At 42.0% G+C, this 115,343-nt stretch carries 107 protein-coding genes and 1 riboswitch (1 of these 108 only partly in view); of the genes, 79 read left to right on the top strand and 28 right to left on the bottom strand.

Features of this window, described 5'->3' with window-relative positions; genetic code table 11:
- Positions 1-135 precede the first annotated feature (135 nt).
- The 6 genes from sucA to L2730_RS11520 all read left to right on the top strand — a co-directional run bounded on the left by sucA (position 136) and on the right by L2730_RS11520 (position 8,108).
- The gene (gene sucA, locus L2730_RS11545) at positions 136-2,958 is read left to right on the top strand and encodes a 2-oxoglutarate dehydrogenase E1 component (RefSeq protein WP_248974736.1); all 2,823 of its coding nucleotides are present in this window, start codon (positions 136-138) and stop codon (positions 2,956-2,958) included.
- Positions 2,959-2,990: 32 nt separating this feature from the next.
- A complete protein-coding gene (gene odhB / locus L2730_RS11540) occupies positions 2,991-4,181 on the top strand; it encodes a 2-oxoglutarate dehydrogenase complex dihydrolipoyllysine-residue succinyltransferase (RefSeq protein WP_248974735.1) in 1,191 nt (396 codons plus the stop codon).
- A gap of 81 nt (positions 4,182-4,262) precedes the next feature.
- Complete coding sequence (sucC, locus tag L2730_RS11535) at positions 4,263-5,429, top strand: ADP-forming succinate--CoA ligase subunit beta (RefSeq protein WP_248974734.1); 1,167 nt, start codon at positions 4,263-4,265, stop codon at positions 5,427-5,429.
- A complete protein-coding gene (gene sucD / locus L2730_RS11530; protein WP_248974733.1) occupies positions 5,429-6,301 on the top strand; it encodes a succinate--CoA ligase subunit alpha in 873 nt (290 codons plus the stop codon). The genes sucC and sucD overlap by 1 nt, the downstream gene beginning before the upstream one ends.
- Before the next feature lie 339 nt (positions 6,302-6,640).
- A complete protein-coding gene (locus L2730_RS11525) occupies positions 6,641-6,949 on the top strand; it encodes a hypothetical protein (protein ID WP_248974732.1) in 309 nt (102 codons plus the stop codon).
- Between the two features lie 235 nt (positions 6,950-7,184).
- Positions 7,185-8,108 (top strand): AEC family transporter, encoded by a 924-nt coding sequence (locus tag L2730_RS11520; RefSeq protein ID WP_248974731.1) that lies wholly within the window; start codon positions 7,185-7,187, stop codon positions 8,106-8,108.
- 21 nt (positions 8,109-8,129) lie between these two features.
- Here L2730_RS11520 and L2730_RS11515 read toward each other — a convergent pair whose 3' ends face one another.
- Positions 8,130-9,800 carry an FMN-binding glutamate synthase family protein gene (locus tag L2730_RS11515; protein WP_248974730.1) on the bottom strand — a complete coding sequence of 557 codons (1,671 nt, stop codon included), beginning with the start codon at positions 9,798-9,800 and terminating at the stop codon, positions 8,130-8,132.
- Positions 9,801-10,017: 217 nt separating this feature from the next.
- Between L2730_RS11515 and L2730_RS11510 the strand changes: the two genes are divergently transcribed.
- The gene (locus L2730_RS11510; RefSeq protein WP_248974729.1) at positions 10,018-10,518 is read left to right on the top strand and encodes a GNAT family N-acetyltransferase; all 501 of its coding nucleotides are present in this window, start codon (positions 10,018-10,020) and stop codon (positions 10,516-10,518) included.
- 73 nt (positions 10,519-10,591) lie between these two features.
- Here L2730_RS11510 and fur read toward each other — a convergent pair whose 3' ends face one another.
- Positions 10,592-11,023, bottom strand: coding sequence for a ferric iron uptake transcriptional regulator (fur, locus tag L2730_RS11505; RefSeq protein ID WP_020913018.1), 432 nt, complete (start codon positions 11,021-11,023; stop codon positions 10,592-10,594).
- A 268-nt stretch (positions 11,024-11,291) separates the two neighbouring features.
- Between fur and cobB the strand changes: the two genes are divergently transcribed.
- Positions 11,292-12,026, top strand: a complete 735-nt coding sequence (cobB, locus tag L2730_RS11500) for a Sir2 family NAD+-dependent deacetylase (protein ID WP_248974728.1) — start codon at positions 11,292-11,294, stop codon at positions 12,024-12,026.
- 5 nt (positions 12,027-12,031) lie between these two features.
- A complete protein-coding gene (locus L2730_RS11495) occupies positions 12,032-12,502 on the top strand; it encodes an AAA family ATPase (protein WP_248974727.1) in 471 nt (156 codons plus the stop codon).
- A gap of 13 nt (positions 12,503-12,515) precedes the next feature.
- Here L2730_RS11495 and L2730_RS11490 read toward each other — a convergent pair whose 3' ends face one another.
- Both L2730_RS11490 and fusA read right to left on the bottom strand, forming a co-directional pair.
- Complete coding sequence (locus L2730_RS11490; RefSeq protein ID WP_248974726.1) at positions 12,516-13,460, bottom strand: hypothetical protein; 945 nt, start codon at positions 13,458-13,460, stop codon at positions 12,516-12,518.
- A 233-nt stretch (positions 13,461-13,693) separates the two neighbouring features.
- Positions 13,694-15,784, bottom strand: a complete 2,091-nt coding sequence (gene fusA / locus L2730_RS11485; RefSeq protein WP_248974725.1) for an elongation factor G — start codon at positions 15,782-15,784, stop codon at positions 13,694-13,696.
- 394 nt (positions 15,785-16,178) lie between these two features.
- Here fusA and L2730_RS11480 point away from each other — a divergent pair, with 394 nt between their 5' ends.
- A complete protein-coding gene (locus L2730_RS11480; RefSeq protein WP_248974724.1) occupies positions 16,179-18,134 on the top strand; it encodes a methyl-accepting chemotaxis protein in 1,956 nt (651 codons plus the stop codon).
- Positions 18,135-18,390: 256 nt separating this feature from the next.
- Complete coding sequence (locus L2730_RS11475) at positions 18,391-19,251, top strand: M61 family metallopeptidase (protein ID WP_248974723.1); 861 nt, start codon at positions 18,391-18,393, stop codon at positions 19,249-19,251.
- A gap of 65 nt (positions 19,252-19,316) precedes the next feature.
- Here L2730_RS11475 and bioA read toward each other — a convergent pair whose 3' ends face one another.
- Entirely contained in the window at positions 19,317-20,657 is a 1,341-nt protein-coding gene (bioA, locus tag L2730_RS11470; protein ID WP_248974722.1) for an adenosylmethionine--8-amino-7-oxononanoate transaminase, read from the bottom strand.
- 229 nt (positions 20,658-20,886) lie between these two features.
- Here bioA and bioB point away from each other — a divergent pair, with 229 nt between their 5' ends.
- The 43 genes from bioB (at position 20,887) to L2730_RS11255 (ending at position 65,728) form a co-directional block, all read left to right on the top strand.
- Complete coding sequence (gene bioB, locus L2730_RS11465) at positions 20,887-21,939, top strand: biotin synthase BioB (protein ID WP_248974721.1); 1,053 nt, start codon at positions 20,887-20,889, stop codon at positions 21,937-21,939.
- A gap of 103 nt (positions 21,940-22,042) precedes the next feature.
- Positions 22,043-23,230 carry an aminotransferase class I/II-fold pyridoxal phosphate-dependent enzyme gene (locus tag L2730_RS11460; RefSeq protein WP_248974720.1) on the top strand — a complete coding sequence of 396 codons (1,188 nt, stop codon included), beginning with the start codon at positions 22,043-22,045 and terminating at the stop codon, positions 23,228-23,230.
- Positions 23,231-23,285: 55 nt separating this feature from the next.
- Positions 23,286-24,056: a methyltransferase domain-containing protein gene (locus L2730_RS11455; RefSeq protein ID WP_248974719.1), complete on the top strand. Its 771-nt coding sequence runs from the start codon at positions 23,286-23,288 to the stop codon at positions 24,054-24,056.
- Between the two features lie 26 nt (positions 24,057-24,082).
- Positions 24,083-24,748 carry a dethiobiotin synthase gene (gene bioD / locus L2730_RS11450; RefSeq protein ID WP_248974718.1) on the top strand — a complete coding sequence of 222 codons (666 nt, stop codon included), beginning with the start codon at positions 24,083-24,085 and terminating at the stop codon, positions 24,746-24,748.
- A 293-nt stretch (positions 24,749-25,041) separates the two neighbouring features.
- The gene (gene htpX / locus L2730_RS11445) at positions 25,042-25,905 is read left to right on the top strand and encodes a protease HtpX (protein ID WP_248974717.1); all 864 of its coding nucleotides are present in this window, start codon (positions 25,042-25,044) and stop codon (positions 25,903-25,905) included.
- Between the two features lie 302 nt (positions 25,906-26,207).
- Entirely contained in the window at positions 26,208-26,555 is a 348-nt protein-coding gene (cctA, locus tag L2730_RS11440) for a tetraheme c-type cytochrome CctA (protein ID WP_020913003.1), read from the top strand.
- A gap of 303 nt (positions 26,556-26,858) precedes the next feature.
- Complete coding sequence (locus L2730_RS11435; RefSeq protein WP_248974716.1) at positions 26,859-29,627, top strand: nitrate reductase; 2,769 nt, start codon at positions 26,859-26,861, stop codon at positions 29,625-29,627.
- 2 nt (positions 29,628-29,629) lie between these two features.
- On the top strand, positions 29,630-30,541 hold the full coding sequence (gene cobA / locus L2730_RS11430) for a uroporphyrinogen-III C-methyltransferase (RefSeq protein WP_248974715.1): 912 nt from the start codon (positions 29,630-29,632) through the stop codon (positions 30,539-30,541).
- A complete protein-coding gene (locus tag L2730_RS11425; RefSeq protein ID WP_248974714.1) occupies positions 30,534-31,715 on the top strand; it encodes a glycosyl transferase in 1,182 nt (393 codons plus the stop codon). Before cobA ends, L2730_RS11425 begins: the two co-directional genes overlap by 8 nt.
- The gene (locus L2730_RS11420) at positions 31,706-32,263 is read left to right on the top strand and encodes an ANTAR domain-containing response regulator (RefSeq protein WP_248974713.1); all 558 of its coding nucleotides are present in this window, start codon (positions 31,706-31,708) and stop codon (positions 32,261-32,263) included. The genes L2730_RS11425 and L2730_RS11420 overlap by 10 nt, the downstream gene beginning before the upstream one ends.
- A 305-nt stretch (positions 32,264-32,568) precedes the next feature.
- Positions 32,569-35,196, top strand: coding sequence for a nitrite reductase large subunit NirB (gene nirB / locus L2730_RS11415; RefSeq protein WP_248974712.1), 2,628 nt, complete (start codon positions 32,569-32,571; stop codon positions 35,194-35,196).
- Complete coding sequence (gene nirD, locus L2730_RS11410; RefSeq protein ID WP_248974711.1) at positions 35,193-35,519, top strand: nitrite reductase small subunit NirD; 327 nt, start codon at positions 35,193-35,195, stop codon at positions 35,517-35,519. Before nirB ends, nirD begins: the two co-directional genes overlap by 4 nt.
- A 16-nt stretch (positions 35,520-35,535) precedes the next feature.
- The gene (locus L2730_RS11405; RefSeq protein ID WP_248974710.1) at positions 35,536-37,017 is read left to right on the top strand and encodes a NarK family nitrate/nitrite MFS transporter; all 1,482 of its coding nucleotides are present in this window, start codon (positions 35,536-35,538) and stop codon (positions 37,015-37,017) included.
- A gap of 73 nt (positions 37,018-37,090) precedes the next feature.
- Entirely contained in the window at positions 37,091-38,872 is a 1,782-nt protein-coding gene (locus tag L2730_RS11400; RefSeq protein WP_428848454.1) for a bifunctional protein-serine/threonine kinase/phosphatase, read from the top strand.
- 80 nt (positions 38,873-38,952) lie between these two features.
- Positions 38,953-40,095 (top strand): tetratricopeptide repeat protein, encoded by a 1,143-nt coding sequence (locus L2730_RS11395; RefSeq protein ID WP_248974709.1) that lies wholly within the window; start codon positions 38,953-38,955, stop codon positions 40,093-40,095.
- 684 nt (positions 40,096-40,779) lie between these two features.
- Positions 40,780-41,415 carry a LuxR C-terminal-related transcriptional regulator gene (locus L2730_RS11390; RefSeq protein ID WP_248974708.1) on the top strand — a complete coding sequence of 212 codons (636 nt, stop codon included), beginning with the start codon at positions 40,780-40,782 and terminating at the stop codon, positions 41,413-41,415.
- A 258-nt stretch (positions 41,416-41,673) separates the two neighbouring features.
- Positions 41,674-42,030 (top strand): purine nucleoside phosphoramidase, encoded by a 357-nt coding sequence (hinT, locus tag L2730_RS11385; RefSeq protein WP_220737495.1) that lies wholly within the window; start codon positions 41,674-41,676, stop codon positions 42,028-42,030.
- Positions 42,027-42,530, top strand: coding sequence for a PaaI family thioesterase (locus L2730_RS11380; RefSeq protein ID WP_220737494.1), 504 nt, complete (start codon positions 42,027-42,029; stop codon positions 42,528-42,530). The genes hinT and L2730_RS11380 overlap by 4 nt, the downstream gene beginning before the upstream one ends.
- Entirely contained in the window at positions 42,523-42,993 is a 471-nt protein-coding gene (locus tag L2730_RS11375) for a PaaI family thioesterase (RefSeq protein WP_248974707.1), read from the top strand. The genes L2730_RS11380 and L2730_RS11375 overlap by 8 nt, the downstream gene beginning before the upstream one ends.
- A 51-nt stretch (positions 42,994-43,044) precedes the next feature.
- Positions 43,045-43,434 carry a YcfL family putative periplasmic lipoprotein gene (locus tag L2730_RS11370; protein WP_248974706.1) on the top strand — a complete coding sequence of 130 codons (390 nt, stop codon included), beginning with the start codon at positions 43,045-43,047 and terminating at the stop codon, positions 43,432-43,434.
- A 120-nt stretch (positions 43,435-43,554) separates the two neighbouring features.
- Positions 43,555-43,686, top strand: a riboswitch (TPP riboswitch).
- 51 nt (positions 43,687-43,737) lie between these two features.
- Entirely contained in the window at positions 43,738-45,924 is a 2,187-nt protein-coding gene (locus L2730_RS11365) for a TonB-dependent receptor (protein ID WP_248974705.1), read from the top strand.
- Positions 45,925-45,980: 56 nt separating this feature from the next.
- Positions 45,981-46,241, top strand: a complete 261-nt coding sequence (locus L2730_RS11360; protein ID WP_220737490.1) for a hypothetical protein — start codon at positions 45,981-45,983, stop codon at positions 46,239-46,241.
- A 98-nt stretch (positions 46,242-46,339) separates the two neighbouring features.
- A complete protein-coding gene (gene pnuC / locus L2730_RS11355) occupies positions 46,340-46,996 on the top strand; it encodes a nicotinamide riboside transporter PnuC (protein WP_248974704.1) in 657 nt (218 codons plus the stop codon).
- Positions 46,997-48,025 (top strand): phosphotransferase, encoded by a 1,029-nt coding sequence (locus tag L2730_RS11350; RefSeq protein WP_248974703.1) that lies wholly within the window; start codon positions 46,997-46,999, stop codon positions 48,023-48,025.
- Between the two features lie 139 nt (positions 48,026-48,164).
- On the top strand, positions 48,165-49,007 hold the full coding sequence (locus tag L2730_RS11345; protein WP_248974702.1) for a DUF6279 family lipoprotein: 843 nt from the start codon (positions 48,165-48,167) through the stop codon (positions 49,005-49,007).
- Positions 49,008-49,107: 100 nt separating this feature from the next.
- On the top strand, positions 49,108-49,701 hold the full coding sequence (locus L2730_RS11340) for an HvfX family Cu-binding RiPP maturation protein (protein ID WP_248974701.1): 594 nt from the start codon (positions 49,108-49,110) through the stop codon (positions 49,699-49,701).
- Positions 49,702-49,811: 110 nt separating this feature from the next.
- Complete coding sequence (locus tag L2730_RS11335; RefSeq protein ID WP_248974700.1) at positions 49,812-50,360, top strand: NAD(P)H nitroreductase; 549 nt, start codon at positions 49,812-49,814, stop codon at positions 50,358-50,360.
- 125 nt (positions 50,361-50,485) lie between these two features.
- Entirely contained in the window at positions 50,486-51,091 is a 606-nt protein-coding gene (locus tag L2730_RS11330) for a GNAT family N-acetyltransferase (RefSeq protein WP_248974699.1), read from the top strand.
- A 135-nt stretch (positions 51,092-51,226) separates the two neighbouring features.
- A complete protein-coding gene (locus L2730_RS11325; RefSeq protein ID WP_248974698.1) occupies positions 51,227-51,631 on the top strand; it encodes a hypothetical protein in 405 nt (134 codons plus the stop codon).
- Between the two features lie 139 nt (positions 51,632-51,770).
- A complete protein-coding gene (locus L2730_RS11320; RefSeq protein ID WP_248974697.1) occupies positions 51,771-52,160 on the top strand; it encodes a hypothetical protein in 390 nt (129 codons plus the stop codon).
- A 389-nt stretch (positions 52,161-52,549) separates the two neighbouring features.
- Entirely contained in the window at positions 52,550-53,236 is a 687-nt protein-coding gene (locus L2730_RS11315) for an ABC transporter ATP-binding protein (protein WP_248974696.1), read from the top strand.
- Positions 53,226-54,266: an HlyD family secretion protein gene (locus L2730_RS11310; RefSeq protein WP_248974695.1), complete on the top strand. Its 1,041-nt coding sequence runs from the start codon at positions 53,226-53,228 to the stop codon at positions 54,264-54,266. Before L2730_RS11315 ends, L2730_RS11310 begins: the two co-directional genes overlap by 11 nt.
- The gene (locus tag L2730_RS11305; protein ID WP_248974694.1) at positions 54,263-55,429 is read left to right on the top strand and encodes an efflux RND transporter periplasmic adaptor subunit; all 1,167 of its coding nucleotides are present in this window, start codon (positions 54,263-54,265) and stop codon (positions 55,427-55,429) included. The genes L2730_RS11310 and L2730_RS11305 overlap by 4 nt, the downstream gene beginning before the upstream one ends.
- Before the next feature lie 65 nt (positions 55,430-55,494).
- Positions 55,495-56,655: an efflux RND transporter periplasmic adaptor subunit gene (locus L2730_RS11300; RefSeq protein ID WP_428848453.1), complete on the top strand. Its 1,161-nt coding sequence runs from the start codon at positions 55,495-55,497 to the stop codon at positions 56,653-56,655.
- Complete coding sequence (locus L2730_RS11295) at positions 56,652-57,926, top strand: ABC transporter permease (protein WP_248974692.1); 1,275 nt, start codon at positions 56,652-56,654, stop codon at positions 57,924-57,926. The genes L2730_RS11300 and L2730_RS11295 overlap by 4 nt, the downstream gene beginning before the upstream one ends.
- A 697-nt stretch (positions 57,927-58,623) precedes the next feature.
- Positions 58,624-59,985: a Na(+)-translocating NADH-quinone reductase subunit A gene (locus L2730_RS11290; protein WP_248974740.1), complete on the top strand. Its 1,362-nt coding sequence runs from the start codon at positions 58,624-58,626 to the stop codon at positions 59,983-59,985.
- On the top strand, positions 59,985-61,199 hold the full coding sequence (locus L2730_RS11285; protein ID WP_248974691.1) for an NADH:ubiquinone reductase (Na(+)-transporting) subunit B: 1,215 nt from the start codon (positions 59,985-59,987) through the stop codon (positions 61,197-61,199). The genes L2730_RS11290 and L2730_RS11285 overlap by 1 nt, the downstream gene beginning before the upstream one ends.
- Positions 61,189-61,338, top strand: coding sequence for a hypothetical protein (locus tag L2730_RS11280; RefSeq protein ID WP_248974690.1), 150 nt, complete (start codon positions 61,189-61,191; stop codon positions 61,336-61,338). The genes L2730_RS11285 and L2730_RS11280 overlap by 11 nt, the downstream gene beginning before the upstream one ends.
- On the top strand, positions 61,338-62,120 hold the full coding sequence (locus L2730_RS11275) for a Na(+)-translocating NADH-quinone reductase subunit C (protein ID WP_248974689.1): 783 nt from the start codon (positions 61,338-61,340) through the stop codon (positions 62,118-62,120). The genes L2730_RS11280 and L2730_RS11275 overlap by 1 nt, the downstream gene beginning before the upstream one ends.
- Positions 62,120-62,743 carry an NADH:ubiquinone reductase (Na(+)-transporting) subunit D gene (locus L2730_RS11270; RefSeq protein WP_248974688.1) on the top strand — a complete coding sequence of 208 codons (624 nt, stop codon included), beginning with the start codon at positions 62,120-62,122 and terminating at the stop codon, positions 62,741-62,743. Before L2730_RS11275 ends, L2730_RS11270 begins: the two co-directional genes overlap by 1 nt.
- A gap of 8 nt (positions 62,744-62,751) precedes the next feature.
- Positions 62,752-63,360 (top strand): NADH:ubiquinone reductase (Na(+)-transporting) subunit E, encoded by a 609-nt coding sequence (gene nqrE, locus L2730_RS11265; protein WP_020912964.1) that lies wholly within the window; start codon positions 62,752-62,754, stop codon positions 63,358-63,360.
- A gap of 53 nt (positions 63,361-63,413) precedes the next feature.
- Positions 63,414-64,631 carry an NADH:ubiquinone reductase (Na(+)-transporting) subunit F gene (gene nqrF / locus L2730_RS11260; protein ID WP_044555908.1) on the top strand — a complete coding sequence of 406 codons (1,218 nt, stop codon included), beginning with the start codon at positions 63,414-63,416 and terminating at the stop codon, positions 64,629-64,631.
- A gap of 341 nt (positions 64,632-64,972) precedes the next feature.
- A complete protein-coding gene (locus L2730_RS11255; RefSeq protein ID WP_248974687.1) occupies positions 64,973-65,728 on the top strand; it encodes a putative porin in 756 nt (251 codons plus the stop codon).
- A gap of 750 nt (positions 65,729-66,478) precedes the next feature.
- On the opposite strand, the gene L2730_RS11250 is transcribed toward L2730_RS11255, so the two are convergent.
- The 6 genes from L2730_RS11250 to L2730_RS11225 all read right to left on the bottom strand — a co-directional run bounded on the left by L2730_RS11250 (position 66,479) and on the right by L2730_RS11225 (position 72,681).
- On the bottom strand, positions 66,479-67,747 hold the full coding sequence (locus L2730_RS11250) for a BatD family protein (protein ID WP_248974686.1): 1,269 nt from the start codon (positions 67,745-67,747) through the stop codon (positions 66,479-66,481).
- On the bottom strand, positions 67,744-69,288 hold the full coding sequence (locus L2730_RS11245; protein WP_248974685.1) for a VWA domain-containing protein: 1,545 nt from the start codon (positions 69,286-69,288) through the stop codon (positions 67,744-67,746). Before L2730_RS11245 ends, L2730_RS11250 begins: the two co-directional genes overlap by 4 nt.
- Positions 69,281-70,276 carry a VWA domain-containing protein gene (locus L2730_RS11240; protein ID WP_248974684.1) on the bottom strand — a complete coding sequence of 332 codons (996 nt, stop codon included), beginning with the start codon at positions 70,274-70,276 and terminating at the stop codon, positions 69,281-69,283. Before L2730_RS11240 ends, L2730_RS11245 begins: the two co-directional genes overlap by 8 nt.
- Positions 70,273-70,788 (bottom strand): DUF4381 domain-containing protein, encoded by a 516-nt coding sequence (locus L2730_RS11235; protein ID WP_248974683.1) that lies wholly within the window; start codon positions 70,786-70,788, stop codon positions 70,273-70,275. The genes L2730_RS11240 and L2730_RS11235 overlap by 4 nt, the downstream gene beginning before the upstream one ends.
- Complete coding sequence (locus tag L2730_RS11230; protein WP_248974682.1) at positions 70,785-71,639, bottom strand: DUF58 domain-containing protein; 855 nt, start codon at positions 71,637-71,639, stop codon at positions 70,785-70,787. Before L2730_RS11230 ends, L2730_RS11235 begins: the two co-directional genes overlap by 4 nt.
- Positions 71,640-71,718: 79 nt before the next feature.
- Positions 71,719-72,681, bottom strand: coding sequence for an AAA family ATPase (locus L2730_RS11225; protein WP_248974681.1), 963 nt, complete (start codon positions 72,679-72,681; stop codon positions 71,719-71,721).
- 584 nt (positions 72,682-73,265) lie between these two features.
- Between L2730_RS11225 and L2730_RS11220 the strand changes: the two genes are divergently transcribed.
- The 5 genes from L2730_RS11220 to L2730_RS11200 all read left to right on the top strand — a co-directional run bounded on the left by L2730_RS11220 (position 73,266) and on the right by L2730_RS11200 (position 78,465).
- The gene (locus L2730_RS11220; protein WP_248974680.1) at positions 73,266-74,909 is read left to right on the top strand and encodes an arylsulfatase; all 1,644 of its coding nucleotides are present in this window, start codon (positions 73,266-73,268) and stop codon (positions 74,907-74,909) included.
- 67 nt (positions 74,910-74,976) lie between these two features.
- Positions 74,977-75,462 carry a hypothetical protein gene (locus L2730_RS11215; RefSeq protein ID WP_248974679.1) on the top strand — a complete coding sequence of 162 codons (486 nt, stop codon included), beginning with the start codon at positions 74,977-74,979 and terminating at the stop codon, positions 75,460-75,462.
- 214 nt (positions 75,463-75,676) lie between these two features.
- Positions 75,677-76,999 (top strand): anaerobic sulfatase maturase, encoded by a 1,323-nt coding sequence (locus L2730_RS11210; protein WP_248974678.1) that lies wholly within the window; start codon positions 75,677-75,679, stop codon positions 76,997-76,999.
- A 31-nt stretch (positions 77,000-77,030) separates the two neighbouring features.
- Positions 77,031-77,999 (top strand): tetratricopeptide repeat protein, encoded by a 969-nt coding sequence (locus L2730_RS11205; protein ID WP_248974677.1) that lies wholly within the window; start codon positions 77,031-77,033, stop codon positions 77,997-77,999.
- A gap of 52 nt (positions 78,000-78,051) precedes the next feature.
- Positions 78,052-78,465, top strand: coding sequence for a hypothetical protein (locus L2730_RS11200; protein ID WP_248974676.1), 414 nt, complete (start codon positions 78,052-78,054; stop codon positions 78,463-78,465).
- Positions 78,466-78,500: 35 nt separating this feature from the next.
- Here L2730_RS11200 and L2730_RS11195 read toward each other — a convergent pair whose 3' ends face one another.
- A complete protein-coding gene (locus tag L2730_RS11195; protein WP_248974675.1) occupies positions 78,501-79,400 on the bottom strand; it encodes a LysR family transcriptional regulator in 900 nt (299 codons plus the stop codon).
- 426 nt (positions 79,401-79,826) lie between these two features.
- Between L2730_RS11195 and rpoH the strand changes: the two genes are divergently transcribed.
- The 3 genes from rpoH to L2730_RS11180 all read left to right on the top strand — a co-directional run bounded on the left by rpoH (position 79,827) and on the right by L2730_RS11180 (position 84,712).
- Positions 79,827-80,666, top strand: coding sequence for an RNA polymerase sigma factor RpoH (gene rpoH / locus L2730_RS11190; protein ID WP_248974674.1), 840 nt, complete (start codon positions 79,827-79,829; stop codon positions 80,664-80,666).
- Positions 80,667-80,927: 261 nt separating this feature from the next.
- The gene (locus L2730_RS11185) at positions 80,928-84,104 is read left to right on the top strand and encodes an NAD(P)-binding protein (protein WP_248974673.1); all 3,177 of its coding nucleotides are present in this window, start codon (positions 80,928-80,930) and stop codon (positions 84,102-84,104) included.
- Positions 84,105-84,238: 134 nt separating this feature from the next.
- Positions 84,239-84,712 (top strand): DUF1801 domain-containing protein, encoded by a 474-nt coding sequence (locus L2730_RS11180; RefSeq protein WP_248974672.1) that lies wholly within the window; start codon positions 84,239-84,241, stop codon positions 84,710-84,712.
- Between the two features lie 103 nt (positions 84,713-84,815).
- Here L2730_RS11180 and ggt read toward each other — a convergent pair whose 3' ends face one another.
- On the bottom strand, positions 84,816-86,567 hold the full coding sequence (gene ggt, locus L2730_RS11175; RefSeq protein ID WP_248974671.1) for a gamma-glutamyltransferase: 1,752 nt from the start codon (positions 86,565-86,567) through the stop codon (positions 84,816-84,818).
- Positions 86,568-86,747: 180 nt separating this feature from the next.
- Between ggt and L2730_RS11170 the strand changes: the two genes are divergently transcribed.
- A complete protein-coding gene (locus L2730_RS11170) occupies positions 86,748-87,959 on the top strand; it encodes a GNAT family N-acetyltransferase (RefSeq protein WP_248974670.1) in 1,212 nt (403 codons plus the stop codon).
- A 45-nt stretch (positions 87,960-88,004) separates the two neighbouring features.
- On the opposite strand, the gene L2730_RS11165 is transcribed toward L2730_RS11170, so the two are convergent.
- From L2730_RS11165 to L2730_RS11155, 3 genes are all read right to left on the bottom strand, one after another.
- On the bottom strand, positions 88,005-88,625 hold the full coding sequence (locus tag L2730_RS11165; protein ID WP_248974669.1) for a LysE family translocator: 621 nt from the start codon (positions 88,623-88,625) through the stop codon (positions 88,005-88,007).
- A gap of 184 nt (positions 88,626-88,809) precedes the next feature.
- The gene (hppD, locus tag L2730_RS11160) at positions 88,810-89,850 is read right to left on the bottom strand and encodes a 4-hydroxyphenylpyruvate dioxygenase (RefSeq protein ID WP_248974668.1); all 1,041 of its coding nucleotides are present in this window, start codon (positions 89,848-89,850) and stop codon (positions 88,810-88,812) included.
- Positions 89,851-89,912: 62 nt separating this feature from the next.
- Entirely contained in the window at positions 89,913-91,073 is a 1,161-nt protein-coding gene (locus L2730_RS11155) for a homogentisate 1,2-dioxygenase (RefSeq protein ID WP_248974667.1), read from the bottom strand.
- A 154-nt stretch (positions 91,074-91,227) separates the two neighbouring features.
- On the opposite strand from L2730_RS11155, the gene L2730_RS11150 reads away from it, so the two are divergent.
- Positions 91,228-92,136 carry a LysR family transcriptional regulator gene (locus L2730_RS11150; RefSeq protein ID WP_248974666.1) on the top strand — a complete coding sequence of 303 codons (909 nt, stop codon included), beginning with the start codon at positions 91,228-91,230 and terminating at the stop codon, positions 92,134-92,136.
- A 272-nt stretch (positions 92,137-92,408) separates the two neighbouring features.
- Here L2730_RS11150 and L2730_RS11145 read toward each other — a convergent pair whose 3' ends face one another.
- Positions 92,409-92,762, bottom strand: a complete 354-nt coding sequence (locus L2730_RS11145) for a hypothetical protein (protein ID WP_248974665.1) — start codon at positions 92,760-92,762, stop codon at positions 92,409-92,411.
- 369 nt (positions 92,763-93,131) lie between these two features.
- On the opposite strand from L2730_RS11145, the gene L2730_RS11140 reads away from it, so the two are divergent.
- Positions 93,132-93,491: a DUF6508 domain-containing protein gene (locus tag L2730_RS11140; protein WP_248974664.1), complete on the top strand. Its 360-nt coding sequence runs from the start codon at positions 93,132-93,134 to the stop codon at positions 93,489-93,491.
- 76 nt (positions 93,492-93,567) lie between these two features.
- On the opposite strand, the gene L2730_RS11135 is transcribed toward L2730_RS11140, so the two are convergent.
- A complete protein-coding gene (locus tag L2730_RS11135; RefSeq protein WP_248974663.1) occupies positions 93,568-94,560 on the bottom strand; it encodes a cytochrome-c peroxidase in 993 nt (330 codons plus the stop codon).
- A 241-nt stretch (positions 94,561-94,801) separates the two neighbouring features.
- Positions 94,802-95,029: a PGPGW domain-containing protein gene (locus tag L2730_RS11130; RefSeq protein ID WP_248974662.1), complete on the bottom strand. Its 228-nt coding sequence runs from the start codon at positions 95,027-95,029 to the stop codon at positions 94,802-94,804.
- 399 nt (positions 95,030-95,428) lie between these two features.
- Between L2730_RS11130 and L2730_RS11125 the strand changes: the two genes are divergently transcribed.
- From L2730_RS11125 to L2730_RS11115, 3 genes are all read left to right on the top strand, one after another.
- Positions 95,429-96,142 (top strand): substrate-binding periplasmic protein, encoded by a 714-nt coding sequence (locus L2730_RS11125; RefSeq protein ID WP_248974661.1) that lies wholly within the window; start codon positions 95,429-95,431, stop codon positions 96,140-96,142.
- Between the two features lie 81 nt (positions 96,143-96,223).
- On the top strand, positions 96,224-97,222 hold the full coding sequence (locus L2730_RS11120; protein WP_248974660.1) for a M14 family zinc carboxypeptidase: 999 nt from the start codon (positions 96,224-96,226) through the stop codon (positions 97,220-97,222).
- A complete protein-coding gene (locus L2730_RS11115; RefSeq protein WP_248974659.1) occupies positions 97,222-97,983 on the top strand; it encodes an alpha/beta fold hydrolase in 762 nt (253 codons plus the stop codon). Before L2730_RS11120 ends, L2730_RS11115 begins: the two co-directional genes overlap by 1 nt.
- Positions 97,984-97,988: 5 nt before the next feature.
- Here L2730_RS11115 and L2730_RS11110 read toward each other — a convergent pair whose 3' ends face one another.
- On the bottom strand, positions 97,989-98,396 hold the full coding sequence (locus L2730_RS11110; RefSeq protein ID WP_248974658.1) for a YccF domain-containing protein: 408 nt from the start codon (positions 98,394-98,396) through the stop codon (positions 97,989-97,991).
- A gap of 220 nt (positions 98,397-98,616) precedes the next feature.
- Between L2730_RS11110 and L2730_RS11105 the strand changes: the two genes are divergently transcribed.
- A complete protein-coding gene (locus L2730_RS11105; RefSeq protein ID WP_248974657.1) occupies positions 98,617-99,540 on the top strand; it encodes a 1-aminocyclopropane-1-carboxylate deaminase/D-cysteine desulfhydrase in 924 nt (307 codons plus the stop codon).
- A gap of 226 nt (positions 99,541-99,766) precedes the next feature.
- Here the strand turns inward: L2730_RS11105 and L2730_RS11100 are convergent, their stop codons facing one another.
- Positions 99,767-99,940: a hypothetical protein gene (locus L2730_RS11100; protein WP_020912937.1), complete on the bottom strand. Its 174-nt coding sequence runs from the start codon at positions 99,938-99,940 to the stop codon at positions 99,767-99,769.
- 506 nt (positions 99,941-100,446) lie between these two features.
- Between L2730_RS11100 and L2730_RS11095 the strand changes: the two genes are divergently transcribed.
- Positions 100,447-102,057 (top strand): mechanosensitive ion channel family protein, encoded by a 1,611-nt coding sequence (locus L2730_RS11095; RefSeq protein WP_248974656.1) that lies wholly within the window; start codon positions 100,447-100,449, stop codon positions 102,055-102,057.
- 55 nt (positions 102,058-102,112) lie between these two features.
- Here the strand turns inward: L2730_RS11095 and L2730_RS11090 are convergent, their stop codons facing one another.
- Both L2730_RS11090 and L2730_RS11085 read right to left on the bottom strand, forming a co-directional pair.
- Entirely contained in the window at positions 102,113-102,781 is a 669-nt protein-coding gene (locus tag L2730_RS11090; RefSeq protein ID WP_248974655.1) for a ChrR family anti-sigma-E factor, read from the bottom strand.
- Positions 102,774-103,418 (bottom strand): sigma-70 family RNA polymerase sigma factor, encoded by a 645-nt coding sequence (locus L2730_RS11085; RefSeq protein WP_248974654.1) that lies wholly within the window; start codon positions 103,416-103,418, stop codon positions 102,774-102,776. The genes L2730_RS11090 and L2730_RS11085 overlap by 8 nt, the downstream gene beginning before the upstream one ends.
- Before the next feature lie 546 nt (positions 103,419-103,964).
- Between L2730_RS11085 and L2730_RS11080 the strand changes: the two genes are divergently transcribed.
- On the top strand, positions 103,965-104,930 hold the full coding sequence (locus tag L2730_RS11080) for a chemotaxis protein CheV (protein WP_248974653.1): 966 nt from the start codon (positions 103,965-103,967) through the stop codon (positions 104,928-104,930).
- Here the strand turns inward: L2730_RS11080 and L2730_RS11075 are convergent.
- Together L2730_RS11075 and L2730_RS11070 are read right to left on the bottom strand one after the other, a co-directional pair.
- Positions 104,927-105,574 (bottom strand): hypothetical protein, encoded by a 648-nt coding sequence (locus tag L2730_RS11075; RefSeq protein ID WP_248974652.1) that lies wholly within the window; start codon positions 105,572-105,574, stop codon positions 104,927-104,929. The genes L2730_RS11080 and L2730_RS11075 overlap by 4 nt on opposite strands.
- A 91-nt stretch (positions 105,575-105,665) precedes the next feature.
- The gene (locus tag L2730_RS11070; protein ID WP_020912933.1) at positions 105,666-106,025 is read right to left on the bottom strand and encodes a DUF2750 domain-containing protein; all 360 of its coding nucleotides are present in this window, start codon (positions 106,023-106,025) and stop codon (positions 105,666-105,668) included.
- Between the two features lie 382 nt (positions 106,026-106,407).
- On the opposite strand from L2730_RS11070, the gene L2730_RS11065 reads away from it, so the two are divergent.
- The 4 genes from L2730_RS11065 to L2730_RS11050 all read left to right on the top strand — a co-directional run bounded on the left by L2730_RS11065 (position 106,408) and on the right by L2730_RS11050 (position 109,432).
- Positions 106,408-107,598, top strand: a complete 1,191-nt coding sequence (locus tag L2730_RS11065) for a lytic murein transglycosylase (protein WP_248974651.1) — start codon at positions 106,408-106,410, stop codon at positions 107,596-107,598.
- 121 nt (positions 107,599-107,719) lie between these two features.
- Entirely contained in the window at positions 107,720-108,583 is an 864-nt protein-coding gene (locus L2730_RS11060; protein ID WP_248974650.1) for a WYL domain-containing protein, read from the top strand.
- Positions 108,584-108,655: 72 nt separating this feature from the next.
- Positions 108,656-109,138 (top strand): FKBP-type peptidyl-prolyl cis-trans isomerase, encoded by a 483-nt coding sequence (locus tag L2730_RS11055; RefSeq protein ID WP_248974649.1) that lies wholly within the window; start codon positions 108,656-108,658, stop codon positions 109,136-109,138.
- 75 nt (positions 109,139-109,213) lie between these two features.
- Positions 109,214-109,432: a DUF3389 family protein gene (locus tag L2730_RS11050; protein WP_248974648.1), complete on the top strand. Its 219-nt coding sequence runs from the start codon at positions 109,214-109,216 to the stop codon at positions 109,430-109,432.
- Position 109,433: 1 nt separating this feature from the next.
- On the opposite strand, the gene L2730_RS11045 is transcribed toward L2730_RS11050, so the two are convergent.
- The gene (locus L2730_RS11045) at positions 109,434-110,447 is read right to left on the bottom strand and encodes a glutathione S-transferase family protein (RefSeq protein ID WP_248974647.1); all 1,014 of its coding nucleotides are present in this window, start codon (positions 110,445-110,447) and stop codon (positions 109,434-109,436) included.
- Between the two features lie 143 nt (positions 110,448-110,590).
- Between L2730_RS11045 and L2730_RS11040 the strand changes: the two genes are divergently transcribed.
- The 4 genes from L2730_RS11040 (at position 110,591) to L2730_RS11025 (ending at position 114,403) form a co-directional block, all read left to right on the top strand.
- On the top strand, positions 110,591-110,812 hold the full coding sequence (locus tag L2730_RS11040) for a hypothetical protein (protein ID WP_248974646.1): 222 nt from the start codon (positions 110,591-110,593) through the stop codon (positions 110,810-110,812).
- 82 nt (positions 110,813-110,894) lie between these two features.
- Entirely contained in the window at positions 110,895-111,566 is a 672-nt protein-coding gene (locus tag L2730_RS11035; protein ID WP_248974645.1) for an alpha/beta hydrolase, read from the top strand.
- Between the two features lie 382 nt (positions 111,567-111,948).
- Positions 111,949-113,661: a bifunctional UDP-sugar hydrolase/5'-nucleotidase UshA gene (ushA, locus tag L2730_RS11030; RefSeq protein WP_248974644.1), complete on the top strand. Its 1,713-nt coding sequence runs from the start codon at positions 111,949-111,951 to the stop codon at positions 113,659-113,661.
- Positions 113,662-113,962: 301 nt separating this feature from the next.
- Positions 113,963-114,403 (top strand): Hsp20 family protein, encoded by a 441-nt coding sequence (locus L2730_RS11025; RefSeq protein WP_020912924.1) that lies wholly within the window; start codon positions 113,963-113,965, stop codon positions 114,401-114,403.
- Positions 114,404-114,486: 83 nt separating this feature from the next.
- On the opposite strand, the gene ilvN is transcribed toward L2730_RS11025, so the two are convergent.
- The gene (ilvN, locus tag L2730_RS11020; protein ID WP_248974643.1) at positions 114,487-114,981 is read right to left on the bottom strand and encodes an acetolactate synthase small subunit; all 495 of its coding nucleotides are present in this window, start codon (positions 114,979-114,981) and stop codon (positions 114,487-114,489) included.
- Positions 114,981-115,343, bottom strand: partial view of an acetolactate synthase 3 large subunit gene (locus tag L2730_RS11015; RefSeq protein ID WP_248974642.1) — the end only. The gene runs 1,359 nt beyond the window's last position; only the last 363 of its 1,722 coding nucleotides appear in the window; the start codon falls outside the window, past its right edge; it ends in the stop codon at positions 114,981-114,983. The genes ilvN and L2730_RS11015 overlap by 1 nt, the downstream gene beginning before the upstream one ends.

The raw sequence follows: 115,343 nt of genomic DNA, 5'->3' as shown, positions 1-115,343 counted from the left end.
TTGTGTCACGGAAGACAATATAAAGATAATCTGGAACTCTAGGGGCTACAGAGATTACAGAAAATTTGGGTTTGCTCGAACGTTCTGTATTTATGACTTTGGCTAAGCACGTGTATAAGTTTGAAAGGAATAGAAATGCACCAAGGCATCATGAAAGCCTGGCTCGAATCGTCTCATCTTAATGGCGCGAATTCGACCTATGTAGAAGAGATGTATGAAGCCTATCAAGATGACCCACAGTCAGTAACAGAAGACTGGCGAGTCGTGTTTGATAACCTCCCTCTAGTGAATGGTACCTCTAGTGAAGTGCCTGAAGCTGCCCACTCTAAAGTACGCGACTATTTTCGTAGTCTTGCATTAGACGGACGTCAGAAAGGCTCACCAAAAGTGACCGATCATGAAGTCGATGCAAAACAAGTTAAAGTCCTACAGCTAATTAACGCGCACCGTTTTCGTGGTCACCAGAACGCGAGCTTGGATCCGCTAGATATTTGGAAACGCGATACCGTTTCTGAATTAGACCCTGCTTTCCATGGTCTAGATAGTGACGATATGCAGCGTGAATTTAATACCGGTTCATTTGCACATGGTGGCGACACCATGAAGTTAATTGATCTGGTCAAAGCGCTGAAAGCAACATACTGTGGCTCGATTGGCGCTGAGTATATGCATATTACCGATACAGATGAAAAGCGTTGGATCCAGCAACGTCTTGAGCCGTCTCTAGGTGCTGCCAACTACTCAAAAACTGATAAAACTCGAATTCTAGAAGGGCTTAATGCCGCGGAAGGTATGGAAAAATACCTTGGCGCTAAGTTCCCAGGTGCAAAACGTTTCTCACTTGAAGGTGGTGATGCGCTAGTGCCTATGATGCGTGAAATTATCTATCGCGCGGGTGATGCAGGTACCAAAGAAGTGGTTATCGGCATGGCTCACCGTGGTCGTTTGAACGTATTAGTAAACATTCTTGGTAAAAAGCCGTCTGAGCTATTTGATGAGTTTGCCGGTAAGCACAGCGATGAGCTTAACGGCTCTGGTGATGTTAAGTATCATCAAGGTTTTTCATCTGATTTTGAAACACCGGGCGGAAATGTTCACCTTGCACTAGCCTTTAACCCATCTCACTTAGAGATCGTTAATCCAGTGGTTATTGGTTCAGTACGTGCGCGTTTAGATAGGCGCAAATGTGATACTGGCCTGCAAGTGATGCCAATTACCATTCATGGTGACTCAGCGATTACGGGTCAAGGCATTGTTCAAGAAACCTTTAACATGTCGCAAACTCGCGGCTTCAAGGTTGGCGGTTCAATCCGCATCGTAGTGAATAACCAAGTCGGTTTCACCACTAACTTGACAGAAGATGTGCGTTCTACTGAATACTGTACCGATATTGCTAAGATGGTACAGGCGCCAATCTTCCACGTTAACGCAGACGATCCAGAAGCGGTTGCTTTTGTATCACAGCTTGCTGTTGATTACCGTAATGAGTTTAAGCGTGATGTGGTGATTGATCTGGTTTGTTACCGTCGTCATGGCCATAACGAAGCGGACGAGCCGAGCGCAACTCAGCCACTGATGTACGCGAAAATCAAGAAGCACCCAACACCAAGAAAGATCTACGCCGACAAGCTGATTGCTGAAAATGCAATGGGCGCTGATGACGTAACCTCGATGGTGAACGCTTATCGTGACGCGTTAGATGACGGTGATTGTGTGGTTAAAGAATGGCGTCCAATGACGTTACATTCTGTCGACTGGAGTCCATACATTGGCGCTGAGTGGAATGATAACTACGACGCGCATATGTCGATGGACAGAATCAAGAATCTAGCAGAAAAAATCAGCTATGTTCCTGAAAGCCATAAGTTGCAGTCTCGCGTTGCCAAAATCTATAAAGATCGTTTATTGATGGCGTCAGGCGAAAAATTGTTAGATTGGGGCTTTGCTGAGACATTAGCATACGCGTCGATTCTTGAAGATAAGAAACGTATCCGCATTACTGGCCAAGATTCAGGCCGTGGTACTTTCTTCCATCGTCATGCTGTGCTGCATAATCAAAATGACGCAACGGCTTACATGCCACTGCGTAATATTGCTGATGACCAAGGTCCAATTGACCTAACTGACTCTGTTTTATCAGAAGCATCGGTACTAGCATTTGAATATGGTTATGCCACTGCAGAACCAGGCGGATTAACGCTTTGGGAAGCCCAGTTTGGTGATTTTGCTAACTGTGCACAGGTAGTGATTGACCAGTTCTTGTCATCAGGTGAGCAAAAGTGGGGCCGTTTATGTGGTCTGACTATGCTATTACCTCATGGTTATGAAGGACAAGGTCCAGAGCATTCAAGTGCACGTCTAGAGCGTTTCTTACAGCTTTGTGCTAACCACAATATGCAGGTTTGTGTGCCTTCTACACCGGCGCAGGTTTACCACATGTTGCGTCGTCAAGTTGTGCGTCCAATGCGCCGCCCACTTGTGGTTATGTCACCTAAGTCACTGCTTCGTCACCCATTAGCTGTTTCGAGCATGGAAGAGCTTGCTGAAGGGACATTCCAGAATGTTATCGGCGAAATTGATGAACTAGATGCGAGCAAGGTCGACAGAGTCGTATTCTGTAGCGGTAAAGTTTACTTTGAGCTACTAGAGCGTCGTCGTAAAGAAGGTCAAGACAACGTAGCACTAATTCGTGTGGAGCAGCTATATCCGTTCCCACATGAAGAAGCAGCCGCTGCACTTGCTGACTATAGCCATGTTAAAGATTTCGTGTGGTGCCAAGAAGAGCCTCAAAACCAAGGGGCTTGGTATTGTAGCCAACATCATTTCTGGAGCGTCATACCTGCAGGAGCTCAGTTGAGCTATGCCGGCCGTGAAGCTTCAGCTGCGCCAGCATGTGGTTATCCTGCATTGCACGCTCAGCAACAAGAATCGTTAATTAGCAGCGCATTAAAGCTGTAGTAATAGACATTATATAAAAAGGATCGTTATCCATGAGTATCGAAATTAAGGTACCCGTACTGCCAGAATCTGTTGCTGATGCAACTATTGCTACTTGGCATGTTCAAGCTGGCGAGCAAGTTTCTCGTGATCAAATCCTTGTTGATATTGAAACTGATAAAGTAGTACTTGAAGTTGTTGCACCTGAAGATGGTCAGATTGCTGAATTCCTTGCGGAAGAAGGCGACACCGTTTTAGGCGAAGCGATTATTGCGAACTTTGTTGCTGGCGCAGTTGCTGGCCAAGAAGTGACTAAAGCTGAAGCTGAAGCGGCTGCTCCTGCAGAAGCTGAAGAGACCAGTGATGCATTAAGCCCATCAGTACGCCGTTTAATTGCAGAGCACAATGTTGATGCTGCCGCGGTTAAAGGTACTGGTGTTGGCGGACGTATTACTAAGGAAGACGTTGAAGCCTTCGTTAAGAATGCTAAAGCAGCGCCAGCGCCGACAAGCGCTCCAGCTGCTGTTGCTGCGCCGCTTGCTGAACGTAGTGAGAAACGTGTACCAATGACACGTCTACGTAAGACGATTGCTAATCGCTTACTAGAAGCTAAAAACTCGACAGCCATGCTAACGACGTTTAACGAAGTTAACATGAAGCCAATCATGGACATCCGTAAGCAGTATCAAGAGATTTTTGAGAAGCGTCATGGTATCCGTTTAGGCTTTATGTCTTTCTACGTAAAAGCTGTGACTGAAGCACTTAAGCGTTTCCCTGAAGTTAACGCTTCAATTGATGGCGATGAAATTGTTTACCACAACTACTTTGATGTGAGCATTGCGGTTTCAACGCCGCGTGGCTTGGTAACACCAGTGCTACGTGATACCGATAAGATGAGCCTTGCTGATATCGAACGTAATGTTCGTGAATTAGCACTTAAAGGCCGTGACGGTAAATTAACCGTTGCTGACATGACTGGCGGTAACTTTACGGTTACTAACGGTGGTGTATTTGGTTCATTGATGTCTACCCCAATTTTGAATCTGCCACAAAGCGCGATTTTAGGCATGCATGCCATTAAAGATCGCCCTATGGCAGTCAATGGTCAGGTTGAAATCCTGCCTATGATGTACCTCGCACTTTCTTACGACCACCGTATCGTAGATGGTCGTGAGTCGGTTGGTTATTTGGTTGCCATTAAAGACTTCCTAGAAGACCCAACTCGTCTGTTACTTGACCTTTAAGGTTAAGACAGACAATACCCTCGTTGCAGGCTCATTTGAGCCTGTTGAAAAATTGACAAGAAGTATAATGGATAGATCATCATGAATTTGCATGAGTATCAGGCAAAATCTTTATTTGCCGAATATGGTTTACCAGTGTCAGAAGGTTTTGCATGTGATACAGCTCAAGAAGCTGTTGAAGCTGCAGGCCATATTGGCGGTGATATGTGGGTTGTTAAGTGTCAAGTACACGCAGGCGGCCGTGGTAAAGCAGGTGGCGTTAAAGTCACTGGCGATAAAGAAGAGATAAGAGCGTTTGCTGAACATTGGTTAGGTAAGAACTTAGTGACTTACCAAACTGATGAGAAGGGTCAGCCAGTAGCTAAAATCTTAGTCGAAAGCTGTACTGACATTGCAAATGAATTGTACCTAGGTGCTGTTGTTGACCGTGCAACACAACGTGTTGTGTTCATGGCATCAACGGAAGGTGGCGTTGAAATTGAAACTGTGGCTGAAGAAACGCCAGAGCTCATTCACAAAGCTATCATTGATCCGCTAACAGGTCCTCAGCCATACCAGGCACGTGACCTTGGCTTTAAGTTGGGTTTGACTCCAGCCCAAATGAAACAGTTCACTAAAGTCTTTATGGGCTTAGCGACAATGTTTGAAGATCATGATTTCGCACTGCTTGAAATCAACCCACTTGTTATCACTGAAGAAGGCAATATCCACTGTCTTGATGGCAAGATTGGTATCGACGGTAACGCTTTATTCCGTCAGCCTAAAATCCGTGAAATGCATGACCCATCACAAGATGATGCTCGTGAAGCTCACGCGGCTAAGTTTGAGCTTAACTACGTAGCACTAGACGGAAACGTTGGCTGCATGGTTAACGGTGCAGGCCTTGCAATGGGTACGATGGATATCGTAAACCTGCACGGCGGCAAGCCAGCTAACTTCCTAGACGTTGGTGGCGGAGCAACGAAAGAACGTGTTGCTGAAGCATTCAAGATCATCTTGTCTGACTCAAACGTTAAAGCTGTTCTTGTGAACATCTTTGGCGGAATCGTTCGTTGTGACATGATTGCTGAAGGCATCATTGGCGCTGTTAAAGAAGTTGGCGTTGAAGTACCTGTTGTTGTTCGTCTTGAAGGTACTAACGCTGATCTTGGTCGTGAAGTTCTTGCTAACTCTGATCTAGACATCATTGCTGCTACAAGTCTTACTGATGCAGCTGAGCAAGTCGTTAAAGCTGCGGAGAGCAAATAATGTCTGTATTAATTAATAAAGATACTAAAGTAATCTGTCAGGGTTTCACTGGTGGTCAAGGTACTTTCCACTCTGAGCAAGCTATCGCTTACGGTACTCAGATGGTTGGTGGTGTATCTCCAGGAAAAGGCGGTCAAATTCACTTAGGTCTACCGGTATTTAATACTGTTAAAGACGCTGTTGAAGTGACTGGCGCTACTGCTACTGTTATCTACGTACCTGCACCTTTCTGTAAAGATGCAATTCTTGAAGCAATCGACGGTGGCATTGAGCTAATCGTTTGTATTACTGAAGGGATCCCAACGTTAGATATGCTTCAAGTTAAAGTTAAACTTGAAGAGACTGGCGTGCGTATGATTGGTCCTAACTGTCCAGGTGTTATCACTCCTGGTGAGTGTAAGATTGGTATCATGCCTGGTCACATCCATAAGCCTGGTAAAGTGGGTATTGTTTCACGTTCTGGTACGTTAACGTACGAAGCGGTTAAGCAAACTACTGATGAAGGTTTTGGCCAATCTACTTGTGTAGGTATTGGTGGTGACCCAATTCCAGGTACTAACTTCATCGACGTATTGGAAATGTTCCAAAACGATCCGCAAACTGAAGCAATCGTAATGATTGGTGAAATTGGTGGTACTGCTGAAGAAGAAGCGGCTGAATACATCAAAGCTAACGTTACTAAGCCTGTTGTTTCATACATTGCTGGTGTAACTGCACCTGAAGGCAAGCGTATGGGTCATGCTGGCGCTATTATCGCTGGCGGTAAAGGTACTGCTGAAGATAAGTTTGCGGCTCTAGAAGCTGCGGGCGTAACGACTGTTCGCTCTCTAGCTGACATCGGTAAAGCTTTACGTACTAAGACTGGTTGGTAATAACCGAGTTTGATTGAAAGCCGCTCTCAGGAGCGGCTTTTTTATGGGTAAATGTTTAATGGAAATTTAAAGAACTCAGTAATTGGATAAGCCTATGTAATAATAAACGGACAATTTATTCAACGAACTGGAGTTTACATTATAAAGCTTGTGAAATAGCGGCAGTACTTTAGCTCGTTTTTCCTAAATCGGATGACTTTTTTTAGAGTAAAATATTGCGTATAAGTAGTTGGCTAGAATATCTGGTGATATAAACTAAGGTTTTAGCTGAAATTATGGCGATATAACCCTGATCTGTTATACCTAATTTATCTATAGAGGAACTTGTAGGTAGATTTTATGTCTATGGTCAGCGCAAAAGAGTTTTCAGATTGGTTAAGGTTAAGGTTCGAAGGTCTCAATGAAGGGGTATCTTTAACACGTAAAGATATCAATCAGCTAACAGGGCGGCAGAATTTTTCAGCCGATTTTGTCAATGACATTCACTTTGAGCTCATGCGTCATGATATGGCGTTTGTTACAGATACATCTCGAGAGAATTTTTTTCTAGTGCCAATCAATAAACAATCATGGCGAGAGAAGCTCGAACAGCAGTTTGAGAAAGAGATTTTTTGTAATATTATCCCTTTGAATATTTCTAGTAATTAGCGGTCCAGCAAGTGTGCTTATTCACTTTTAAAATTTAGGCTTTTTGTAGCAGCGGATGCTTGTTTACTAGCCGTGTCTGTTATCTCAACGCCGATGAAGTTCCATATCGTTTCTGCAAAAAGAATCTTTTAACTTGTCTGATTCTCCCCCTTTAATTTGATATGATAATTAATCTTACACTGGGACGCGAGCAAGGTAATTCCTGTTACCTTTTCTAGGACAAACTAAACCCCTAATGGCCATTATTTCAATTGTTTTTCCCCTTATTTTTATGGCCGTACTAGGTTATATACTCACCATAAGATCCGTTTTTTCAAAAGAGCAGATCGGTGGGATAAGTTTATTTACTTTTTACCTCTGCATTCCTGCTTTTTTATTCATCAATATGTATCAAGCTGATCTAAATAAGAGCTTTGATATTAGAGCTTTAATTAGTTTCTATCTGCCAGTGTTAGTGACTTACGGCATAGGTTTTTTACTTTTCTACTTCGTACGAAGAGGGCAATATCAACGCATCAGTAATAGTGCTGCTTATGCTCTAGGTTGTAGTTATTCAAACACTATTTTGGTGGGGTTACCGATTATCGTTGGCGCGTTAGGGCAGGAGATGATGGGCAATGTGTTTATTATTATAACCTTTCATAGTGCATTGCTTTTTTCATTAACCTTTATTTTGGCTTTAAGCAGAAGCAAAGCAGAATTCAAAGCTGGTCCATTTATAAAAGGCATCGTCTTTAATCCCATTGTGATGAGTATCTCACTAGGTTTAGCATTCAATCTATTGAAAATCCCTTTAGCCAATAACTTAGCGAGTGGTATTGATTTACTGAGCCAACCCGCATTGGCATGTGCACTGTTTGTATTAGGGGCAAATCTGAGTTTTTATAAAATAGCTAAAGATTGGAAGTTGGCTTTAATGGCCTCATTGGTCAAATTGATCTTTTTGCCGGCTCTTGTTTATGCTCTAGGTTTGCTGTTTAAGTTAGACCCTAATTTGCTAGCTGTACTGGTATTGCTCAGTGCTTCACCGCTTGGTATTAATGCTTACCTTATTGCCATTCAAGTTCAAGCTCAACAAGCTGTTATCGCCAGTACTGTGGTTCTTTCCACAGTACTGTGTGTGTTTACGATGAGCTTTTGGTTATCCGTTTTATTATGATTAAAGCAACATTAATCTAGCCTATGTAGGTTTTAGTTTACTACTGGTATGTTTGGCGCGTGAAAACTCTGCCGGCGATAGGATGTAGGTATCTTCGCTATAGAAATCATCACTTCTTGCCATATGCCACCAGTCGCTCCAAGGTCCCTCAATATGCTTTTCTTGCAGTAATTCGTTTTCTTTTAATGGCTCTATGAGGCTGCCTACTGACATTAATAGCCCATATGGAGTGCGCTTTTTTAACATATGAGGCAGTAACTTGGCTGGATTGTCTAAGCCCATACTGCCAACCAGTTCAAAAAAACTTTCGATGGTATTGTGGTGGTAGTTTTTTACCCGTTCACTTTTTTCAATAACGTTTACGGCCTTGCTTCGAGCAGGGTCTTGAGTGGCGATACCTGTAGGGCACATATTGGTATTGCAGTGGCGAGATTGAATACAGCCAAGTGACATCATCATGGTACGGGCTGCATTAACTGAATCGGCCCCCATCGCTATTTTGGCCAAAAGGTCGAAACTTGATGCCGTCTTGCCAGAAGCGATAATATTTATTTTATCTCGTAACCCTGCGCCTATAAGCGCGTTATGAGTAAAATAAACCCCCTCTAAGCACATCATGCCTAAGCGGTTGGAAAACTCGACTGGTGCAGCGCCTGTGCCTCCCTCTGCACCATCTACCGTAATAAAGTCGGGTGTTATACCGGTTTCTAACATTGCTTTACACAAGCCTAAAAATTCTACTGGATTACCGATACAGAGTTTAAATCCAATGGGCTTTCCTTCACTTAATGTTCTCAGTTTGACAACAAAATTAAGCAGATCTTTTGGTGTGGTGCATTCAGGATTTACCGCGGGTGATACACAATCCTTATCTTTCGAAATGTGCCTAATTTCAGCAATTTCATCAGTAATCTTTGCAGCAGGTAATACGCCACCATGACCTGGCTTTGCCCCTTGAGAAAGCTTAATTTCAATCATCTTTATTTGTGGGCGGGTCGCCATCGCAGCGAATGTGTTGGGGTTAAAGTTGCCTTCGTCATCACGACAGCCAAATAATCCAGAGCCAATTTGCCAAACAATGTCTCCATGGTGCTTCAAGTGATAGGGGCTAGCACCACCTTCTCCCGTGTTGTGATAGCAGCCGGCCTTTAATGCCCCTAAATTTAGCGCTTCAATAGCGTTTGGGCTTAATGAACCAAAGCTCATCGCGGATATGTTCAGATAGGAAGCATCATAGGGCTGTAAACAATCAGGACCACCAAAGCGTACTCGCTTAGCATCAGCTACCACTTCTCTAGGATGGAGAGATTGCCACAGGCTTAAATAATTATCCTCAAGCAGATCACGCTGTGTACCAAAAGCGATGGTGTCTCTGACATTTTTAGCTCGCTGATAAACTAACGAGCGTTGTTCACGGTTGAATGGCTTTTCCTCGGTATCGTTAGCAATAAAATACTGCTGGATCTCAACTCTATAGGATTCTAGAAAATAGCGGATATGTGCGACAACAGGGTAGAGACGGTTGAGTGTATGCTTACTATGGTACATATCGAAGTAGCCAATAGCGCTGTAAGTGATCGTCAATAAGAGTAATAAAATAGTACCAATACTGGTTTGGCTAACGGCGAGGTTTATCGCGACCAAGTTTCCGAAAGAAGCGATAATCCAAAAGAATTTTTGCATGATGGTCATAAATGTTCCTTACTATTATGCACCTGATAGCGGTTTGTCTTATTGAAAGGTATTTTTGCCGATTAGGCAATCTTGTTTTAATACTTTCTAATTTAAGTAGAATTTAGTTATATTAGTATCGATAATAGTCAAAAAGTCGTGAATACAGATAAGCATACTATGTTTGAAGAATTGTATGTTGTAGTAATATGGATAGCGCAATACCAAGGAGTTTAAAGTGATAATTGCTGAAACCGAGAGACTGATAATACGGCGATTTGAGTCAAAAGATACGAAAGCGATTTTTTTACTCAACAGTATCCCGGAAATTCTCACCTATATACCTGGTGCGCCAATGACTAATATTTCGCAGGCGGAAGAGATTTTGGAAAACATGATCTTAAGTAACTATGAGCAATTTGGTTATGGACGTTGGGCGGTAGAACATAAAGCAGATGCTAAAGTTATAGGCTTTTGTGGTCCAAAGTATATTGAGGAGTTTGATGAAGTGGAGCTCGGTTACCGTTACCTTCCCAGCTATTGGGGGAAAGGGATTGGCTTTGAAGCAGGTTCTGCCGCGTTAGCTAAATTCATTGATTACGATATACATGAGGCAATTGCTTTAATCCTCATTGGGAATAAAGGCTCAGAAGGTGTGGCAAAAAAGTTGGGTATGCAAGAGCGTGGTAGGGATAAGTTTATGGGGCATAAGGTAAACGTTTTTCACAAATATCTTTAGCAAAGCGCAATTTTTGTCAATCGAGCCCCATAAAAAAACCAGCACTCAGCTGGTTTTTTCAACTAAGTAAACCTTAAGGCTCACCATGCTCACAGTTGTCATTGGTGCAAACACCGTAAAGGTAAAGACTGTGGTTTGTCAGCTTAATGTTGTGCTTCATGGCAATTTCATCTTGGCGTTGCTCAATCATATCATCTGAGAATTCGAAGACCTTACCGCATGATAAACATACAAGATGATCATGGTGGTGTTGGGTTGCAAGTTCGAATACAGCTTTGCCGCTTTCGAAATGATGACGTGTGACTATACCTGCGTCATCAAACTGGTTAAGTACTCGATAAACCGTCGCTAAGCCGATCTCTTCACCCAAATCCAGTAGCTTTTTATAGAGGTCTTCAGCACTGATATGCTGATTCTCTGGTCCTTGCATCAATTCTAAAATTTTGACTCGTGGTAAGGTTACTTTCAAACCCGCTTTCTTTAGCGCTTGATTTCCATCTGTCATTATTGTTCTCTTGATTGCAGAACGGCCTGTCAACTCGAGCCAGTTCATATGTGGGTATTCAATCCATTATATGTGCACAATTAGAAAACTTAAACCTTTGATATAGTAATAAGCCATCTATTGTAAATAAAAGCGATAAAGCTGATATAAAACAAGCAATTTAAGCATACTTTTTGTATTGTTATTAGCGTTTATACTAATGCCTAATGTGAAAAACATCATTTCCTTGGCAAAATGGAAACAACAATACTAAGAAATAGGACTGTAGATGTACCAGCAGATAGTAATACTAACTGGCGCCGGGATCTCGGCAGAATCTGGATTACGCACCTTTCGAGATCAAGATGGTTTGTGGGAGGAGCATAAGATAGAAGAGGTCGCAACTCCTGAAGGTTATGAGAAAAACCCAAAATTAGTGGAACAATTCTATAATGAGCGCTGGCAGCAGTTCCATAATGGTTGTATCGAACCTAATGCTGGCCATGATGCTCTGGCTAAGTTGGAACGTGAATTTGAAGGTAAGTTACTCGTTGTTACGCAGAATATTGATGATCTTCATGAAAGGGCGGGTTCAAAGCGTTTGTTACATATGCATGGCGAGCTCTCGAAAGGACGTTGCCCTCGCTCTAGACAAACCTTTTTATTGAGAGAGCCTTTTGGTCCTGACCATACATGCACTTGCTGTATTCCAGCGCAAAGGCTTCGACCTCATGTCGTTTGGTTTGGTGAAATGCCATTAGGCTTAGACCGAATCCAGCATGCCTTAGACAGCTGTGATCTTTTTATAGCTATCGGTACATCTGGCACCGTATATCCTGCTGCAGGCTTTGTTGACACCGCCAATCATCATGGAGCGCAAACTGTCGACATTAATCTCATGCCAGCAGATCGGCATAGCCAGTTCCAATACCACTTACAGGGAAAGGCGAGCGAAGTGCTGCCTAAATTAGTCGAGCAAATCCTGCAAGGAAAAGTCATTAATGATCAATTACTGGTTGGATAATCAATATGCTTGATGCATCTGCTGAGCAGAAGCTTGCGATTATTATGCGCGGGCTTCCCGGTAGTGGCAAAAGCCACTGGGCAAAAGAGTTTGTCACTACTTATCAACAAAGTAGCAGTTCGATTCAGGCTGAAAAGCAATATGGCATATTCTCAACCGACAGCTTTTTTTATAACATGGGTGTGTATCAGTTTAACCCAAAGTTGCTACCAAAATTTCATCAGTTAAACTTAGCTGCATTTATCGAAGCCATGGCTGGCGGATTGCCCTTGGTTATTTGTGATAATACCAACATAGCTTATTGGGAGTTTAAAGCTTATAGCGCAGCAGCAATGGCTTTAGGTTACGAAGTACGGATCCAGCAAATAGGCGACCCTGCTTCGGTAAAACATCAACAACTTTGTGCTAAGCGAAACTGTCATGGTGTGCCTTTTCAAAGTATCAAACGTATGGCGTCGATGTTTGAAGTTATCTGAAATTAATTTAGGGCTAAAAACGACGACCCATGCCAATAATTAGATGGTTCCAATTAAGGAAACCGTATTCCGCATAAAGGTTCCATTCATTTCTAGGCCCAAAATCATAGTTTAAACTGAATGAGATGTTTTTAGTTTCTTGCTTAGCAAGATCGATATCGAATTTTACGTTTTCCATCAAGGGGGCGAGCTCAGTCCCTTTAAAAGAATAATCCCCTGTCACATTCTGTTTTACGCTTTGGTGGCTAAATGCTAGAAACCAAGCAAGCTTGTCACCAGCAACATCAAAGCGTTGTCCTATGCGCACTGAAGCAAGTTTGGTTTTAATTAAGCTATCAGTGGTATCTGTCTTCGCCTTAATAACGGCGCCAATCGCCATAATAGTAAAAGGCGTATCACCCACAATAGGATCTATTTGACCAGCAAGGACCGTCCCTAAGCCAAAGTTCTTGGCGGTATAATTTATTGGGATTGGCAACACTACGCCATTGCAATTTTCGCCGCAGGGCAGTCCCTCTACATTATCTAGTTTTGCTTTTATATCCTTATTACCCTCGGTATATCCAAGGATCCCATAGACATTCCAAAAAGGTAAAATCCATGCATCCAGTTTTAATTGGACACTTTTGTCGCGGCCAGTAATGCTGACATCCTCTGCTGGCACCAGATAATCATTAGGTCCTCTTAGGCCGAGTAAGCCTCCGTCTACCTGCACCTTAAAGTCATCGGTGGCGACGTAATCTGCTTCAATATTGTTGTAAAACAGCGTGACACCAACCGGAATGGGTAATTGGTAGCCGCGCTCAGACGCTTTGTCTGCGAGTAGCGGTAGGCCACTCCAATGTTTAGGCTTTAGCTGTTGATTTACAGTGCTATTGAGCTCTTGATTGGCAAGAGTATGGCAAGAGCTGAAGAGCGCGAAAATAAATGTGAAAAGCTTGGATAATTGAGTCGTCATAATGCTGAGCTTGGAAACCGAGCGGGTACTCTATCGGCTTTGGCGGCTAAAGCAACTTGGCATTCTAAATATGGGAGTGATGCAACAAAATTAGATTAATTTCATGGAGTATGACTATGCGCTAGAGCTGAGCTTGCTGCTATTGTTTGACGGCAATAAAAAAGCCTATAGATTTGCATCTATAGGCTTTTGTTAAAGCTTAAAACTCGTTAAGAGTAATAACTAGTTAATAGTTACTTCTTAGCAGCAGCTTCGCGTGCTTTAACTTCAGCGATAACTTTTTCAGCAACACTGTTTGGACATGGTGCGTAGTGAGCGAATTCCATAGAGAATTGGCCACGACCAGATGTCATAGTACGTAGTGAACCGATGTAACCGAACATTTCTGATAACGGTACGTCAGCTTTAATACGAACACCAGTAACACCAGCCATTTGGTCTTTGATCATACCACGACGACGGTTAAGGTCACCAATTACGTCACCTACGTTGTCTTCTGGGCTGAATACGTCAACGTTCATGATTGGCTCAAGAAGTTGTGCACCGGCTTTAGGCATAGACTGACGGAATGCGCCTTTAGCAGCGATTTCGAACGCGATAGCTGACGAGTCAACTGCGTGGAAAGCACCATCAGTAAGTTCTAGTTCAACGTCTAGTACAGGGAAACCAGCAACAGTACCGGTATCCATCATAGATGCGAAACCTTTCTCAACTGCAGGCCAGAATTCTTTAGGTACGTTACCACCAACAACTGAAGAGCTGAAAGTGAAACCAGTGTTTTGCTCACCTGGACGGATAACGTAGTCGATCTTACCGAACTGACCAGAACCACCAGACTGTTTCTTATGCGTGTAGCTATCTTCAGTAACCTGAGTAATAGTTTCACGGTAAGCAACTTGAGGCTCACCTACAATTAGGTCAACGCCGTATGTACGCTTAAGGATATCTACCTTAATGTCTAGGTGAAGCTCACCCATACCTTTAAGAATAGTTTCACCTGAATCTTCGTCAGTTTCTACGCGGAAAGATGGATCTTCTGCAATCATTTTACCGATAGCGATACCCATTTTCTCTGATCCGCCTTTATCTTTTGGCGCAACAGCGATAGAGATAACAGGCTCAGGGAATACCATAGCTTCAAGAGTACAAGGGTGCTTAACATCACACAAAGTGTGACCAGTTTGCACGTTCTTCATACCTACGATAGCGATGATGTCACCAGCTTGTGCGTAATCAAGTTCGTTACGTTCATCAGCTTGCATTTCAACCATACGACCAACACGCTCAGTTTTACCTGTGAACGAGTTAAGGATGGTGTCACCTTTGTTGATCTTACCTGAGTAGATACGTACGAAGGTTAGAGCACCGAAACGGTCATCCATGATTTTGAATGCAAGTGCTTTTAATGGCTCGTCAACAGATACTGTTGCAACTTCGCCTGTTTCGTTACCTTCTTCATCAGTAAGAGGTTGTGGATCAACTTCAACTGGGTTTGGTAGGTAATCAACAACAGCGTCAAGAAGAAGCTGCATACCTTTGTTCTTAAATGCAGAACCACAGTATGTTGGGAAGAAGTCCATTGTACGAGTACCCTTGCGGATACAACGCTTGATGTCTTCCATAGATGGCTCTTCGCCGTCCATGTAAGCTTCCATTAGGTCATCGTCTTGCTCAACAGCAGTTTCGATAAGCATTTCACGGTATTCTTCAACTTGGTCAACCATGTCAGCTGGAACATCTTCAATCTTGTAGTTTTCAGCTTGTCCAGTTTCATCCCATATCCAAGCCTTACGAGTTAGCAGGTCAACAACACCTGAGAACTCATCTTCGATACCGATTGGTAGAACCATAACAAGTGGGTTAGCTGCAAGAACGTCTTGAGTTTGCTTAACAACACGTAAGAAGTCAGCACCCATACGGTCTAACTTGTTTACGAAGATGATACGCGCAACTTCTGATTCGTTAGCATAACGCCAGTTAGTTTCTGATTGTGGTTCAACACCACCAGAACCACAGAATACACCAACACCGCCATCAAGAACTTTAAGAGAACGATAAACTTCTACTGTGAAGTCAACGTGGCCAGGGGTGTCAATAACGTTGAAACGGTGTTCGTTCCAAAAACAACTAACAGCAGCAGACTGAATGGTAATACCACGCTCAGCTTCCTGTTCCATGAAGTCAGTTGTTGACTCGCCGTCATGAACTTCACCTATCTTATGGATTTTACCGGTAAGCTTAAGGATACGCTCTGTTGTGGTGGTCTTACCCGCGTCAACGTGAGCAAAGATACCAATGTTTCTGTACTTTGATAAATCAGTCATTTTTCTACTCTATTGGAGTTACGTTCTAAAATTCCGCGCAAGTATAGCAATACTTTTCCATTTTTTTTATCGATTTTTATCATTCAGCGCTAATTTAAGCGAAATATCATGAAAAAATCACATTTTGAGCCATAAATTATCATTTTCTAATCATCCTCAACCTCATACTGGACGCTAATTTATCCATAATGTCGGTGATATTTTTCTTTTTTAGGGTAATTAGAATAAATATTGCACTGGTAGATGTTGTAACGATCTTTGAATCACGATGTTCCAAAATTTCTGAGTATTAAGTTTAGAACTATTTCTCAGAGTTACAGAAACAAGATGAAATTAAATCCATTGACTAAGGGTCATGTGTTATCAACTAGTAACAGAACGGACTCGAGATTAAATGAACCCCTTTATTTCTGCTGGAATGCAAATAGCCAACCGATTGAGCTTTAAGAAGAAGTTCACCCTTCTTGCGATTGTTACTCTTTTACCTCTCGTATTCGGTGCTAGCCTAATCGTTATGCAGCAAAAAGATGAACTAAACCTACTCAATAATGAAATTACAGGGTTGTCTGTTTTAACTGAATTGAGTGAGATGGAACATGCATATCGTCAAAGCCGGGCTAATGGTTGGCAAAATTACAGTCAGTTAAAAGAACTTGTGTTATCGAGCCTTAAGCAAATAGAAACAACACAAAGTCTGCAACCTAATTCTGTTAATGTGTTACGACAATTATCACTTGAATTCGACAGGAATACTAAAGATACCGCAAACACATTGGCAGTCAGCATTGCGAGTGCAAAAGAAGATGTTTCGGCACAGTCTGGAGTGGCTCTTGACGGCGAACCCAGTGGTTTCTATCTGGCCGAATTATACATTAATCGTATTGCTAAATTGACGGAGTATTACTCGTTGGTTGCATCCCTTTCGTCGAATATATTGCAACAAGGTAGCTTTACCCCTCAGTCTTACACCCAAATCGTAGCCCTTAATAAAAGGCTGGCGGAGCAACAAATCTTATTAAAGAAAGGGACTAGTCGGTTGTCCGCAACCGTTGCAGATACCAAGATGTTGCCATTAAAAAGCGCACTCGCTGAATCCGCAGAGCTAGTTAGGCAATTTGTTGATACGGTTGATGAAAAGATTATTTCCCCTGATGAATTTAGCATCGAATTAAATGCGTTTTATACACAGTCAAGTCAGCTATCTGAAGCGCTAGTCCTGTTAGGAAATACCACAGCAGAAGTGCTTGAACTACAAATCCAAAACCGACTTAAAAACGAGCGGTCACATATGTTTTGGCTCATTATTACAGCGTTAATGGTCGTTATTACTGGTGTGACTATTCTACTGATTATCTACAAAGCAATTGTCGAAAAAGTGAAAGCTATTGAGGCATTAACTTCTCGGGTCGCCAAAGGCGATTTTACGGCGAATTTAGATGTCACTGGAAATGATGAATTATCAAAAATTGCAGAAGCTTTTAACCATATGTTGGTGAGCGTAAGGTTGCTCATCACTGAGGTAAAGCAAGTCAGCGTCGATGTGGTTAATGCCAGCGATAAAATGCAATTAGTAACAGCTGACGTAGAGAACACGTTAACAAAGCAGCAAGCGCAAACCCACAATGTTGCTGAAGCTATCACTGATATGGTTCACTCCGCAGATAGTGTCGAACGTTGTACTCATGATGCTAACCAAGTCACATCCGATGCACAAAATTCGGTGCAGAACGGCAAAGTTGTGATTGCAGGCACCGTAAACGGGATTAACAAAATAGCGCAAGAGGTTGCCACGAGCGCTAAAGTGATTAATCAACTAGCACTGCATAGTGGTGATATCGGTAAAGTCGTTAATGTGATCCGTTCTATTGCTGAGCAGACCAACTTACTGGCGCTAAATGCGGCAATAGAAGCAGCAAGAGCAGGGGAGCAAGGAAGAGGGTTTGCGGTGGTCGCCGATGAAGTGAGAACGCTAGCTAGCCGCACCCAGTCTTCGACCCAAGAGATAGAAGCTATGATAGAGCTAGTGCAAAAGGGCGCAAAACAAGCTGTAAAGGCAATGGAGTCAGGTTCAATGCAGGCCAACGAAGGAGTCGAACAGGCGAGCTTGGTTAGTGAAAGTATTGCGACTTTGGCAAGCAATGTTGAGGATATAGCACTTATTAGTGGACAAATAACTCAAACTGTAGATGCTCAACGAGAGGTATCAGCTTCAATGGATGCCCGTACGAATGCTATTAAAGAAGGCGCTGATTTGGCACTCATTGCAGCAAAAGAAGCTTCATCAATCGGTCAGGCGTTAGCACAAAACTCTCAACGTTTAGCTCGACATATTTCAGGATTCAGTTTGTAACGGTTAGGTCGACGAAAACTGTTTTTTTAGCTTGGTATTAGTAAAGGTAATTAGCGCATGAATTGATGACTCAGTCACTGATGGTTACAGTTTAAGTCGCTATTTTTGAACGAACAACGTTAGCATCTACAAAGCCGAATGAGGTGATCTTTAGACTGGCGCTTAGCGTAGTGAAGTGAGAGCGGTAGCAGCAATGTTTTTAAGGGCTTTAACTATCAAGGCTTTATCTGTCCTATAGATAGCCTAGGGTGAAGATATGAAAAAAATGTTCAGACAGCGCAATTCCTCTTTATTCGCATTGATATTTAGTGCGTTGCTGGTCAGTGGTTTCGCTGTGGCCTATGGTGCTGAGGTTGACATTGACACGGGAGATACACCAGCCTATGAACAGCAGAAAATGCATCAGTGGATTTCGGGTGGCATTAAAGCAGTAGAGCTATCGCTAGGCAAGTTACCGGGACAAAATATTGAAGTTGAGCTTGTAACAAAGCCTTATGCCAAGGAGCCAGTGCCATTCGCCCAAGTGATAAGGGGGAAGACGAATAAAGTTAAGCTACAAGTCAGTAGCGCTTGGCCTTTACAAGATTTTATCGATGACTGGACGCTTTATCACGAATTGTCCCATCTCTATATCCCCTATTTAGATTATCCTTCGTTTTGGTTAAATGAAGGGTTTGCCACTTATATGCAAAATGTTGTCATGCTCAAAAGTAAGGTGATTGATGAAGCGGCTTTTATCCAGAAGTTACAGGCCGGACTAGAGAGGGGAAGGCTTAACACCATTTCTCGACCTGGTAAGCTAAGTACAGTATCAAATGACATGTGGCGCAAACGTGCATATATGCGAGTGTATTGGTCCGGCGCAGCATTTTTTATGGAGATGGATACTGCGTTACTCCAACAAGGTAACAGCTTAGCGGCAGTTATCCGTCAATATGGCACATGTTGCTTAGCAGCAGAGAGTTCAGGTCAAGCATTTATGAAGGAGCTCGATACAATTGCAAAGACCACATTATTTAGTACAACCTACGTACGTTACAGCGGTAGGCTAGACTTTCCCAAATTAAAAGCAGAGCAGTTAGCGGCAATAGCGCAGCACTATTCAGAGGATCCATAGCCGGTAGCAAACGGCTATGGTGAGGTATGTAAAAATAAAAAGGAGTGCCCAAACTGAATTATTGATTAACCGTGGCTGATAAAGTTAGTGTCATTGCTTGGCAGTGATATTTGCTTAGCAACTGCCTTCATCGCACTTGTTAGTTGTGTTAACTGGCTACTTGAGATGGTGTACGGCGGCATAATATAGATTAGGTTTGAGAAGGGTCTTATCCATACACCAAGATCAACAAACTGTTGTTGAAGCGCAGCGGTGTTCAAGGTTGAACTCATCTCTAATACACCCACTGCACCAAGCACACGAACATCGACAACATTGGTGTAGTCTACTGCTTCAGCGAGTTCTGTTTTCATTTGAGATTCAATGCTGCTGACTTGTTTTTGCCAGTGTTGCTCGTTAATTAGCTCAAGGCTTGCAATGGCTGCAGTGCAAGCTAACGGGTTGCCCATAAATGTCGGTCCATGCATGAAAACGCCTGCTGGGGAATCACTCACACCTTGAGCCACTTCATCGCTGCACATCGTTGCCGCGAGTGATATGTAGCCACCAGTGAGGGCTTTACCTAAACACAATATATCAGCTTGAATATTGGCATGTTCATAGGCAAAGAGCTTACCGGTACGGCCAAAGCCTGTGGCAATCTCATCTAGAATCAAAAGTACATCATATTTATCACACAATTTTCGCAGCGCGCTCAAATACTCCGGATGGTAAAAGCGCATACCGCCAGCCCCTTGCATAATGGGCTCAATTAGCACTGCGGCGATCTGTTGATGGTTATCTTCAAACATATTGCTAATTGATTGCAGTTCTTCCGCATCGAAGCATTCAGTAAAACGTGCTTTAGGTTCTGGGGCAAACATCTGCTCAGTGACGAGCTCACCAAACATTGTGTGCATGCCTCCCTCAGGATCGCACACGCTCATGGCTGCAAATGTATCGCCGTGATAGCCGCTCTTCACTGTTAAAATTTTCTGTTTACTGGGTTTATTTCGTCCTTGCCAATACTGAAGAGCCATTTTCATAGCGACTTCAACAGCGATGGAGCCAGAGTCTGCTAGAAACACCTTGGTTAGACGCTCGCTTGTCATGTCGACAAGCATTTTTGCCAGCTCAACAGCAGGACGGTGGGTGATGCCGCCGAACATCACATGGCTTAGTTGTGCTGTTTGGCGTTGCATTGCGGCGACAATTTTAGGATGGCTGTAACCGTGAACACAAGCCCACCAAGAGCTGGTTCCGTCAATCAGCTTAGCGCCATTGTCTAAGGTTAGCTCAACGCCTTCTGCACTTACAACACCGTAGGTAGGTAAGGCATTGTTCATCGAGGTATAAGGGTGCCAAAGGTGTTTGGCATCAAACTCCAAATCAATAAATTGATTGGTACTCTGTTTATCTATGCTCATAATTTAACCGTCAGTAAACCTTTTAAGCTGATTGGCATTGACAGGTTAAGGCTTGTCGGTATCCTAGGCAAGATAAATATTAAATAAATAGCGTTGACGTGTTTAGCTAACATATTGTTTGTGTTGGTAATATGTGAGGTTTTGTTCGTCTGCCTCTTAGTGTTTTGTAAACGTCAACCAGATAAAGCACCGCTTAAAACTTAGAGTGTGAGCCGCAAAAGGATAAAACATGTCAGAAGTACAAGTGAGAAATAACTGGAAACGCGAAGAGATTGAAGCCATGTTTGCGTTACCGATGAATGACCTGTTGTTTCAGGCCCACAGCGTACACCGTCAGGAGTTTGATCCTAACGAAGTTCAAATAAGCCGCTTACTTTCGATTAAAACTGGTGCCTGTCCTGAAGATTGCAAATACTGTCCACAGAGTGCTCGTTATGATACCGGCCTTGAAAAAGAGCGTTTGCTGGCCATGGAGACAGTGTTAACCGAAGCTCGCAGCGCAAAAGCGGCTGGGGCTTCTCGTTTTTGTATGGGAGCTGCATGGCGTAACCCTAAAGAGCGTGACATGCCATACCTAAAAACCATGGTCGAAGAGGTCAAATCTTTGGGCATGGAAACATGTATGACATTGGGCATGCTCTCAGCGGATCAAGCGAGTGAACTGGCAGATGCTGGGCTCGATTATTACAACCACAATTTAGATACGTCGCCAGAATATTATGGCGATGTGATCACCACACGTACATACCAAAATCGATTAGATACCTTGTCAAATGTTCGTGCTTCAGGCATGAAAGTTTGTTCCGGCGGCATCGTGGGCATGGGAGAAAAAGCCACTGATAGAGCGGGATTACTACAGCAGTTAGCCAATCTTGATAAACATCCAGATTCAGTGCCGATTAACATGTTAGTTAAAGTGGAAGGCACACCGTTTGAGAAGATAGATGATCTGGATCCGCTTGAGTTTGTAAGAACGATTGCCGTTGCGCGGATTATCATGCCTAAATCGCGAGTACGGTTGTCGGCAGGTCGTGAGAATATGACTGATGAGTTACAAGCTATGTGTTTCTTTGCAGGCGCTAATTCAATATTTTATGGTTGCAAACTGTTGACCACACCAAACCCAGAAGAAAACGATGACATGAGTTTGTTTAGACGTCTTGGGTTACACCCAGAGCAGGGCATTGCAGCGACCAAAGAGCAAGATGAAGCGATGCTTGCTAAAGCGGCCGCGCAGCAAGATAAGAAAGCGTCCGCTTTTTATGATGCTGGTGCACTGTAAATACCTAAGCCAGTTAATTTAGAAGCTTCTTTAACAGAAACATACCGTTAACAGCGATGACTGCTAACGGTAATTAAGTCTCGCTCTCACATTGAGTAATGTTATGTCTGATGTCGCCACCAAAAAATTACAGCCGCTTCACGATAGAGTGGTAGAGGCTAATCGGTCTTTGGCAGACAAAGGGCTGTTAAGAAAACGGGTTAAAGTTATGCTTGACCCTGAACACGCCAGCTGCTTTGAAGTGGATGACTTGCCCTATATTAATTTTAGCAGCAACGATTATCTAGGACTTTCTAGAGATGCAAATGTAATTGAAGCCCTGTATAGCGGTGCAAAAGATTTTGGTGCTGGTGGTGCTTCTTCGCCTTTAGTCATTGGATATAATCAAGCACACCAGCAGCTTGAACAGGCATTGTGTAACGCAACTGGGCATGAAGCCGCACTGCTTTTCTGTTCCGGTTTTACTGCGAATCATGCATTGATGAAAACTTTGTTTAATGACTCCGATAGGGTGCTTACTGACAAGTTGGTGCACGCATCCGTTATTGATGGCCTGCAAGATAGTGGTGCGACACTAAAACGATTTATACATAATGATGTTGTATCTGCCGCCCAAAATATTGAACGCCACGGGCCTTGCGCTGTGATCACTGAAAGTGTTTTTAGTATGGACGGTGATATAGCACCGCTGGCAGAGCTATCGGCATTGTGTCAACAGCAGGGAGCGTGGTTCATTGTCGATGATGCCCACGGCTTTGGCGTTATCGGGGATAATGGCATGGGCGCCTCTGCAGTTGATGGCGACATCCATATCGATGCGCAGGTGGTTACATTTGGAAAAGCGTTAGGCGGACAGGGTGCTGCGATACTTGGAAGCCGGGATTTGATTGACTACCTAGTGGCAAATGCGCGGCAGTATATCTACTCGACAGCACTTTCGCCGGCAAACGCAGCGGCGGTGACGGCATCTATCAATACCATTATTGCTAAGCCGCAACTTAATGAAAAGTTACAGGCTAACGTAGTCACTTTTATTGCTAGCTGTGAGGCTGAAAATATTGCATTAACCGATTCAACTACTGCAATACAACCTATTATTATCGGTGATAGTGCTAGGACTCTGGCAATCGCTAAAAGGTTAAAAGAACATGGTTTTTGGGTCGGTGCAATTAGACCACCAACAGTGGCTCAGGGAAGTGCTAGGTTAAGAGTGACGTTAACTGCCGAGCATTGCGAAGAGGATATCCACGCGTTTGTTGCCGTACTAGCAGGTATTTTACAAGACCAATAAGGGTCTTGTTTAACTGCATGATTATAAACTCCCATAGCGTATAGGATGTAATGACGTGAATTCCGGGGAAGAGCAATTAACTACTAATGTCGCCAATAGATTCTCTGCGGCGGCATCTTCTTATCACTCACACGATGTCTTGCAGCGAATAGCGGCGAAGCATCTGTTCAAGCTGATGTCACCCTCTGCACGGTTACTGGATCTTGGCTGTGGTCCAGGTACAGACTTTAGTGGGTTTAATGCAATAGAGGACGTGATTGGTGTTGATATCGCACAAGGGATGCTCAATACCCTTAAAGCTGACTTTCCTGCTTACTATGGACTTCGTGGTGATGCGCAAAACTTACCGTTGCTTTGTGACTCAATAGATACCGTTTATTCTAATATTGCATTGCAATGGTGTAGCAATCTCGCCATAGCGATTAATGAAGCTAATCGGGTACTTAAAGCTGGTGGCGAGTTTAATGCCAGTATTGTTGCAGAGAACAGCCTATATCAATTGGCTGATTTAGGTTTAAACGTCAACAGTTTTAACAGTGAACCAGAGATTAAACACTGTTTTGATAAAAATTTATGGGATGGGGTGGACATTGAGACTCGTGCCATCACTGTCTACTTTAGCGATTTTAAGTCTCTTTTACAGTCAATTAAAGGTGTTGGTGCATCAACCGTTGATCCTAAATTTCAGCTTAATCAACGCCACGTCACATTGAGAGGGCGAGGTGATTGGCAAGAATTAGTTAATAAGGCAGAGTTAAGCCGCGGCCCTGAAGGGCTGCCTTTGACTTATCATATCAGTTTTATCAAAGCGACAAAGACGCGTTAAGAAAGGCTGAAAACCTTGGAGTATGCATGACTTATTTTGTAGCAGGGACCGACACTGACTGCGGTAAAACATTAGTGTCGTCAGCATTGTTAACAGTAGTGAAAGGTGAGACGGTTGGCTTCAAGCCTGTGGCTTCTGGGTGTGAGCAAACTGAACAAGGTTTAAGAAATAGCGATGCACTTGCATTGATGGCAGCATCGAGTATTAAGCTACCTTATGATGATATTAATCCATTCGCATTTGCGCCTGCTATCGCTCCGCATATCGCAGCTGCCGCACAAAATGTCACGCTGACTCCTGCACGCATTCAAGCTCAACTTAATATGGCCGAGCATCTCGGTGCTGACTTTGTTGTTATTGAAGGGGCTGGAGGCTGGCGTTTACCTTTAGGTGACGGGCATTATATGTCTGAAGTCGTGCAAGCAATGAAATTACCAGTCATCTTAGTTGTGGGCATGAAGTTAGGTTGTCTTAACCATGCTTTATTGACTGTTGAAGCGATTGAGCGTGATGGTCTAGTAATTGCGGGTTGGGTCGCTAATCAAGTCGACTCAAAGATGGATAATCAATTTGAAAACTTAGCATCCTTGCAACAGATGATCTCAGCCCCATTTATTGGTCATATTCCTCATCTTGAAAATCCGACTGCAGAAGAAGCGGCTGAATACCTTGATGTATCAATTTTGGCTTAAAGCGTAACGCCTTTCCTTTTAATAGCCCTAAAATGACGTAAATTTGTCCATTCTTGTTAGGGCTATCTCTCTGTTAAAAAAGATTAATCCACATCGGCGTCAATTTTGAGCCTAATTAAGATTAGATTAATAAAAACTGCATAAAATCAGCCAACCTGATAAAGAAGGCGACTGAGCTAGAATTAAATTGGTCGTATTGTTTTTTACTCACTTCCCCTTGAAAAAAACAAATTGGGACATATTATGTCTTTAAGAGTGTTTATCAGGATTATTTCGATCCTACAGGAGCTTAAATGAAGCGTATATTTTTACTGATTGCTACTAATATGGCGATCTTATTAGTGGCATCAATCGTGATGTCTATCTTAGGTGTGAACACATCAACCATGAGTGGCTTGTTAGTCTTCGCTGCAATATTCGGTTTTGGTGGTGCATTTATCAGTTTGGCTATCTCTAAGTGGATGGCTAAAAAGACAATGGGCTGTGAAGTTATCACTACCCCTCGTGACAACACAGAGCGTTGGTTAGTTGAAACTGTCGCTCGTCAAGCAGAGCAAGCTGGTATTAAAATGCCAGAAGTTGCTATCTACCAATCGCAGGAATTCAATGCGTTTGCTACAGGCCCAAGTAAAAATAACTCTTTAGTTGCTGTTAGCAGTGGTCTGCTTTATGGCATGAACCATGACGAAATAGAAGCGGTACTCGCCCATGAAGTTAGCCACGTCGCTAACGGTGATATGGTGACATTGACTCTTATTCAAGGTGTTGTGAACACTTTCGTTATTTTTGCTGCTCGTGTCGTTGCAGGCATAATCAACAACTTCGTTGCAAGTAATGATGAAGAGGGCGAAGGCCTTGGCATGTTTGCTTATATGGCTGTAGTGTTCGTGCTTGATATGCTATTCGGTATTCTCGCTTCAATCATCGTTGCTTACTTCTCACGTATTCGTGAGTTTAAAGCTGATGAAGGCGGCGCACGTTTAGCGGGTAAAGAGAAGATGATTGCTGCGCTTGATAGACTAAAGCAAGGCCCTGAAACAGGTGCTATGCCAGCATCGATGTCAGCTCTTGGTATTAACGGTAAAAAATCAATGGCCGAATTGATGATGAGCCATCCGCCACTTGAGAAGCGTATCGCAGCACTTCGCGCGAGTTAATTCAGCGCTAACTAATGAAACACAGTGCGGGTCTAGCTGATACGGATTGTGTTTTTATTAGTCTAAATCAAGGTGATAAATGCTGCCATATTACATTCTATGCCTCGACTGAGTGGTATAGTTTGATGGAGCGCACGTTTTGCTAATAATCACAATGTTATGATCTTCAAACTAAATTAGTTGCGAATTAGCTAATGCTTAGCTAAATTAAGCTTAGTCGTGCTAATAATATTGATCGCAAGATGGAAACGAAACTTACTTATAAAGTTTCCACTATGCGAACATCAAATGAGGATACAATTGTGAGCAAAAAACTACTAAGTGCAATCTTTGGTGCGGCAATCGCAGCATTAGCGTTATCTCCTTCTGTGTTTGCTGAAGGCCAAGAATTGGCTGAAATGCATGCTGAAATGGATGGTTGTGAAGCGTGTCACGCTGACGGCTCTCCATCTGCAGATGGTGAATACGAATTTGAGCAGTGTCAATCTTGTCACGGTACACTAGATGAGATGGATGCAGTCCATCAGCCACACGATGGCATGTTAATGTGTGCTGATTGTCACGCACCACATGAAATGAACGTGGGTGATAAGCCAACTTGTGACAGCTGTCATGACGATGGTCGTACTGCAGAGTCAACACTTAAGTAATATTAAATGTTACTTATAAAAACCAGCGAATAGCTGGTTTTTTTGTGCCTAAATTTTACCTTTCCTCCTTCTTAAACGTGACCATTCTGCTAATCAAACAAACGGAATACCTCTTTGTGAGTACTTAGTTTTTATATTTATCAAAGACTTGCGTGATTTCGGTGCGTAGCTTTGCCCTGTTGTAGTACATTATCGCCTTGAATATTTGCCCAATGTTACCTATCCCCTTTTTAAACAACTACTTATAGAATGGCATGAGATTTGCGATATCAGTGATAGAAGCAAACGAGGGGAAAGCAAATCATGCCAAGCTGTAAAACAACCTGTGCATATTGTGGTGTTGGTTGCGGGGTCAGAGTAGAGAAGGTCTTTAAAGATCACGCTGAAGATACTTCAATAGAGCAATCCTTTGTGGTGAGTGGAGATGCTGAGCATCCTGCAAATGCGGGTGATTTGTGTGGCAAGGGTTTAGCGTTAATCAATAGCCTAAGCTTACCAAACAAGCTGTTATATCCACGCATGAAAAAAGATGCTGTCAATATCGAGAATATAAGCTGGGATACAGCGATATCAGAGATCGCGATAAAACTCAAAAGTACTTTAATTAAATATGGCCCAGAATCAATTGCATTTTACCTGTCAGGACAGCTGCTTACCGAAGATTATTATGTTGCCAATAAACTAGCAAAAGGCTTTCTCGGTACCGCTAATGTGGATACTAATTCGAGATTATGCATGTCATCTGCGGTAAGCGCTCACATACGCGCTTTCGGTGAGGACGTCGTGCCAGGTTGTTATGAGGATCTGCAACTTGCAGATATAGTGGTATTAGTCGGTGCTAATACAGCTTGGACACACCCAGTTTTATTTAAAAAAATAATGGCAGCTAGGGCTGAACATGGTACTCAACTGGTGGTTGTTGACCCTCGTGTGACAGCCACTGCATCTCAAGCGGATCTGCATCTACAGCTTACGCCAGGTTCTGATCTGCATTTGTTCAACGGTCTACTTAGCGCTATTGCAAGTCATCAGAACTGTAACGATAAATATATAGAGCAAAATACAGAAGGGTTCGCTCAAGCACTAAAAATGGCGCAAGAAAGTGCTGGTACTGTTACCGATATTGCTCTTCATACAGGGCTTAATCCTGAAAAAATCACTGAGTTTTACAGCTTGTACCTGCAAAATAAAAGAGTTGTTACCGCCAGTAGCCAAGGCGTTAATCAGTCTATTTTAGGCACCAATACTAGTAATGCGATTATTAATTGCCATTTGGCGTTAGGTGATATTGGTCAAGCTGGCTGTGGACCGTTATCACTTACAGGTCAACCAAACGCTATGGGCGGGCGTGAAGTTGGTGGACTGGCAACTCAACTTGCTTGTCATCTTGGATTTTCTGAGGAGGAGCGTCAACTCGTCGCTCAGTATTGGCATACTGATAAATTACCAAAGTCAAAAGGCCAGACAGCAACAGAAATGTTTGCTGCGATGGCGAGCGGCAAGATAAAAGCGGTGTGGATCTTAGGGACGAATCCGGTGGTTTCTTTGCCTGATACGCAGTTAGTCAAAAAAGCTCTGACTGAATGTGACTTTGTCGTGGTATCTGATATCACCGCTGACACCGATACTGCACGGTACGCGGATATTTTGTTACCGGCACAAGGTTGGTCAGAAAAATCAGGTACAGTCACTAATAGCGAACGAACCATTAGCCGACAACGGCGTTTTGTGCAGCCCCAGGGGGATTCAAAGGCCGATTGGTGGGCGCTATGTGAAGTTGCCAAAGCGCTTGGGTTTGACTCGGAATTTGACTTTAAAAACAGTGCCGAAGTTTTCAAGGAATATGCTCAACTAAGTGCGAGCGTAAAGCAGCACTTTCCACAGAAACAGTTCTCAATCGCAGGACTTGCAAACCTGACACCGGATCAATACCAGCATCTTATGCCGACTCAATGGCCGATTGATGATATTGACGCGATGGGGCAAAAAAACAAACGGCTCTTTAATTATGGAGTATTTGCAACCACAACGGGTAAGGCGCAATTTGTCGAAACACCATTTTCAGCAGAAATTGCACCAAAGCATTTTGATGATGGCTCTTTAAACGTTAAACAAGTGCGTTTGAACAGTGGTCGTACTCGGGATCAGTGGCACACGATGACGAAGACAGGGCATATTGCCAAGTTGGCTACTGCCGATTATCAGCCTGAACTAAGGCTAAATGTGTCAACATCGATTAAGAATGGACTGGTTGAGGGGAAATTTGCCGCGCTAGACAGTGACAACCTAACCGACCCCTTGATTGCCAGAATTGTTATCGATAAATCAATACTGAATGATAGTGCTTTTTTGTCTATGCATTGGTCATCGCAATTCAGCAAGAGTGGTGGCGTTAATAGTGTTGTTTCAGTAGCTGTAGATCCCCATTCAAAGCAACCTGGATTTAAGAATCAATGGGTTGAAGTCAAGCCCTTATCCGTTGTCGAGCAAGGAATAGAGTGGGGAGAAGCCGTTGTTTCTCATGAGTTACTTTGCTGGGATGTAAAACAACAACTTGATGGTGGAGTTTGCCGACATATAGCTGCAGATAAGGCATTTTCTCAGTCACTGACTGAGTTTAAACAAGCACAAGCTTCGGCTTTAGTTACCAGCGCTCGTGGGCATCTCATGCAGTGGCGCCAGCAGGGTAAACTCATCACTTGCATGGTGTACCAGGGCCGCCTTAACACGTTAGTCATCACAGGTTCTGAGCAATTAGATGTTGATACTAATGCGATTCAATCACTGATAAATCATTCGTTTAATCCGGATTCGATTAAAAAACTACATCAAATATTGCGTGCAGGTAGCAGTCAAATAGTATGTGCCTGCACAGGGGCGACTCAATATGATATTGAATCGCAGATGAATATAGATATCTCGAATGGCGTCGACAATGCCCCATCATTGATTGAAAAAGTACAGCAGACACTAAAGTGTAGTGCGGTCTGTGGTAGTTGTTTAAATCAAGTTAAAGAGATTGCTGACTGTGTCATTGCACAGAAGCAGAGACCAAACAGGGAGGTTGCTTAGTGATGCTGAATTCCACAAAAAAACCAGTGCAATTGGACAATAATCTACCCCAACAATGTTTGAGCAAAGAACAGTTGTCTACGTTAAATGAAACAATTGCCATGCAAAATGCGGTTGGTTTTGATGAAAATCGGATTGCAATTGTCGGAGCGGGCTGTGGTGATATTGATCTACTGACTATTAAGGCTGCACGAGCAATTATTGGTGCACAGGCAATCGTCTATGACAATTTAGTGAGTAGAGATATTTTACAGTTAGCGACTGACGATTGCGAATTACATTATATGGGTAAACGCTATGAGGAGCCGAGTGCGACCCAAGAGCAGATAAACCTAAAACTACTTCAGTTGAATCAACAAGGTAAGGTGGTTATTCGCCTTAAAGGCGGCGATCCGAATGTATTTGGTCGTGGTGCTGAAGAGGCTCTGTTCCTCGCTCAACATGGTATCAAAAGTGAGTTTATCGCAGGTGTTACAGCTGCTTTAGGTTGCGCGGCAAGTGCTGGGATCCCGTTAACACACAGGAAAGTGTCTCGCTCGGTGACTTTTGTGACCGGACATAATTGTGATGACTCTGCTGTTGAATGGGGCGGTTTACTGGCTTCAAAAAGTACACTTGTGTTTTATATGGGAAAAGAAAGAGCTGCAGATATCGCCCATGGTTTATTAAAAGCTGGTGCCAAGTTGTCGCTACCAGTTGCTTTTATCTCTAATGGCGGCCGCAATAATCAGCAGGTAACCACGACAACGATTAAAGATATGGTTGATGCAGCAAAAGCGATAACGGTTGATGGTCCAACACTGTTGATGGTTGGCGAGGTGGTCGCTATAGGTCAGGAGCTTGCTGACTGTATGAGTTCGCTTGATTTTGGTCAAATGGTTAACAACTTACCACTTGAGCATGCATATGGATAATCATGCCACAGAAGGTCGATTAGTGAACATTACTGAACCTTATGAGTATAAACAGCTAGTCAGAACCCTTGCTAGGGGAAAGAAGGGGTCTCGTTCGTTAAATTTTCTTGAAAGCTATCAACTCATTCGCGGTTTTTACGATAATTTTGGCAACGTGACTCAGCTAAGTGTGGCACTAATGTTGATGCGAGTTAAGGGGGAGAGCGCTGAAGAGGTTGCTGGCGCCGCTATTGCGTTAAAAACAACGATAGAGAGTAACTGGCAGCAGCTTGATGTCGATATTGATTGGCCCTGTTATGGCGCCAAACGCGATCAATTACCCTACCTATTACTCAGTGCCAAACTACTGGCATTGCAAGGGTATCGGATTTTATTGCATGGGGATGACAAGGCGTTACCTCATCGGCAACATATTGCAAAATTCGTCGATGTATTAGGAATTAGTACAGTTTCAACTGCGGCGGAAGCTAATGTTGCGTTAAAATCTGCTGGGATCTGCTATGTAAATGCCGACAAGTTGTCGAGACTGGTTCACTCATTTAGCGAAATTCATCAAGAGCTTGGTCTAAGAAGCCTGTTTCAAAGTGCTATTCGCTGTATCAATCCGTCAAATGCAACACTTAGTCTTAGAAGCTATTTTCACGCGGGGTTAGATGATATCCACTTTAATGTGGCTCGCTTAATGGCCGAATATGAGCCTGACCTGCGTCAATCTAATGTTGCCGTATTTAAGGGGTATCAAGGCGAGTGTGAGTTGAGCCCTAGAATCTCCACTGCAATTAACATTTTTAGCCCTAGTGGCCAGCGCCAAATAGCCTTGCCTACTCAGCTTGACGGCTTGATTGGTCGTAAAGCAAATGCGTTACAGTTGGCTCCTCAATGGCTATATTTACTTTGGCATGAACTTTCGATGTCTGTTAACAACCATAGCGATAAAGCTCTTGATTCAGCAGAAGCTCACAGAGCACAAGCTGCCGTGATGACGAATGTAATGGCTGTTCTGATGCTACTGGACTCCAGTATTCAAATTGATGTGGCTAAGAGACTGGCTAAGACATTTTGGCAACAGAGACACCAGAGTGATTCAAAAAATGGTGTTACTGAGCTAGAAAAACAAGGTTGTAGTAACCCTGGGGCAGATTCTATTGGCGTAGGGAGCAAAGCATGCGCTTAGTGAGTTTGGTTGAGGAATTAGAAAGTCATGGTCTGATTGAAGCTGGAAAGACGCATGATTTTGATTTAGTTAGCTTGAAATCAATATCTGAATTTGAACGGTTCGAACTTAAAACCAGCAGGGATGTCGTACTTTTAGTCGTTGAAACTATGACTGCTTTACATTTGCAGTTTATTGAACGCTTGATGACATTTGCACCCGTGCCGCTGATCATTACCGCAAGAAATGCTGAGGAGCCGCTGTTGTCGACATTGTTGCAATGCGGTCGAATAACCTTTGTTCCTCAACATCTTGATTTTTCGCGCCTTATGAAAATTGTAGAACTGGCGCAAGTGCGTTTTGAAACAGTCAATCGCTTACACCAAAAGGTCGCTGAGCTTGAACATCATCTAGAAGGAATAAAACGTATTCAATTGGCTAAACATGACTTGCAACAGTCGGGGTTGTCAGAGCAAGAGGCCCATAGAGTTGTTCAGAAAGTTGCTATGGACAGACGAATAAGCTTGCCTGATAGTGCGGCAAAATTTTGTAAGAATCAGCTGCGTTAGTTTGCACATAAATAATCAATATCTATCCATATTGGTGCAAATGAGAACGCTATGACCTGCAAATATATGAACTATGAAGAAGTAGGTTAAAATAAACGCTTTAATTACAGTCTCTTATATGTATTTCGCAGCAAGATGAATACTGGCACAGTCTTCGCTACTTTTATGAGTAACTCAGCAGCGGTTTTTATCCGCCATTAATAGCAATAAACAATTTGAATTTTTGGCAAAGGCGCCATCTCCTATAGGGAGATTGGCGCCTTTTTGTTTGAAATAAATAGTATAGGACACAAAAGGGGCGAAGCATGAAAGTAGATAAACCCAAGTTAGTCATAGTGGGAAATGGCATGGTTGGCCACCATTTTGTGGAGCAATTATGCGAACAACAGCTTAATCGACATTATGACGTTACGGTTTTTGGTTCAGAGAGTTTGCCTGCATACGATCGGGTTCAACTGTCAAAGTATTTCGAATCAAGTAGTGCCGATAGTCTGATGTTAGCTACTGAGACTGACTATGCCGCCCAAGGTGTTGGTTTACAGCTAGGGCAACAAGTCAGCAATATTGACCAACATAATAAACAACTGACAGTGAATGGTGAGACAGTCTTTTATGACACGCTTGTTTTGGCTACAGGGTCTTTTCCTTTTGTACCGCCGATAAAGGGCAATGACCGTCGTGATTGTTTAGTTTATCGCACTATTGATGATCTGGAAGCTATTGAACAAGCTGCAACGACGGCCAAGTCAGGTGTCGTTATTGGTGGTGGATTACTGGGGCTAGAGGCTGCCAATGCGCTGAGTGCTTTAGGGCTCGATACCCACGTGGTTGAGTTTGCACCGCAACTGATGTCAGTGCAATTGAATGACAGAGGTGGTGAACTATTAAAGCAGAAAATTGAAGCGTTAGGGCTTGGTGTGCATTTAAGCAAAGCAACACAAGAGATTATTGATGGTGAGCGGGCGCAACATCGACTTAATTTCAGCGATGGCAGTTTTTTAGAAACGGATATGATTGTATTTTCCGCAGGGATCCGTCCTCAAGATGCATTAGCTAGAGAGTGTGGTATCAGTATTGGTGAACGCGGCGGTATTGTTATCGATGACTGCTGCCTTACATCCGCCAAGGACGTATACGCCATCGGAGAGTGTGCCCTTTGGCAACAACAGATCTTTGGTTTAGTCGCTCCTGGCTATCAAATGGCAAAAGTTGCCGTGTCGCAGATAGCCAAGCAGCTACTTGATAATTCATTAGTCTCGCCGGCTACTGAGGCGTTAAGGTTCACCGGTGCAGACATGAGCACAAAGCTAAAACTGCTTGGGGTTGATGTAGCCTCCATTGGTGAGAGTCGTGGTTTTGAACATGCACAATATGTTGAGCTCAGTGACGTTCAAGCTGGCGTTTATAAAAAACTCTGGCTTGATGAAACTGGTGAGTATCTGCGAGGGGCTGTACTAGTTGGCAATGTTGATGACTACAGCCATCTGCTTAGTCAATACTTATCGGGAGAAGCGTTAGAGGATCCCGCTGTCACATTGCTAATGGTTGATGATTCTGCGCCACTAGTGCTAAAGGACAACGCCATTGTTTGTTCATGTCATCAAGTAACAAAAGCGGATATTGTTGAGCAAGTTATTGCCGGAAAGCATCAGCTCGCGGAGATAAAAAGTTGTACCAAAGCAGCGTCTGGTTGTGGAGGCTGTGCAGCCGTGGTGCAGCAGATCATCGACGAAACCATGCAGGCACAAGGACTAGAAACAGAGTCAGGGATCTGCTGCCACTTTGATTATGATCGCCAAGCATTATTTCATTTGTGCCAAGTGGAAAATATAAGTGATTTCGAGCAACTTTATCAGCTCCATGCCAAAGACGCCTCTAAGTTAGCGCTAGGTTGTGATATTTGTAAACCGGTTGCTGCTTCTATATTTGCCACCTTAGAAAACGAATATGTGCTCAATGAGAAGCACGTCGCTCTGCAAGATAGTAACGACGCTTATTTAGGTAACCTACAAAAAGATGGCAGTTATTCTGTAGTGCCGAGAGTTGCTGGGGGCGAGATCACCCCAGATAAACTCATAGCAATGGGGCAGATAGCCAAACGATATGACCTTTATACCAAAATCACTGGCGGCCAACGTATCGACATGTTTGGTGCGGCACTTTCAGATCTGCCAGCTATTTGGTCGGAACTGATTGCTGAAGGTTTTGAGACCGGACATGCCTATGGTAAATCACTGCGAACTGTTAAATCTTGTGTAGGTAATACTTGGTGCCGTTACGGTGTACAAGACTCTTTAGGGTTGGCGATTGCATTAGAGAACCGATACAAAGGCCTTAGGTCACCTCACAAGATAAAGTTTGCCGTTTCAGGCTGTACACGTGAATGTGCTGAAGCGCAGAGTAAAGATATTGGTGTTATTGCTACAGAGAAGGGCTGGAACTTATTTGTTTGCGGTAATGGCGGGATGAGGCCTAGACATGGCGATTTGTTTGCAACCGATCTCTCAACTGAACAACTTGTTAGTTATATTGACAGAATTCTTATGTTCTACACAAAAACAGCGGCGCGATTGCAGCGTACGTCGGTGTGGCTTGAGTCTTTAGTAGGCGGCCTTGAATATTTGCAATCAGTGATTGTTGATGACTCTTTGGGCTTAGGAGCGGAATTAGAAAGCCAGATGAGTAAAATCGTCGCTAGTTATCAATGTGAATGGAAAACCAGCTTACAAGATGACGTTTTTCTGCAGCGTTTTAATGAGTTTATCAATCCTAACGATGCTCCTTTAAGGGATGAAACACAGTATCAATATCAACGAGCACAAAAATTTCCGATGAGTTCTGAGGTACAAACCTTCGGTGCCGTTACACATGGATTATCGAAAACGGGCGATATCGCAATTACGCAGTTAGATGAAGAGGAGGTGTTGGTATGAATTGGATAACTATTTGTGATGAACAAGCTTTGCCGGCCAAAAGAGGTATTGCTGCATGGGTTGCGGGTAAAGCGGTGGCGGTTTTCCATCTTGGAGATGCTGGCATTTATGCTATAGATAATATCGATCCAGCAACGGGGGTGAGCGTGTTATCACGTGGCCTGCTGTGTGAATTTGATAATGAACTCTATGTTGCTTCGCCGCTGCATAAACAACACTACAGCCTAACAACTGGTCGTTGCTTAGAAAATGAAGCACTCAGCATTGATATATATGAAATAAAACGTCAATCAGGCAAGATTTTAGCACGATTACCCGCTTAAGGATGAGGAGAGAAGTATGAATAGCAAGATTACTGCTGAGACTGGATTTAACCTTTTTTCTTTTTCAGGAAAGATGAAAGTGATGCACTTGAGCTGGATGGCATTTTTTATCACCTTTATGGTTTGGTTTAATGCCGCTCCTCTGCTTAGCGTAATTGCTGACAGTATAGGATTAACTAAATCACAGATTAAAACACTGCTAATTCTTAATGTCGCTTTAACTATCCCTGCTAGAGTGTTGATAGGCATGGTCACCGATAAGTATGGACCTAGGCTTGTCTACTCTTTGTTATTGGGTATTTGCTCGATTCCCTGCTTTATGTTCGCGCTAGGGACAACGTTTGAGCAGTTGGCACTAGCGCGATTCTTACTTGGGTTTATCGGTGCTGGTTTTGTGGTTGGCATTCGTATTGTGAGTGAATGGTTTCCAGCAAAAGAATTAGGCACTGCTGAGGGGATATATGGTGGCTGGGGGAACTTTGGCTCTGCCGCCGCAGCTTTTACTCTGCCTGCTGTTGCACTTGCTTTTGGTGGCGCTGATGGTTGGCGCTACGCTATTGCTTTAACTGGATTGTTGAGTTTAGCTTTCGCATTTATTTACTATTTCAATGTAACAGATACCCCTAAAGGTTCTACTTATTTCAAACCCAAAAAAGCAGGTGCACTTGAAGTAACCAGTAAAGGCGATTTTGTACTTTTACTGGTGATGAAATTACCCATGTACGCGACACTTGCGCTGCTTGGTTGGAAGCTGTCTCCTGAGGGAGTGAGCATGTTTAGCCATCAAGTTGTTTATGGCATCTATGCTTTACTTTGCTTAGTTTTAATAGTCGATATTTATCAAACCTATCAAGTTAATAAGCAAGTGTTTACAGGTACGGTTCCTGAATTTGAACGTTACGAATTTAAGCAGGTAGCGGTTCTTAATGTTCTGTACTTCTCAACATTTGGTTCAGAGTTGGCTGTGGTGTCCATGTTACCTCTCTTTTTCGCTGAAACGTTCGGTCTTGGATTAGCTCAAGCTGGTTTAGTCGCATCCTCTTATGCTTTTATGAACCTAATGTCCCGACCTGGAGGGGGGTGGCTCAGTGACCGTTATGGTCGTAAGTCAACATTGATGATATTGACTGCTGGGCTAGCGATTGGATATTTTGGCGTCGCGCAAATTGATGCAACTTGGGCGTTACCCTTTGCCATCATTATGGTGATGGCATGTTCTTTCTTTGTACAAGGAGGCGAGGGCGCAGTATTTGCGGCAGTACCGCTTATTAAACGTCGTTTAACGGGACAGATCGCAGGCATGACTGGCGCTTACGGTAATGTTGGTGCTGTATTTTTCTTAACTGTCTACTCTATGGTTTCTACGCAAACTTTTTTCTATGTCATTGCTGCGAGTGCTTTAGTTGGCTTTTTAACCGTGTTCTTAATGACAGAGCCTAAAGGCCATATCGCCGAAGTGAATGAAAAGGGGGAAGTAACCCTAATAAGTGTTAATTAGTAGGGGCTTAGTGAGTATGATGGCAAAGGTTATGGTTGCTAATGATTCAAAAGACACAATGTCCCCATTGACAATGAGTGATGATATTGAATGCCACAAGCCAAAGCACAGTTTAGTCATTAAGGCTGGTCAGTATTCTGATAAAGGCGTTAAAGCGGCCAATGAAGATGCCATTGGGATCCGTATTCCCAGTGGCCTAATGTTAACGACGAAGGGAGCTGTTGCAGCTATCAGTGACGGTGTGAGCACTGCAGAAGGCGGCGCAGCAGCATCCGCTATCAGCGTCAGTAATTTTCTTGCTGACTATTACTCGACACCTGATCCCTGGTCAGTACAAAAATCAAGTACTCAAGTATTAACAGCGCTGAATCGTTGGCTTTATGGGTTAGGACAAGATTACCGAGATGCCCGCAGAGGCTACGTCTGCACCTTAAGTGCATTGGTTTTCAAGTCACGTCATTTGCATCTTTTTCATCTGGGTGATTCAAGAGTTTACCGCTACCGTAATGGTACATTGGATAAGCTAAGCCACGATCACACCAGTATAGTGGGCAATAATCAGCGTTATCTTGCCCGAGCTTTGGGGCTAGATGTTAATGTTGAGGTGGACTATCGCATGTTAGCGCTAGAGGAGGGAGATCTATACCTGTTAACGACTGACGGTGTGCATGATGTTATAACTGATTTTGAATTAGAGCGGAAGTTAGCGCGATTTAATCAAACTCCACAAACTAGCAGTTTGAACGCGCATTTCACTGACGAAAGGAGTGATAGATTTTGCCATGAACTAGTCAATTCAGCTCTCAATTCTGGCTCCCAAGACAATGTTAGTTGTCAGTTACTATGTATCGAGGCCTTACCAGAGCAAACCATTGATGAAGTTTATCAGCATCTGTCTAGCTTGCCTTTTCCACCACCACTAAGTGTTGGAATGAAGCTCGACGGGTATACAGTGGTAGATGTTTTACATCAAAGCCAAAGAAGCCAAGTCTATCTAGTCAGAAATCAGCAAGATGACTTATTGTGTATGAAAACGCCTTCAGTTAATTATCTAGATGATGCAGCTTATATCGAACGGTTTTTATTAGAAAGTTGGATAGGAAAACGAATTAATAGTCCTTATGTGGTTTCTATCGTTGAGCGTGATAAACGGAAATCTGCGCTTTACTACCTAACGGAATACCTCGATGGGCAATCATTAAGCCAATGGATAAAACATAACCCGACGCCAGATATACAAGAGGTGTTGGCTCTGTTAAAACAATTAGAAATAGGAGTGAGAGCGTTTCACCGTAAAGAAACTCTGCATCAAGATCTAAAACCTGACAACTTGATATTGACCAAAGATGGACAGCTCAAAATCATTGATTTTGGCTCTTGCTTTATTAAAGGAATTGCTGAGATCTCCAGCCCTCTTGAGCGAGACCAAATACTAGGTACAGCCGATTACTCTGCGCCGGAGAGCATCCTTGGTTATCAAGTGACTCAAAGCACTGACCTCTACTCTATTGCCGTCATCGCGTTTGAAATGCTTACGGGTCAGTTACCTTTTAATGGTAAGCAGCAGGCCTGCAAATCTAAATTAGATTTTATAAGACTTGAGTATATTCCAAGTTATGAGATTAACCCTTTGATCCCCATTTGGATGGATGATGCTCTTAAAAAGGCGCTTAGCGTGGCACCTGAAAAGCGTCAAGCAGACTGCAGCGAATGGCTCTTTGAAATGACTGAGCCGATAAAGACATGGCAACGTTCGGTGGTTAAACCTGCATTAATAGAACGTAATCCGCTTCTATTTTGGCGCTCATTGAGCGTATTTCTTGGGTTAGCTTTACTGCTACTTGCTCTATTCTGAGGTGGTTTATCGAACTGTTGTAGTTAGTATCTGCTTGGTATACCTTTGAATATATGGACATAACAATGTAAATGGAAATTATGAAGTACTTATTGTTAGTATGTTTTATTATTAGCGGTTGCCAGATTGTGCCTCCTCCGACTAAACAGCCTGCTCAGATGCCGATATTAGCGTATGAAGCAGATGTCAGCGATTATGAAATACCTGAACCAGAAAGCTTATTGTCTTTAACTGCTGAGCAAGTTGCAGAGTTTAGGCGCTTTCAATTACAGAGTGATGTCAACACATTACTTCCGTTTCAACAGGTCAAACATTTTCTTGAAAAACGCTTGGTCAACTTTAATTATGAAGGCAAAAACTACAGTGCTGCAGAGGCGCTAGAACTCAACCAAGGTAACTGTATGTCATTGGCTCTTTTAACCTATGCAATTGCCAGTGAGTTCCAAGTCGATATATCATTTCAACTCTTGCATACTATGCCTGTTTTACTTGATGTAACAGACCGATACTCTGTCACGTCAGATCATGTTAGAACATTTCTTTATGAGACCAATAATGATGGAAGCAACACTTTATTTTCTGGCAATAAAAGCGTTGTAATAGACTACTTTCCTAGTCGTTATGACAGAGGTGGAAAAAAGGTAGATACTGATGAGTTCTTCGCTATGCTGTATCGAAATTTAGCTGCGGATGCATTGTTCAGTGATGACTTACCACTAGCCTATTTATTGCTTAAGAAAAGTTTATCTTTTAGCGAGGTATATGCTCCATCTATTAATATGTTGGCGGTTGTTTTACGACGATTAGGGGATGTAAAAACCGCTGAGAGCTTGTATCGATATGGATTAGAGGTTTCAGAAGATAAAGTGACGTTGTTGAGTAATTATCACTATTTACTGGTTCGCCAAGGTCGCATAGTTGAAGCCTTAGCTGTGAAAAAACAATTACTTGAATTAGATGATAGCAGCCCTTATAAATGGTATTTAGTGGCGCAAGATTCGATAGCCGCTGCAGACTACCTAAGTGCAAAAGTGTACCTGAACAAATTTATTGATAACACATATTACTTTCATAGAGCGTATTTTGATTTAGCAAAGGTACATTTTAAACTTGATGAACCAGAACAGGCCAAGAAAGCCCTGCGCAAAGCACTCGATTATACGGACTTACCGAGGAACCAGCAGCGTTATCAAGCTAAGCTAGCATGGCTAAAATCACGTTAGCTTATACTCGTACGAACACCAAACTCTAATCTGAAGTATAGTTTTTAAATTAAATACTCTACTTTCGGTGCTTATGAATTTTTTGAGCCATAGTACATTAAGTTGTTGTCGCTGAAAAAGTGATAGCAAACTTTCTGTAATTAGATTGTAATTAATAACTATTTGTTCTAATAGCATGAAGCACTGAAGTTATGAGCCGAAAAATAAAAAACATGAATTAAATTTTTGTTATTAAGTATTATAATGCAGTTAACAGGAATGCTTTTTACAGAGGGCATATTAAAAGGGATATAAATTCATGATTTTAAATAGCTATCTTCACCTTTATTTGTTTTTTCATGTGTAAAGAGTTTTAATTCAGATACTTAGTGGTTTTACTGGCTGTGGGGTTTGTCTTTTACACTATCACTTTAAGTTTAACCGATAGGTGATTTTAAGTGTTCTATGTCTATTGGCTGTAAATATATAACTTCACTTAAATATTATTCATTTTGGCAAGTCAGTCATTAGTGCTATCTATATAGTTGTATTAGCTACATATGTAGGTATTGAAGGCTGATGTAGTGTTAGCACCTTGAACATTAGAATATTTCAATATTTAATTCTTTTTGTTCGTTTATTATCTTTAATGTGTATTACACTTATACACACAAGGATAGTTTTACGATAAACATGGAGAGTCGGATGTTTAAGGTTATGCACTGGGTTATGGTTACCCGCTCACAAATATTAGTTGATCTGCTTAATACTCGTTGGCCCCAACAGTTTTTAGTCAAAATTCATAATGTTGCGCCAGATAATATTATAGATAATTTTACTGAGAATCGTGTTGGCCTAGTGTTAATCGATCTTTCAAGTGTAGATATTCAAAAGGCATATCAAATCCAGAAGAAATTGGATAAAGAGCGCAGTGGTGTGCGGGTTGTGTTTATACATTACCCTCAGCAAGTCGATGCTCGGTTTTTAGTTCAGCAAAATATCACTGCTGGTGTTTTCTACTCTGATGCAACCTTAGACAGCATCGGTATTGGAATGTCTAAAATTGTACATGGACAAACGGCAATTCCTGATGAATTTAATCGAGCGCACCTAAAAGATGTGGAAGAAGATGAAGAGTCTGATACTTTGACCATGCGAGAGCGAGAGGTATTGCAGGTATTACGATCTGGTAGTACTAATATTGATATTGCAAATCAATTGTTTGTAAGTGAAAGTACCATTAAAACTCATCTGTATAGAGCCTTTAGAAAAATAGGTGTATCGAGCCGCGGACAAGCAATCGCATGGGCTCAAACAAACATGCATGAAGTTGTCTTGTAATTAGCATCAACCTTTTGCATTAGGTGAATCTAACAGCGCTAGGCCTCGGCGCTGCTTGGATTGAATTCATTAGTGCTGCAGATAGTTGTTGTCGCTTTTATGTATGGCGACTTTAAGCCTATTTATTTTAACCTTTATCGCTACAAATTGACTCTTATCCAAAGTTTACTTTGCTGATTGCACGCCAAAAATCGTCAATCGCTTGATGCACTTTTTCGAGTATACTAGAAGATAACTTATGTTAACGAGGACAGCAAAGTGGCCGAAGAAACCATATTCAGTAAAATTATTCGACGTGAGATCCCCGCAGATATTCTATTTCAAGATGAGCTGGTAACCGCATTTAGAGACATTAGTGCTCAAGCTCCTACTCACATTCTGATCATTCCTAACCACCTCATCCCTACAGCAAATGATATAAAAGCCTCGGATGAAAAGGCGCTCGGAAGAATGATGTCTGTAGCGGCTAAGCTAGCGCAAGAAGAGGGAATTGCTGAAGATGGTTATCGATTGATCATGAACTGCAATGAACACGCTGGACAAGAAGTGTTTCATATTCATATGCACCTAGTTGGAGGTCACTCATTAGGACCTATGTTGAGTAAAAATCGATGAAAGAAACTGCCGATGTTTTCCCGTTAACGGAGATGGCAAGTCGATTTGTAGCGCAGCTCACTCAATGCCAAAAGTTAAAACTGAAAGTGCTTGAAGGCAGTAGCAAACATGTCCTTATGGAGCTTCCCTATGACACTCAACTTATCGGTTATCCAGATACTGGCGTCATTCATGGCGGTGTTATCACAACCTTAATGGATACTGCTAGTGGTTGTGCTGTTGTTTGCTCTATTTTTGATAAGTTTCGCTCGTTAGAGATTTCACCAACGCTCGATCTTAGAGTTGATTACATGAAACCTGCAGAGCCTTTTAAACCAGTATACGGCTTCGCCCAGTGCTATAAATTGTCATCTAGCGTTGCTTTTACTCGAGCGATTGCTTATCAAGACTCTATAGATGATCCGATTGCCCATGCGGTGGGTTCATTTATGCGTATTAGCCCCGAAATGGTCGGTGAAGAGTTTAGACAGGCATTAATGGGGGAACCACGTAATGATTAACCCAAGCGCTGATGAGTGTGAACAAGCAAAGCTCGATGTAAAAAGTATTATTCGTAAAGCCACAGAGCTCAATGATTTTGGGCATCTACTGGAACATGTCCCCTACGCAAAATTCATTGGCATGGAAGTCGACCGGTTTGGTGATGAGTTAATCTTTAAACTACCCGCAAAGGATGACAATATTGGTAATCCAGTATTACCTGCACTTCATGGGGGCGTTATAGCGGGTTTCATGGAGATGTCCGCAATCGTTCAATTAATGGTGTTTATGCAAACCAGTAAAGTCCCTAAAGTTGTGGATTTTTCCATTGATTATTTAAGGGCTGGTTACCATAAAGATAGCTTTGCAGAGTGTAAGATCACTCGACAAGGCCGGCGGGTGGCAAATGTGAGTATTAATTGCTGGCAGACTAACCGTAAGCATTTAATCGCTACCGCAAGAGCACATTTCTTAATCGACTAAACTAGCTTATTCTTGTATTAACAATCAAAGAGTATATTTCAGGGAACTAACATGAAAAAACTGATCTTAGCCTTGTTCACAGTCTTATTTGTTACAGCATGTGCGCCACATACAGCAGGCCTGATGGCAGGCTCTAAAGGTGAAGTGCGAATAGATAATAGTACCTTTGGTAAAGAGGTCGAAGTTCAAAGTGTAATGGCTCGTCCTGAGGGAGGATTCCTGCAAGGAAGTGGTACTATTGTCAGCAAAGTTTCTACAGATTTACGCTTACAGTACAAATTTACTTGGTTCGATACTAGCGGTATGACAATTGATGATGAAGGTGTCAGTTGGAAGTCGGTTAAGCTTCATGGTAAGCAACAGCTACAAGTATCTGCCGTTGCACCAAATGCTAATGCTAGCCGATTTGAACTGTACGTAAGAAAAGCATTTTCAAATTAAGCTTTAACAGCTCAAGTTCACATATGTTAATAAAACGTCAGCAGGTTTGGCGTTTTTTTATGCGAAACGTTCAGGTAACGCAAGAAGGGTGTCATGCTTTTGTAAAATTCATGTATAATCGGCCAGGCCAAGGGGTGTTAAAGTCTATAGAGCGAAAGTTGTAATTTTATAGGCTTAACTGAGATGTTGAAAAACAAACCCTTTGAACCTGATCCGGCTAATACCGGCGTAGGAATGGGCCACAATTCATTTCCCGATCGCTTCTTTATGTTGCCGGATCTCAAAATTAAAATTTGAGGTCCTATGTTATATCCAAAAGTTTATTCTCCTGTTGCGCTAGCAGTTATGTCAGCGCTAATTTCACAGCCTGCGCTGTCTGAAACCACCACAGATACACCTACAGACGATATGGAAGTGATGGTTGTTACTTCCGATTTTCGTGGTACTAGCTTAGATAAAATGCCCTCGAGCGTAACGGTTATTGATCAGCAACAGATTGAGGATGAAGGTGCACAGCACTTCGAAGACGTCTTAAATTCTATTGCTAACTTTAACTGGTCTGGTGGTAGTTCACGTCCAAAGTATTTCCAAATTCGTGGCGTAGGTGAACAAGAAGAGTATCAAGGTGCACCTAACTCATCAGTCGGTTTTATTGTTGATGATATTGACTTATCAGGTTTGGGCATGGTTTCGAGCATGTATGACTTGCAGCAAGTTGAAGTGCTGCGAGGCCCACAAGGTACGCAGTATGGAGCTAACGCGTTAGCCGGTCTTATCTACCTTAAGAGTAACGATCCTACTGATGTATTTGAAAACGGCGCAGAGGTTTCACTTGGTGACGATAACTTGCAAACTTTTAGCGGGTTTAGCTCTGGCCCACTGACAGATTCTGGTAATTTACTTTATCGAGTGTCACTACAACAACATCAGCAAGATGGCTATAGAGATAATCTTTATCTTGGCGTGAGTGATACTAATAAACGCGATGAGTTTACCGGGCGAGCAAAATTGCGCTGGTATGCCACGAACAGTTTGCAGGTCGATTTAACGCTAATGTATGCTGATTATGATAATGGCTATGATGCATGGACATTAGATAACAACGGCTTTGATACTCAAACAGATCAACCTGGAAAAGATACACAGCAAACAACAGGAACAGGCTTTAAGATCACCTATTCAGGTGCTGAAATGTTTGAGTTAACCTCGCTCACTTCCTACGCAAAAACAGATCATGAACACGCATATGATGGTGATTGGTCAAATCCAGATTACTGGGGCAGTAAACTGTGTACTGATGACTATGACTCCAACGGAGATGGTAGTACAGAGGATTTGATCCCTTGTGAATATAATTACCTTTGGGACAAAAAAGGAGATAGAACTACCATTACGCAGGAATTTCGTTTTAGCTCAACTGAAGCTGGTCGAATTTTTGGTGATTCTACAGACTGGTTAGTCGGTCTTTATGGTATGGACTTGGAAGAAGATAATGATCTTTACTCAGAATATAACGGCTATCCTGATGAAGTCTTACAATCAGAATATAGTGCTATAAACTACGCTATATTTGCTCAGACTGATTCAGATTTAGGCTCTGGTTATGCTTTATCTGTCGGCTTAAGACTTGAACGCCGTGAGAGTAATTATAGCGACAGTAATAAAGATGAATTTGACCCAAGTGAGAATATGTGGGGCGGCCATCTCGCCATCAGCAAGGCGTTGAGTGATACTCAAGAAACCTACTTTAGAGTAGCTAAAGGCTATAAAGCTGGTGGTTTTAATATGTCTCTTCCGCCAGAATTATCTGATAAAAAAGAGTACGATACTGAAACATTGTATAATTACGAACTTGGCTTAAAGTCATCTTGGTTAGAGGGGAACGCAACTACAAACCTTGCACTGTTCTATATGGATAGGAAGAACCAACAGGTTTCTGCTTCACAGCAAGATCCAAATAACCCACAGCGATTTATTCTTTACACTGAGAATGCTGGTACGTCATCTAACTATGGTGCCGAATTGGATGCAAATTGGTACGCAACGGATAATTTGCACCTTTACACAAGTTTGGGTTGGTTAGAAACCGAGTATGGCGATTATCAGTATGAAGATAAGTATGGTGGCATTGTCGATCTATCTGGTAGAGAGTTAGCCCATTCGCCAAACTTTACCTTCAGTGTTGGCGGAACTTATCGTACTGACTCTGGCTGGTTTGCTAACGTAAATGCTAGTGGAAAAAGCGATTTCTACTATTCAGACAGTAATGAATCAAAATCAGATGCCTATCAAATTTTTAATGCCAAAATAGGCTATGAAGCAGATATGTGGTCAGCGTACCTTTGGGGGCGTAATCTATTTGATGAAAAATATGGTGTTCGTGGGTTCTATTTCGGCAATGAGCCTGATTTAGGCTGGGCAGATAAGCAATATATACGCTATGGTGATCCGCGTCAGCTAGGACTGACAGTAAACGTTAAGTTTATGTAATTACTGAGTATTAAGTTTAAATCTTGTTACACGTTATCAATATTAAGGTCATCAATATGAAGTTAACAGCAGAGATAAGTTGCTATCCATTACAAGACAACTATTTGGACCCTATAAAGTGGTTTATTGGTCGAGTCGATAGCTACGACAATATCCATCGCGTGACTAACGCAATGGCGACTCAAGTGTGTGGTGAATATGCTGAAGTCATGGCAATGTTGGCAACCGAGATGGAAGCCGCTCACGAGAAGTGGGGCAAAGCCGTATTTGTGTGTAAGTTCATTGGTGGTGAGCTAGATTTGAGCCATAGTGAATAAGCACGTGTGATAAAAAGAATGAGTCACAGGGTATTCATTATGCTTTGTGGCTTTTTATTTTTTGCTTTAAAAGATATTGAATAGAGAGAAATGGTTTCATGGCAGATTTTTGGCTACTGACTAATGAGGGATTTGCTGCTGTATTTAGTGATGCCCAAGCACTTACTGGCTGGGAAGCTGTCGCGGTATTACTAGCATTGGCTTACCTCATATTCGCAATGAGAGGCAGCGTTTGGTGTTGGCCAGCAGCATTAACCAGTACGGCAATTTATACCGTGCTATTTTGGAAAGTCTCCTTGCTGATGGAGTCTGTGCTAAACGTTTATTACATGGCAATGGCGGTCTATGGTTATTGGATGTGGACTAAAGGTGGAAAAGCCCATGAAGGGGTTAATATTGTCTCCTGGAGCTTGTCGACTCATCTGAAGCTTATTGCTGGAACCAGCTTAATGTCAGTTGTTATTGGCTACTTTATGGCAACTCAGACTCAAGCCTCTTTCCCTTATTTAGACGCTGCAACCACATGTTTTGCTGTCATGAGTACATTCTTAGTGGCAAAAAAGGTACTTGAGAACTGGATTTACTGGTTTGTGATTGATGCCGTTTCTATCTACCTATATGTCAGTAAAGGCTTGATGTTAACAGCTGCACTTTTTGTTTTTTATGTGATTATGGTGGTGTTTGGTTACTTAATGTGGCGGAAAAAAATGCATGCTCAGCAAGGCAGTATGCCATTGTCGTCTGGTATTGCTTAAGTGAGTGAGTCGCTCAAGCAAGAGTTGGCGCACTATCTCACCGCTGCAGGGCTAAGTCAGGTAAGCGTGATAGCTTCGCTAACTCAAGGGCTGAGTAATCGTAACTACTATGTTCGAGGGGTACACGCGAGCAAAGGCAGTGAATCTGAATGGGTATTAAGGCTTAATAGTTGGGCAAGTACGCAGATCTGTGACCGACGCAGTGAGGTTGCTGCGTGGCGTGATGCCAGTGAAGCAGGTTTTGCGCCTAATATTGTTTATATAAGCCCTGAGAAAGACTTCTATTTGAGTCAGTTTCTTGCACAAAATGATAATCGTAGCTGGAATGAACTGAACAGTGCTAATAGCTCGCACCCTATATCGAATACCGAGCAAAGTTGGCCCAAAGCTGAACAGCTATTACTGCAACTACTGAATGGTTTGAAAGAGCTACCAATACCTAAAAATGTTATCACAGTAGAACAGCAGTGGCAGATCTATTATTCACGCTTAAGCCAAATGCAACAGCAATTGCTTTTTCAGCGAAGTAGTTCCTCTTCGTCATCGGCAGCTTGGTTACACCAATTTGAGCTGTTACTCGCACAAGATAATGCCATTTCTGAGATGCTTTCTTTGCATGAACGTTGCCTAATTAAAAACCAATTTAGCCACCGGGATTTAAATCCATTTAATATTCTGCTTGTGCAGGATAGGCTCAATTGTATCGATTTTGAATATGCTTGTAGCTCTCATCCCTTATGCGATCTAGCTTCTGTTATTTCAAGCCATTCACTGTCATCAAAGCAGCGACAATGGCTAATTGAAAGCTATTTAAGTAACCAAGCAAATCTTAACCATCATGCTCAAGATGCGATACCAGCAGCGGTTGATCTCTATTGGGTATTTGCCGTTTGTTGGGCACTGCAAATGGCTTTTGATAGCATGACACTCGATGGAAAACTCAATGCAGATACAGACAAAATCAAGCAGGCTGAAAGTTATTTAGTTTGTGCTAGCCAATATCAAACATTAATCGGTAGCTGCTCTTAGCCATTTTGTACGGCGCCGGTTATGTCTAATAGTTACTTAGATATGACTGACAAAGCCTACAAGAGTTATACATTTTGTTACTAGACCATAAACCAAACCATGTTCTATGCTAAATGAAAGCATCTTAATGGGGTCATTGGTGAAAAAACTCGGTTTATGGTTGTTGATTCTTATTATGTTTGCTGGTTGTTCCACTAAGGTCGGCTACTATTTTCTCGACTGGGCTATCGAGTGGAAACTAGAAGAGTATGTCACGTTAAATGATGAGCAACAGCGCCAGTTTGAAGTCGCACTGGATGAATTTTTAGTTTGGCATCGCACTCAAGAACTCCCCCGTTACCAAGCTCAACTGTCGCAGTTGTTAGCTGAGTTTAATAACCAAAGTTTTACCCTACAATCTTGGAATGATCACGTTGTTTCTGCAAAATCACACTGGACTAGAGTGTTTGATTTTGTTGAACCATCGTTAGTGCCAATTATCAGTTCATTTTCAGACCAACAAGTAGAACAGATCATTGCACAGTTAAGGGTTGACGAAAAAGAGCTCAATAAGAAGTATCTAGGTAAGAGCCAATCTGAACTCATTGATATGGCCGATAAGCGTATTGAGAAACGCCTTAAGCGGTGGATGGGAAAGCTAACTACGGCTCAAAAGTTGGCTGTACATGAATATAATGTAGCCCGTGGTGATACCTTAGATATGTGGTTAGAGTATCGCCATGAATGGATCCGCCTGTTTTCCCAAGCATTAAAAAATCGCCATAACCAAATGGCGCTTTCACATAGTTTATCGTTATTGATGACCCAACCAGACACCGTAAAGTCGAAAGCTTATAAAACCGTGCTTGAGAATAACTCTAAAGAATTTGGAATGCTGTTAATCGATATAGAGAAGCTCGCAAGCAGTAAACAAAAACAGCGATTTAATAAAAAATTGAATACACTCATCAAAGAGCTAACTGAAATTAGCCAAGAGGATTAGCGCCCATATTATCGATCTGCTATAGCTTAATCGATGACTGATGAAAGATTGTTATTGTTATTAGGGTCTATTGAGATAATAGAATATACGAGGGAATGACATGCAACTTGCACAACTGTACCAAAAATTTTTAAACACAATACGTTACGCTGAAGGCATAGCTCCACTTGCATTGCGGCTGTACCTGGCGCCAGTACTCATGCAGGCCGGTTACAATAAATTATCTCATTTTAGTGATACGGCTGCTTGGTTTGGTAATCCAGACTGGGGATTAGGATTACCGTTTCCTGAGTTAATGGTAGTTTTAGCAGCAGGTACAGAATTTGTCGGCGGGGGATTACTGATACTAGGCTTGGCAACTCGACTGATTGCTATTCCGTTGTCGTTTACCATGTTGGTTGCGGCATTTGCTGTGCATTGGGAAAATGGATGGTTGGCAATTGCAGATGCTAGTTCTTGGCTCGCCAATGAAAGTGTATTGGCGTCAGCTGATAAGCTAGACAAAGTAAAGGAGATTTTGCAACAAAATGGCAATTATGAATGGTTAACCAGTTCAGGAAATTTTGTTATATTAAACAACGGTATTGAGTTTGCGATTACGTACCTGTTTATGTTGATGGCGCTGATCTTTATGGGGGGAGGGCGCTATACTAGTCTTGATTATTATATCGCAAAGAGAAACCAGATTGTTTAATAGCTGAAACTGAACCTTTTATTAAATCCCACCAAATAGGTGGGATTTTTTTTATGGGCTTGCTACTCTCAACATAGTTACCTATTTTTTACAGTTTTAAGGACAATCTGTTGGACGCATTAACGCTTTTATTGACTAGACAATCTACCCCTCGCCTTATCGCTCCAGCTCCTACGGATGAGCAACTTAAGACTATTTTGGACGCAGCAGCACGGGTTCCCGATCATGCAGGCTTAACACCTTGGGAATTTATTATTGCCACTGGTGACGGTCTTGAGAGGCTTGGAACTATTTTTGCGAAGGCCTCTGAGCTTAATGGTGCAGAGGAAGAGTTTATTGCTAAGACCAAAAATATGCCATTAAGAGCGCCTATGGTCATCACTGTGGTTGCTAAAGTAAAACAACACCCCAAGGTACCTGAATTTGAACAACATCTTGCTGCTGGTTGTGCTGCAATGGCAATGCAGCAGGCTGCATTTGCCCAAGGACTTGGCGCTATTTGGCGCACAGGCGCGTTAGCCTTCGATAGAAATGTACATCAATCCTTGAGCCTTGATGAAACTGATCAGATTGTTGGATTTCTGTATCTAGGTACTGCAGCACTAAAAGCAAACATAAAGCCGACAAAAACTGGATTAAACTTTACGCGATATATTTAGCAACACACTAAGCATAGAAATAGTGGTTAATTCGTTAAAGAAACGGAAAATGTAGACCTGTAGATTGTATTTATCTTGTTTGATTAATCATGCTAAGTTGATGAAAAAAGACAAAGGAGGTTGAGTTGAACGCACAAGAAGTGAGAAACAACACGCTAGTGGGTGAACATGTTGTTTTAGAGCCTTTAACGTTAGCACATTCCCCTGCATTGAGCATTGCGGTATGTGATGGTGACTTGTGGCAACTTTGGTATACCAAGGTGCCGAGTCCAGAAGATATGAATGACTACATCAAGCAAGCTCTATCTGACGAACAAAAAGGAGAGTCGCTCGCCTTTGCTGTTAGAGATCGCCATTCCGGAGAGATTGTAGGTTGTACCAGGATCTGCCACTGGCAACAAAGTCATCGCCGTCTAGAAATAGGCCATACATGGTATGCTAAAAGTGTTCAACGTACAGCGGTTAATACGGAGTGCAAACTGTTGTTATTGTGCTACGCGTTTGAAACATTGGATGTTATAGCGGTTGAATTTCGTACACATGTACATAATGAAGTGTCACGTCAGGCTATTTGTCGCTTAGGTGCTAACCAAGATGGTATTTTGCGCAATCATCAGATATTAGCTAATGGCACCATAAGGGATACAGTGGTTTATTCAATTATTGATTCAGAATGGAGTGACGTGAAAAAAGGGTTACGAGCCAAACTCCAGGTGAGTGCTAAGTCGTAGTTGGTTGATAATTTAGAATTTTATATCATTTCAGCCAATAATTTAGTGGCATGTTTTTTACAGTTCCTCTTGATATTAAATGAAAGCTAAAGTAGAAATGGTTGAATAGCACGATTATAAAAAAGGAATATTTTAATGTCAGGAACAATTTTACCAAAAACGCTGGCACTGTCTATTGGGCTCCTCGCTTTTAACGCCGTGGCAGGAGATGCCGAAGATGCGCTAACTAAAGAGTTAACTGAGTGCGCAGCATATTATCAAATAGCTTCAAACGCGATAGCTGCAATGAACGCTCCACAGATGCAAGCAGTGGGTGATAGATTAAAAGCTTCTGGTGAACAAGCGGTTGAAATTGCGAACAAGTACCAAACTGAAGAGTACGTTAATGAGGCCGTTCTTGCCGCAACGAAGCAGCATAAAGCATCAATGCCTAACTCAAAAAGCTTAGGGCCATTGATGGGAAAATATAAAGAGAAATGCAAAGTGGTGATTAGTCAGCCTGAGCAGCGGCTCGATTATTGGACGATGGCAACGATGTAATAAAAAGGAGAGCGAAAGCTCTCTTTTTTTGTAAGATTAGCGCGATAATCTCTGTCTTATACACTAAGACTTGTGCCAAATAGTAAACTATCTTTACTAGCAGAGTCTTTTACATACTAAATTAGGGTTGGGACGTGGGATGAATTTCTACTTTTTGTTTGCAGGGGGACTCGCGGCATTGACCAGTGTCGGGCACTTAACATATGGCAAACGCCAGTTTTTAGCACCGATGCTGCAAGCTGATTTTGATCCCGTAGCTAAAACCACCATGTATTGTGTGTTTCACTATATTTCAATCTTCCTGCTGTTATCGACTTTGATACTTTTAGCTTGTGCTTTTGAGGCTGTGTCGGAAATGCATAGCTTTGGCATGTTGGTTTTTATAGCACTTAACTTTGGCTTATTTGCTATTTGGCAGATATATATTGGGTTTATGAGTGATCTTGAAAGACCATTTAAATATTTGTTTCAATGGATATTCTTTCTGAGTATATCAATATCGACCATACTCGGTGCGATTTTGACATAGTGGAAAATTTCCCGGAAAACAGGACAAAGGTGCCTAATATGCTCTTATGCTAGAAAACATGAATTATTTGCATTGTTTTAATCCACAGATACCTTGTTTTTCAGATTCAAGAACAGTAGGTTATTAGCATAATAAAAATTGTTTCAAATGGAATGAAACGACAAAATCAGGATGACTCATGCCAATAATGATTAAAACAAGCTTATTTTTTTTACTGAAGTATCAGCTGCTCTCACCTTCAATACCCAAGTATTAACCTACCGTTTGATAGTTTGAAAATATCACGTTAACTTACATATTTTTGTCAAATTCTTGGCTATTTTATTGTGCCTTTAGTTGTATTATAGGTCGTTAGTCAGGCAGGTTTTTTGCTATAAAAGAGCGCTATTATGATAGAAGTTCATGAATTAAAAAAAGAATACCCCATGGGTGATACATGTGTAAAAGCACTCAACGGAGTAAGCTTTAGTATCGCTAAAAATGAATTCGTTGCGATTATGGGGCCTTCAGGCTCAGGTAAGTCGACCTTAATGAACATTATCGGTTGTCTCGATAAGCCGACATCAGGCGGTTATAGCCTAAATAGTCAGGAAGTTGAAGATCTCGATGATGACGCCCTGTCAGCTGTCCGAAATAAAGAGATTGGATTTGTATTTCAGAGTTTTCATTTATTGCCACGCTTATCAGCCTTACAAAATGTATTACTGCCGTTGAGGTTCTCCGCAAACCCAGAGCAAGACTCAAGTTACGCCCATGAATTGTTATCGAGAGTAGGCCTTGGAACTCGACATGATCATAGACCTAATCAGCTCTCTGGTGGACAAAGACAGCGAGTTGCAATTGCCCGTTCTTTAGTTAACAAGCCAGCAATACTGTTGGCAGACGAGCCCACTGGTGCACTTGATAGTAAAACGTCAGTCGAGATAATGGCGCTTTTTACTGAATTACATAAGGCTGGACAAACCATTATTTTGGTTACTCATGAAGAGGAGGTTGCCGCATATGCTCAACGAGTTATCCGTATGAGGGATGGAGATATCGTTGAGATTGAGGAGAGGGCAATCAATGCAGCTTAAAACGATAATCAATCTGTCAGCTTTTTATTTACTCTTAAGCTATACGCCAAATTTAGCTAAAGCCAATGAGCTACGCTCGACATCATCGTCATTAGAAAATGGCACTCAATTTAAACAGCCTTTGCAATTATCACCTTTACTATTAACGGGTAAAGTTTCCTCTGTTGTTTCGCAGCCGATAATGGTGCCAAAAGCAGGGGATGCTTGGCGCTATCAGATCCAATGGATGCTACCGGAAGGCAGTATCGCTAAAGCAGGCGAAGTGGTAGTTATTTTTGATAAGAGCGCCATCGCTAATAAAATTGAGCAGTTAGAGGCGAGTTTACTAAGGGTGACAGCGCAAGAGCAAAGTCAATCGATAGAGCTTGATGCACAGATTTTACAAGCTGAATTTGATTTAAAGCAAGCGAGATTAGAACTTGAGAAGGCAGAGCTAGACGCTGGTATCCCGGCTGATTTTATTGCAGCTAAAGATTATGCTGATAATCAGTTTAATAAGCTTAAAGCCAGTTCTGAACTGTCAAAAAAAGCACAGTCTTTAAAAGAGATAACAGATAGAAGGTCTGCATCAATTGCACAACTGCATATAGATAAAAAGCGAGCTCAAAGAGAGTTGGAGCAGTCGCTTAAAGGATTAGATCAATTAGAGATCACCTCTACTATCAATGGTCCTATTTTGTATGGACGAGATCCTTGGTCGGATAAAAAATTTGCTGTGGGAGATTCGGTGCAAATAGGCCGACAGGTGGCCACTATACCAGCGATGAAAGAACTTGAAGTGATTGCTTGGGTGAATGAAGTTGATGTTGATAGGTTGAAAATTGGTGATGCTGTCAGTCTGAGACTGGACTCGCAGCCTAGCACCTCTCTTAGTGGCGCTGTTCAAGGCATTAGCCGTCAAGCAACAAAGCAAACTGCTTGGGGAAACAGCAATTGGTTTAGAGTTGAAATAACCTTTTCTAGCGATGACAGAGTAAAGATCATTCCTGGGATGAGCGTGTTAGTCGAGCCTATTGGGAGTACATCATGAAGAGCACTTTAATTGCTGTATCCTTGATAAGTGCTTTGTTAGTCGGCTGTTCGGACTCGGCTGTGACCCAAGTTGAATCCGGTGTATTGAGCCAACAGATAGAGGTGACGGGAGAGTTGGTATCGTCTAATACTGTCAATTTAAAACCCCCAGCTATTAGGCGGGTGTGGCAATATCAAATAAAAATGTTAGCACCAGAAGGCAGTGACGTAAGTGAAGGCGACCGTGTTGCTCAGCTTGATACTTCGGAACTTGCGCAGCGACTTTCAGTTAAAAGTGCGAATTTAGAAACGACACTCCAAGATCTTGAAACTTCAAAGTTGCGTAATGCGAAAAAATTGGAAGAGTTAAAGCTTGAGCTTGCCGAAGCAAAAATGAATCAAGAGAAAAGCCAGCTTAAAGTAGAGATCTCTGATGAAACGGTTTCTGTAATTGATAAAAAGAAATACCAACGCGATGCCATTATTGCTACCGATAGAGTGGGCTTAATCCATAAGAAAATAGAGCTGGAGAGTTTGAGTGCAGAGCAGAGGGTGAAAATGCTTGAAGGAGATAAGCAGAAGTTTGAACTTGAAGTCGCTGCACTTCAAAAAGGTATTCAGTCTCTCACTCTTATCGCACCGCGAAGCGGCATGGTGGTGTACGGCAATGACCAACAAGGGAATAAAGTCGCCGAGGGGCAGAATGTGTTTAATGGCGATACCTTATTGAGTATTCCAGATCTTAAGCATATGCAAGTCAACATGACAATTCCTGAAGTTGAAGCCGGTAGAGTTAAAGTTGGTCAAAAACTGAAAATTCGTCTAGATGCCAACCCAGAAAGAAGTTTCAACGGAGAAATAAAAGAGCTTGGCGCCGTATTTAGAGTCAAAAATCAAGATGTACCTTTAGTGATATTTGATGCAGTTGCCAGTATTCATGAGGCAGATACTGAGTTGATGAGACCGGGTATGACGGCAAAAATCAGTATTGATATCGCCAATAATACCGAGCAATTACTGGTATCGCTCGATGCAGTGCATTATGAGCGAGGCAATGCATACGTCTACACGCCTGGGTTATTTAGCCACAGTAAACAGTCTGTGTCCCTCGGTGCTATGGGTAAAGAGCAGGTGGTAATAGCATCAGGTTTAAATGAAGGCGATGAGGTGTTGCTACCATGATTAATTCACTGGTAAACAAACGCACTGTGATAGGTGCCGTGGTTAGCGTCTTGTTATTGATAATCATGACGGGTTGCAATCAACAAAAGAGTGATGGTGTGCTGACGCTTGAAATTGTAGCCGCTGATTTTAAAGTTGATATACCAGCATCTGGAGAACTAGAGGCAGCTAATTCGACGACCGTGACTGTACCATCAGGGCTTAGGGGACCGCAATCTTTAGCGTGGATTATGGATAATTTTAGCAATGTAAAAGCTGGTGATGTCGTTGCTACTATGGACTCAACAAGAGAAAGCTACCGGTTGGAAATGGAAAAGCTCGATTTTGACCGCTTAAGCTTAGACAGTCAGATCCAAACAGAGAAAGATAAAACCATAGATAAGACACTAACAACTGACACTCAGCTGACGGGAGAGGAGCGTGAGCTCGCAGATCGCTTCTTTAGTGAGGATGAACGAGTTTATACGAAAATAGACATTATTGATCAGATGCGTAACCAAGATTACTTAGAAGCGAAAATGACCTTCTATAACTGGGGGCTTGGCCAACATGGCTCTCAGGCGGATGCAGAGCAAGAGCTTATTAAGCTTAAGCAAAAGGGTCATCAAGCTAAAATGTCGCGTTACTCCAATAACCTCAATCAAATGAAGATCATAGCACCTCATGATGGAGTCTTTGTGGCGCAGGAAGGCTGGAATGGCGTGCCGCCAGTTGCTGGCGACATGATGTGGTCTGGAATGACAATTGGTACACTCCCTGACACATCGAAAATGCAAGCGAAGCTGTACGTGCTGGAATCTGAAGCATTGGGTTTAGCAATAGGTAAGCCAGTGACTCTGTATCTTGATGCTTATCCAAATATGCCGATTATTGGAGAAGTCTCTCAGTTAGATGCATTGTCTAAAGCGAAAGAGAAAGACAGTCCTGTTAATTATTTTGAATTAACAGTCAGCATAGATAAAACAATTGTAGAAGTTATGCAACCGGGAAGGCAAGTTAACGCCAGTGTGCATGCTCTTGATCTTCAAAATGTTATTACTGTACCTAATCAAGCATTATTCCAAAAATCCGGTGAGTACTGGGTCTATCTAAAGACATCTGCAGGATTTATTAAGCAAAAGGTACAGCTTGGTAATCGCAGTTTAAATCGTACGGTTATTAAAGATGGGCTCACAAAAGGTGACACAATTGCCTTAACAACACCGCCGAAAAGGAATCGAGTATGACGGGTAATAGACCAACGGCACCATCAGTAAGCCTATCGATATATTTAGACGGTATAAAGCAAGCATTCGATGAGATGCGTCATCATAAATTGCGCACACTGCTTACTCTTCTTGGAATGATTTTTGGTGTTGGCGCGGTGATTGCTATGCTTAGTGTCGGCGAAGGCGCTGAGCGTGAAGCGCTGAAAATGATCGAATCAATGGGAGTGAATAACCTTGTTGTTAATGCAAGAGCGACAGAAGGGGAAGCACTCAAGTCCGTGCGTGAGCATAGTGTTGGATTAAGTCTGAGGGATATTGATAGCGCAACTGATACATTGCCTTTTGTAGAAAACTGGAGTGCAGAAAAGAACGTTAAAGTATTTAGTCTGTTTAGTCTAAAAGGGCGTAGCGACGCTAAGGTTTTAGGTGTAACGCCAAGCTACTTTGATTTAAGTGCTTTAGATTTAGGTGAAGGGCGCAGACTAAACCAATTAGACGAATCACATTTTCAACAGGTGACTGTACTTGGGCCCGAAGCAGCACAAAGTTTATTTCCACAAGGTAATGCTATTGGTAGCTTAGTTAAAGTTAATCACCAATGGTTTACGGTTGTTGGAGTGCTATCTGAAAAAGAGGGCACCAAGTCAACGATTCAAGGCGTTAAATTAGGTGGCGAGCGTAATCAGGTTTTTATCCCACTGAGCACAGCGCTGAAAAAGATGCAGTTTAAGCATTTAGAAGATGAACTGGACTCTTTTAAATTAGCGCTAGTTGAGGGCGTCGATCCGACGTTAGCATCTAAAAGCTTGCAGCACCTTTTAAATCGTCGCCATGGCGGTGAGAAAGATTTTGATGTTGTTGTACCTGCCGATTTACTGGCTCAACATCAGAAGACTCAACAGATATTTAATATCGTTATGGCCTGTGTTGCTGGGATCTCCTTGCTGGTGGGTGGCATTGGCATTATGAATATTATGTTGGCAACCATCCTAGAAAGAACAGGTGAGATTGGTCTCTTAAGAGCGTTAGGCGCTAAACGAAAGGATATTGCGCGACAATTCTTAATTGAGAGTATCGCAATCTCTGCAACCGGGGGCATTATCGGTATTGGCGTTGGGCTATTGTTGGCGCTGGTTATCTCTTCTGCAGCAGGTTGGCCTGTAGCTTGGTCACCATTTGCGATTATCCTCGCGTTGGGCGTTTGTATGACCATCGGTGTCGGTTTTGGATTATATCCTGCTAAAAAAGCAGCCAAACTTGACCCTATTGTTGCTTTGCAAAGGGATTAAGCTGCGCTGTTACAAACTGCTTTAAGCATAAGGGGAGCGAAATGGAATGGCTCCCCTTTGTTTAGTTTTATTCATTCTAATCGAATGCATCGCCTTAGAATTGCATTTACGATCTAATGTTACGCTCGCTACGACAATCGCTGTGATATTTATGGTTAGTGGATTTTGGCTGCCAGTTATAACGTAATAGTAGTATCTATATTGCTACGTAACTCGAGTAAAATTCTAATTATTTGTTTTAGCGTGACCCGCGACTTTATTGTCATAAAGTTGTTAAGTGCTATTAATAGCTAAACGGTCAAATCGATGTAGCTTTGTTAGATGTTGCTAAATGAACTTTATTCAGCCTTATAGTGATATACACTGGTTATACTTATTACAGCGGCAGTTAGTACTGCGTTAGGCTTGTGAAAGTGAGTTAGCGTGAGAGGTCATGCTGCACTTCAAGTTTTTTACCATTTTTGCTAGTCAGAGCCTGTATTTGTTCTTTGAAAATCACCCTCTTTTTTGTTGTAAAATTACATTAATAGCCGCTTGAGTTAACTATATACAAAACAAATGCCCTATACCTGCTTGGCTAAGCGCTTTTTTGTATGTAAGTTACAAGATCAGCAGGGAAGTGTGATGTCAAACGTGGAATATTAGTTAACAAACAACTACTATTAGTCATCCAATTATTTAACGGTTGATGTTTGTGATGACAGGTTATTCAAACCCAGTTATAACAGTGAAAAAAGGCCTCGACGTGCCAATCGCTGGCGAGCCTAAGCAGGTTGTTGACGCTAGCAAACCTTGCTCCCATGTTGCACTTTTGGGAGAGGAATATGTTGGTTTAAAACCAACGATGTTAGTAGAGATCGGCGATCAGGTGCAAAAGGGTCAAGTTCTTTTTGAAGATAAAAAGAATATTGGCGTTAAGTTTACTGCACCGGCTAGCGGCAAAATCATTGCTATCAACCGTGGCGAGCGTAGGCTTTTTCAGTCAATCGTCATTGAATGCAACCAAGGTGACTCAATTCATTTTGGTATTGATGAAGATATCCAAGCGTTAAATCGTAGCCAAGTGCAAGCTAAGCTAGTTGATAGCGGGTTGTGGACGGCATTACGTACGCGTCCTTTTTCTCGTGTTCCACATTTAGACACCACTCCAGCAGGCATTTTTGTCAGCGCGATGGACAGTAACCCATTGGCTGCTAACCCGCTGATTGTTATTGCAGAACAAGCGGATGCATTTTCAGCAGGGCTTGCTGTTTTAGGTCAACTCACTGACGGTAAAGTTCATTTGAGTCAAGCGCCAGGCGAGAAGTTACCTGGCAGCGAATTGCCTCATGTAAGCAATCATTATTTTGAAGGCGTACATCCTGCGGGCTTAGTTGGCACTCATATTCATTTTGTAAAGCCCGCAAGTCTTGAACGTCCAGTTTGGCATTTGGGTTATCAAGATGTGATTGCATACGGCAAACTCTTTTTAACTGGTGAGATCTACACTGACCGCGTTGTTGCTCTTGCTGGTCCTGATGTTACTAAGCCGCGATTAGTTCGTGTTCAAACTGGCGCTTGTTTATCAGAAGTGGTTGCTGGTGAACTACAAGAAGGGAACTCTCGTGTGGTTTCTGGTTCTGTTTTGTCGGGCCATACTGCTTCTGGCGTCCATGATTTCCTCGGACGTTTTCATAATCAAATCAGTGTGCTTCAAGAAGATTCACAACATCACCTATTGCCATGGGTGAGAGGTGGTTCTGAAAAATTCTCCATTACCCGTGCGGTTACTTCACGTCTTAAAGGCGCTAAAAAGCTATTTAACTTAACCACCCATACAGGCGGCTCGGCTCGCGCAATGATGGCTTTTGGTCAACTAGACCGAGTGATGCCGCTTGATATTTTGCCAACGCTGTTAGTGCGGGATCTCGTTGTTAGAGATACTGATGAAGCGCAAGCTTTAGGTGCATTGGAACTTGATGAAGAAGATTTAGCATTATGTACCTTTGTGTGTCCCGGCAAGTACGATTTTGGTAAAGAACTGCGTGCTTGTTTAGAAATTATTGAGAGGGAAGGTTGATGAGTCAACAAGATAAAAAGCCCGATATCCAAGAGGATTATTATGCTCCGGGCAACTCAGTAAAGGGTTATTTGCACTCTTTACTGGTGGCTCATGGTCGAAGTACTAAAGGTAAAGTACATGTTCGAGATGCCATTGATGTAAAAAGAACCATGACCATCGTGGGTTTATGCTTATTGCCAGCCATTTTGTTTGGTATCTACAACATCGGCCTACAAGCACAGATTGCTGTAGCATCAGGCTTAGAAGCTTCTAGCGTGTGGCAGCTTATTCCTTTTAATGCCATTTTTGGTGGCATGACTGAGCAAACAGGCTTTATTGGTTTAGTTATTTACGGCATAAGCTTGTATGCACCTATCTATATAACAGCGCTATTAGTGAGTCTGTTTTGGGAAATGGTATTTGCTAAGGTACGCGGTCAAGAACTACACGAAGGCTTCTTTGTTACTGCTTTGCTATTTACCTTGATCTTGCCTGTTTCAACACCGCTATGGCTAGTGGCGATGGGAATAACCTTTGGCGTCATTATGGCAAAAGAGGTGTTCGGTGGTATGGGTTATAACTTTCTTAACCCTGCTCTTGCCGGTTTGGCGTTTATCTACTTTGCCTATCCATCACAGGTTACCGCTGTTACTCAACTCGTTGCGGTAGATGGCTTCTCTGGTGCGACAACGTTAATGCAAACAGCAGCAGGCAAGATGAGCTTTGCTGATTATGCATGGTATGAAGCGTTTACTGATCCTAACTGGTGGAATGCATTCTTTGGTTTTACAGTGGGTGCGATTGGTGAAACTAGCACTCTGGCATTACTCATCGGTGGCGGATTCCTAATCCTTACTCGCCTTGCTGACTGGCGCATTGTTGCTGGTGTACTTGCTGGCATGATAGCAACAGCGACGCTCTTTAACATTATAGGCTCATCTAAAAATGAGCTGTTTGCTATGCCGTGGACTTGGCATTTAGTGACGGGCGGTTTTGCTATCGCAATGATGTTCATGGCGACAGATCCAGTGACCACATCTTATACCCGTAAAGGTAAGGTGGCCTATGGACTGTTAATTGGTTTTATGACCGTGCTTATTCGAGTCGTTAATCCAAAGATGCCGGAAGGCATCATGCTAGCGATTTTGTTCGCTAACCTATGGGCGCCAATTTTTGATTACCTAGTTGCTAAAGCCAATATTAAACGGAGACTGAAACGTAATGGTCTTTAAAGCTGAACAAAAAACTAATGCTATTGCTGTGGCGATGCCAGCGATGTTATTAGCCAAACTCTGGGAGGCGATATTTGAGTACCTACTCTATCGCATGCCTAAAAGTGCAAAGCAGGTCAATACGGGGAATAAAGCGTAATGGCATTTAAGAAAGATTCATTTTTGGGCACGATGATTTTCACCGTGACCCTCTGCTTATTGTGTTCATTTATGATCACTGGGACCGCAGAGCTGCTAAAAGAGCGCAAGTTGGTCAAAAAACGTGACGAACTTAAGCGCAACGTATTAATAGCTGCAGATGTCGACATTGCTGATAAAGACTTTAGAGCGATATTCGACAAGGGCGTTAAGCCTTTATTAGTAACGCTCGAGACTGGTGATATTGCTACTGGCTCGGAAGTTAATGTCTTAGATTTTGATGACAAAATGGCGGCAATTAACCCAGAAACGTCAGTTAAGCTTGAGAAGAAGCAAGATAAAGCCAAAATCAAAACTCGTGCTAATCAAGTGCGCGTATTTAAGGTCTTTGGCGATAATAACCAGCTAGAGGCTGTCGTGATGCCGATTTACGGTAAAGGCTTGTGGTCGATGGTTTATGGTTATGTTGCATTGCAACCAGACTTTAACACCATTGAAAATGTCGTTTTCTATGAACATGGTGAAACACCAGGTATTGGTGATTTTCTTAATGACTCAGAGTGGACCGACAAATGGCATGGTAAGCAGCTATTCAATGAAAAAGGTAAAGTCTCTTTTAAAGTCGTTAAAGGCGGTGCTAAGGCTGGAGATGTTCATGGTGTTGATGCTGTCAGTGGCGCAACCATGACAGGCCGCGGTGTTCAACGAGCAGTGCAGTTTTGGTTTGGCGCTGACGGTTTTGAAACGTTCCTAAGTAAGCTAAAAGCGTCGGAGGCTAAGTGATGAGTACTCAAACAGCATCAACTCGTGACATTTTAACCAGTCCTATTTTTAGCAATAACCCAGTGGCTATGCAAGTACTTGGGGTCTGTTCGGCACTAGCTGTCAGTAACTCAATGCAAACCGCATTAGTGATGACATTAGCGGTGACATTTGTACTGGTATTTTCAAACTTAATTATCTCGACAATTCGCTCGCTTATTCCAAATAGCGTTCGCATTATTGCGCAAATGACTGTCATAGCGTCATTAGTAATTATCGTTGACATGGTATTGCAAGATGTAGCATATGAGTTATCGCGTCAGCTGTCAGTATTCGTTGGTTTGATTATCACCAACTGTATCATCATGGGGCGTGCTGAAGCATTTGCTATGAAGAATCCTCCACACCTTGCTGTGGTTGATGCTGTTGGTAATGCAATGGGATATGGCGTGATCTTATTGGGGGTGGCGTTTGTTCGTGAACTACTAGGTAGCGGTACCTTGTTTGGCCATGAAATTTTGAAAACCGTTGAAAACGGCGGTTGGTATTTGGCGAATGAGATGTTCAAGCTACCACCAAGTGCGTTCTTCTTAATTGGTTTGATGATCTGGTCAATTAACGTCATTCAGCGTAAGCGAGGGTAGTAGGCGATATGGAACATTATATAAACCTGTTTATTCAGGCTGCGTTTATCGACAACATGGCACTGTCATTCTTCATGGGAATGTGTACTTTTTTAGCCGTGTCTAAGAAAGTGTCGACCTCTTTCGGATTGGGGATTGCAGTTATCGTAGTGATGACGTTAGCTGTGCCACTTAACCAAATAATTTACGCCAATGTCTTAGCGCCTGGAGCGTTAGCTTGGGCTGGTTACCCTGCATTAGATTTAAGCTATTTACAGTTAATCACCTTTATTGGTGTTATTGCTGCCTTGGTACAGATCTTAGAGATGTTTTTAGATAAGTACATTCCAGCATTGTATGACTCTCTTGGTATTTTCTTGCCTTTGCTAACGGTAAACTGTGCGATTTTTGCCGGTGTTATCTTTATGGCAAACCGTGACTACTCTCTGGGTGAGTCAGTGGTATTCGCCGCCGGTTCAGGCTTTGGCTGGGCAATGGCGATTGTAATGCTCGCTGGATTACGTGAGCGGATGAAATTCCATGCAATACCTGAAGGCCTGCAGGGCATAGGTATTGTGTTTATTACCACCGGTTTGATGGCACTAGGCTTTATGGCTTTCTCTGGTATTTCTATTTAAGCCTGTTTAGTTAAACAGCTTAATGAAAACGAATTAAACAAAAGGTAAATTCGATGGAAATGGCAATTGGTATCGGGATGTTCACCGTAGTGGTAAGCATGTTGGTCATGGTGATTTTATTCGCCAAAAGTAAATTGGTCTCTACGGGTGATGTGAATATCCGTATAAATGATGACGCTGAAAAAAGCATTTCAACAGCAGCGGGCGACAAACTGCTTGGCGCATTGGCGGGAAAAAATATCTTTATCCCATCAGCTTGTGGCGGTGGTGGTACATGTGGTCAATGCCGAGTAACGGTAAAATCGGGTGGCGGTGATATTTTGCCGACAGAACGTGACCATATCAGTAAGAAAGAGGCAAAAGAGGGATGTCGTTTAGCCTGTCAGGTCTCAGTTAAAACAGATATGGAGCTTGAGGTAGAAGAGGAGATCTTTGGCGTTAAGAAGTGGCAATGTGAAGTGATCTCTAACAATAACACTGCGACTTTCATTAAAGAGTTATTGTTAAAACTACCTGAAGGCGAAGACGTTCTTTTCAAAGCGGGTGGTTATATTCAAATTGAAGCACCTGCACATACTGTCAATTACGCAGACTTCGATATTCCCGCTGAGTATCGTGATGATTGGGAAAAGTATGACCTATTTAAGCTCGTCTCAAAAGTTGACGAGGACGTATTACGTGCATACTCGATGGCGAACTACCCTGATGAAAAAGGGCGTATCATGCTTAACGTGCGTATTGCGACGCCACCTAATGATAAAGTGGCGCCTGGAAAAATGTCATCGTACATCTTTAACCTTAAGGCCGGTGATAAAGTCACTATCTCTGGTCCATTTGGCGAATTCTTCGTTAAAGAGACCGATGCCGAGATGATCTTTGTTGGTGGTGGCGCGGGTATGGCACCGATGCGTTCACATATCTTCGATCAGCTAAAGAGCAAAAAGACGCAACGTAAGATGAGTTTTTGGTACGGTGCACGCTCAACACGTGAAGTGTTCTATCAAGAAGATTTCGACATGTTAGCTGCTGAGAACGAAAACTTTGTCTGGCATGTTGCGCTATCGGATCCGTTACCTGAAGATAACTGGACCGGTTACACTGGCTTTATTCACAATGTATTGTTTGAAAATTATTTGCGTGACCATAAAGCGCCAGAAGATTGTGAGTTCTACATGTGTGGCCCTCCGATCATGAATTCATCAGTGATTAACTTGCTAGAAAGCTTAGGTGTTGAGCCTGAAAACATTCTACTTGATGATTTCGGTGATTAAGAGAAGCTCAATCGTTTAAATAAGAAAACGCAGCTATTTTAGCTGCGTTTTTGTTTTTAGAGTATTCATAATACAGAAAGGCTTTTAAGTGTGGTTGTACAGGACAGTCTAAATCTATGTTTTATCGGGTTTTACGGCATAAGTGACTGCAAATAAAAGTAATTTATTTACATTTAACTGTTAGTTATATTATATTGCAAATTCGCTAGGAGAGCGAAGGCGTTAACTTGAAGTATACGCTAGTAAAACAAAGGACATATTTCATATCATAAAGCCCTTCAACAGGTTGGTAATCTGATCTTGCTCTCTTAGTGTTAATTAGTCATTTAAGGGAATAAATAATGAAAAAAACACCAATTGCATTAGCTTTGCTGCTTAGTGCTGCTGCACCTTCTACTTTTGCGGCAGATAATGAGTTTCAAAATGAAGCGAGTGTCAGGTACAGCACTAATTCTGAAGAAGTCAGCGATGGAGTTTGGAATGTCGCGTATAGATACTATTTTGAAGCAGTCGATCAAAATAATGGTCCATTTGCACTTAATGGTTTTCTTGCTCAAAAATCAAACCTTGGCGCTAATTACTTACATTATGATATAGCTAATTTTGATGTTAACGCATTAGATATCGATGGTACATTTGTATTTGACTCAAATTGGTTTGTCTCAGCCGGATACGGTAGAGCAAGTGTTGATAATCGTGATAGCAATAGTTATAGAGCAGAAGTCGGTTATTATTTCAATTCCTCTTCTGCTGTGTCTGCATTTTATTCAGATGGCGATGATAATGCAGTAGAGCAATATGGATTAGCAGTTCGTAGTTTTATCGCCTTAGAGTCGACTGCAGGAGTTGATCTTTCTGCCCGCTGGTCTCATACAGATTTTGACGATACATATAATGTCGGCGCTAATTGGTATGTTACTAATTCTTGGTATGTCGGGGCAAACTATCGAGATGACGGCCTAAGCCAGTACACTATTAATACCGGTTATTGGTGGCAGTTCTCCGATACTTTCTCCGCTACATTCGATGCGGGTAAAACAATCGATTCTGATGTAGACGGTGTTAACTTATCAGCGAGTATCGTAGGGCGCTTCTAATTATCTCATGATTGTTAGGAGTCATTAACTAAGATAACGAGCTTCTTCTCTACATGAGCCTGTTAGATTTATACATTGATGACACCTTTGGTATAGGTAAAAAGCAGTACTGGTGTTTACTAGTATTGCTTTTACATTTAATGCAAACTGTTAGTCGTCAACAATGTATTAGCTCGTTAATTTCCTCTCTATTTTATCGGTTTACTTTCACTTTTATCCTCCTTTCTAAAAAGTATCGCTGCGTAATCAAACATGTGTGGCCCTACAATAATGATGAACTCTTCAGTGATGAACTTGCTAGAAAGCTTAGGTGTTGTGCCTGAAAACATTCTGCTTGATGATTTCGGTGACTAGTTTCGAAGCTTTAATGATAAAACCGCAGCTATAGTAGCTGCGTTTTTTGTATCTAAAGCTTGAGCACAAAGTGTGGGTCTATAGTCAGGCTCTAAAAAAAGAAGCGCTGTGTAATCAAGCATGTCTGCCCCTACAATAATGATGAACTCTTCAGTGATTAACTTGCTAGAAAGCTTAGGTGTTGAGCCTGAAAACATTCTAGTTGATGATTTCGGTGACTAGTTTCGAAACTTGAATGATAAAAACGCAGCTATATTAGCTGCGTTTTTTGTAATTAGTACTTGAGTCTAAGGCTTAAATTAGAAATGAGTGTTTATAGCTACATTTTAAATGTGTAATAAATAGTCACTCGAGTAAAACGTTTATGTTTCAGTTTACAAATTATCGGGAATGTTTCTACTTTCTTTTACTACATTGCCAATAGAGTCTAATTCGGCGACTTATATTAGGCCAAGGCTTTACGCATCCGTATACGGCTTTTAACATCTCATTGGCTGTTTCTAATGGCTTACCATTGAGATCACGTAACTGAGCCTGTGGCTGTTTGGAGTTGCTATCTAGCTGTTGATAATACAGCGAGATCTGTTTGGCTCTGCTGCCGTTGATCAGTGTTAGTAGATGTCGTTTATAACTGTAGAGTGTAGGCTGCCAATATTTATACAAGAAAAAGATGATTGCCACTAACATAACCACAGCTAAGACTAGCAAAATGCGTTGCCAAGGGATCCCTCCCGCATCGATCTGCTTGCCAACAAGTATTTGTTGTTGTTTGATTTTTTTTACTGGATCCCACCAGTTTATCATTTCACCGCCTAGATTATATTGTCCCGGTTCGTCAATAGAGTAGCTAATATGCTGTGAAATAGTCGCGTAACTATTGCCTCTATTATAATGAGACTCTAGCTCAGGCTCTGAAAGCATAAGGCTAACTCCTGCAGGCACAATGAACTGGGTGGAGGGGATGGTTAACCGTGAGGTCTTACTGGCTTTTATCTGTAGTGTTCTTTCAATAATATCACCTGCGCTTAGCTGTATTTTATTATTGGTTGAATCATAATCATTAAACTTTTTGTCACTATTTGAAATAGACCAGTCATCACTAATTTTCAAATCGTTTGAAACCAAGTAATGCTTGCTATTTCCCATCGCCGAAGGTTGCATCGCTACTAATACAAACCCCTGAATTTTCTTTGTAACAGCAACAGGCTTACCTTCATCATCGGCTACAAATGCTGTAACTCGCATCGGTGGAATTGAATAAACCCCAGGCTGATTGGGATAGATTTGAAAACTCCACCGCTGGCTGCTATATCTTTTCCCGTCGATCATCGTACTACCACTTGCGCGATAGGTTGATTCATTAACCACTAAGGCGTTATCAACCACAGGTAAGTTAAATTCAGCGCTATCGACAAAGTAACTTGGTGTGGCAATTAGTAAATTAACATTCACTTGTTGTCCTGGTGCAACTTTGCTGTTATCAACGCTAAGTTTTACGACTAATGCTTTCGCTTTATCTATTGGAGTCTCAGCAGCTAAAGCGACGTTAGATACGAAAATTAGTATCAAGATCACTGCTAAGCAGTAAGGTAATCTTACCCAGTAATGTCCCTGTTTGTTCGAAATAACTTTTATAACGTATTGAGATAATGATGAAATATTCATTGCATGTCCTCGTTATCTCGATTGAATTCCGATAAAAATTTGAGCCGAATAAACTGACGCGGATCTCGGCTTATATCCCGAAGCCATTGCTCTGTCGCGGCGCTACTTTTTAGAATGTCAGCGGCTTTTAAGGTGGATTTAGGCAACTCTCCTATGACTTTTTTCTTGCTACCATCGGCGATCTCATTGGCATCCTTAGGAGGTGGCTTGCCATTTTTAGAGGGCGGATTAGTGCTCTGATATGATTCGCTTAAACCGTTTATTTTGCTAATTATCTCCTCAACAATCGCTAAGTTATGCTGCGCTCCAGGGTATTTAGGTTGTAAGGTGAGAAGCCCTTTATAGAGCTCTCGAGCTGTTTTGTAGCGGCCGTCTTGGGATGCTGCGTCAGCCATGTTAAAAATGGAGTCAACATCGCCAATTTTAGAAAACTCATTTTGCGCACATTTAAAATCCTCAGTGTAATAGCATGACATTGCTTTCCAATGAGTATCGTCAAAAAGGGCCTTAGCTTGTTGATAATTGCCATTATAGACATAGATCATAGCTTGCTGATCTTTGGTTAATAGCCAATCTATTGGAGAGGCTTTGGCATGTTGAACGGGAGTCAATAGGCAGAAAAGTAACATAAAACTCCAATTAAGGGTCCAACCTTTTCTAAACCACAACAGTATTAATGAGGCCGTGGCTAACAGAAGATAGAAAGACTCATCCTGCCAATTGTTATCATCACTATTGGCTTGTAGGGGCATGTTAGCTACGGTATTGATTAAAGCCATGCTATTACTTGGCAGTCGATCTGCTTGAATGACAGGGATGCCTAGTTCGTCTGCAGTTTGTTTACCCATTTCGGTAAATGCCAAAGCTACGCTGCTAATGTGATTGTCGGCCAATAGTTTCTTTAGAGAACTCACTCCTGTTTGTAACCCGTCTGTCACTAATACCAACCCAGTGCCTTGCTTGTTCAAAGAAGGAGTTGATTTTATTCGTTTTGCCAGTTGTGCGGCATCTCCACCTTCAGTAGGCATCAATTCAGGGCTTAAATATGATAGATACAGTGAGGCCAACTCTACATCGTTAGTTGGGGGTAATAAAATATGTGTGCTACCGCTAACCGCTACAATGCTAATAGGGCGATTAACCCCATGAGTGAACAGTCGGTTAATCAAAAACTGAGCTCGTAAGTTACGATTCGGTGAAACATCTTTTTGCTTCATCGATAGCGATTGATCCATCACGATAATAAGCGGTGAAGTATGATCAGTTTCGGCGTTTTTATGCTGCCAAACAGGTTGTGCTAACGCAATGACGATAAGAACTAATATCATTGTGACCGCTAATAATGGCCCAGTGTTTTTAGTACTATTACTTTTTGTAATCAGTAACGCCATTAAATGAGGAGCGATCGCAGTGCGACTGAAAGCTTTGTTCTTAAGGCGATCTCTTGCGACGCGATAGATAACTAGTGCGGCTATAGGCATTAATAGCCAAAGAAACTGTGGCGAAAGAAAGTGAAAGTCAGTAGCAATTGAATCAAACATGCCTGTGCCTCCTCTGTTTAACTTCTAGCACCGACAACACTGTCCACATACAAAAGTAGAATGATACTAACCCTATTAGTAAGTGCGGATAGAGTAATGTTGTTGGTTGGTAGGTTTGACTACTAAATTGGCTTGGAGCAATTTGATTAACTTCATCTAATACTTGCTCTAACGCGCCTTTACTCGCAGCTATAAATGAATGACCGCCGGTTAAGCTAGAGACCAATTGGAGCGTTTTTATATCGACTCTTTCATCTTTGGCTTGCGTTTTAGGGTCGCCTATTGCGATGGTATAAATCTGTACCCCTTTAGCTTTGGCAACTTTAGCGGCTTCTATCGGCGGTAAGCTACTGGCGGTATCTGCGCCATCAGTGACCAGTAATAGTACTTTTTGTTTCGATGTTGATTTGTCGAATGTACGTAAGCTAAGCCCAATAGCATCTCCAATTGCCGTTGCTGGGCCAGCAATGTCAGTAGTTAATCCAGTTAACATCAATTGCCATGTCGCAATATCTGCGGTGAACGGCACCTGGACGTAAGCACCAGAACCGAAAGCGATTAGCCCTAGTCGATCGCCTTTTCGCTGAGCCGAAAATCTAGTTAGCAGACTTTCCAGAGCATCCCAGCGTTTAATTTTTGAAGCATTTTCACTTGGGAAATCTGCGGTGTTCATTGATTTAGATAAGTCGACAGCGACCATCAGATCACGCGCTGTTTTCTGTATCTCGAAAGATTTCCCTATTATGGCTGGTTGAGCTAAACATAGCACCAAGATTGCCCATGTAACCACTAGCGCAATTTTTTGCATACGTATTGGCTGCATAACTCTGCTAGCTTGGTGGGCTTTCTTTCCTGTAACCCTTAACAGACGGGCAAAGAAGGGAACTCGTATGGCGCGCTCACTTACTTTAAACGCAGGAGCCATAAAGTAAACAGCTAAAGGCAAAGGTAATATGAATAACCAGTAGGGGTTTAATAAAGTGATCATTTTTTTGCCTGCTGATGATGTTTAATCCAGTAGAGCGCAGTGTTGAGTAAGGCTTGATTGCTTACCTTATCGTGCTTCCAAGCTCCTTCTGATTGGAAACTCACTTTAATGAGTTGGCTGGCTAAGTGTGTATCAAACTGATTTTTGCAAACTTGCTGATTTAAAAATGTTGCCCAATCGTCCCCCATTAAGCTAGCGATCGCTTGATCTGGGTATGCATGCATTGCAGTGTGCTTTAACACTAAAGGTATTGAGGCAATCATCAGTTCGTTACTGGTTTTTCCGTAGCGTTTTAGGTCTTTGAGGGCATCACGTCGATAGGCATTTAATTTCCAATTACGGTAGCAACGGTAGACAACATATAGGCTCAATAGAATAAATAGCATTACAATCATTTTTGCTACGGGCGTTTGAGGTAATAATGACACAGGGTGTGGCATTATCATGGGCTGAAAGTCAGTAAGCATATAATTACCGAAGTTTTCAGGCTTTGGGATTGAAAACCAGCTCATTTTCTACCGCCCATCAATAAAGTCGTCAACTGTTTTTGGGATGGTTCAATGGTGTTTAATGTGCCGAAAGGTAGCTGCGTTGCCCGCAGTGCTTGGCGTAAGTTGCATATGCGCTTTGCACTATCTTGTTGAAACTTATCAGCGTCTACAGCATTGTTAGTCAGTTCATACTGTAGATTACCATCTGAAATAGCCAAGCCTTCAGCACGGCGGTAATCTAGCTCAAGCTCATCATTGACGAGCAGCATTATAATATTGTGTTTAACGGCAAGCTGCTTTATAAAAGCAACGTCCGTCGTAGTAAGTCCCTCTCCGTCTGTGATTACCACTAATGTTCCGCTGCGTCCCAAAAGCACACTAGCGTCTGTTAACTGTTTAGTGATTGATGGAGTAGGCTTTAGCGGTGCAGTAAAGTTCTTTAGCTGTTTGTTAGCCGTGGCTAGTTGATTTAAGTAGCTTAATATACCGATAGAGCTTCGATTGGGCATTTGCACTCTGACTTGTTGATCTTCAATGATTAAACCACCAACACGATCACCTCGCTCCAATAGTAGCCATGCCATAAGTGCTGCTATTTCGGCTGCAATAACAGATTTAGTATAAACCTGACTGCCAAATAGCATCGTTGAGCGCTGGTCACATAAAATTATCGCGGGTCTGTCTGTTTCTTCAGTAAAAACCCGCACCAATTTTTTGTCACTGCGAGAGGAGGCCTTCCAGTCAATATCTTTCAAGCTATCGCCAGCGCGATATGAGCGCAGTTCTTCAAAATCGAGTCCTTGACCACGCAATTTAGAACGATTGCGCCCGGCTAATATGCCTGAGGGCTTGAAGGTTGTGCACAACGACATTTTTTTTACTATCTTGCGTAACAGAATCAAATGCTTTTGATCTACAAAAAGTCGATTATCCATGGAACTATCTCAACGTTTAGGCGACGGGAACACGCTTGATGATCTCAGTAACGACATCCTTTGCTGATATACCATCTGCAATAGCGTCATAACTTAAGATAAGTCGGTGCCCCAAGACACTATTGACGACAGCCCTTACATCGTCAGGATCGACATAATCTTTGCCTTTAATAAATGCATGTGTGCGAGCGCATTTTTCCAATGCGATTGTTGCTCTTGGGCTTGCGCCAACTTGAATCCAATTTTTTAGCTCACTGTCTTTAAATTGTTGTGGGAAACGAGTCGTCATCACAATATCGACTATGTACTGTTCAAGACTGTCAGAGGTAGAAACGTTTAAAATCGCTTCACGGGCTTGTAGCAGCAAAGATTGTTCAATTGAAAAGTTCGGTTTTTGTTGGAGGGCTTCACTCTTTACTAAGCGTAAAATATCTAGTTCAGCTTCTCTAATTGGGTAATCGACGGTAATCTTCATTAAGAACCGATCTAACTGGGCTTCAGGCAAAGGGTAAGTCCCTTCTTGTTCTATAGGGTTTTGTGTGGCGAGCACCATAAATAATTCGGGAAGTGGATGTGTTTTTCCGCCGACTGTAACTTGACGCTCTTCCATGGCTTCGAGTAAAGAGGATTGTACTTTTGGCGGGGCACGATTAATCTCGTCAGCAAGTAAAATATTAGTGAAAACAGGGCCTTCTTTAAATACCATTGTTTCAGAACTATCAAGTGTTTCATAGCCTATTACATCACTTGGCATTAAATCGGGTGTGAATTGTACGCGTCCGAGTGAAGCATCCAAACAATTTGACAATGCTCTTACAGAACGGGTTTTTGCGGTTCCTGGCAGCCCCTCAAGTAATACATGCCCTTCGGCAACTAAAGCTATAATAAGTGCATCGACGACATGTTGCTGCCCAACTACTTGTCTGCTTAATGCTAAAGACAATTGCTGTAGCGAATCGGATAATGATAATTTCGACATGTAAATATCTCTATCTTGTGTTTATATAATTAAAAATGCCTATCAAACAGTGAGGGTATGTTTTAATCTATATTTCTAAGGTGTAAATCACTCAGTAATAAAATTAACTTATCTAATGATTTAAGCACTTACGTGAGCACTAAGGTGGTTCATGTTGTTCAACTAAATTTAGTTAATCACTTACTGAATATTTTTTCTTTGCATTTATTAAATAACCTTATAACAATTTCTAGAAGGTTGTTTGCAGGGTATAAGCCTAATGCCAGTTTGTTGGTTAATCAATTGAACCATATTTAAATGTGAATTAAATGTGAGTTAATTAACTATTTTATTCTCTATTGTTTATTGAACATTTGTTTAGCTGAATGAAACTAAATTCACTATTAACCGAGAGTGTTTTTTTCTTCTAAATATTTACATTAATATCCACCTCGAATTGAATTTGGAGTGATTTGTTTTTTAGTTGACTCCACAATAAATAGAACATCGAGATGCCGACAGTAAGTTTATATACAAACATTACTGCCAATTTGCGTAAGAGTAAGGCATCGAGTGTTCACTTAAGTTAATAGAGAGAGATGCACATGAATATTCCGAGTAGAAAAACACTACTTTCAACCGCGATGCTTGCCTTATCAGCATTTTCGTCAATGCATGCTGTTGCAGCTGAAGCTCCAGCGCCGAAATCGAATCAAAAACCTAATATCCTAGTCATGTGGGGCGATGATATAGGTACCTGGAACATCAGCTATTGGAATCGTGGCTTGATGGGGTATGAGACATCAAACATCGACCGTATTGCCAATGAAGGTGTTGCATTCACTGATTACTATGGCGAGCAATCTTGTACTGCTGGTCGAAGTGCGTTTATTACTGGCCAAGATGGATTAAGAACAGGCATGACAAAAGTTGGCCTTCCAGGAGCGCCTCAAGGTATTGCTGATGATGATTTAACCATCGCTGAAGCACTTAAAAACCAAGGCTATATGACGGGGCAATTTGGTAAAAACCATCTTGGTGACCGCGACCGTGACTTACCTACAAACCACGGCTTTGATGAGTTTTATGGTTTCTTATACCACTTAAATGCTATGGAAGAGCCAGAGCATGATTTCTATCCGAAAGATCCAAAGTACCTTGAAAAATATGGTCCACGAGGCGTCATTTCGGCCAAGGCTGATGGTGAGGTAAAGGATACAGGACCGCTAACGGTAGAGCGCATGCGCACTATTGATGACGATGTGACCGCTCATGCCATTAAATTTATGGACAAAGCACAAGCTGCACATAAACCATTCTTTGTGTGGTGGAACTCTTCTAAGATGCACTTCAAGACTCACATAAATCCTAAAGATAGAGGTATTTCAGGACAAGGTTTCTATAATGACGCCATGATGGCTCATGATAGAAATGTAGGAGAACTACTTGATTATCTTGATGATAATAAGTTGAAGGACAATACTATCGTTATGTACGGTACCGATAATGGTCCTCACTTTAATGCGTGGCCAGATGGGGCTATTACGCCTTTCCGAGGCGAGAAAGAGACAAACTGGGAAGGCGCTTATCGCGTTCCTGCATTTGTACGTTGGCCTGCCGGTGATTGGAGCGGTGGTCGAGTGCTAAATGGCATGGTTTCAGGGCTTGATTTCCTTCCGACCCTTACTGCAGCGGCTGGTGATAGCAATATTAAGCAAGACTTGTTGAAAGGCGGTTATAAAGCCAATGGTAAAGAGTTCAAGATCCATCTTGATGGCTTTAACATGAATGATTATTTTGCAGGTCGTACGAAAGAAGATCCTCGTAAGCAGGTCATTGAATATAACGCTGACGCACAAATCGTAGCTATTCGTTATAACCAAGCAGATTATGTTGGCGGTGGTAAAGATCACTCTACTGACTGGAAGGTTGTTTACGGTGAGCAAAGAGCGAAAACGATGGCTCTTTGGGCTGAACCGTTTACCTGGTTGCGTTTACCTAAAATCTTTAACCTAAGACAAGATCCATTTGAGCGTGCCGATCACAACTCGAATAACTATTGGTCTTGGGAGCTTGATAATGTCTTTGTATTTTATAAAGCCAATGAGCTAGTAAAAGAGCACTTAGCGACTTATAAAGACTTTCCACCATCACAGCGCCCGGGTTCATTTACAATGGATGGTGCAAGTGAATCAGTATACAAAAACTTTGGCATAGGAGCTGGTGGTTCAAAAACGGATACTAAATAACCTGTAATAGCAGGAAACTAGAGGATTCTCTAGTTTCTTGCTCATCATCCTTAAATAGGTACTCCTTATGTTTAAACACCTTATATTGGCGACTTTGTGCATTGCTCCTTTTGTCCAAGCGGGCAGTGCCCCTCAAACATTATCTATGCATGGAGCTGACGTTTCGGCTGTCCGAACCGAGAACGTCGCAGTTTCAGTCCAGCACTCTTCCGACGTGCAAAGTGCGGTGTTGGAAAATATTAATCGCTTTAATGGCTATGAGCAAACAGCTGGACAAGTTTCTCGCAGTCTATCAAGTCAGAATATGCAGCAGGCAAGTGAGCAAGATAAGTCCAACGTTTATAGTAATAGCATGCCTGTACACAACTTACCTAAAGTTAGCGTCGAGTCGGACAAGCAGCTTAACGATATTGTACCTGCAAAGACTGCAGCAATGTCCGCTAGCTCTAGTGGCGTTAGCCGCAATCAGTTCGATGCGATATCGGTGTTATTAACTAGCACTGGTTTCAGTAGTGAGCAAAAAATTAAGTTGATACAGGTTCTAAGCCGATAAACTCTATCAGTAAGGTGTAGCCTCTGACTAATCGATAGAACCAAGAAGAAATTCAGCTGACGATACTTGGCAATATCTCGGTATCTAGTTGAATCACTCTTAGTTGGTGCCAATTAAATACCATTCAATCCATATTTTACTTGAGTTGATTGTTCAAAAATTAACTAGCAATTATCATCTCTCCCATCAAATTAACAGACAGATGAAGATCCTTATGAGTAGCAACAATACAGTTCTAAAAGCAGGTCCACAGTTTAATGGTAAAGCCTCAAAACGCATGCATGTAATGGCAAAGCCTATCGGCGCTTCATGTAACCTTGACTGTGATTACTGCTACTACTTAAGCAAAGAAGATCTGTTGGAATATAAGAAGGGATGCTCACCGCAATTAAGTGACCATGATCTTGAAGTATTTATTCGCAGCTATATCGAAGGACAAAATACACCGGAGATTATATTTTCATGGCAAGGCGGCGAAGCGACAATGCTAGGGATCCCTTATTTTGAAAAAATTGTAGAATTACAGAAAAAATATAAACCTGAAGGCGTTATTATTTCAAATGATCTACAAACTAATGGCATACTTATAAGTGATAAGTGGTGCGAGTTTTTAAAGAATAACAACTTCCTTGTTGGGTTAAGTATTGATGGTCCAGAGTTAATCCATAATAGTTATCGTACTACTAAATCTGGAAAAGGTTCATTTAGACAAGTCATGCGAGCAGTTGAATTACTGCATAAACATCAGGTTAAATTTGCGACGTTGACCTGTGTCAATAACATAACCAGTCATAATGCTTTAACGGTATATCGTTTTTTACGTGATGAAGTTAAGTCGCCACAGATGCAATTTATTCCTATTGTTGAACCTAAGACGTTTCGCTCTACGGCTCCTCATACATGGGCGAGCGATGAACGATTAATACAAGGCGATGCTAGGTTAAATCCGGCCCATAAAGAGTCGATAGTTGAGTCATTTTGTGTCGCAGATGACGCATGGGGCAACTTCCTGATTACAGTATTTGATGAATGGATTCAAAATGATGTAGGGACTGTCTTCGTTCAATACTTCGAAGCCTTTTTAGAGACTTGGGCTGGCAGAAGAAATCCATTATGTACACTGGGGGAAATGTGTGGCAAAGGCTTAGCAATGGAGCCTAATGGCGACGTTTTTAGCTGTGATCATTATGTTTATCCCGAATACAAGATTGGCAATATAAACGATAAAACACTTGAATCAATGGCTTACTCTAGTCAGCAGCAGCAGTTTGGGGTATCAAAAACCAAGTCATTGCCAAGCCAATGCCAGCGCTGTGAATATCAATTTGCTTGTTTTGGTGAGTGTCCTAAAAACCGCTTCATTCGTACCAAAGATGGTGAAGATGGGCTTAATTATTTATGCGCAGGTTGGAAGAAGTTTTATACCCATGCAGATGCGGGGCTGGCGTATATTCTACGTACACTTAACTACCCGGTAGCTCGCGGTAAATACAGTGACCGAGAATTAATTAACAAGCAATTGCAAGCCAGAGCATAACGGGTGATTGATGATGAAAAAGCAGATCATAATGGCTGTTTCAATGCTGCTAGTGTCATTTGGCACTCAAGCTAATGCAGAAGAACCGCCGACAAATTATCGGCCTAATGTCGAAGAGCCTGCCTACATTGCTCAGGATAAAGCACGGACAGTCGATGAAAGGGTAATTGCACTTGAGTCTTTACGAACGCGACCTTCAAAAAATGGTTTGGTGGCTGTAGCTAGAGCTTTGAAGGAAGACAACCCTCAAATAAAGCAAGCTGCTATTATCGGTAGCACTGGTTTTTCTATTGCATTGCGCTGGAAAATGCTTACTCCTTTATTGGCTGATTCAAATACGGCGACTAGCAACGAAGCACTATTTAATTTGTTATCGGGTGGGCAAGAGTTTACCGCTGAACAAAAAGAGATTATCAGGCCTTACTTAGCTGGACTTGAACAATATTTGTTAGAGGACAACACATCATATGCACGATTTAGGCTGGCAAGGTTTTATCAGTTAACCGCAGATAACAAAAAAGCAATTTCGTTGTTTAAGCAATTAACGTTGGAGGTACCCACCAATCAAGCTGTATGGGTCAGTTATGCAGAGGTGTATCATAAACAAGGTAAAGATAAAGCTAGCTTGGATATTTTGAATGCAGGACTAAAGAGTAATCCTAACTCGTCACAGTTGCATTATGCCAAAGGACTGGCTTTGGTGAGAGACAAAGAGAAACGGCTGGCACTGGAACAGATAAAAGTCGCGGCCATACTCGCTGAGTCAAATAGTTACTATTGGTATTTGTACGGAGTAATGCAAAAAGAGTTCGATATTGCCGCATCAGTGCCTTTGTTTGAGCAGGCGTATCAGTTGTCTGGTGCTCCAGAACAAATGTATGCACTGTGCGAAGTGTATTTAGAAACTGACAATATAAATGCAAATGCTTGTTTGGCTGAACTCAAAAAGGTGGCGCCTAAAAATGCTATTGAACAATTATTACAGAAGTTAAAGTCGTGAGTTTGTTTGATATACAAATTTACCGCAGTGCTATTTAAAGAATGGGAATAACATGAACATTAGACTCAAACGTGCATCGATGAAACTGCTGCTATGCATTGTTAGTATACTACTGGCAAATAGTGCCTTCGCTGACGTTGGAATGATCACAGCCACTAAGGCCGAGCTATCCGCTGTTAGTTCTGTAAACTCTGCTTACTATGATGCTTTTAAGAACAAAGCGGATGAAAACTGGGTTTACCAGCTCATGGATGAAAATTTACTAGCGCCGAAGTGCTATACCTCTAAAACAGAGTCTTTTGCTGTCGGTGATAGGTATGAGCATAAAAATATACAGATGCAATGTATTCAGATTGGAAAATCGACTCGAATATTTTGGCCTGTACGCTGGGTACAGCATTGCGAACAAGTCAATCCTAATTTTGGAATGTGTGCGATGGATAATATTCAAAACGAACGCAAATAGTTTGCTAGCTTATCTGAGTTCAACCTATATCTAAGTTAGCGAAGTGCTGCTGTAGTTTCAATGAGCGCTTCTCTAAGCCATTTATTCCCGCCGTCATGTCGCTGCGAGTGATGCCACGTCATATAAATGGGGACTTTTTTAGATGCAAAGGGCAGAGGGAATATATTCAGATCTAACGCATCACACATTTTGTTTGCATGCCAGCTACTCGTTACGCAAATCCAGTCAGTTTGCGATGCCATCACTAATGCAGTACTAAGTGAGCCTGTGGCATAAGCGACTTTTCGATGGGGTATATCTTCATCAGCTAATGAGCTAAGAACGTAATTATCGAGCGTTTTTGTAGACCAGAGGAGATGATATTCATTAAAAAAGTCTGTGAGGGTTAACTTGTCTTGGATTCGCGGGTGGTGCTTACTGACAGCGACAACCAATTGCTGTTCGAATAAGAACTGATTATGGTAACCATGATCTTCTAATAGTGCAGTTGCAAGAATAAGGTCTACCTTACGGTGGCGTAAGTCATCTTGTCTTTCATGATAATATTGATGCTCCACATCGGCCTTAATCATGATGTTTGGTGCATGTTTTCGTTTATAATCCACAATTGGAGGAACAACGATAAGATCTATATCTTTGTGACTGGAAATACGGAAAGTTCGTTGACTGGTTAATGGGTCGAAATCTTGCCGGGATATGGCACCATTAAGCAGCAATGATAATGGTTCTTGGATCTCTACATGTAACTCTATGGCAAAATTTGTCGGCGCTATTCCGCGGCCTTGTCGGATAAAAAGCGGATCTTGATATTGGTCTCTAAGGCGGTTTAACGCATGACTCACTGCGGGAGCCGTGATCCCCAAAATATCAGCTGCATCATTAACACTTTCACTCTTCATTACTGCATCAAACGTCTTTAATAAATTTAAATCCATACTCTTCTCTTTTCCTATCTGCTCTTGAACAGATTATAGTTTGTTGTTGAATAAAGCTATCTGTCTTTGCTCCAGTGTCAAAACCAAAATCTTTTATGTTATCAGAGTTAGATAATACCAATGATTAAGGTCTATGTTTACGCTTTATCACTACAGTTTATCTTATTGGTACTTGTTTCTTTCCTATGTTTTAATGCTTTATTATCAATAGTTTGATTTATTGTTGTTACAGTTTTAGCAATTGATTATGTTTAGTTTATGTATCGATTTATAACAAGACTAGAATTCCTCACCATGTTCAATACGGCAAGGCTTAATCACTACTTACTTGTCAATACTTTTACTCTCTATTCATGTTTCTCGTGTCAGTCATATTGTTAAACCGAGCATGAAATGGTTAAAAATTTATTTATGGAAGGTTTTAATATGTCAGCATCTAATTCATCAAGCGTAGAAAGTTATATCCAATTTGCTCGCAGTATTCCGCGTTTAGACGCTGAAGCGGAACGGGAGCTTGCAAAGCGTTATAGTGAAACGGGCGGAAAGTATTATTTAGATAAATTGAGCACTTCTCTACTCGGCTTCGTGCTTCACATTGCAAAAGGGTTTAAGGGTTACGGCCTACCCTTTGAAGATCTTATTCAGGAGGGAAATATTGGTTTGCTTAAAGCAGTCAAAAAATTTGATTACCACGCAGGTGTGCGTTTATCGACCTTTTCAGTTCATTGGATAAAAGCCGAGATCTGTGAGTATGTATTAAAGAACTGGCGATTGGTTAAAGTTGCTACCACCAAAGATCAACGCAAACTGTTTTTTAATCTTCGTAGTCACAAAACCCATCAGGGTTGGTTTAGTAAGCAAGAGGCAATCGCACTTGCTGAAAAGCTAGATATACCAGTCGACACCGTTGAAGAGATGGAGGCTAGAATGGCTGCACGTGATGACAATTTTGATGCAACACTTAATGAAGATGGAGAAGAGGGCGCTCAAAAATCTTTTGTCGTCGATGAATCGTCAGAACTTGCTGAGAATATTGAACAAGCGCAATGGCAGCAGCATAATAAATCCAAGCTGATGCGCACGCTTACAACGTTGAATGAACGCAGTCGTAATATTGTTCATTCTCGCTGGCTTGCCAATAAAAAAAGCACTCTTACAGAGTTGTCTGAGACTTATGCCGTGTCAGCTGAAAGAATACGTCAGCTAGAAAAGGAAGCATTTGCAGCCATTAAGCAAGCAGATGAAAAACTAATGCAGTATCACTAGCCTTAAGTAGCCAAACTGTTTTAACTATATAGATGAGGCGGCAATTGTGATTAATGATTGCTGCCTCGCTAATATCGCGCTTAAAAGTGCGACCCTAGTGTTTTTTTACTCATGTTCAATGCGTTAAGGAGATACTTACAAGCATTCAACGTTGTTATTTATTGGTAAATAAATTAGCTTACTGGGAAGTTTGTTTTCTAAAAAGCCCGAGCAGAAAAGTACGGGCGAAATCACTACTCTTTACCAGCAAGGATCTAGGCAATGGACGCTCAACGCCCTAATTTCATCTATCCCCCCGGCTCAATGTTAATGCACTCGCCACTCATTTTAAGTAAAGCTGATATGTACGGCTTTTTTATGAAAGGAAAAATGGCCAACCTACAGTGCTCTATTGATAAGTGCCTTAATCAAGTGGCAGGCAGTGCGATGTACTTTAAAGTGCTCTCGCCTTATGTGTTAACCAGTTTTACTCGAGTGGATAAAGCTTATTCTGAATTCCCTGAAGATAGAGAAAAGGGCTGGATCCAAGAAACAGACATTGTTACTTGGGTGATGGTAGGCCGCCAAAATAGTAGTGACAGTGATGATATCAGCCACGTCTATTTTCATCCGCTGCATATTTTTGTTAATGACGCCATGGCACTCATCAATGGACGCGAGTTGTTCGGTTACCCTAAGTACATGTGTGAATACGAGATGCCTGAAGTTGGAGAGCCGCTAACTAAGCTCAGCCTTTCTGCTAAGAGTTTTAAGCATTTCTCACAAGATAGTGAATTGGCAATGCATCCGTTATTAAGTGTTGACTGCGAAGCCGCTGAAGAACATCAGCTCTCAACTATAGAGGCAATAGGACAGACTTGGGATCTATTTAAAGCGCAGACTGACTTTATTCCAGAACTCGATAAATTGGGCGAGCAACAGTTATTTAGTTTGTTATTTAAACCTGCCATAGACCAGGTATTTTTAAAGCAACTGCCTGACAGTGCTGGCGATAAAGCCGTTTACCAAGCAATTACAGCAGCGCCGGCTAAAGTCAATAAAGTACACTCTATTTCTTTACTAGAAAATGATTTGCTGGCGACTGTGTTTGATAATGCCTCCTTTTCATTTAAAGAGTCGTTAGGCGTTGAACTGGGTGAACAAAATGTATTGCTGCCTTACCACGTTAACTTTGACTTTGAAGTTCCACAAGGTGAAGTATTAGTTGATAACTCAACCATAAAGAAAGAAAAAATCGCTATTTTAGGTGGCGGTGTGGCGGCAATGACAGCTGCGGCGTGCTTAACCGAGCAGCCTGGTTGGCAGAACCGCTATGAAATTGATGTCTATCAGATGGGCTGGCGAATTGGCGGTAAAGGTGCCAGTGGACGTAATGCTGAAAAAGGTCAACGTATTGAAGAGCATGGCCTGCATATCTGGTTTGGTTTTTACCAAAATGCTTTTAATTTGATGCGTAAGGCTTATGAAGAACTTGATAGGCCCGCTGGTACGCCGTTAGCCACTTTCTTAGATGCCTTTAAACCACATAATTTTATTGTATTGCAAGAGGATGTTGGCGGCGACTCAGACAGTTGGCCAATTCAGTTTCCAGAGCGCAGTGGGATCCCAGGAGATAGCACTGAAGTATTAACGCTTTGGAAAGTCGTCAAGGCAGCCTTTAGCTGGATCCGTCATTGGCTAACTGAGATGGATGACTTGCTTGATGCCCTGGAAGATGAAGACACCGCTAAGACGCAAGAGTCAGCCAGACCGGTTCACTGGTTTAGCCGTGAATGGTTTGAAGAACTAAATGACAAAATAGAAGACTCGATAGATGATGCTAAAGAGAGCTTGTCGTCACTGGCCGATAAACTTGAATGTCATTTTAATCAAATGATTGGCCGAGATTGTAAAGCGCATCATCATGATACTGAAGATGAGGGCGGCTTTGTTGAATCTGCAGTGGATGCATTTAGGTCACGCTTAGAAGAGCGTTTTGTTGATAAATTAGAGAATAATGATGAACTGCGTAGATTATATATTGCAGCAGATCTGGGTTTAACCATCTTAAAAGGCATGTTCGTTGATGATGTATTTAAGCATGGCTTTGATGTTATTAACGATTATGACTACCGCGAGTGGTTAACTAAGCATGGTGCGAATCAAACCTTTACTGTCGATTCTGCGCCAGTTCGTGGTTTTTACGATCTGGTGTTTGCCTATGAAAAAGGCAATTTCGATAATCCTAACTTGGAAGCTGGTACCATTATCCGTTCAATGATGCGGATTGCACTGTGCTACCAAGGCGGGGTGATGTGGGAGATGCAGGCTGGCATGGGCGATACCGTCTTTACGCCTTATTATGAAGTGCTTAAACGTCGTGGGGTTAATTTTCACTTCTTTAATCAGGTCGATAACCTAGAGTGTGTTAACCACAGTATTCAGGCGATAGAAATCACTGAGCAAGTGGCATTAAAACAGGGTGTTGAATCATACTCGCCACTTGTTGATGTTAAGGGGCTTGATTGTTGGCCAAGCCAACCTAAACTCGAAGAACTCGATGAAACGCAAGCGCAATTGATTAAGCAACATGATGTTAATTTGGAGCATTTCTGGAGTAATTGGCAGGAGGTTTATCAGGCCCATTATGGACAGCCATTGCCTAAAAAGCGGCTAGTAAAGGGTAAAGATTTTGACAAGGTGATATTTGGTTTGTCTATTGGTTCAGTACCTCATGTGGCTAAAGAGGTCATGGAGCAAAGTGAAGTCTTAAGCAAAAGTGTTGAGAAAGTAAAAACGGTTGCCACGCAAGCTTATCAATTGTGGCTGGATCAAGATTTAGCGGGCATGGGCTGGCCTTTAAGACCTGATAATGGCGAAGAGCCTGTACTGTCTGGTTTTACTGAACCGTTTGATACTTGGGCGTCGTTAACGCATTTGATTAAGATGGAAGACTGGCAGGGCGCTCAACCAAAAAATGCCAGCTATTTTTGCTCTGCACTACCTGTTGAGCATTACCCGCCAGCGTCTGAAACTGGTTTCCAAGCTCATAAAACATCAATAACAAAAGCGGGTGCCATAGGGCAGTTAGATAACCAAATCTATAAGCTTTGGGATAATGTACCTGCTCCAGGCAGCCAATCAGCAGTGACAACTGGCGGATTCCCTTGGCAGTGGCTTCATGATGAAAACGATGCGACTGGAGTCGCTAGATTTGATAGCCAATACTGGCGCGCTAATGTTGATCCTTCTGAGCGTTATGTAATGTCAGTAAAGGGCAGTACTCAATACCGAGTCGATACCGATGGTACCGGTATTGATAACCTGTTTGTGACTGGTGATTGGATTAAAACCGGTATTAATGCCAGCTGCGTTGAAGCGGCAACTATGGCGGGAATGCAAACATCTCGAGCGATATGTGGCTACCCTGAAGTCATTAAAGGTGAAAAAGACTTTTAGTCTGTTATTACTAGTAAAACTCCATATAAAGGGCAGGGCGTATGCTTTGCCCTTTTTATTACACTGTTAATGTTTGCAGCTACACTATTTAAAAAGATTGCCATTGCTATGGTTATTAACAGAGAGGGGGAAAGATGGCCGCAAGCGTTGATACTGCCAAGAAAAAGGTTCAATCTGTAACAAGGTCAGTGAGTCAAACATTGAAGACACAACCTACCAGTGCGGACGCCTCTTTATTTTTAAAACAGAAACTTTCAGGGAATAAGCTTGAAGATTGCCAAGCACTGCAGCAATTGTTTTCTACTGTAACCAAACAACCTGCTGTCATGTGGGGTAGCATCATAGGTTTTGGCCAATATCACTACCGCTATGCTTCTGGTCGTGAAGGAGATTGGCCGATAACGGGTTTTGCAGCAAGAAAAAATGATATCACCATATACCTTATGAATGGTTTTGGTGATTACCAAGAGATTCTACCTAAGCTTGGTAAACATAAAACCGGTAAGTCATGTTTATATATAAAGCGGTTAAGTGATGTAGATTTAGCGGTATTGACTGAATTGATCAGCGACTCAATTGCCAAAATGAAAAAACGTTACCCAGAATGAGCTTAGTTGGTAAGGTTTTCTTCCATTCAAAAAATGCGCTTCCATTAATGATGAAAGCGCACTGTTGCTAAAGCTTATCTGTTAATCGGTGCTAGTCGTTAATCTAGTAACCTATGGTCGCACTGCCTGCTCGACGTGGATCTGATGAGCCAAATATACCTTGTTCAGTCACCATGATTGATTGTGTCGATCCCATAGAGTTATTGACCTTTATCTTATGGCCTTTCTCCTCCAACAGCTGACGAGTATCGATGTTTAGCGTATGTTCCACCCGTAAGACATCAGGCAACCATTGATGGTGAACTCGAGCAGCATTGGTCGCTTCAGCGATGTTAAAGTCATGGTCAATCACGTTCATAATAACTTGCAAGGTCGTGGTGATAATGCGAGAACCACCAGGACTACCAGTAACGATATACGGTTTACCGTCTTTCATTACGATAGTCGGGCTCATGGAACTCAACGGTCGTTTTCTGCCCTCAACAGCATTAGCCTCACCACCGATTAAGCCAAAGCCGTTGGGCACTCCAGGTTTTGCGGAAAAGTCATCCATTTCATTGTTAAGTAATATGCCAGTGCCTTTGGCAACTAGGCCTGAACCATAGCTAAAATTAAGGGTATAAGTATTGGATACCGCATTGCCCCATTTATCCACCACAGAATAATGGGTAGTTTGGTTACTTTCATAGGGCGCGAGTTTGCCGGGTTTAATTTCGCTGCTAGGTGTAGCCCTATTCATGACAATTTTTTTCGAGAGTGTTTTGGCGTACTCTTTATTGGTCAAAGCATCAACCGGCACATTAACAAAGTCAGGATCGCCCAAATACTCACTGCGATCTGCATAGGCCCGCTTCATTGATTCTGTCATTAGGTGCAAAGTGGCAGCGCTGTTGTGGCCAAGTTTTCCTATCGGATATTGCTCTAATATATTGAGCATCTCGATAATATGGATACCACCTGATGATGGTGGCGGCATAGAAACGACTTGATAGCCGCGATAATTACCCGATACAGGCTCTCTTTCAATAGCTTGATATTGTTTTAAATCATCAAGCGTCATTATGCCTCCGGCGGCTTTAACAGCTGCGACGATTTTTTCGGCCGTTTCACCTTGATAAAATCCTTTGCTACCCTGTTTTGCGATTAGCGACAAGGAATTCGCTAATTCTGGTTGTTTTAAGATTTCACCGCTTTGGTAGTCAGTGTTATTTTTTTTGTAGAAAATCTCTCTAGAGCTTGGCCATTGGGCAATTCGTCTCTTTAACCCTGATAGTGAAGAAGCTAAATCAGGGGTAACGACTATGCCATTTTTAGCCAAATCGATTGCAGTTTTAGTGACCTGAGCCATGGTCATCGTGCCGTACTGCTTTAGTGCGAGCTCCATCCCCATCACTGTCCCTGGCACCCCGACTGCCAGACCGTGTTCACGGCTAAGTTTTTTTACTGCATTTCCTTTTTCATCTAGAAAAATGTCTTTGTGCGCCTTAGCTGGAGCCATTTCTCGGTAATCGATTGCAACAGTCTTATTTTGCTCAGCCAGATGCACTAACATAAAACCGCCGCCACCAATGTTACCAGCTCTTGGCAAGGTGACCGCTAGACTAAAACCTACTGCGACTGCAGCATCAACAGCATTACCGCCTTGCTTAAGTATTGCTACCCCCGCCTGGGTTGCTAATGCTTCTTGGCTGGCAACCATACCGTGTTCTGCCCAAACTGGGTGCGCGGTGGCCATATGGCTGTAGATAGAAGTCTCGGCGGCACTCACCGATAGCGGTGCGCTGGCGGTTAGTGTTAGAGTCGTGAGGGGAATTGCCATTGTAATGGCAAATGCTAAGGCCTTAAACGAGCGCATTTTCAATCCTTTGTTTATTGTCTGTAGAGGTTGATTTTCTTGGGGGAAACCCCATTCAACTCTTAAATTAGACTAGCAATGTGCCGCTTATCGGGTATAAATGCAATAGCGATAGATTAATCATCTATATTGGTGGTTAGTATTGAAAGAGCCTAAACATAACGGGAGTGATAAAAGAGTTTGGATAAGCAACAAGCCAAAGAAAGCACAGACCTAAATAATGATTTTCAGCTCAGGGCTGAATTTGTTGAGAGTATTGATGCGGTCAGTCCTAAAACTTGGGACCGATTAATGGATGATAACAATCCATTTAATAATCATGCTTATTTGGCTGCATTGGAGCGCAGTGGGTGTGTTTGCCAGCGTACAGGCTGGAAACCATTGCATCTTGTTGTGTACCACCTAACCGACATTGTCGCTGTGATGCCCTTGTATATAAAAAGTCATTCCTATGGTGAATATATCTTTGACTGGGCCTGGGCTGAAGCGTACGAAAGACATCAAATCCCCTATTATCCAAAGCTTGTCTCAGCCATTCCATTTACCCCTGTTACGGGCAAGCGGATTGGCATCGCGGCTGATATGCCTCAGCAAATTGTTTACGATGCTATTACCCAGGTGCTTGGTGATATTTCGATAGAAAACGGTTTCTCTAGCTGGCACTGTTTATTCCTCCCTAAAGCACAGTTCAGCAGTATGTCTCAAGCACATACCGCTGAGAATGCATGTTTAACAAGGCTGAGTACTCAGTTTCACTGGCACAATAGAGACTATAAGGATTTTGATGGTTTTTTAATGTCATTGACCTCGCGTAAACGTAAAGACATCAATAAAGAGCGTGGCAAACTAGCGCCACATAAGTTGAGCTTTGAGTTCGTTGCAGCCAGTGATACGACAGCAGAAATGTGGCAAAGTTTCTACGCCTGTTATAGGCAAACTTATGCGAAACGATCTGGACATGCTGGTTACTTAAATTTTGACTTTTTTGAATCTTTGTCTCAAACCATGCCTGACAATGTATTGTTGTTATTAGTGCGTGACAAGGACAATGAAATCATCGCAACAGCACTTTATTTTAGGTCTAAAACTCATCTTTATGGTCGCTACTGGGGGAGCTTGGTCGATATCGACGGCTTGCACTTTGAAGCTTGTTACTATCAAGGCATTGATTATTGCATCACTGAGAAACTACAAGTGTTTGACGCTGGCGCGCAAGGTGAGCATAAGGTGGCGCGAGGATTTGAACCTATCGCCACTTACTCAACTCATGAGATCACGCATCCAGAATTTCGCAGTGCTATTGAAAGCTTTACTCTGCAAGAGGCTGACAACATTAAGAGCTATATGCAACAACTCACTAGCAAGTTGCCTTATCGACAAGCCGCTGATTAAGCCATTAGCAAAGGTTTGTCGTTTGCAATACAGCGCGTTGATTGTTCAACCCAGTGCCAACCAAAAACCGACGCCTATCATTAATGAGCCGGCAATGCGGTTCATCCATTTGATATTATCGCCGCGACTCAAGAATACCCGTAGGCTTTTACCACCAGTGGCATAAGCCATCATACTGGTAAATTCAGTAAACATAATGATGGATAAAAGTGCCAATAACTGCGGCGCAACTTCCCGTTCAACGTTTATAAATGGTGGTAATAGAGACACCATAAACGCCCAGCCTTTAGGGTTGGCAATGGCGGTCATAAAGCCTTGAGTCATTAACTCTAAATTGCCGACACTTGGCGCTGTTTGGCCCTCAACTAAAGCCATCTTACCTTTTGAGCGCCACATATTGATGCCGATATAGGTCAGATAAGCGCCACCAACCCATTTAAGTACTGCAAAAGCCTCTGGGTAGTTCAGCATTATACTGGCAACGCCCATAACGGCCGCTACAGCCACCAGAGCAACACCGACAAGTTCCCCGGCCATCATCCACATAGTACGGCGCACGCCAATACTCATTCCCAGTGTCATTGCTAGCGTCATGCACATACCTGGGGTAATAGAGACAAAAAAGAAGGTCGGTAGAAATACGGCGAGTAGTGCAATATCGGGCATGAGGCGGCAACTCTCTTAAGTTAAAGTACTGAGGGCAGTCTTGAGACTGAGCGCCATTGTAGAGAAGATAACAGCAGTTGCAAATCGAAATTTAGTGAACGTTAGCTATAAAAAAACCAGCTTAGTCATTTGATAGACTTAAGCTGGTTTACTCTGCGAGAAAAGCAGTTTACAAAGCTACTGTTTAGAGCACACCACGGCGCTGCTGATCACGTTCAATAGACTCAAACAAAGCTTTGAAGTTACCTTCGCCAAAACCAAGATTGTTCTTACGTTGGATGATCTCAATAAAGATTGGGCCAAATAGATTCTTAGTAAAGATCTGTAGCAGATAACCCTCTTCGTCACCATCAACTAGAATTTGGTGGTGCTTAATGCGTTCACGATCTTCAGTCACCTGCGGTAACTTATCGAAAATAGTGTCGTAGTACTCAGGAATAATATCGAGGGTTTGGATTGATGATCCTTCCATAGCATCCAAAGAACCGACAATGTCGCGGCTTCTGAACGCTAAATGTTGTACACCTGGACCGTCATATTCACGTAAGTACTCATCAATTTGGTTTTTGTCATTACCTTTACCTTCATTGATTGGAATACAGAAGCTTCCATCTGGTGAGCGCAGAGCATATGACACAAGTGCTGTTTGAGAACCTTTAATGTCAAAATAACGAACTTCAGTGAAACCAAAGATATCTTTATAAAAGTTAGACCAATGTTCCATCGTGCCTTTGTAAACATTGTTTGTCAGGTGATCAACTTCAATAAAGCCTTTTTCTTGGGTGATAACTTGTTCGTCTAAATCTTCAAAGTCTGTGGCATAAATATTGTCATTCTCACCGAAGGTGTCGATGAAATAGATAAGGCTGTCACCGATACCGTATATGGCTGGGTATGGCATATCCTTTGCGTCTTCATCTGCAGGCTTTGCACCGCGAGCAACCGCGCCTTCAAAAGCAAACTGTGCATCTTCTACGCGCCAACCCATTGAACAAATTGCTGGGCCGTGGCTTTTGGCAAACTCTGCAGAAAAGCCTTTACGTTCGGTATTAAGCAGGAAATTAATATCATTCTGTTTGTAGTAGAGGATCTCTTTAGATTTGGATTTTTTCAGTAAAGAAAAACCAAAATCAATAAAAACCTGATGCATATAATCTTGCTCAGGAGTCGCGAACTCAGTAAATTCGATACCGAGTAAGCCAAGTGGGTTTTGTTCGCTTGCCATTGTTATATCCTTTATCAATTCTTAGTCGCCATTACGTTGATGGCTGTTGCTCTTGGTTAAGTTTAACTTTCAATCCAAGAACGGTTGTAGTCGATGCTCATGCAGTTCTTTACATGTTCAGTCAATTTGAGTGGGGCGAATGTATCAACCATCACTGCGTATTCGTAGGTTTCTGTTTTGCCTATTGAGGCTTCAGTTTTGCCAGGTTGTGGTCCGTGTGGTACACCTTTTTGATGCAGAGTCATATAACCCGCTTCGATACCTGTGCGGCTCATAAAGTCACCGTCGACGTAGTAAAGCACCTCATCGCTATCGATATTGGAGTGGTAATAAGGCGCTGGGATCGATTGTGGGTGGAAATCATAAGGGCGCGGTACAAAGTTACAGATCACGAAGTTATGTGCTGTAAACACTAAGTGGTCAGAAGGTGGAAGGTGGATCTTACCGACCTTAGGGGCATATTCTTGAATATTGAACGCCCATGGATAGACACAACCATCCCAACCGACTAAATCAAACGGGTGCCACTCTAAAGCGGTTAGCTGATACTTATCACCAAATTTACACACTAATGAGAAGTTACCTTTCTCAACAACAGCATCTTGCAAAACCGGCGTGCGTATATCTCGCTCGCAGTAAGGCGCTGACTCAAGCATCTGCCCATATTCATTTCGAAAGTGTTTCGGAACCTCAACCATGGTCGAAGACTCGATGACAAACAGGCGAGCTGCCTTATAGTCATCAAATTTAAGTTGGTAGGTAGTCCCTCTTGGAATGATGAGATAATCCCATTTCTTAACTGCTAGGGCACCGTACTCACTGAGTAACGTCCCTTCGCCTTCGTGAACAAAAAGTACTTCATCCGCATAAGCGTTACGATAAAACTCGTCGGTATCTTCAGTCACTTTAGCGGTGTACATCGCCACGTCGTTATTGAAGAAAATCTTATTGCGGGCACTAAAGAAGTTACCTTGGCAATCAGCTTGTTTAGTATCTAGCTTATAATTTTGTACTAAAGAGTCTTGCCAGTCTGCACCATGGCTTAAGCTATAAGGCGCAACTTCTAATGCCTTTGTTGGCATGTTGTGGTGATACTTATTCGAATAGATATTGGAAAAGCCATGGGTCGAGAACAGCTCTTCACGATAAAGCTCCCCATTGTCTTTTTTGAATGTGATATGACGCTTGGTAGGGATCTCTCCCTGCTTCACATAAAATGGCATACTGGCTTTCCTTTCTGTGTGCGTTCGCACTTATTCTAATAATGTGATCTTGTTATCAATTTAGTTGCTAACAACAGCAAAAAAAAGAATAATAATTAACCTAACTCCATCTGTTTTTTAGATGGTATGTTTATGTTTACGTTAGGAGAGCAATATGCGCATTGATGTTGATGCATTTAAGGTGCTGCAAGTGCTAGTAGAAGAGGGCAGTTTTGCTAAGGCTGCAGAGCGATTACATAAAGCGCAGTCAGCGGTAAGCTATCAGGTTAAAAAACTTGAACAGCACTTAGGTGTAAAGCTTTTCTGTCGGGATCAATACCGCGCTGAATTAACACCTGAAGGTAAAGTTATCTTGGCTGAAGGGCAAAGATTGCTGCAGTACCTAACAAATATTGAACATTTAGCGAGCAGGTTTAGTGAAGGCTGGGAGCCTAAACTTGAGTTGGTGGTTGACGGTGCATTACCTATGAAGCCGATTATGCGCGCCCTGAAAAGAATGGCTGAACAACAGATCCCAACAAAAGTGCAACTCAATATGGAGTTCTTAGGAGGAGTTCAGGAGCGTTTTGAGCGTGACAGTGCTGATCTAATGTTGGTGAAAGATTATCGAACGGGTCCAAATTATCGACCACAGCCTTTGCCTAAAATCACCAGTATATTGGTTACCGGCGCTAATCATCCATTAGCCAGTGAGAAAAGTATTAGTCTTTTTGAATTGCAACGTCATGTTGAGCTCACCATTGAGGACTCTTCACCTGAAAAACTGCACCGAGATGAATTGCAATTTGGTGGTGATAAAGTTTTCTACTTGTCTGGTTTTATCATGAAAAAAAATGCGCTTTTAATGGGATTAGGCTTCGGTTGGATGCCCGATTTTTTGATTACTGACGAGCTTGATAATGGTCAATTAATTGAAGTTGATTTTAGTGGTGGTAACCGTTTTAGTTTCACTCCTCAGCTGGTATCGACGATGGAGCGTCCGTTAGGTAGAGCTGGGCGCTTATTTACCGAATTGATTATGGAAGAGTTTGCAGCGGAAGATATGACAAAGTTAGTTGAGTAATTTTAATTGCCCTTGTCCTCTTCCCGATCGACTTAAAGATCCTAGATTCATTTAGGCGAGGCATTGATTGCCACTAATGGATGCCCCTCGGCAAAATCAATAACACCGAGTTTTACTAAACGCAGCCTATCATAGTAGGCTCGGTGCCAGCCCACTTCGTTGTTGCACTGACTTAAAAGGGAATCACCGTTTCTACGTCGATACATCTAGCGTTTAACTGGCAAAAGGCCTTTAAAATGAGTATCGACATGTATAGCAGTATAGACAAGTAGCTAGTTATCTTTGACCAGAATATCAATAATCTCGCGGGTTTTATTATTGACCTTAATTGGCACATCATCAATGTCTATGACAACATTTCCATTAGAGTCGATAGGCGATGTGACTCTACCTCGAGAGAATAGCTCGTCACTTAGTCTGTCGCCTCGCGTTAGCTTTTTTTGCCAGCCAGGCGGTAATGGCTCTCCTCGGTCAACTTTCTTTTGCAGGCCATAGGGTAGTGTTTGCTGCTTGTTTTTACCTTTTTGTTTGTCACTTTTATCATGTTTGTCAGATCCATACACAGAGCTGCTGCTGATGACTAATGCGAGTAGTACAAATACAATCCTGTTGATTTTTAACTTCATAGTACGCTCACCGCTGTTATTCATTACGACTAAGTATAGTCAATGCAGATTGCATTGGCATTTTGCAAACAAGGATCAAAAGTCATGTGACTGGTGAGGAATCACCTGTATATATAGAAGGGAACCGTGGCCCATATTATTAAAATTCGCAAGTTTTTAGCTTGGTGTAATGGGCTGAGATAACTCTTTTCAGCCTGTTTTATAAGCACTTAACGGTGACTTCTTGTTGTTAAGTTTGCGTTCAGTTTACATCAATTAGAATAACCTCATTGAAAACTGGTATGCCTTATGCAGATATCAATTATCTACATAAATAGTCTTCTCTATATTAAAGAGCAGCATATGGCCAGTTCTAAACGGAGGTATAGTATGAACAACTCAACAATACAGAGCCACGCAGCTGGTCTATATAAAGAGTATGCTCAAGATCTTGTTATTGGTAATCATTTTGTTTCAGACAAGCGTTTACAAGAGTTTGTTGCCGATCTAGACCGTGATGGATTATTGCTTGAAACATTTAAATGGGATGAGTGGTACAACAATAGCTATATGGTTGACCGTCCTGAATATATAGCAGACGCCACACTATATGAGTGTCAGCTGTTAGTCACAGCGATGTCTCGCTTAGACAGGTTTAGTCCTGGTGTACTCAGTAATATGCGTCAACAAGGTGTATTAAACGCCATTGTAGAGCGTTTTAGAGTGTTATCGTTTCAGCCCGCGATGTAAATTAGGTTGAAATTTAGAATATAGAAAAGCCGCATTATGCGGCTTTTCTGCTTTTAAGCTTTAATTATTGGCGAGATTAATCAGCAAAAGGCACTGGGCGAGGTGTCTCTGCAGTCGATGGCGGCAGAATTGGCAGTACAATTTGTGGTTGTTCACCGGTCAAGGAATTCAAAAACGACACCATTTGTTTTGTTTCTGTTTCTGTTAATGCCTGACCCAACTGGATATCAGCCATGGTGTTTACGGCTTCAGCCAATTCCCAAACACTACCATCGTGGAAGTACGGGTAAGTGAGTTCAATATTTCTGAGTGTTGGCACTTTAAATACAAACTTGTCGGCTTCTTTTCCGGTAACCCCTTTTCGTCCTTCAGCAGGGTTATTAGTGTGGAAAGGTTTAACAAGCCCCATCTTCATATACATGGTGCCACCAACTGCTGGGCCGTTATGACAGCTTACACAACCTTTGTCTTTAAATAGTTGGTAGCCTGCTTTTGCATCGGCATCGATAGCATTTTTATCACCGAGTAAAAATTTATCGAATGGGGCATTAGGGGTGACGAGTGTCTTTTCAAATTCTGCAATGGCATCAGTGATCTCTTCAATTGTAATGCCATCGTTTTGGTAAACCTGCGCAAATCTGGCTTGGTAAGCTGGCATGGAACGAATAGTATCTACCGCCAGTTCGTGGCTGAAACCCATCTCTTTAGGGTTAGCGATAGGGCCGCCAGCTTGCTCTTTAAGATCTTTCGCTCTTCCGTCCCAAAACTGGGCTAAGCCATACTCAGCATTTAATACTGTTGGAGAGTTTATTGGTCCTTGTTGCCAGTTATGTCCGATTGAAGTTGGTAAAGCATCAACGCCACCAAGTGAAAGGTTATGGCATGAGTTACAAGAGATGAACCCAGACTTTGAAAGTCTAGGTTCAAAAAATAGCATTTTACCAAGCTCTACTTTTTCTGGGTTGGTGATGACTGCAGCGGGTATTATCTCGATAGGTTCGCTTGTAGCAAATGCAGTTGCAGAAAAAACTGTGGTCATGGCGATGGTAAGAATTGTCAATTTGGTCATGGTGCGCCCCTATAAACTTACTTAATGTATGGTTATTTGTGGGGCTATATTAAGTTATTATTTTTATTGAAGATAATTCTTTGAATCGATTGAGACTATCGCTAGTTTGGATTGATTTAATGGGATCTTAGTCGCAGTAGAAATCAATTTTGCTTGCTAGGGTGAGCGGTCTCTGTTGCAGAGTGTAACGTTTGTCTCTAGAGCCTATTACGCGAAACACAGCGAGATAACATATGGGTTATTATCGTTTCAGTCTACGCAGTAATATCTTTCTATCAAGCCATCGAGCTGTGCTGCTCATATGGTTTTGACTTTTTTTAAGCCAATGCTTAGCCCAAGTGTATTCTAAGCTTAACACTGCTAAACCTATCGGTAGCAATAACCAAGCTGGACCTGGCAATATGATTAGGGCTGCGCCTGTTAATGTTAGTAATCCACCAACGACAGTTATCAGTGTTTTCTTTAGCATTAGATCCTCCCTTTACTTTGTTAATGATGGCTTTTGCATATTAAACTGCACTACAACTGCGGTTTAGAATGTTAATTGTACTTATTGAGTATATGCCCATTTTCCTTTCAAAGGTAAAAGCAACTGTAACAATTCCTGTTTACGATCTCATCTCAATATTAGATGCAAACAATAGTGAATCGTTAACGTTACAACGCCTAATCTCTTGCTCTGATTTTTGCAGTCCAAAGCCCGAATCTTGGTTATATCGCTATGATTGACTAGAATCTTTGATAGGTTCGCTAATGTTAATCCTGTTAGCTAGACGGTGAAAGAGGCTCATTAAGTGACATGTGTAGTTATGTTTTTAATATTATTCAACGATTAACTGCTGCATTTAGCAAAGGGCGAAAGCTATTTATGTTTCTGATGTTAAGCAGTACATCGTCAGTATGTTATGCCGATACGTTGTATTTAACTTCTTTGCATTGGCCACCTTATGCTGGCAGTCAGTTGAAGAATGAAGGCGCGAGTATTGCGATAGCTCGTGCGGCATTAGAAGCTGTCGGGCATAAGGTTCAGGTCGATTTCTATCCTTGGAGCCGTGCTGTGAGAATGGCATCGAGAGATGATTCAAAATATTCCGGATATTTACCTGAATATGCGTATCCAACAGAAAAGTTTATCTTTTCAGGTTCGATGGGTAGCAGCCCTCTAGGGTTAGTCGAGCAAAAGCGCCATCCGATTAGTTGGTCAAACCAGAGCGATCTAAATCAATATACCATTGGCGTTGTTCAGGGATACGTCAACACCGAGCAACTCGATAACATGATTGCTCAAGGTGTACAGCCAGCTGAAGCGGTGGCGTCTGATATTCATAATATAAAAAAAGTGGTTTCAGGTCGCATTGATGCAGCTGTCATAGATGCCCATGTACTGGGTTATCTACTTGGTCAAGCTGATATGAAGTCAGTCGCCAGCCGAGTGCAACTCAATAAGCGTATTTTAACCCATAAAGAACTTTATATCGCCTTTAAAAACAATGCTGAAGGCAAAAAATGGCGTGACCTTTTCAATCAAGGACTAGACAAAATTGACGTGGACAAAATACTGAAAGAAAACATGGCTCAATAGTTTTGTCATCTATTTGACCTCACTTTGTCTTATTCGTCGCTTACTTTATTCTCTTAACCCCATCCACACTGCTATTTAATCATGCAAGTTGTGCCTACAGAGTTACAAACACTATTGGAATTGATTGAGCGTTATCCACAGCTACATGCTAGGACTTTGGCTGAGGTCGAGTTCAAAAGCCATCGCTATCCAGTTATTAGTGCTGAAGTGGGGGCAAAAGGATGTGACGTTCCCTGTATACTATTTGTTGGAGGCGTGCATGGCGTTGAGGTAATTGGCATTCAGGTAATAATGGCGTTGCTTGAAAGTATTCTATCTAGGCTTGAATGGGACAGTCAGTTACAGCAGTTGTTAACCAAAATTAAACTCGCTTTTGTACCAATTGTTAATCCTGTCGGGTTACTAAACGGTACACGCTGCAATGGACAGCGGGTGGACTTAATGCGAAATGCTCCCATAGAGGCGGAGACAAAGGTTACATTTCTTGTTGGTGGGCAAAAACTTTCATCTCATTTGCCTTGGTATAGGGGGCATCAAGGTGTCGAGCAAGAAACGCAGGCTTTGATCCAATATGTTGAACAGCTTAAGACTAATAGCTCTAGCCTTATATCCTTAGATGCCCATTCAGGCTTTGGTATGACCGATCACATATGGTTTCCGTTTGCAGGCTCTAGTAAGCCGGTATCGAGTGTAGGGCTGATTTATTATTTAGAGCAGCTATATCAATCCAGTTACCCGTACCATAACCACTACAGTTTTTCGCCGCAAAGCTTAATATATCGAACGCATGGAGATATTTGGGATTATCTTGCAACTCCAAAAGATGATAAGCCCTTTTTGCCATTAACATTAGAGATGGGCTCTTGGAACTGGGTAAAGAAAAATCCAAGGCAAATGTTTAATTTTGCGGGATTTTTCAATCCACAAAAGCAGCATCGACAGCTAAGGGCATTACGCAAACATACTGTTTTGATGCATTTTTTAATGGACTTAGCTGCAAGTCGAGAGTTGGAGAATATGAATTTAGAATTGTTATTAAAACAGAATAATGCAGCATTAAATCGATGGTATCAGTGCTGATGGATAGACATCCTGACAATAAAAATCCTAAGTGGATACTTGTGCGTGGTTTGATGCGTGATAAACGCCATTGGCATGATTTCATTGAGTCTTTATCTGCTGAGGTAATGGCTTTCAACGTAGATGTCGTTGCAATGGATAGCTTAGGTAACGGTGTGTTTAGTCATGAGAAAAGTCCATTAACCATTACGACATATGCTCGTGCATTATTGGAGCAATTGGAGGGCAATGATAACAATATAATAGGGCTTTCTATGGGGGGAATGATAGCCATTGAAATGGCGCGTTTATCGCCAGATAAAGTCAGTAAAGTAGTGGTTATTAATACAAGTGCCGCCAACTTATCACCTTGGTTTCGACGCTTTAATATTTATGCCGTCATAGATGCATATAGGACCCGTAATAGAGATAGTGGACTCGACTGGTCTGAAGCGACAGCACTTAAAATATCCAGTGAACACCTAGGTGCTAACTTAGCGATAGCAAAAAAATGGACTAAATTGAGGCAGGAAAACCGCGTTCGACTGCACAATGCCGTTCGTCAACTATGGGCGTGTGCGTGTTTTAAGTGTTGTGATAGCTTGCAACAACCTATCTTTGTGTTTAGTGGTGTTTTAGACAAGTTGGTTTCACCTGATTGCAGTCAATCTATAGCAGATCATTATCGATGTCAGCTTATTGAGTTTGATAATGCTGGGCATGATATCAGCTTAGATAGTTCAGCTGCGCTAATCGAGCAGCTGAAGAAGGTGTTGTTATGACAGCCCTAAGCTTTCGCAACCACGGTTTGACCTATAGGGGTTAAGCTTAAAATAGCCAGCTTTAAATGCTGTAGTGCAAACGGGATCCCTATGATGGTAATTGCACAAGCAAAGGCATGCATAATGTGACCAATGGCCAGCCAGATCCCAAACAGCAAGAACCAAACAATATTGCCGATGGTACCAAATGCGCCAGTGCCTAGATCTTCCATGCCCGTGTGAGTTCGGCGATTAACAGAGTCTTGGCCAAATGGCCAAAATGTCATCTCACCAATCACGAAACAGGCTCTGCCGAAAGGGATGCCGATAATACTGATGAAACACAGTAAGCCTGCAAACCACCAAGCAAGACCCATTACAAAGCCGCCTAAAATAAACCATGCTATGTTAAACACTAAGCGCAATACTGCCATTTAAGATCCCTCAAAATAAAATTTAGTCATCAATCTCGATGACCCAACTTACAATAATGCCATTATCATGCCATATTTTAAGTTGTTGTTTTATCGTTGTTTAGGGCTATTTTGAATGATTAGGATTAATCAAAACCACTAAAAAGTGGTATTTTGCACCGCTATAGCCTGAACTCGATACTGTTAAGGGTTACAATTACCCTTCCATGGTTTAACGAGAATGCCTGTGTTAATCAACACACCAATAGATAGTATCGAATATAACGGAAGTCGTATTTTTGTTAAGAGAGATGATCTGTTACATAAAGAGTTTTCTGGAAACAAAGCACGGAAATTTGCCTACTTTTTGAAGCATGACTTCCCAAATGTTTCACGACTCATTGGCTACGGCTCTCCAGTGGCGAATTCTCTCTATTCAATGTCCGCTCTTGCAAAACTGAACGGCTGGCAACTTGATTTCTATACTGACCATATAGCGGCACAAGTGCTGAATTCTGAAAAGGGCAATTATGTGGAGGCGATAGCAAACGGTGCAAATGTTATTGATTTATCGCTAGTTGATGACAGGCAAAATCGAAGTTGTGGTGAATATATAGAGCAAGTGGTGCTCCCTGCTGACAAGCAAGCACTGTTTGTGCCTGAAGGTGGTCGCTGTCTTTACGCTAGGGAAGGGGTACATCAACTGGCTAAAGAGATAAGTGACTGGTTTTCAGTGAGTAAATTGACAGCGTTAACTGTCTTTTTACCGTCTGGTACAGGTACAACAGCTGTTTTTCTTAATGAGTACTTTGTACTTTATGCCCCCGATATTTCGGTCAAAACCTGCGCCTGTGTTGGTGATGAAGTTTATTTATCCCAGCAGTTTTCTGAGTTAATCACAGATGTTTCGTTTCATCCCGAAATTGTGAAAACAGACAAAAAATATCACTTTGGAAAACTGTATCGAGAGTTTTATCAGATTTGGCAAAAAGTTTCCGAGCAAGGGATAGAGTTTGAACTGTTGTATGATCCAAAAGGGTGGATGTGTGTAGAAAAGCTGTTAGCAGATGCCGCGGACACTAATATACTTTATATTCATCAAGGTGGTTTATTGGGAAATGCGACCATGTTACCGCGTTACCAGCGTAAGTATCCTACCACTTAATGCATTGGTACTAGTGCGTTGATAATTTATGTTTTATGGTGATTTTAGATTGAGGGGTGGGTATCCACTTGGTTAGGCTTTTTACCTGAGCAGAGGTAAAGCCTGAACCAAATGAAGTTAACTAAATAGCTGAATATGTTTCAGTCCTATTCGTTTGCCTATGAAGACAAACTATCGATACGAGTGAGAGGAAATGTATCGAAAAGTCGGTACTACAGATTTAAACTTACTTACTTGAAGACAATAACCAGTTCATAAATTTAAGCGCTTCAGTACGCTTTGAAAAAGTCTGTCTATTTTTACCTTGACTGTCAGTAAAGGCGATTGATGATTTGTTGACAGAAATTGAGTCTACTGGAAAGTTAACGGTAATTTCATGTCCATTTACTAGGTATGACATATGGTCACACTCCTTTTTATTAATGCTACCAATATTGGTAGTGTTTTATAACGATAGAATATCCTTAGCATTTTCGCGAAAGATGAATTTAAGTTCCATTCGAGATTACTCATCTTTTTATGCTTATACAAGTGGCTTGGTACGCAGTATTGTTAACGAATATGTCGTTAAGATCACAAGTACTGAACTATTTTCAAGCTACAACGAAGTAAAACATAAAGTTATGACAGTAAAATGACTGCCGATTAAGATGATCGAACCTGTTGTGATAACGCTTATGTGGGGATCAAACGACGAATCGTGGACTTTACAGAAGGCGGTGAAAGTATATCAAAAAAGGGTATATCTCTAAAACTGAGCGGATTATATCCAGTTAACACAACTTGTCAACACAATTAATTAAAATCGTATAGGAAATATAGTTAATTATTAAGTGTTAACAATGCGTTAAATCATGCTAAGTTTAATGTAGCTTCTAAGTTGTTGGCTTTTAAAGGGGTCTATTAATGACAAGGATTATTTTTTATTTGGGACTGATATTGCTAGCGAGTAATATTTCTGTTGCATCTGCGGTTACAACAGGGCTTGCTAGTGCTGTTAAACCGAATGTAGAGTCGTCAGATGAGCCGAATAGCACGAGTGTTAAAACCAGTAGTTATGACTATAAAGATAGTTTGTTTAGAGACACTCCGAGAGGAACGATAGAGGGGTTCTTTGAAGCGACATTTGAGCAGAATTTCGATAAAGCAGCTAAGTATTTAGATCTACGCTATTTGCCCGATGGAATGTCAAAGGAGCTTGGGCCTGAATACGCAAAGCAATTAGTGGCGATTATTGAGCGTAATATTTGGGTCAACCTTGAAGAGATCAGTGATTTACCTAGTGGTGCAAGTGACGACCAATTGCCAAATTATCGCGACGCATTTGGCCGGGTAGAAGTTAAAGGCAATCAAATTACACTTTTGTTGCAAAAAGTCCCCGATAAGCAACTTGGTAATATCTGGAAAATCTCCAATGCAACAGTCGCCAAAGTACCAATGTTGTATAGCGAGCTCGGCTATGGTCCCATTGTTGAGTGGTATGTTCAAAATATTCCTCAAGGGCACCTTTTTAAACTGAACTTGTGGGAATGGGCACTGCTCATTAGCTACCTTATTCTGGCATTACTGGTTGTTATTCCTCTGACTTGGCTTGCAAAAAAACTCATTCTTCGCAGCGAGTATCAATATAAAGCTGATTTAGCTCATTTAGTTGTCGGGCCTTCTCGATTGTTATTAGCGTTATTGCTAGACCGTGCTTGGATGGCTAACACCACGCTTTCGGCAAATGTTATGGCGGTCGTTAACACTGGGTTTCTTTTGGTTATTGCAATTATCTGGTTTATTTGGAGTTTGACCGACGTATTGCAAAACAGTTTACGCTTACGTTGGATTAATCAAGGCAAGAGCCAAACGGCATCGCTGTTACGACCGTTAGCTAATTTTATAAGGGTGATTCTCGTCGCTCTGACTATCTTGATCTGGCTTGAACACCTGGGCTTTGATGCATCAACGATACTTGCTGGTTTAGGTATTGGTGGCGTAGCGATTGCCTTGGCGTCTAAACAGTCGATTGAAAACTTTATTGGTACCATAACCTTATACTCTTCAGCGCCAATAAGAGTAGGCGATGTGGGGCGGTTCAGTACCATTACCGGCACGGTTGAAGAGATTGGCCTTCGCTGTACACGTATTCGAACCATTGATAGAACCGTGATCAATGTGCCTAATGCGCGTTTATCTGAGATGGATATAGAAAACATATCAGAACGAGAGAAAATCCGTTTTAAAACCGATATTAGGTTGGATTATAAAACTAATACCGAGCAGTTACATGGGATTATAGACGATATAAAGAGCTTACTTGTAAAGCATGACAAAGTGGATGAAACACCATTAAGGGTGACTTTTAAGGGGTTTGGTTTACATGGGCTGCAACTAAATGTTTTTGCCTATATTGGTACAACGGATTTTGCAGAGTTCCAATTGGTGTCAGAAGAACTTCATTTTGGAATTATGAATACAGTGGTTAAGCATGGTTCGCGTATTGTACCAGTGGTTCCTATTGCACCAGAATAAAGCAGATGAGTAATAAAAAGGCCGCTATTAGCGGCCTTATTTCATTTTAAGCTGACTAATAAATTAGCTCACCAATTGGATTCAAAAGCTTGCTAATTCCTTTGGTGAAATGCAATGGTGCATCAACCACTGTATAGCAAAGACAACCCTCTTTAGTTTTTGGTGAATGCTGGTGTTCGCCATCGAGTACAATAAAATCACCAGGGCCGTAGCGGTTAAATTCATCTTCAAAATGGCCTTCAAGCAGTAAGGTTACCTCTGTGCCTTGGTGAGTATGTTCTGGTATTTCTCCGCCAGCATCAATGTGCAGTAAACTGGCTCTTGAAGGGCTTTTTTCAGTATCAAGTCGCATTCGACTAATTTTTCCTATACCGCTCCAGGTCTGGTCAGTTTGTTGTCTGAAGGCTGTAGGTAAACTAAATTCATGCCCTTTGACTGAAACAATGGCGTGTTGCGGAAGTCGCTGCTTAGCGGTTGATGTCGGGGTAAGCTGCATTATAGAAGCCAGCATATCGTCTAAATCAATACTCGTTTCAAATTCCTCTGCGGAGTGATCCGTTTTAGATAAAGCAACATCTGCTTGAAGTTGAGTCATGTCAGCAAGTGTTTGCTGGCACTGCTGGCAGAGTTCACAATGCGCAGATACAGCCGTTGCCATAGCAAGATTGAGGTTACCCTTAGCATGTTCGAGCAACATGTCGTTATTTGGATGGTAATTAATCATGATGTTTCTCCAAAATACTTCTAAGTTTGACCAAACCTAATCTTAACCTTGATTTTACAGTGCCTAACGGAACATTTAGCTTGCTTGCGAGCTCCTGTTGGCTTAACTCTTGAAGGTAAATGCCTCGCACTACCTGCTGTTGTAAAGGAGGAAGTTCCGCAACATGATGCATAAGCTTGTTGGTGAGTATGTGATCTTCTGGTTCGTTTTCTTCAACTGTTTCAAAGATGGGCCAGATGTCATCACTAACCGTATCCTCTTTGTTATGCTGGACTTTTCGTAACATATCAAAGCAACGGTTACGCATTATAGTAAACACCCAAGTGGTCACGGCACCTTTGTCTGCATCAAAAAGATGTGCTTTGGTCCAAACCGCGGTCATGGTCTCTTGCACAAGATCCATGGCTAACCCCTGAGTAGATAGCCTTTGATTGCCAAATGCTAATATTTTTGGCGCAAAGAAACTAAATAGTTCGGCGTAGTCTCGTTTGCAACGTGTATGTGCCACGTTAACGAGTTTCTCTTTGAGTTGCAGTGCTTGTAGATCTGAGTTTGATTCTTCCATATAAGGCTTTTTGAAAGGAACATACCTCTTAGCATAACGACTTTGGGAACTTTGTGATTGAATATTTTGCATTATTTTCACTCTGCCTATCAATGTCGCCAAAATATTTCTATTGGCTCTTGTTTACCACTACGCAGGTTGAATTAAATTGGATCACCTATATCCGCTTTACTTGAAGGATTTCGTTTCAGAGGCATTGTGTCAGTTCAATACTAGGCGTTTTAGCGTAGGAATGATTATTCCCGTTTAAGTGAGTAAAACAACGAAGTGGGCAGCTATAAAGCTTTTCTATGATGGGCTGCTTTTTAATATAAGATCATGGGCTTTACTCAGTGTTATTGATTTTACCAAGGGAATGACCATTAGTGGCAATCAACGCCTCGCCTATATGAATGTCGGTGCTTGGGTTCACCTTGTAGCAATGAACCTGTGATTAAAATCCCACTGAATCCAGCATATTCAGTCCGTGGCACGATTATTTTGTCATTGAGATCAATGTTTCTTGCGAAACTTGTAATCTTGAATAAAATCTGTGCATTAAAGTTATTTTTGACCTAGTTATCTTATGGCGTATATCGTTATAATCGCAGCTCTAATGGTACTTTAGGTGGAAACATCATGACGCAAATGCTTGCAAGTGTAGATCAACGTACAAAACTGGTTGGTGAAAACCGACTGGAACTGTTGTTGTTCAGAATCAGTGTGACCCAGCTATTTGCGATTAATGTTTTTAAAGTTAAGGAAGTGGTTAGAGTACCACCTTTAACTGCAATGCCTGGCAGTCATCCAAGTATTATTGGTGTTGCGAATCTTCGTGGTCTAGCAATTCCAGTCATTGATCTTCGTAAAGCAATTGGTTTCAGGCCTTCGGCAGTGTATGAGCAGAGTAATCTCATTATTACTGAGTACAATCGCTCAGTTCAGGGGTTTTTAGTTGATAAAGTCGAGCACATAGTCAATTTAACTTGGAGCGATATTTTACCTCCGCCTAAAACCGTTGGCCGTAATAATTATCTCACTGCGATAACCCGAATTGAATATCAAGATAAGCAAGAGCTTGTTTCCATTATTGACGTAGAAAAGGTGTTGGCAGAAATTATTCAATACGATATCAAGTTATCCGATGGAGTATTAGACGAGAAACTGCTGCCATTAATGCAAGGCAGAAAGGTGCTTATCGCAGATGACTCTGCTACTGCTAGACGTCAAGTGAGAGAAACGCTTGAACAACTTGGACTGGAAGTCATAGAGGTGTCCGATGGGTTAATGGCACTTAATCAGTTACAACAATGGTGCGACAGCGGTATAAATGTTTCGGAACATATTATTATGCTGATCACAGATGCTGAAATGCCAGAAATGGATGGCTATAAGCTGACTCATGAGATCCGTAAAGACAAACGTATGAGTGATCTTTACATCACTTTAAACACTTCTCTAAGTGGCAGTTTTAACAATGCGATGGTTGAGAAAGTAGGCTGTGACCGGTTTATTTCTAAGTTTCAGCCGGATTTACTGGTTGAAGTTGTGCAAGATAAATTGCGCCAGTCAGAGGCTCTGCTGACGCAAACATTGAACTGCTAATCCTGATGCTCTAGTTTTAAATCATTGATAACCTGCCGCTTAAGCTCGGAAGTGGCAGCGATATTAATTTGTGCAACACGAATAGCAAACCCAAAGCGTTGTTTACCGACAATACTAATAATATCTTCTAAAAAGCGTTTATCGAGCACAAATTGCTTAGCGTAGAATTTGATAGCTTGGGTGACAGAGCTATAGTTAACACCGTCAAAACTAAAGTCTGTATTGTAACCAAAGTCGTCAATAGTGACCCCATTAAGGCTTAACGGCCAAGCAGGGTAGTTGACTCTATCTCTGGCAATCTCATACATCATCCAAGCGCTTTTCTTAAATCCACCAAAAACTTTATCCTCAAATTCTGACTCTTCAAGTTCTTGCTGAGTCCAATTAACCCCAATGGCGAGATGTTTCTCATAAATACGCATCAGCTCATCTTTAACTGCCATTTTACAGTCCCAGATAGACGTTAACTTGTGCTGTTTTGCAATTTTGAAACACTCTTTACAGGCTGGAACCATCAATGATGGGTGAGGAGTGTAATGCTCTTTAGTGTAACTAAGCTCCATAGAGCTAGGTTCACCGCAAAACCAGCATTGATGCCTGCAATCAAAGGGGATATCGATTAACGGCGCTTGTTCAAACAACATGTTTCACCTACTCAATTCGGCATTTAAAAAAAGCGCTTAATCTTGACGATTAGCGCTTACTGTTGAGCAACTCTGGATGTTGTTGTGAAGTCTATTCTTCTTCAACGTTTACCAGTGACGTTGCCAGTACAATTGGATCGACTTCAAGGCACTCTTGCTCTGCTACCCAATCAAGACCAACCAGTACACCATCATCATTTAAATCACCAACCCAATACTCTAAAAACTCTTCTAGAGTAATAGCGACGGCGCTGTAAGCCTGCCATTCGTCAGTACAATGGCTTTTTGCTTGCGCTTCTTCAGACCATAAAGGCATCACATCTGTGGCTTCGAACTCAGATGAGTCACAAACAACCCAACCTTCACCTGTTTCATCTTGCAGGCCCCAAACGACTTGGTGCTGCTTTACATTGTTGATAAAGCTTTCTAAAGCTGGAGTCATTTCAGTCATGATTAATCTCTTTTGGTAAATGAAAGATATCGATTATCTCTATTGGCAGTAGTCTGCAACTGCGGATAACATTTGGCAAGTCATTTAACTGCTTTCGATTGTTTAACCGTGTATTTGATGACTAAGCAGTATGTGCTTAGCAGGTAAATTGAGCAGTCAAACGAAACTCGCTAATTTACTGCTATAACAGTCTCAATTTAGTCTATATTAGTCGACAGTGATGGCATTTTATCCGTTAATCGATCTAAGGTTTTCTTGTATCGGTTTAATGAATTATAAATCATCTATAAAGTCGTTTTTTTAAGGTAAGATTAATCTTTTAACTACACAGTAATATGTGTACTCATTACGTTAGCGTCATTCATTTTTTGGGAGTCTTCTATTGTTTAAATTAATCCCCCTGGCAGCAACGCTTATTTTTAGCAGTTCTTCAGTATTAGCTTCAGTCGCTTCCCCTGACTGGGCAACCTGCGTAGCGAACCTTCAACAAACAGCAAAAACACAGGGGTTATCACAAAGCACTATTGATAACACTTTGGCAAATGTTAAATTTGTGCCGAGGGTTATAGAGCTTGATAACCAACAACCAGAATTTAGTTCATCCTTTGAAAATTACTTTACCAAGCGAGTGACCGATTGGCGTGTACAGCAAGGACGAAAGCTATACAAAGAGCATAAGGAGCTGCTGCAACGTTTAGCCAAAGAGTACGGTGTTCCACCACAATATTTGCTGGCTTTTTGGGGACTAGAAACAAACTTTGGTTCTTACAAAGGAAAAATGTCAGTACTTAACTCGTTAGCTACCTTGGCATGTGATCCGCGTCGGAGCAGATATTTCACCACCGAATTGATGCAAGCATTGAAGTTAAAAGAGCAGTATGGTTTCGATGAAAAGCAGATGGTGGGTTCATGGGCGGGGGCTATGGGTCATACCCAATTTATGCCATCTGCTTATGCGAAATATGCAGTCGACGGTGATGGTGATGGCAAAGCGGATCTATGGAACAGCACGGAAGATGCACTTTCATCAGCGGCCCATTTCTTACAAAATTTAGGTTGGAAACGCGACGAGCGTTGGGGGAGAGAGGTTAGCCTCCCCACTGATTTTTCCTATGCTTATCTTGGTCGAGCGGAAGCGCAACCTTTGACAAAGTGGGCGGAGCTTGGTTTAACGCAAACCAATGGCAATCCATTAAGTACACCAGACATGCAAGCTGCTCTTTATTTACCTTCTGGCCATACAGGACCCGCTTTTTTAGGCTATGACAATTTTGATGTCATTATGAAATGGAATCGCTCTACGTTTTATGCTATTGCTGTAGGCCATCTAGCTGACAGGATTAATGGTGCAGCAGGCCTTAATGTTAAGCCACCTAAAATGCCAAATTTGAGTCGTGCAAGGGTAAAGGCACTGCAAAGTCAGCTCAATACGCTGGGTTTTGATGTCGGTAAGCCTGATGGTATCTTGGGATCTAAATCTTTAAAAGGACTACAAGCATTCCAAAAAGATAATGGTTTGGTGGCTGATGGTTACCCAAGCGAAGCAACCTTTAAAGCACTCGGTGTTGAATAAGCAACGCTCAAGAAAGGATTTACGATTCAAAAAAGATGCAATCAAAACGATTGTATCTTTTTTGTCGATATATTAGATTGAATTTCTTCAATAAAGTTATCGACTGGAATGGCATATTACAATGGACAACCTTTCTCACGCGCAACGACAACGTCTCGCTTTTATCGATTTTAGTTTGCAGTATTTCGGCCAAGTTTCCCGTCAGGATCTCATTAATAAATTTGCGACAGGCCTTGCTGCGGCCACTCGAGACTTTCAGAGTTATAAAACACTAGCACCGACAAACATGCGTTTAATACACCAGACTAAGTGCTATCACCGTCTGCCAGAGTTTAAAGCGCTATTTGCCCATGAACCTGAAGCCATATTGCATGGTCTTGCCAAAGGTTTTGGCGATGGCTTATCACATCCGATCAAGCCAAGTGTGGTGTGTATTGATGCAATACAACTTATCCACCCTGACACAAACATTATTGCGGCATTAATGCGGGCTATTCAAGCGAAACAAGCACTTGCGATAGAGTACGTGTCGGTGTCATCGGGCAATAAACCCAGAGAGATAGTCCCTCATGCGTTGGTAAATAATGGTCAGCGTTGGCATGTTCGAGCATTTGATAGGGCTAACCAACTGTTTACAGACTTTGTGGTGACTCGTATTAAAAGTGCCGTGCTTGCAGATGCTAGTGTTAAATACCTAGAGACCTGTGAGCATGATAAATATTGGCAACAAGAAATTGAACTTGAACTGATTCCTCATCCCTCTTTGGCTCACCCCGAAGCGATAGAGCTTGATTATCAAATGGAAAACCAACGCTTAATGCTGACATGCCGAGCATCGTTAGCGGGCTACTTACTACGCCAATGGAGTGTAGATTGCTCTGCTAAGCATAAGATCACATCTGGGGTGTGCCAACTTGCATTGGCCAACCATCAGGTATTGAACGAAATTGAACATTTAGCCATTGTGCCAGGAGCACAATCCTAATAAGAGATAACACTAGTGGCTTTGAACGACTTTTGTTAAGCTCACGCAACAAAATTTGAGTTAAGGATTACCATGAGTATTAAAGATGATTCTGTAGTGCAATTTAACTACACATTACGTGATGAACAGGGCGAAGTATTAGAGAGCAACGAAGGTCTTGATCCTATTGCGTACCTTCATGGTCACGACAATATGATGCCTGGCGTTGAAAATGCACTGGTTGGTAAAGAAGTGGGCGCTAAGTTTTCTGTCACATTGCCTGCTAGTGAAACTTACGGTGAGCGTAACGAAGATGCAGAACAACGCGTATCAGTTAAACACCTACAAGGCGCTAAAGTATGGAAGGCTGGAATGCGCGCTTTGATAAACACGGATCAAGGTCAACGCCAAGTCACCATTATTAAAATGGGCAAGTTCATGGCAACTGTGGATGTTAACCACCCTCTAGCAGGTCGTGAATTAACATTTGATTTAGAAGTTGCAGACGTACGTGATGCAACCTCTGAAGAGATTGCTCATGGCCATGCACATGGTAAGGGTGGACATCAGCACTAAGCTGAGTTCATGCCGATTAAAAAAGCCCAACTGAGTTGGGCTTTTTTAATATAGCGCTAAAAACGGAGACCAAAGATGATTATTGAGTTTAGTAATGGAAAAATTGTGCTCACGCCATTTGAAGTACAAGTAAGGCTAAATAATCAATGTCACTTATATGCCATGGTGGAAGACATTAAATTCCACCAAGATGCATTAATGATGATTGCAGATGCTGGCGCGGTGCGTTGGAATCTTAAGCTCGACAATGAGCAACAGTTGCTGCAGATCAAAGCCGAGCTTGGGATAAGTTAACTCATTGTGGTTTAATATCCGCCCGACGATGGGGCTGATTGAAATCAATATCCGGCCCATTAGGGACTATCCGAGTTGGGTTTATCATCTCATGGCTAAAATAGTAATGTTGTTTAATGTGTTCAAAATTAACCGTTTGTGGCACTCCATCCATTTGATAAATTTCTTTTACATAGCCAAACAGGTGGTAGTAATCGGCTATGCGTTGTTTATTGGTTTTAAAATGACCAACATATACGGCATCGAATCGAATTAAGGTGGTAAACAAGCGAATGTCAGCTTCTGTAAATTCATCTCCAGTAAGAAAACGTTGGCTTGCAAGTCGTTCTTCCAACTTGTCTAAAGCGGCAAAAAGCTGTTCATATGCTTCATTGTATGCGAATTGAGTCGTAGCAAAGCCCGCCTTGTAAACGCCATTATTAATGCTGTCATAGAGCCAACTATTAAGATCATCGATTTCTTTACGCAATGCTTGAGGGTACAGATCAATGCTGTTATCGACTAAATGATCAAAGGCACTATTGAACATGCGAATAATTTCAGCAGATTCATTGCTAACGATTGTATCTGTTTGCGTATCCCAGAGCACCGGGACTGTCACTCGACCGTTATAACTCGCATCAGCTTTTTGGTAGATCTGATAAAGAAAGTCAGCTGCGTTTAATTTATCAGCATCAGCGCCTTCAATATGATAGGCAATTGGACTTTGTTTACTACCAGAAAACTCCCAGCCATTAGTTAGCATATGCGGCTCGACAACGGTAACACCTATGATCTCTTGTAGACCTTTAAGCTGCAGGTATATCAGCGTTCGATGAGCCCAAGGGCAGGCGAGTGATACATATAAATGGTAGCGATTCTTTTCGGCTTTGAAGCCGCGAAATCCGCTTTTAAACGGCATACCGTCAGGGGTTACCCAATCTCTAAAGCTTGACTCTGAACGAGTAAATTTTCCACCGGTTTCCTCAGTTGGATACCATTTATCGACCCACTGACCGTTTTGAAGTAATCCCATGCTATTCGCCTGTATGCTGTTATATCAATTAGTTCAGCTTAGCTGCAGCACGGGCAGTATTAAAGTGCATTTAGTTGCTCAAACCTTTCTATTTAATAACTGTACCCGTTCTACCTGAAGATGCGGGATTCAGTGGGAATTTAATGGGCTTTAATCACGGCATTGATTGCCACGAATGGTTATTACCCTTGGTAAAATCATTAACACTGAGTAAAGCCCGTACTCTTATATTAAAGCCCATCTTCGATGGCTTTGTGCCAGCCCACTTCGTTGTTGTACTCACTAAAAAGGGAATAACCATTTCTACGTTAATGCGCCTAGAATTGAACTGGCACATAGTCTCTGAAACGAGCATTTTCAAGTAGAGCGGGTATCTATAGGATGTTTTCGATGAGACTGATATCATGCGGCTATTTAGTTTTATCTTAATATAGTAAAAGGAAGGTCATGTTAGATATGCCACTAGAGAGAATTACGGTTGAGCCATCAAACCCAGCCACATCTTGTGTTATTTGGCTCCATGGATTGGGCGATTCTGGAGCAGGCTTTGCACCAGTAGTACCTGCGTTAGGGTTATCTGTGGATCACAGTATTCGTTTTGTCTTTCCTCATGCACCTGAACAAGCGGTTACCATCAATGGTGGCTATATCATGCGTGCTTGGTATGACATCAAAAGTATGGATCTACATGACCGTGCAGACATGACCGGGGTACTTGAAAGCGAGGAGCTCATTAATGCGCTAGTGGATGAACAAATAGCCCTTGGGATTAGCCCTGATCAGATAGTCCTTGCTGGGTTTAGTCAAGGCGGAGTAATGAGTCTGTTTTGCGGATTAAGGCTTAAGCATAAACTCGCCGGGATTATGGCTTTATCTTGCTACCTGCCGACAGCAAACAAAATGCCTGTTGACCTTGCTAGTGAGAATAGCACTACGCCTATTTTGCAACAACACGGTACTCAAGATGAAGTTGTGCCGCTTAATGCCGGAATAATGGCATTCGAACTATTGAAAAGCCAAGGATATGCCACTGAATGGCAGACTTATGATATGGGCCATAATGTGTTACCTGAGCAGCTACAAGATATCTCCAAATGGTTGCAAACGGTGTTGAATTAAAATTAGTGAAAACTAATAGCTGTTTTTTTGTTCGATCTGGCGTTGCTAAATAATGCGGCGCCTGTTCTCAATTAGAAACAATCGATTCTAAATTTCTTATCTCTATAACGTAATGAAATTATTTGTTTTAGTTTCTCGTCTTGGTAACAATCCATTTATCAGCTATTAGTATTATATCCACTCACTCCCCCCTTGTTCTGTTAATGATACAGCCACTGAAACAAAATGCTTTAAAAAGAGCGGTTTAGATCATCTTATGTAATGAATGTGACACAAATAAAGCATAATCTTTGCTAAGATGATTCACGGCGAAAATAGGGTTATTTCTGCCGAATATATAAAATGTTGCAAAAACATAAAAATAATCAAGGGGTTGATTGTAATGAAAAAGACTTTAATTAAAGGATTAATCGCGACTGCTGTTGTAACGGCGTTAACAGCATGTGGTAGTGATAATGATGACAATAAAGAAGTTGTATTGCCTGCTACGTGTGCAGAAGCAGGCGAAGCTTGTACTATCTTCACTGTACTTCACACTAACGATAACCATGGCCGTTTCTTCGAAAACAAGTACGGCGAATATGGTATGGCTGCGCGTAAAACATTGATCGATCAGATCCGCGCCGAAGTAGAAGCTGCTGGTGGCGAAACTATTTTACTATCTGGTGGTGATGTAAACACGGGTGTACCAGAATCAGACTTGCAAGATGCTCGCCCTGATTTTGTAGGAATGAACTTGATGGGTTATGACGCAATGGCTGTCGGTAACCATGAATTCGACAATCCTTTAACCACGGTTGATATGCAGCGCGAACTAGCAGACTTCCCAATGCTTGCGGCAAACATCTATGACAAAGAGTCAGGTACTCGTTACTTCGATGCCTATAAAGTCTTCAATGTAAACGGCATTCGCATTGCAGTTGTTGGTTTAACAACTGAAGACACAGCTAAAATTGCTAATCCAGAATTTGTTAGTGGCTTAGAGTTTACCGATCCGAAAGAAGAGCTTAAGAAAGTTATTCAAGACATTAAAGATGCTGATGAAGCTGACCTAGTGTTTGCAACGACCCACATGGGTCACTACGCTGACGGCGCTCACGGTAATAACGCGCCTGGTGATGTAGCACTTGCACGCGCTATGGCTGAAGGCGAACTTGCTGCCGTCATAGGTGGCCACTCTCAAAACCCTGTTTGTATGGAAGGTGATGCATATGACCCTGAATTCACAGCAGGTGCAGAGTGTAAGCCTGATGTTCAGAACGGCACATTTATCATGCAAGCTCACGAATGGGGCAAGTATGTTGGTCAAGCAAACTTTGAATATTTCAACGACAAGTTACATTTAGCAAGCTACAAGCTAATCCCTGTAAACTTGAAGAAGAAAAACGAAGAGGGCGAACGTGTCTTAATTGGTGAAGCAATTACTCCAGATGCTACAGTGCTTGAAATATTGCAGCAGTACCAAGATAAAGGTCAGGAAGGTCTATCAGAAGTTATTGGTTCTACAGATGGTAAGCTAGAAGGCGATCGTGGCGTAGTTCGTACTCAACAAACTAACCTTGGCCTGCTAATTGCTGAAGCACAGCGCTCTAAAGTTGATGCTGATTTCGCAGTGATGAACTCTGGTGGTGTACGAGACTCTATCGAAGCTGGTGAAATCACCTATAAAGATGTTCTTACTGTGCAGCCATTTGGCAACTCTATCACTAAGAGTACACTTACGGGGGCAGAGATTACTGAGTACCTAAACGTTGTTGCTACTGTCGATATTGGCGCTGAAGGTTCAGGTGCTTACCCGCAACTTGCAGGTATTAAGATGGATGTGGATTGTGCTACTAAGACGGTTGCAATCAATGACATTAATGGTAAAGGCTACGCTGCAGACGCTATGTATAGCTTCACTGTTCCTAGCTACAACGCCGCTGGTGGTGATGGTTACCCTGTTCTAACACCTGTTATGACTGGTTATGTTGATGCTGAAGTGATGTACACCTACATTAAAGATATCGGCGACATTAAAGTTGCAGACTTTGCACCTGTAGATGGCGACATTCAATTCCTGAACAGTAACAGCACTATGGCATGTCAGCTATAATGCATTAAGTTCAATTGAGAAAAGCAGCCTAATGGCTGCTTTTTTTATGCTCGTTGCTCATTGAATGCTAAAAATCGTGGATTGTAGAAATTTTAAAAATAATTGTGAAATGACCCTTGAAAAGCAAAATATTGGCTACATATATTGATTATGGGACGCTCAATGAGGTTCTTAGCTAGCAAGATTACGATGCCTTCGGGGTCGAGAATGTTAGTGAAAATTAGCCCGGTGCGACAACAATTCACATTTTGAATGAGTCGGCCAATAAAATTAAATATATTGCTTTATACAAGGATATACCATGAGAAATTACGACCTAACACCACTTTACCGTAGCGCTATTGGATTTGACCGTTTGGCACAACTTGCTGAACATGCCGCGTCAAACAAAGGCAATTCAGGTTACCCACCATACAATATCGAACTGCTCAATGAACACCGCTATCGCATTACCATGGCTGTTGCTGGATTTACCATGGATGAACTCGATATAACCAGTGAAGGCGACAAGTTACTGGTAAAAGGCACCAAAGCAGAGCAGAGCGAAGAGCGTAAGTATCTATATCAAGGAATTGCTGAGCGCGGATTTGAGCGCACATTCCAGCTTGCTGATTATGTAACTGTTATTGGCGCAGATCTTGAAAATGGCTTACTCAATATTGATCTTAAGAGAGAGATCCCTGAGGCATTAAAGCCAAGAAAAATTGAGATAGGCAGTTCAAGAATATTAGATGCAAAATAATTAGTCCTTTAGCTAATGATTGAAACGCTGAATATAAAAAAGGGAGTCGAATGACTCCCTTTTTAGTGGATGAGTGTTACATATTAAGCACGCATCGATTTCTCGCCGCGAGCTAGACCGACAACGCCCGAACGTGAGATCTCAACCACCTTGGTAACATCTGTCAGTGCTGCAATACAAGCATCAAGCTTCTCACTAGTACCAATGAGTTGCACTGTGTACAGGCTTTGAGTGACATCTACGATTTGCCCTCGGAAAATATCAGCAAGGCGTTTAACTTCCTCTCTGTATTCTCCTTTAGCTTTCACTTTTATCAGCGCGACTTCTCTTTCTATATGCGCTGACTCAGTAATATTTGACACTTTCAATACATCAATTAGCTTATGTAGCTGTTTTTCAATCTGTTCCAAAACGGCTTCATCTGCATTAACCGCTATGGTCAAACGTGACAGTGTCTTGTCTTCAGTAGGAGCTACAGTTAGAGTTTCAATGTTATAGCCACGCTGAGAAAATAGCCCTACTACACGAGAAAGTGCACCTGGTTGGTTTTCAAGTAATACACATATAATCCGACGCATTAGCTTTTCTCCGTTTTACTCAGCCACATTTCATTCATCGCACCACCACGAATTAGCATTGGGTATACGTGTTCAGTTTCATCAACATGAATGTCGACAAATACTAGCTTGTCCTTCATCGCAAATGCTTTCTCTAAGCCTGACTCTAGTTCAGCGGGATCGCTGATTGTCATTCCTACGTGGCCATATGCTTCAGAAATTTTAGCGAAATCCGGTACCGAATCCATATAAGATTGTGAGTGACGACCAGCATAAATCATATCCTGCCACTGCTTGACCATGCCCAAAAAGTGATTATTCAGGTTAATGATTTTGACCGGAATATCATACTGCAGCGCTGTTGATAGCTCTTGAATATTCAT

The sequence above is a fragment of the Shewanella kaireitica genome, assembly GCF_023284045.1.
Lineage (GTDB): Bacteria > Pseudomonadota > Gammaproteobacteria > Enterobacterales > Shewanellaceae > Shewanella > Shewanella kaireitica.
The sequence above is the reverse complement of the archived record's forward strand: the minus strand, read 5'-3'. Positions and strand labels throughout refer to the sequence as shown.

Excerpts from the sequence above, each read along its gene's own strand:
- L2730_RS11325 (WP_248974698.1), top strand. The coding sequence starts at position 51,227 with ATGTCAGGAACAATTTTACCAAAAACGCTGGCACTGTCTATTGGGCTC.
- L2730_RS11295 (WP_248974692.1), top strand. The coding sequence starts at position 56,652 with ATGACGGGTAATAGACCAACGGCACCATCAGTAAGCCTATCGATATAT.
- L2730_RS11305 (WP_248974694.1), top strand. The coding sequence starts at position 54,263 with ATGAAGAGCACTTTAATTGCTGTATCCTTGATAAGTGCTTTGTTAGTC.
- L2730_RS11300 (WP_428848453.1), top strand. The coding sequence starts at position 55,495 with ATGACGGGTTGCAATCAACAAAAGAGTGATGGTGTGCTGACGCTTGAA.
- L2730_RS11460 (WP_248974720.1), top strand. The coding sequence starts at position 22,043 with ATGTCTGATGTCGCCACCAAAAAATTACAGCCGCTTCACGATAGAGTG.
- L2730_RS11380 (WP_220737494.1), top strand. The coding sequence starts at position 42,027 with ATGAAAGAAACTGCCGATGTTTTCCCGTTAACGGAGATGGCAAGTCGA.
- L2730_RS11320 (WP_248974697.1), top strand. The coding sequence starts at position 51,771 with ATGAATTTCTACTTTTTGTTTGCAGGGGGACTCGCGGCATTGACCAGT.
- L2730_RS11045 (WP_248974647.1), bottom strand. The coding sequence starts at position 110,447 with ATGGGATTACTTCAAAACGGTCAGTGGGTCGATAAATGGTATCCAACT.
- L2730_RS11290 (WP_248974740.1), top strand. The coding sequence starts at position 58,624 with ATGACAGGTTATTCAAACCCAGTTATAACAGTGAAAAAAGGCCTCGAC.
- ilvN (WP_248974643.1), bottom strand. The coding sequence starts at position 114,981 with ATGCGTCGGATTATATGTGTATTACTTGAAAACCAACCAGGTGCACTT.
- bioD (WP_248974718.1), top strand. The coding sequence starts at position 24,083 with ATGACTTATTTTGTAGCAGGGACCGACACTGACTGCGGTAAAACATTA.
- htpX (WP_248974717.1), top strand. The coding sequence starts at position 25,042 with ATGAAGCGTATATTTTTACTGATTGCTACTAATATGGCGATCTTATTA.
- L2730_RS11085 (WP_248974654.1), bottom strand. The coding sequence starts at position 103,418 with ATGCAAAATATTCAATCACAAAGTTCCCAAAGTCGTTATGCTAAGAGG.
- L2730_RS11400 (WP_428848454.1), top strand. The coding sequence starts at position 37,091 with ATGAGTGATGATATTGAATGCCACAAGCCAAAGCACAGTTTAGTCATT.
- L2730_RS11185 (WP_248974673.1), top strand. The coding sequence starts at position 80,928 with ATGGACGCTCAACGCCCTAATTTCATCTATCCCCCCGGCTCAATGTTA.
- L2730_RS11035 (WP_248974645.1), top strand. The coding sequence starts at position 110,895 with ATGTTAGATATGCCACTAGAGAGAATTACGGTTGAGCCATCAAACCCA.
- bioB (WP_248974721.1), top strand. The coding sequence starts at position 20,887 with ATGTCAGAAGTACAAGTGAGAAATAACTGGAAACGCGAAGAGATTGAA.
- L2730_RS11515 (WP_248974730.1), bottom strand. The coding sequence starts at position 9,800 with ATGACCATCATGCAAAAATTCTTTTGGATTATCGCTTCTTTCGGAAAC.
- L2730_RS11050 (WP_248974648.1), top strand. The coding sequence starts at position 109,214 with ATGATTATTGAGTTTAGTAATGGAAAAATTGTGCTCACGCCATTTGAA.
- L2730_RS11285 (WP_248974691.1), top strand. The coding sequence starts at position 59,985 with ATGAGTCAACAAGATAAAAAGCCCGATATCCAAGAGGATTATTATGCT.
- L2730_RS11140 (WP_248974664.1), top strand. The coding sequence starts at position 93,132 with ATGAACAACTCAACAATACAGAGCCACGCAGCTGGTCTATATAAAGAG.
- L2730_RS11235 (WP_248974683.1), bottom strand. The coding sequence starts at position 70,788 with ATGAGCTGGTTTTCAATCCCAAAGCCTGAAAACTTCGGTAATTATATG.
- fusA (WP_248974725.1), bottom strand. The coding sequence starts at position 15,784 with ATGACTGATTTATCAAAGTACAGAAACATTGGTATCTTTGCTCACGTT.
- L2730_RS11435 (WP_248974716.1), top strand. The coding sequence starts at position 26,859 with ATGCCAAGCTGTAAAACAACCTGTGCATATTGTGGTGTTGGTTGCGGG.
- L2730_RS11195 (WP_248974675.1), bottom strand. The coding sequence starts at position 79,400 with ATGGATTTAAATTTATTAAAGACGTTTGATGCAGTAATGAAGAGTGAA.
- L2730_RS11480 (WP_248974724.1), top strand. The coding sequence starts at position 16,179 with ATGAACCCCTTTATTTCTGCTGGAATGCAAATAGCCAACCGATTGAGC.
- sucC (WP_248974734.1), top strand. The coding sequence starts at position 4,263 with ATGAATTTGCATGAGTATCAGGCAAAATCTTTATTTGCCGAATATGGT.
- L2730_RS11200 (WP_248974676.1), top strand. The coding sequence starts at position 78,052 with ATGAACATTAGACTCAAACGTGCATCGATGAAACTGCTGCTATGCATT.
- L2730_RS11425 (WP_248974714.1), top strand. The coding sequence starts at position 30,534 with ATGGATAATCATGCCACAGAAGGTCGATTAGTGAACATTACTGAACCT.
- L2730_RS11210 (WP_248974678.1), top strand. The coding sequence starts at position 75,677 with ATGAGTAGCAACAATACAGTTCTAAAAGCAGGTCCACAGTTTAATGGT.
- L2730_RS11370 (WP_248974706.1), top strand. The coding sequence starts at position 43,045 with ATGAAAAAACTGATCTTAGCCTTGTTCACAGTCTTATTTGTTACAGCA.
- L2730_RS11405 (WP_248974710.1), top strand. The coding sequence starts at position 35,536 with ATGAATAGCAAGATTACTGCTGAGACTGGATTTAACCTTTTTTCTTTT.
- L2730_RS11315 (WP_248974696.1), top strand. The coding sequence starts at position 52,550 with ATGATAGAAGTTCATGAATTAAAAAAAGAATACCCCATGGGTGATACA.
- fur (WP_020913018.1), bottom strand. The coding sequence starts at position 11,023 with ATGACAGATGGAAATCAAGCGCTAAAGAAAGCGGGTTTGAAAGTAACC.
- rpoH (WP_248974674.1), top strand. The coding sequence starts at position 79,827 with ATGTCAGCATCTAATTCATCAAGCGTAGAAAGTTATATCCAATTTGCT.
- L2730_RS11395 (WP_248974709.1), top strand. The coding sequence starts at position 38,953 with ATGAAGTACTTATTGTTAGTATGTTTTATTATTAGCGGTTGCCAGATT.
- L2730_RS11390 (WP_248974708.1), top strand. The coding sequence starts at position 40,780 with ATGTTTAAGGTTATGCACTGGGTTATGGTTACCCGCTCACAAATATTA.
- L2730_RS11310 (WP_248974695.1), top strand. The coding sequence starts at position 53,226 with ATGCAGCTTAAAACGATAATCAATCTGTCAGCTTTTTATTTACTCTTA.
- L2730_RS11110 (WP_248974658.1), bottom strand. The coding sequence starts at position 98,396 with ATGGCAGTATTGCGCTTAGTGTTTAACATAGCATGGTTTATTTTAGGC.
- L2730_RS11525 (WP_248974732.1), top strand. The coding sequence starts at position 6,641 with ATGTCTATGGTCAGCGCAAAAGAGTTTTCAGATTGGTTAAGGTTAAGG.
- L2730_RS11120 (WP_248974660.1), top strand. The coding sequence starts at position 96,224 with ATGCAAGTTGTGCCTACAGAGTTACAAACACTATTGGAATTGATTGAG.
- pnuC (WP_248974704.1), top strand. The coding sequence starts at position 46,340 with ATGGCAGATTTTTGGCTACTGACTAATGAGGGATTTGCTGCTGTATTT.
- L2730_RS11055 (WP_248974649.1), top strand. The coding sequence starts at position 108,656 with ATGAGTATTAAAGATGATTCTGTAGTGCAATTTAACTACACATTACGT.
- L2730_RS11225 (WP_248974681.1), bottom strand. The coding sequence starts at position 72,681 with ATGTCGAAATTATCATTATCCGATTCGCTACAGCAATTGTCTTTAGCA.
- nirD (WP_248974711.1), top strand. The coding sequence starts at position 35,193 with ATGAATTGGATAACTATTTGTGATGAACAAGCTTTGCCGGCCAAAAGA.
- L2730_RS11145 (WP_248974665.1), bottom strand. The coding sequence starts at position 92,762 with ATGAAGTTAAAAATCAACAGGATTGTATTTGTACTACTCGCATTAGTC.
- L2730_RS11025 (WP_020912924.1), top strand. The coding sequence starts at position 113,963 with ATGAGAAATTACGACCTAACACCACTTTACCGTAGCGCTATTGGATTT.
- sucA (WP_248974736.1), top strand. The coding sequence starts at position 136 with ATGCACCAAGGCATCATGAAAGCCTGGCTCGAATCGTCTCATCTTAAT.
- L2730_RS11130 (WP_248974662.1), bottom strand. The coding sequence starts at position 95,029 with ATGCTAAAGAAAACACTGATAACTGTCGTTGGTGGATTACTAACATTA.
- L2730_RS11115 (WP_248974659.1), top strand. The coding sequence starts at position 97,222 with ATGGATAGACATCCTGACAATAAAAATCCTAAGTGGATACTTGTGCGT.
- L2730_RS11420 (WP_248974713.1), top strand. The coding sequence starts at position 31,706 with ATGCGCTTAGTGAGTTTGGTTGAGGAATTAGAAAGTCATGGTCTGATT.
- L2730_RS11040 (WP_248974646.1), top strand. The coding sequence starts at position 110,591 with ATGGGCTTTAATCACGGCATTGATTGCCACGAATGGTTATTACCCTTG.
- L2730_RS11100 (WP_020912937.1), bottom strand. The coding sequence starts at position 99,940 with ATGTCATACCTAGTAAATGGACATGAAATTACCGTTAACTTTCCAGTA.
- ggt (WP_248974671.1), bottom strand. The coding sequence starts at position 86,567 with ATGCGCTCGTTTAAGGCCTTAGCATTTGCCATTACAATGGCAATTCCC.
- L2730_RS11205 (WP_248974677.1), top strand. The coding sequence starts at position 77,031 with ATGGCTGTTTCAATGCTGCTAGTGTCATTTGGCACTCAAGCTAATGCA.
- cobB (WP_248974728.1), top strand. The coding sequence starts at position 11,292 with ATGTACCAGCAGATAGTAATACTAACTGGCGCCGGGATCTCGGCAGAA.
- L2730_RS11125 (WP_248974661.1), top strand. The coding sequence starts at position 95,429 with ATGTTTCTGATGTTAAGCAGTACATCGTCAGTATGTTATGCCGATACG.
- L2730_RS11230 (WP_248974682.1), bottom strand. The coding sequence starts at position 71,639 with ATGTCGTTGTGCACAACCTTCAAGCCCTCAGGCATATTAGCCGGGCGC.
- L2730_RS11360 (WP_220737490.1), top strand. The coding sequence starts at position 45,981 with ATGAAGTTAACAGCAGAGATAAGTTGCTATCCATTACAAGACAACTAT.
- L2730_RS11060 (WP_248974650.1), top strand. The coding sequence starts at position 107,720 with ATGGACAACCTTTCTCACGCGCAACGACAACGTCTCGCTTTTATCGAT.
- L2730_RS11245 (WP_248974685.1), bottom strand. The coding sequence starts at position 69,288 with ATGTTTGATTCAATTGCTACTGACTTTCACTTTCTTTCGCCACAGTTT.
- L2730_RS11250 (WP_248974686.1), bottom strand. The coding sequence starts at position 67,747 with ATGAATATTTCATCATTATCTCAATACGTTATAAAAGTTATTTCGAAC.
- L2730_RS11075 (WP_248974652.1), bottom strand. The coding sequence starts at position 105,574 with ATGTTGTTTGAACAAGCGCCGTTAATCGATATCCCCTTTGATTGCAGG.
- L2730_RS11365 (WP_248974705.1), top strand. The coding sequence starts at position 43,738 with ATGTTATATCCAAAAGTTTATTCTCCTGTTGCGCTAGCAGTTATGTCA.
- L2730_RS11135 (WP_248974663.1), bottom strand. The coding sequence starts at position 94,560 with ATGACCAAATTGACAATTCTTACCATCGCCATGACCACAGTTTTTTCT.
- L2730_RS11280 (WP_248974690.1), top strand. The coding sequence starts at position 61,189 with ATGGTCTTTAAAGCTGAACAAAAAACTAATGCTATTGCTGTGGCGATG.
- L2730_RS11255 (WP_248974687.1), top strand. The coding sequence starts at position 64,973 with ATGAAAAAAACACCAATTGCATTAGCTTTGCTGCTTAGTGCTGCTGCA.
- L2730_RS11495 (WP_248974727.1), top strand. The coding sequence starts at position 12,032 with ATGCTTGATGCATCTGCTGAGCAGAAGCTTGCGATTATTATGCGCGGG.
- L2730_RS11240 (WP_248974684.1), bottom strand. The coding sequence starts at position 70,276 with ATGATCACTTTATTAAACCCCTACTGGTTATTCATATTACCTTTGCCT.
- cobA (WP_248974715.1), top strand. The coding sequence starts at position 29,630 with ATGCTGAATTCCACAAAAAAACCAGTGCAATTGGACAATAATCTACCC.
- nqrE (WP_020912964.1), top strand. The coding sequence starts at position 62,752 with ATGGAACATTATATAAACCTGTTTATTCAGGCTGCGTTTATCGACAAC.
- nqrF (WP_044555908.1), top strand. The coding sequence starts at position 63,414 with ATGGAAATGGCAATTGGTATCGGGATGTTCACCGTAGTGGTAAGCATG.
- L2730_RS11475 (WP_248974723.1), top strand. The coding sequence starts at position 18,391 with ATGAAAAAAATGTTCAGACAGCGCAATTCCTCTTTATTCGCATTGATA.
- sucD (WP_248974733.1), top strand. The coding sequence starts at position 5,429 with ATGTCTGTATTAATTAATAAAGATACTAAAGTAATCTGTCAGGGTTTC.
- L2730_RS11105 (WP_248974657.1), top strand. The coding sequence starts at position 98,617 with ATGCCTGTGTTAATCAACACACCAATAGATAGTATCGAATATAACGGA.
- nirB (WP_248974712.1), top strand. The coding sequence starts at position 32,569 with ATGAAAGTAGATAAACCCAAGTTAGTCATAGTGGGAAATGGCATGGTT.
- hppD (WP_248974668.1), bottom strand. The coding sequence starts at position 89,850 with ATGGCAAGCGAACAAAACCCACTTGGCTTACTCGGTATCGAATTTACT.
- L2730_RS11270 (WP_248974688.1), top strand. The coding sequence starts at position 62,120 with ATGAGTACTCAAACAGCATCAACTCGTGACATTTTAACCAGTCCTATT.
- L2730_RS11215 (WP_248974679.1), top strand. The coding sequence starts at position 74,977 with ATGTTTAAACACCTTATATTGGCGACTTTGTGCATTGCTCCTTTTGTC.
- L2730_RS11220 (WP_248974680.1), top strand. The coding sequence starts at position 73,266 with ATGAATATTCCGAGTAGAAAAACACTACTTTCAACCGCGATGCTTGCC.
- L2730_RS11490 (WP_248974726.1), bottom strand. The coding sequence starts at position 13,460 with ATGACGACTCAATTATCCAAGCTTTTCACATTTATTTTCGCGCTCTTC.
- L2730_RS11340 (WP_248974701.1), top strand. The coding sequence starts at position 49,108 with ATGCAACTTGCACAACTGTACCAAAAATTTTTAAACACAATACGTTAC.
- L2730_RS11375 (WP_248974707.1), top strand. The coding sequence starts at position 42,523 with ATGATTAACCCAAGCGCTGATGAGTGTGAACAAGCAAAGCTCGATGTA.
- L2730_RS11070 (WP_020912933.1), bottom strand. The coding sequence starts at position 106,025 with ATGACTGAAATGACTCCAGCTTTAGAAAGCTTTATCAACAATGTAAAG.
- L2730_RS11150 (WP_248974666.1), top strand. The coding sequence starts at position 91,228 with ATGCGCATTGATGTTGATGCATTTAAGGTGCTGCAAGTGCTAGTAGAA.
- L2730_RS11090 (WP_248974655.1), bottom strand. The coding sequence starts at position 102,781 with ATGATTAATTACCATCCAAATAACGACATGTTGCTCGAACATGCTAAG.
- L2730_RS11180 (WP_248974672.1), top strand. The coding sequence starts at position 84,239 with ATGGCCGCAAGCGTTGATACTGCCAAGAAAAAGGTTCAATCTGTAACA.
- L2730_RS11275 (WP_248974689.1), top strand. The coding sequence starts at position 61,338 with ATGGCATTTAAGAAAGATTCATTTTTGGGCACGATGATTTTCACCGTG.
- L2730_RS11095 (WP_248974656.1), top strand. The coding sequence starts at position 100,447 with ATGACAAGGATTATTTTTTATTTGGGACTGATATTGCTAGCGAGTAAT.
- L2730_RS11165 (WP_248974669.1), bottom strand. The coding sequence starts at position 88,625 with ATGCCCGATATTGCACTACTCGCCGTATTTCTACCGACCTTCTTTTTT.
- odhB (WP_248974735.1), top strand. The coding sequence starts at position 2,991 with ATGAGTATCGAAATTAAGGTACCCGTACTGCCAGAATCTGTTGCTGAT.
- L2730_RS11080 (WP_248974653.1), top strand. The coding sequence starts at position 103,965 with ATGACGCAAATGCTTGCAAGTGTAGATCAACGTACAAAACTGGTTGGT.
- L2730_RS11520 (WP_248974731.1), top strand. The coding sequence starts at position 7,185 with ATGGCCATTATTTCAATTGTTTTTCCCCTTATTTTTATGGCCGTACTA.
- bioA (WP_248974722.1), bottom strand. The coding sequence starts at position 20,657 with ATGAGCATAGATAAACAGAGTACCAATCAATTTATTGATTTGGAGTTT.
- ushA (WP_248974644.1), top strand. The coding sequence starts at position 111,949 with ATGAAAAAGACTTTAATTAAAGGATTAATCGCGACTGCTGTTGTAACG.
- L2730_RS11155 (WP_248974667.1), bottom strand. The coding sequence starts at position 91,073 with ATGCCATTTTATGTGAAGCAGGGAGAGATCCCTACCAAGCGTCATATC.